Here is a 114,435-nt window from a genome sequence, read left to right on the forward strand (position 1 = left end):
GGGTATGGAGGCGGCAACGACGGAGAATTACGAGGTGCGGCCGAACGACCAGGGCAGGAGCTCGTCGATCCGGGACTGCGGGTGACCGGTTGCGATCGCTTTGAGCGTCGCTTTCATCCAGACGTAGGGCTCCACGCTGTTGATTTTGCAGGTGGCGATGAGCGAAGCTATGCGCGCCCATGAACGACCACCTTCGTCGTGACCAGCAAATAAACTATTTTTACGCGTCAGAGTCAGCGGCCTGATTTGATTTTCGACGGGATTGGTGTCCATCTCAACGCAACCATCGTCGAGAAACAAGGTGAGGCCATCCCAATGGTTCAGGAGATAGGCGATCGCCTTGCCCATCTCGCTGCCCGGCGACAGGCGAGCGGCTTGCTCGCGCAGAAACCTCTCGAGTTCAGCGACGAGCGGCCGTGATCGCTCGTTACGGGTCGTTTGCCGAGCCGGGGCGTCAGCGCCACGGATCTCCTTCTCGATCGCATAGAGTGCGGCGATGCGCCGAGAACGGCTTCGGCGATGGGTGAGCCGGCTTTCGGAGTCGCTGCGATGATCTTGCGCCTTGAGTGGGACCAACATGCGGCCAGCCGCAGCGGCACGCCGCCTTTGCGCTTGGGCCGTGCGAGCCGATGATAGCCCTGGTATCCGTCGACCTGAAGGATGCCGTCGAAGCCCTCGAGGATGCGCTCAGCATGGCCGCCACCGCGTCCTGGCGCGTAGTGGTAGACCACGATTGGTGGATCAGCGCCGCCGTGGCCGCGATCGTCGCGCAGGACAGCCCACAGATAGCCGGTCTTCGTTCGGCCCCGGCCCGGATCGAGCACAGGCGCCCTGGTCTCGTCCATGAACAAGCGGCCCGATTGCTTCATCACGACGCTCATGCGCTCGACCAGTGGCGCGAGGTGGAAGGCGACCGTTCCCATCCAGTCTGCCAGAACGGCGCGATCGATGAAGATGCCATGCCGAGCCAGAACCTGCGACTGACGATAGAGTGGCATGTGCTCGCTGAACTTGGCGACCGCCACCTGCGCCAGCAGCGCCTCGGTGGGGATGCCACCCTCCACGAGATGGGCGGGCGCCGGCGCCTGAGCAACACCGGTGCAGCCCTTTGCGCAGGCGTAGCGCGGTCGCACCGTCTCGATCACACGATACTGGGCGGCCATGACATCGAGACGGCGGGAGCGATCCTCGCCGATCTGGACCATCCGGCCGCAGCCGCAGGGACACTCGAGGTTCTCGGGTTCGATCACCTGCTCGATGCGCGGCAGGTGCGCGGGAAAGGCACGGGCAGCGCGCCTGGTCCGGCGGCTGGACGGCGCCGTGCCGGCGCGGCGCGCACGATCGTCCTGGCGTTCCTGGACTTCGGCGATGGCAATCTCGATGTCCTCGAGAACCAGTTGCATCTGATCGGGATTGAACTTCTCCGAGCGTTTACCGAAACGTGCGCGCTCGTACTCCTTCACGAGCAGTTCGAGGCGTTCGACGCTCTCTTTGGACGCAGCCAGTTCACTCTCGACATGAAGGCGCGCCGAGCATTCATCGTCTGCGCGACGACGCTCGGCTTCAATCATCGCTTCCTGCGCGCGGAAGAGCGCGCGCACATCGGCGGGCAGCGCTGCAAGACGGGCGGGATCAAAGGGGGACGGCGGCACATCCGCAAGCTATCATCCCAAAGCCCCGCGCGAAACAGGTTGTCGGGTCTGAGTCAGTTCGCCGCAGCTGGCGTCGCGACAATCCGTTCGCCCACTCGCTTCCCGCCTTGGCCGCGATGGTCGTTTCGAGTGGCCGCAGATCAGCGACGGCGTCATGCATCTGACGCGCGTGCCACAGCAAGCACAATCCGCAGTCCCTGCGCCGGAATGATCATGCGCCGCGCTCGATCGCAGTCACGATCTCCGCGATCCGCACCGCCGACACGTCCGCATCCAGGCGGACCGAAACCTTGCCAATCGTAATCTCGACGGGCCCCTCGCTCTTGCCTGACGCCGCTGGATCGCTCAGCTCGATCGACACGAAATCCGCCGCGTCGTCCGTGACCAATGCGAGCCGGCCAGCACGCGCCAATCTGCGCCACCTCGTCAACTGCTGGGCCTTCACACCGTAACGCCGTGCGACATCACATACCCGGGCGTCGGGCTTCATGCTCTCGAAAACAGCGCGCCCCTTGATCTCCGCAGACCATAACCGGCCTCCAGAACGCGTCCGGCGCGTAAGCTTCCCTACAAAGCCATCAGCTTCGGCTTCCTCCCCCGATTGTTCCATCGCCTTCAGTCTCCTCTTGGCTCTCTGACCAGCCAAGAATCGCAGAGCGAAAGCCGAAGCGAAACCAATCAATCAAATGGGAGAAAAGCTCCGCTTACCATTTTCCAGAATACGACATGGTCGATGCGCCGGAATACGTGCGCGGTGAAGTCGATGAACTTGTAGAATGCTGCCCATCCCGCCAGTTGACGGTTCAGGCCCGCGATCATGTCGACCGTGCTGACACTATGATTGCCGGAAAGGGTTTCAGTGAGCCTACGAACAAACCCCTTCGCCTTTTCCTTGGGTATCGTTGTGACGACGGACATGCGCCCGTGCGCCCCTCGCTTGCGAATGATCCTGTGCCCCAGAAAGACGAAGCCGTCATTGACGTGGGTGATATGGGTTTTCTCCATATTCAGCATCAATTTCAGCTTGCCTTCCAGAAAGGCGCGGCATTCCTCGCGGATTTCCTCTGCTTGAGCTTTGGTCCCTTTTACGATCATGACAAAGTCGTCAGCGTATCGGCAATAAGCAACCGCCGGCTTCCATTGCCGATTCTCTCGAACCGTAATAGGGCGGCCAAGCTTGATGCCGAAGTTCCATGCCCAGCGGTCCTTGCGGGCCTTGTCGCTCAGGTATTTCGCCTCCAGCCACGCATCGAACTCGTGGAGCATGATGTTGGAACACCCTCGCTGGAGGCTGTAAACAGGTCACGGTCAATGTGACCTGCCTTCAGGAACCGCCAGAGAAGATCAACAAATCGCGCGTCCTGCACTCGTCGCCGCACACATCTGATAAGCAGCCGGTGATGGACCGTGTCGAAAGACTACTCGACAGACTACCCACCACCGCGCTCATCATCTCGACGACTATCCCGATCAGGTAACCATCGTTCGGTCGCGCCATCCTTTTGAGGGATCCGCGCTTAATGTGCTTGGCTGGTGTCATCGACGCGGCGAACTTCATCTGACGCTTGTACTGCCCGATGGTACCCGTGCCCTTGTACCGGCTGCGTGGACAGATCTGCCTATCGCACAACATTTACCGCGTGCAAGCCCGCAATGCGCTCGAGCAGCATTCCTGGCTTCCCACGCCGAGCTGCTGCACGCCCGGACGATCGTCGACGCTTTGCTGCGGCAATTGCATGCCGCGCATACCGTCCTGCCACCGGAATCGGAGGACAGCCATGCAGCAGCTGAGCTTTCTCGACCCACCACCTCAGCGCGGGGCCGTCCTCGTATGGGAGGCCCTCGATAAAGAGCAGCGCGCACGGCATCGTCAACTTAATCGACCGCCGAGCCGAAGGAGGCGATTCTCAGAGGTCGAGAGTCGGCGATAGCGCTTGTCATGGAGATCTCGCGCCAAGTCGCAAAGGCTCGCTCGCGCGAAGCACGACGGAAGTCCGCGGTGGCGGCTCCGGGATAGGGGATGTGGAAAAGGTTCGCGACCTGATCGTGAACTGACAGAAACCGTTGAGCCTGACGGGACGATTTGAAACGCTTCATGATCCGCTCGCGTCGCCGCGTCGGTTGATGAGAATTCTCGGCCCGATTGTTGAGAGCTTGGTGCGGGCGATATTCGACGTGAAAGCCCATCTTCGCCCTCGCAGCGCCGGACGAACGCAGCTTATCCGTGATCATCACGCGCGGCGGCGTGCCGGCGGATTTCAAGAGCTTCTTCATGAGAAGCTGCGCAGCGCGCGAGTCTCTTCGGCGCTGGATCAAGACGTCGAGAACGAAGCCATTCTGGTCGACAGCGCGCCAGAGCCAATGTTGTTCGCCCGCGATCGAGATAACGACCTCGTCCAGATGCCATTTGTCGCGGGCGGGAGCGCGCTGGCGGATCCGATCGGAGAACGGCTTGCCGAATTTCCGTCCCCACTGGCGCACGGTTTCATAGGTCACGCCAATGCCACGCGCCGCCAGCATTTCCTCGACGATCCGCAAGCTTAAGGGAAACCGGAAATACAACCAAACGGCATAGCTGATCACTTCCGGTGGGAAGCGATGGCGGCGATAAAGAGGGTCCCGGGCGGTCGGCATGCCGGTCGTCTACCCCATCGGCCGCCCCTATTCGTTAACTTGACGGTGCCGGGCGGGCAGATAAGGGGCGCATACTCGACGAGCTTTGCGCGGTGACGGGCTGGCATCGCAAGCACGCGGTTCGGGCGCTTGCCAGCCATGTCGCAATCTCGCCGGAGGCCCGGCGGCAGCGAAAGCCGACCTATGGCGGCCCTATCAGGGATGCGCCGGTGGCGCTATGGGAGGCCTCGGATCGGATCTGCGGCAAGCGGCTCAGGGTAATGATTCCGACGTTGCTGCCTTCGCTGGAGCGGCATGGCCGGCTCAAGCTAGTACCCGGAATCAGAGCTGAGTGATACGGCGGCCTTTGAAACGGCGTTGACGGACCTTTTTCTTGGTCCAGACGAAGGGCTCGGCTCTGTCGTTGTATGCGTTGACGTAGGCATCGATGTGTTCCTGAAGCTGCTTGAGGCTCGTGAAGGAGGTGCCGCTGAGCGACTGCCCCTGCAAGATGGAAAACCATACTTCGACCTGATTGAGCCATGACGCACTTGTCGGCGTGAAATGAAATTGCACGTTGGGGTGGGCCTTGAGCCAGTCCTCGTTCTTTTTATGGGTGTTGAGGTTGTCGAGGATGACGTGAAGCTTGCGGTTCGGAAAAGCCGCGGTGACGCTGTTCATGAAATCGAGAAACTCGACGCGGCGCCGGCGTTTTGAATGGGTCGCGATGATCTTTCCGGTGGCGACTTCGAGCGCCGCAAACAATGTTGTGGTGCCATGCCGCTTGTAATCGTGGCTTTGGCCGGTCAAGGCGCGGCCATTGGGCAACTTCAGATAACCCTGCGCTCGCTCCAAAGCCTGGATCGAGGGCTTCTCGTCCACGCACAGCACAATGGCCTTCGCCGGCGGCGCGACATAGAGGCCGACAACATCGGCGGCTTTGGCCGTAAAGTTCGGGTCGTTGCTCTCGCACCAGGACTTGCGAGCCACCAGGTCAATCTTGTGGCTGCGCAGGAACCGCCAGACATATTGGACATCGACATCGCCCAGCGCCTCGGCCAGCAGGGGGCCGGTCCAGCGCGCAAACCCTTGCGGTGGCGGCTTATCCAGCAGCTTCAGAATCCGCTTGTCGGTCGTCTTCGTATAGATCGGCTGCTTGCCAGGCCGCGGCTTGTCTTGCAGCCCTTCAAGGCCATGGTCGGCATAGCGATGCCGCCAAAGGCTGACAGAGCTGGCCCCGGTTGTTTGGACAGCGCCCCGCTGGATTTAAGTGGATTCCTGCCGGGTTATGCTGAACGCGGGGCTTTACGGTTTTGTCGTTGCGTCGGGAGGGCGTAGCCCGACCAGAGCGACGACAAAACCGTCGGCGACGGTCATGCGGCCATCACCATAGCTTGCGTGCCGAAGTAAGCCTCGTCGGGCGTGCGCCCGTCAAGGCTCGAGTGAGGGCGTCCCTGATTGTAGAAGGCCAGATACTTGGCAATTGACGCTCGCGCCTCGGACACGCTGTCGTAGGCGCGGAGATAAACTTCTTCGTATTTGACCGTGCGCCAGAGCCGCTCGACAAACACGTTGTCGCGCCAGGCGCCCTTGCCGTCCATGCTGATGGCGATCTTCGCGTCCAGCAGCACATCGGTGAACTCGAGGCTGGTGAACTGGCTGCCCTGATCCGTGTTGAAAATCTCGGGCCTGCCGTGCTTCGCCAACGCCTCCTGGACCGCTTCGACGCAGAAGGCCGCCTCCATTGTGATCGAGACGCGATGGGCCAGGACCCGTCGGCTGAACACATCGACGACCGCCGCGAGATAGACGAAGCCACGCCGCATCGGAATGTAGGTGATGTCCATTGCCCACGCATGGTCGGGCCGCTCGATCTTCAATCCGCGCAACAGGTACGGGTAGATCTTGTGACCCGGAGCCGGCTTGCTCGTGTTCGGGCGACGATAGACCGCCTCGATCCCCATGCGCTTCATCAGCGTCGCGATGTGGCGGCGACCGGCGTATACGCCCTCCCGCCGCAGCAACGATCGCAGCATACGCGCTCCCGCGAAGGGATAATCGAGATGCAGCTCATCGAGCCGACGCATCAAGGCAAGGTCCTCGGCCGAAACTGGCCGAGGTTCATAGTAGACCGTGCTGCGAGCCAGCTTCAGGACCTTCGCCTGGCGCACGATAGAAAGATCATGATCGCGGTCGATCATCGCTTTGCGCTCAGCAGGCCCGCCTTGGTGAGCGCGCCGGACAAAAAATCGTTTTCCAACGCCAGCTCGCCGATCTTGGCATGTAACGCCTTCAAATCGACCGGCGTCTCGGCCGATGTCTTGTCATGCCCAAACACGCCGGCGGCGCCTTCCAGGAGCTGGTTTTTCCAGATCGTGATCTGGTTCGGATGAACATCAAACAGTTGCGCCAGCTCCGCCAGTGTCTTGTCGCCTTTGACCGCAGCCAAAGCAACCTTCGCCTTGAATGCCGGAGAATGCGTCCGGCGGCTCTTCTTCGTCATCTTCGCTCCTGATTCGCAGCAAGAATCCTCGCCGCTGTCAGGCAGAAAATCCACTCAAGCTACTGTCCGAATTTGCGGGGCCAGCTCTGACTAGAAAAACGCACTCTCACGAATAGGACGGGCTAAAGGGATGAATTGGTATGATCGTTTTTGGCCCAAGCGGTTATCTCCGGTAAGGTCAACGTATATTTTGGTGAGAAGCAGGGTGCTGGATGGTTGAATTCTACCAAGAAACTTTGTCCGCGGGCACTTGGCTTCGATTCGAAGAGGATGGCGGCCCGGTGCTCGGGGCCTACGTCGACTCCCGTCCTGTGATCGGCTCGCCGTTCACGATCGCCTGGCTTGGCGACCCAGCGCCCAGGCAGGTTCTCGATTTCATTCAAGGCATCTACCCGACCCTTGATGTAGGGCAATCGGGTCAGATGGTGCTAAGGGGGCAAGCGTTTGCATCAGGGCAATTGAGCAAGTTCATCGGGCCCGATTGGCTGAAAGCTGCCACGCTCCCAGGGGCAGAGTTTGTCCGCCTTGAATGTCGTGCAGAACGGCGGGTCCCTGGATCATCTCTGATCAGAGAAGAAGTTATCCTGTGGGCGCGCCTCGCCACGAGCAACGACGTCGAGAAGGCGCGCGAGGAAGACGAGAGCGTCGGCGTAAAGCTTCCGCTCACTCACCTCAGTGTACTGGAGGACAGGCTGGCGACGTTCATTGCCTCGTCCCAAGTCACGCGGCCGCAACTTACGACGGTTAGAGAGGCATTGAGGCTGTTGGCGCTACATTTAAGCCCGAGAGCCAGGCCATTGGCGGCGAGTGGGTAAGAGGGGGCACGATGGGGGGAAAGAGTCGTTTCGGCAACTTGGTTGTCGACTCGTTCGTGGCCGACGGGTCGGGTAAAGTTACTTCGCTAGTGCGGAGTGCAATAGATGGCCGACACGAAGTCGAAGTGTGGAACGGGAGCACGATTCCATACGACGTCGATGTCGAGTCCACGTTCCCACAGGGCAACAATCGCCTGTCATTCAACCCGGGCGGCGGTTCGTGGACGGCTTCCATTCTGTCGCTTGGCGACGACGAAACGCAGGACCAGAACTGCGCCCTGACTGTGTCTGACGACGCCGGCCGCGAGCGCATTCACTGCGTAACGGTGAAATGGAAGAAGGCCGGGCGCCATGTCTGGAAGCACGCAAGCTCCAACCTACCGATAACACTGAACGTGCTAATCGTCTAATGCATCGCGCCGTGCAAGCAAGTTTGATCATGTCGGGGCCTCGGGACGTCGTCGCATCGAAAAGAGAGATCACGCTCGGCGGCTGTCAATCAGCATTTGCAGCATTGTTGGAGTTGTGAAGGTTTTCGGATGCGGGCCCAATGACTGGCGGTGCCGAGGGTTGTGAGGGCCGGCGTACCAAAGAATGGGAACGGGTGGATGTGCCGCGTGCGCTATGGCGATTTGAGCGCCGCGGCTGCGGTGGCTGCGAGGTGGCGAGATGGTCCCGCGCGCTGTTCGAGGCCGCGGATGAGCGGCTCGCTGCGGCTAAACCGGACCGGCTTTGAACAGTAAACAATGATCGCGTTGAAGTTTTAGTCGCGTGTCCGAGATAGGCTTTGGTGCTGGCTGCCTCTAGGCAGCCCTGAACGAACATCCCTTTTCGCTTTGTTGCTGCGCGTTTCACCTTTCCTTTGTCGATCGGTATGAGTCTTTCGATCATCCGCGCGACGAGTGTGGCGGGATCGGGCGCTGGGCTCCGCGGAATTCCGCGCAACGGTGCTGGACCGCCTCGCCTCTTGGCGACGCGCGATCAGTTGCGAGAACGAGAAGCACTCTCCATCGGCCAACTGGATCGATTGCTTCGCGCCCAACGCGGCATCTCCCAGAGACTCTATCGTAACCGGACCGAAGCACTTCATCCCCTGTAAGCCCCCGGAAAGACCATGTCCTGGTCGACGAGGACGTTGAACAAATAGCCTGGTCGGATCTCCAGTGTAGGCTGGACGTTCATGTTCTTGCTGATCGTCTGTTCGATGACCCGGCCAAACGTCTCGGCAAAGCTGTTTCGTGCGGAGTCGGATGGTGTCTGTCGATACCCGTATGGCGAACTCGCCGGCATCGACATATCGATGCCGGCGCCGATCGCGGCAATCAGGATCGCGGAGCCGAATACCTGGAAGTAATGGTTGTCGACCTGATCGTTGAAGCCACCATAACCTTCCGGGTCGGTGCCTGCCATGCCACCGATCTGCAACGTCGAGCCGTTCGGGAAGACGATGTCAGTCCAGACCACAAGGACGCGGCTTTGTCCGAATGCAACCTTGGAATCGTACCGCCCCAGGAGTTTGGCGCCCTGCGGGATCAGCAACTGATGGCCGGTGGCGCTGTCGTAGACGTTCTGGCTGACCTGGGCTGTGATGCGACCGGGAAGATCGGAATTGATGCCGGTGATCAGCGTCGCTGGAATGACGGAACCGCGTTTCAGTTCGTAGGCGGATGTCGGGGCGACCACCTTGTTGGGGAGGTAGCCGAGCTTCTTAAGGTCTGCATTGAAGAAATCCTCTTTCGCCATTTGCCCGTTCGGATCGATGTTCTGCATGCCAAAGCCGGCGCGGAGCGCCGTCGCATAAAGGTCGGACGCACCGCGTCCAAGACCGGGTGTCGTCGTCGTCTTCGCTTGCGCCGCATTGCTTACGGATGCGCTCGATGTTTGCAGCTTGCTGAGATTGATGCCGAGCGGTGAATCATAGGCGGCGTCGTTCGCCTGCACGCGGGCCATGCGCTGGCGCTGCTGCTCCCGCAAATATTGTTCATGTGCCTCCCGCTCGAGGCGCGCCCGCCACAGCGCTTCGGATTCGAGTTGCGAGCCGGCCGGCTCCGCCTGCTGTCGGCCGGTGAAGGGATTGCTTGCCGGCTTTGGGGGCTCGGGCTGCGCCGGGGCCGGTTGGAACGTCTGTGCTTCCTGTTGGTCGCCGATGATGCCGTTGGAGACGCCCTTCTTGAGTTGATCGGCGTAGGTCGATGCCGGGTTGGATGAGGCGGTGTCGATGCCGGCGGCGCGACGGAAGCACAGACCGCGCGACGTGAGGCCATAGAAGATGACGGCGAAGAAGACGATCACCAGCACGATGGCGACAATGATCGGCAGCCGGTTGAGGCGACGGATTCCTTTGCCCTCGCCCTCCGGAGCGCCGCCGAGCTTCAGGGATTGCACCATGATCGCCCTCCCTACCCGCGCTGCATGACGGAGAGCGGGCTGGCCGGCGATGCCCCGGAGGCCGTCGCGGCATAGGCGCGGCCGAGCTGAACGCTGCCCGTCGACAAGCGCGCCAGCACCTGGCCATTGTAGGACTCGATCACATAGGCGAGTGGAATGGTCTTCTCGCCGCCGGTCTTCTGATCGGTCGCCACCGCATATCCCCAGCTCTTGAGCGACATCTCCAGCGCCTGGCCGAAGGGCGTGCCGTCGGGCTTCAGGAGGATCGTGCCAGAGCCCGGCCCGACCTGCTCGGCGAGTTTCGTCACCATGTCGCCGGCGATCGCCGAGGCCGCGGGACCAGACAGATCTGAAGGCGCCGAACTCGCGACCAGGGCGCTGCTGCCGAAGGAGGCGCATCCCGCGAGCGACAGGCCGAGCAGGGAGAGAAGGAGGAGCTGACGCATCGAGGAGGCCGCGCGCATGGTCATCCTCCCCTCCGGATCGTCACCTTGTCGTGGTTCCAAAAGCCGACGCCGGAGACCAGAATGGCGGTGTCGATCTGATAATCGACCACCATCATGTCGCCCTTCAGCCGGTAGTTGACGATGCGGTTCTGGCCGCCCGACACCACGAACAGGACCGGTGCATCCTGTCCGGAGAGCGACGACGGAAACTGGATGTAGGTCTTCACGCCATCGCTGTAGACGCGCGTCGGCCGCCAGGAGGCGTTGCCGCTCACGCTGTAGGCGAAGCTCAACTGCTCGGCGGGAACGCCGGCGCCCGGAATCACCTCAGTGCCAAGACGCGCGTTGATGTCGGCGAGCCGGCTGCCGACAGCCTCCGGATATTCGAAGCCGACACGCGCCATGTATTGGGTGGCGTTCGACTTGAGCTGGATATGATAGGTTCGTCGCGAGGTCGTCACCACCATCGAGCTGACAAGCCCTGGCTCCGACGGTTTGACGATCAGGTGGATGGCTTGTCCGCCGACTGCTCCCGACGTTGCCGGTTCGATCTTCCAGCGCACGGTGTCGCCAACCAGGACATCGCGTACGACCTCACCGGCCTCGAGCTCGATATCGCAGACCTCGAGCGGCGAGCAGACGACGGAGGGCTGGACCTCCCCGAACAGGAAGACGACCTTGCCGTCGGCGCCGCGCGTCACCAGGCCGGTCGATCCGCGCCACTGACTCGAGATACTTGTGCCCTTTCGCTCCTTGGCCGTCATCGCCTGCGCGTGCGCGCTGACACCGGCAAGCAGCAAGCCGAAGCCGGATGCCGCGAGAACAATGCATGCATGCGGTCTGATTGTGTTTAGGTGCATCGGCGTCCCCGCCCCTTTCATAGTTGCGCCGTCCAGTCGAAATCACGGAGGTAAAGGCCGATCGGATTGAGCCGGATGGTCTGCTCGTCCTGGGGTGGAGTCAGCGTGACAGTGGCGATGCCGCGAAAGCGGTGTTCGCCGGTTTGCTTTCCCTTCCTGTCGCGCTCGAATTCGGTCCAGTCGATCTGATAGGATTGGTTGGATAGGGCGACGATGTTGTTGACCTCGATGGCGATCGTCGTCGTCTTGGCCCTCTCGAACGGCGAGTTGCTCCGAAACCAGTCATTGATCTTTTGCGTGGCGGGATCGGAGGTCCGCAGCAGCGCATAGGTCCGATCGATATACTGCTTCTGCACGACCGCATCGGGCGTGACCGATCGGAAGTTCGAGATGAAGCTTCCGAGCGTCGCGCGCACGACCCGCGGATCCGCATATTCGATTTGCTGCGGATAGCCAGCGCTCGCGGCGGTGCCGAGCTTATCGACCTCGACGATGTAGGGAACGAGCTTAACCTGCGTGCTCTGGAACAGTGCATAGGCGAAGCCGATCACGGCCATGACCATGGCGACGATGCCGATGGTGCGCCACGCTGCGGCCGCCTTCACATAGGAGCCGTAGCGCTCGTTCCATTCCTGGCGCGCGGCGAGATAGGGATTGTCGGGCGAATTGCGCGCGGGCATTCGAGAAAGGCTTTCCATGTTTCATCTGTCGGGTTGAATCGGCTCAAGTCTTTCCGGTCGATTTCTGCTGGGCGACCCGCTGATCGAGCTTGGCGTTGGCAAGGCCGAGCGTCGACGTGCCGAACGAGCCCGGCGCGCCGATCGCCTGATCGCGCGCGGCGGAGGCGAGCGCGCCGCCCGCCGTGCCGATGCCTTGCGTCATCGCCTTGAGGGCGGCCGCGCCAAACGAGGCGCCGTCAGCACGCGCGGAACTGAAGCCGGCCGCCCCGGCCCGCGCGCCTCCCATGACGAGGGCGGCGCTGCCGGCCGCGAAGCTCGCCGCCTGTCCCCCATGCTTCACCACTTCCATGCCGCTACCGACGGAGACGCCCTGCACGACGCCTTGGACGATGCTCGGCACGTACATCGAGATAATGAAGACGACGACGGAGATGCCTCCGATCGCCAATGTCCCGACGAACGCGTCGTTGCTGGTGCCGGTCTGGTTGGCGAGGTTTAGCAAGGCGTCGGAGCCGATCTTGGCGATCATCACCAGCGCCATGAGCTTCATGCCGACCGAGAAAGCATAGACTAGGTAGCGAATGGCAAAATCCTTGGTGAAGGAGGAGCCGCCGAGGCCGAGCATGATCATGCCGGCGAGCAGGCCAACATACATCTCGACCATGACAGCCACGAAGATCGCCGCGACCAGCGAGAAGGCGATCACCACGATCACCATGGCGAACACCGAGGCGATCGCCAGTGCATTGTCGTGGAATAGGCCGAACTGTGCGTTCTGCGACATCGCGGAGGCGACCTTGAGACCCGCGTTGAACACATCCGCCGGCGAAGCCGAGCCGCCGCCAGCACCGATCTGATAGAGGCTGTCGACGACCGCTTTCGCGAAACTCGGTCCCTGGTCGAGCACGAAGGCGAAGAAGCCGATGAACATGATCCGCCGCACCATCTCGGCGAACCAAGCGTCAAGCGTTGCGGTCTGAATGGCGAGCCAGACCGCGGCAAGCCCGACCTCGATGCCAGCGAGGATCCAAAACAACGACTTGGCCGCCTGCATGACGGTCTGCCAGCCCTTGGCGGCCGTCGTCACCGAATTTTCCAGCGTCGTGAGAACGCTGCCGTCCTGCTGCGCCAAGGCAGGATGCGCAGCAACGACAATGCCGAACACAATGATCAGAACGAGCCCCGGTTTAATCCCACGCACCCCCTGCTCCCTTTCTCTACCAACGCGGTTTCATCTGCTGGCCGCCGGACGTCTTGTAGTCCTGCGGGGGGTTAAAGACGTCACCGGCAGCCGACGCAGTCCCTTGTCCCGGCCTTGGCGTGTGCGGCGCGAGGAACAGCCAAGCTCCTGCAGCGCAGGCGCCAATGGCGATGACGACGATGATGATGGTAGACGGTCTCACCAGCGCGGCTCCATGGTCTGGCCGCCGGAGGTCGCGGGCGAGGTCGCGTTGAAGAACTGCTCCCGGCGCGCCTGCGACAGGTCCTTGCTCGCCTGCGAGGACTGAAACCAGGTCGCCATCATCGTCGTCTGCTGCGCGATCAGACCGCGCAGCTTCTGCATCTGGGCGACTTCCTGCGCGGCGATCTCATGGCCGACCTGCAGAGCTTTCATCTGGCCGTCGGCGCTCTCCGAAGCGGTCTTGAGTTGCGTCATCGTCGAGTTCTCGGTCGCGAACTGCTGCGAGGTGAGACCCGCCGCCTGCAGCGTGCCCGAGATCGTGTCGCGGTTGGTCGCCGACCAGGTCTGATAGGTCGAGGCGAAGCTCGCGGCGTTCGGCAGATTGGTCTTGAACTGCGCGTAGCTCTGGAAGCGCTGCATGAGCACGTCATCGATGTTTCCCATCGAGAACGCCATGCCCTGGCCTTGGTTGACGATGTTCTGCAGCTGCTTGAGGTCGTTCTCGGCCTGCCCCCAGACATGCGAGGGCAACTGCGCGGTGTTCTGCAGCATGTTCTCGTAGATCCTCAGCTGGTTCTGGATCTGCTGGGCGAGCTGGGAGATTTGTTGAATCTGGTTGTTGATCTGCGTCGTCGATTGACCGACGAGGCTGACCAGTTCGCCGTTATTGAGAATTTGCGTGAACTCGGTCGCGCCGCCGGCCGCGGCTCCGGCGAAGGCTGGACCGGCCGCCGGCGATCCGATGATCGTGGCGATGATGAGCGTCCTACAAATCGGCGAGAAGCGTCTCGGCATGGCCGATCCCCCTTTCCTTGAGCCAGTGAACGGGCCAATTGGCCTCGGCCGCCTTCAGCGCCAGGATGCGCTTCAGGTCCTCCTTGCCGGACGCACCGACGAAGGAGAGCGCGACGGGTCCGAGCGCCATGTTGAAGAGACGGCGACCCTCGGGCGAGGCGACGTAGTATTCGCGCTTGGGGCTAGCTGCCGCGACGATCTCGATCTGCCGTTCGTTGAAGCCGATACGCTCGTAGAACTCGCGCGTACCGGGCTCCCGCGCGGCACCATTCGGCAGACAGATCTTGGTCGGGCAGCTCTCTTTCAGCACGTCGATGATGCCGGAGCGCTCAGCATCAGAGATCGACTGCGTGGCGAGCAGCACTGCGCAATTGGCCTTGCGCAGCACCTTCAGCCATTCGCGAATCTTGTCGCGGAAGACGGGATGGCCGAGCATCAGCCAGGCCTCGTCGAGAATGATCAGGCTGGGGCTGCCGGTCAGCCTTTTCTCGATTCGTCGAAACAGATAGGTCAGGACCGGGACAAGGTTGCGCTCGCCCATATTCATCAGCTGCTCGATTTCGAAGGTCTGGAACGACCCGAGTTGCAAGCCGTCCCTCTCGGCATCGAGCAGTTGGCCCATCGGACCGTCGACCGTGTAGTGGTGCAGCGCGTCCTTGATCTCGCGCATCTGCACACCCGACACGAAGTCCGACAGCGATCGTCCGCGGGCCTCGGCCATCAGGCCGATCTGCCGCGAGATGGCGTTGCGATGATCGGGCGTGATCAAGACGCCTTGCACGGCGACGAGCGTCTCCACCCATTCCGCCGCCCAGGCGCGATCGTTGTCCGTCGATAAATCCGATAACGGACAAAACGCGAGCGCTGCCGCACCGTCGGCGTCATCGCCGCCGATCTCGTAATGATCGCCGCCGGCGGCCAGCGTCAGCGGTAGCATCGAGCGGCCCTTGTCGAAGGCGAAGATCTGCGCACCGGCATAACGGCGAAACTGCGCTGCGATCAGCGCGAGCAGCGTCGACTTGCCGGAGCCCGTCGGCCCGAACACCAAGGTATGACCGACGTCGTCGACATGCAGGTTCAGCCGGAAGGGTGTTGAACCGGATGCGACCTGCATCAATGGCGGGGAGCTAGGCGGATAGAACGGGCATGGCGCGGTCGGATTGCCCGACCACACCGAATTGAGCGGGATCAGGTCGGCGAGGTTACGCGTGTTAATGAGCGGCTCGCGGATGTTGGCGTACCAATTGCCCGGCAGACTGCCGAGGAAGGCTTCCGTCGCGTTCAGCGTTTCGATGCGCGCGCCAAAACCCTCGGCCTGGATCAGGCGACGGACCGCCTCGGCCTTCTCCTGCAGGCGCGCGCTGCTCTCGTCGAACAGCACGATGACCGGCGTGTAATAGCCATAGGCGACGAGTTGCGAAGAGGCTTGTGCGATCGCATCCTCGGTCTCGGCCACCATGGCGGCCGCATCCTGATCGATCGAGCGGCTTTGCGTCTGGAAGAGCTGGTCGATGAAGGGGCGGACCTTCTGCTGCCATTTCTTGCGGGTGCGCTCGAGCTTCTGCCGCGCGTCCTGGTCGTCGAGGAACATGAAACGCGAGGACCAGCGATAGGTCAGCGGCATCAGATCGAGGGAGTTGAGGATTCCCGGCCAGCTCTCGGCCGGGAAACCGTCGATCGCCACGACGCCGAGAAAGCGGTTCTCGACCATCGGCGACAGGCCATGCTGGAGCTCGGCCGTCGCCAGCCAGTCGAGATACATCGGGATATCCGGCAAGCGGATCGGATGATTCTCGCCGGTGATGCAGAAGCGGATGAACTGGAACAGTTCATCGTAACGCGCCATGCGCGTGCCGTCGCGCTCCTCAACCTCGCGCGTTTCTATGCGCCGGATGGACAGGACGCTGGCGAGGTACTGCTCGACCTCGCGGACCGAGGTGCGGAAGCTCTCGATCGCCGTGTCGGCATAGGAGGCCGATCGGCTCTCGGCATCGGAATAGATGTAGCGCGCGAGACCCGCGCGCCGCCGCTCGGGCGGCCGCCAGGACAGGATGATCGCGTGGCGGCTCTCGAAGTGTCCCCTCTCCTGCTCGAAGCGGCTGCGACGTTCGTCGTCGATCGCCCGCGTCACCGGATCGGGAAAGTAGCAATCCTGCCGCACCGGATAATCCGTGGTCGGCACCCGCACCGCCTCGACCTGGATCATCCAGCCGGAGCCGAGGCGCGCCAGAATCGTGTTGATCTGGCGCGAGACCCCGTTGCGCTCGGCGTCGGTCGAGCTCTCGGAGTCCGGCCCAGCAAAATACCAGCCCGCCATCAGCGAGCCGTCCTTCAGCAGCACGATTCCGTTCGCAACGAGCCCGGCATAGGGCACGAGATCGGCGAAGGACGGGCCAGAATGACGGAATGTACGCAGCGCGACCATGAGCGGACCTCAGTAACGACGCCAGGGCGTCGAGGTCGCCCGGTAGTGAGGCCGATAGGAGATGTGACGGGCATAGACCCGCCGCATCATCGGGTCGGCCTTCGCCATTATCCGCAGCGCCGCGACGACAACGATCCAGATAGCTGCGCCGAGGATCGCCGCATACCAGGTGAGCACGACGAAGATCAGGATGACGGCGGCAAGGCCTGTCAATAGCACAAGCTCGCGATCGGCGCCGAATAGCAGGTTCGGCCGCGACAGCGCGCGGTGAATGCGATTGCGTCGCAGATTGGCCCCGACCTCAGCCATGACCGGGCTCCCCTGCCCCATCGGCGCTGGCCGCTGCACGCGTGACATCACCGATCGACGCGCCGCTTGCACCGAATAGAGCCACGATCTGTGTGGCGCCGAGCAGAATGCCGGCGACAAGCACGACATACATGAGGCGTCGCGCGAAATCGTTGAGCTCGCCACCGAAGATCAGCATGCCGCCTGCAACGGCCACAGCTGCAAGCGCGATGAAGCCAGCCACCGGACCCGTGATCGATTGCTGGATCTGCTGAAGCGGGCTCTCCCAAGGCAGATTGCCGCCGCCGCTGGTCGACGCAAAGGCGGGGTCGAGTATCAGGAGCGCGAGCAATGCGGCGCTCGTGCCGACAATCATCATGCGGTTATGCGACATGGCGTTCCTCCTTCGGGGCATAGGACTGGGTTCGGTATTGGCCCGCTGAGAAGCTCTCGACATGGAGCACGTCGCGGACCTGGCGGCCGCGATCCGTTCGTTCGTTCGATCGAGACGATCAGATTGACCGCCTCGCCGATGACCTCGCGCATGGGCTGTTGACTGGCTTCGGCTGTGAGCTGCTCGAGACGGCGCAGCGCCGAAACGGCGCTATTGGCGTGGATGGTGGTGATGCCGCCGGGATGGCCGGTATTCCAAGCCTTGAGCAGCGTGAGCGCCGCGCCGTCGCGTACTTCTCCGACGATGATGCGATCGGGCCGTAGCCGCATCGTGCTCTTGAGCAGGCGCGCCATGTCGACCGTGTCGCTGGTGTGAAGCGAGACGGTGTTGTCGGCCGCGCACTGGATCTCGGCCGTATCTTCGAGAATGACCAGGCGGTGTTCAGGCGCGTGCGCCACGATCGCCGCGATCACGGCATTGGCGAGTGTTGTCTTGCCCGAGCCCGTGCCGCCCGACACCACGATGTTCAGGCGCGAAGCGATGGCGTTGCGGATGACCGCAAGATGGTCGGTCGTCATCACGCCCTGCGTCACGTAGTCCTCGAGATTGAAGAGACGCGAAGCCCGCTTTCGGATTGTGAACGCGGGGGCGCCGACGACGGGCGGCAGCAAGCCTTCGAAGCGATGACCGCCGATCGGCAGCTCCCCCGAAATGATCGGACGCTCGTCGTCGGCCTCCGATTGCAGCGCATGGGCGACACTGCCGATAATGATCTCGGCGGTCGCCTCCAGCATGGTCCCGGCAGCGGTCATCCCTTGGCCTAGTCGTTCAATGAACAACCGGCCATCCGGATTGAGCATCACTTCGACGACCGCCGGATCATTGAGCGCGGCGCATATCTGGTCGCCAAGCGCATCCTGGAGTTTGCGGACGAGCCGCGGATGAGAACGAAGTTCGGCCATATCGCTCACGCAGCGACGCGCTGAAGGTGCCGCAGGTCGGACCGATAGCCAGGCGGGCAGACCCGATCGAAGCTTGCCTGGCCGGCCGGTAGGATGCCGGCGACGCTCATGGTCTCGCCGATGAGCTTTACGCCGCCAAAGCGCGTCATGGGCCAGCCCGCCCGTTGGAGGATGCGTTCGAAGCGCACGTCCGTTGCCGTGGCGATCTCGCCGAAGCCATTCGACATCGACCACTCGATGATCCCCGCGAACATTGTCAGCGTGGCCTCGTGCAGGAACCGGCCTCCCCTCCTCCCGACGCGCGTGTCGAGGAGGCAAACGCGCGAGCTCTCGATCCTGGTCGATTTGCTTCGTAACCCGCCGCCCGGGAGCAGTTGCGGGCAGGTCCGCGACAGCATGGTCGGGCCCGTGGTCGGAAGCAGACGGGCACAGCCGGCGACGCCGCCGTGGTTCGTCAGGGCCAGGATGTAGGTCGGGTTGAGCGCGTCGTATTCATCGCGCTCGCGGCCGTACTCGATCCTGACCTGGCAACCGAGCCGGTGGGCGAACATCCGGGCGCGCAACTGATGCATCTCATCGACCAGAGACCCCAATCCGCCGTGTTCGTTGGCATCGATCGCAATTGCCCGCATTCGTCGAATCCTCCGTCGCGTTCGCGTGAACGGAGGCAAGTCAGCACGGCGCGGCGGCTCGTACGCTCTGGTGAATTAACGGGGCCCCGGCGAGCTCCGATTCGCGTGAGCCGCGTCGCAGGCGTCGCGTCTGTGTCTGTCAGTGATCGAAATCCGGCGGCCAAGGGTTGGCTCGGACTGTAAGATTAACGGGGGACGAAGCGTCACCGCGGCGTTTTCGACGCGCAAGATAAGTCTACGATAAGATTGAGCAAATTCCTACGAATCAGCGGCTCGATAAGCACGATGCGAAGGTGCCGTTAAGTATCTGTTAACCAAATAAAGTTTGACCGATCGAAGGAATCGGGCAATCGTCCGCCGACGCTTTTTTAGCGATTATCGGAAAAATTCCGTCGAGAGCCAAATGACCGGAGCAATTGCACTAAGAACCGACAGCGAGGCCTCGATCGCTAAGATCACAAGGCACTCGCATCTCCTCGCGGCGCAACTGCAGGCGCTACGGACGCAATTGTATCCGCCGGAGGCTCAAAAGTCGCTCAAATCGTTCACGTCGCGCGAGGCGGCGGCGATGGTGGGGATCGCGGAATCGACGCTGAGGCAAATGTCGCTAGACGGTGAGAGCGTCGTGCCCGAGCTTCACGGCAAGGACAATCGCCGGCGGGCCTATACGCTCAGGCAAATCAACGAAATTCGCGAGCATCTCGCCGCGAAGCGTCCCAAGGATGCACTGGATTTCCTTCCGCGGCGACGCCCTGGAGAGAAGCTCCAGATCGTCGCGATAGCCAATTTCAAGGGCGGTTCCGCGAAGACCACCACGACGGTCCATCTCGCGCATTTCCTGGCACTTCAGGGTCTACGCGTGCTTGCCATCGATCTCGATCCGCAAGCGTCCCTGTCGACGATGTTCGGTTTTCAGCCTGAGCTTGATGTCGACGAAAACCAAACGGTCTACGGCGCGATCCGGTATGACGAGGACCTCCGCGTTCCGCTTCGGGATGTAATCCGCAAGACCTATTTCGATGGCGTCGATCTCGTTCCGGGCAATCTAGAGCTCATGGAATACGAGCATGAGACGCCGCAGGCGATTGCTCGCGGAGACGGTCGTGGCGAAGCGATGTTCTTCCGTCGGCTGCGGTCCGTCATTGGAAGCGTCGAAGACGATTATGACGTCGTCTTGATCGACGCGCCACCTCAGCTTGGATATCTAACATTAGGCGCGCTCTTTGCAGCGACAGCGCTTCTGGTCACCGTGCATCCGGCAATGCTTGATGTGTCGAGCATGAACCAGTTTCTCAAGATGACCAGCGACATTCTGCAAGTCATCCAGGACAACGGTGGAAAGCTGCAGCACGATTTCATTCGATACATCCTGACACGGCACAATCCCCACGACGTCCCCCAGGTGAATATCGTCGCTCTTCTGCGGTCTCTCTTCGGCACCGATGTGCTTGCACCGGCGGTCGTCGAAACGACGGCGATCGCGAATGCCGGCTTAGAAAAGAAAAGCCTTTACGAAATGGCCAGAGGCGCGGTTGGCCGCGACACCCTCACACGTGCGCTTGAGTCGGTTGACGCCGTCAATCAGGAGATCCTGAACCATCTCAAGCACGTTTGGGGCCGAACATGACGAACGCCAAGGATCGCTCCAACCGCATGAAGAGCTTGTTCGGCAATGTCGACCGCGCGGAGCTGGAAAAACATCTTCCCGCCCCTGCCGGCGACAAGGCGCGCCCGAATCCGTCCGGCATGTCGGGCGCCGTGAAATCGATGCAGCAATCGTTCTCGGCAGTCGAGGCTGAGAACGAGCGGCTACGCGCGCAACTCCAGTCGGCCGAGGCGACTGTGGAGCTCGATCCTACGACGATTGTCCCCTCTTTCGTTCGAGACCGGCTCGACATCGAAGGCAACCCGCAATTCCCGCAGTTTGTAGAAGGCATTCGGAAGGAAGGTCAGAAGCTCCCGATCTTGGTCCGCCCGATAGCGGACCAAGCTGGCACCTATCAGGTCGCGTACGGCCATCGCCGGTTGCGTGCGTGTCAACTCCTCGGCATCCCTGTTCGTGCGATCGTTATGCCGCTCACTGATGAGCAGTTAGTGGTCGCGCAGGGTATAGAGAACACCGAGCGAGAGAACCTGTCGTTCATCGAGCAAGCGCTCTTTGCCGTCGAGTTGAAGAAGCGCGGGTTCACGCGTGAGACGATCGCGAAGGCGTTGGGCCGCGGCGGAGAGAAGGGCCTGCCTTACATCTCGATTCTGACGTCGACCGCCGGCGCGCTTCCCGAGGAACTGATCCGTAAAATCGGACCGGCTCCGTCGGTCGGCCGCCCAAAATGGGAGAAGCTCGGTTCCCTCTACAAGGATCAGAAGCTCTCGGCGGGGTCGGAGTCGGCCCTGAGTGGGCTCGTTGCCTCCGAGGCCTGGCAAGCGCTGAGCTCAGACGAAAGATTTGCCCGCGTGCTTGAGGCTTTAGACCGCCCTACTCCGACGAGCGCATCTAGCGTCGAGCAGGTTGAACTGGGCGAAGGGCTCTCGATCACGGCGAAGCGAACGCCGAAGGCTACGCAGATTTCCATTCCACACGCGGCGGCGCCGGGGCTTTCAGCTTGGCTGATTAATCGGCTGCCCGAACTTGTGGAGGAATTCAAACGCTCAGAACGAGAGGCGAAGCCATGAGATGACACTTCGATAAGGAGAAGGGCTCACCGACGGCAATCGGTAAGCCCTTGTAATCCTGGCCAACAGAACGATGCGGTTCCGTCAGATCAGTAGTGGCAAACTGATTCTATGACGAGGCGCTTGCACAATCAAGCCCTGCTTTCGAGTCGGGGCGTGAGTTTGTGCGCCATTTGCTGGCCTTTCATCCACGCGAACGATGGAGCTGCGGTCCTACAAGCCGCGGAATGGCTGGCTATGGTCCAAGCTACCGAGATTGCATCTTTTCGACGGGTTACACCGGCTATCCTGGCGAGTGCGCGCCTCGCTATGGCAAACGACGTGCCCGAGGTTTCGAAGGCGGAGGTCGCCATTGTCCTCAAAAAGGCCGCCCCGATTTTGGGGATCGATGGGGCGACCTATCACGTCATGGATATCTTGATCGGTCTTTCCCGGTCAGATGACTGGAAAGGCGCGAACCGTCCGATCGTGGCAATCTCCAATGCGAAGCTGGCGGAGTACACAGCGCGTTCGGTCCGACAGGTTTCCCGCTGCATCAAACGTTTGGTGGAGGCGGGTATTGTTGCTTATCGGGATAGCCCGACCGGCCGCCGCTTCGTTTACCGAGACAAGGAAGGCGGCATCGACAAGGGCTATGGCCTGGACTTCACGCCAGCGCGGGTTCGCATCAAGGAGCTGAAGAGCCTCGTTGACGACTTCCAGGCGCGATTGAACAGTGAACAGGAAGCCCGCCGCGCGACGACTCGGCTTTCGCGGGCTATCGTTGACGCTTGCGAGGCATATCCTGAGCGAGCTGACGAATGGACGGCTTTGTTGGATGCGATCCGGGGGCGGAAGCTTTCGGACGTAGACGAAGCAGCGGCTCTCGACGCGCTGCACCAGAAGGTCATCGGCGAAGTCACAGAGGAGTATGTGACGCCTCAAATGTCATGCGAGGGTGACATGGATGTCGCTCCTAATATTAATACAACCTCTCAAAACTCATTTGAAAGTAAGACCAAACAGCCTCGCTCTAACGAGCGAGTAGTTTTTCAAAAAAAGGACGACCGCTCCGCGGTCGCCCCTCCCGCCGAAACAAAGTCTGACGCAGGGGGAATCGGCCGACAACCCCAGTATGGCGCGGTGTTCGGTTCGGATGAAGTTCAGTCGCAAGTTTTGGGCTCCATCTCGGTCAGCTTGATCAGGTCCGCCTGTCCCGAGGCGTCCGAAATCGCCGGAAGACCGTTCAAGAGTTGGCCCGAGCTAACAGCTGCTGCTGACGTCATGCGGGTGATGATCGGGCTTTCGGAGGCAGCCTGGATCGACGGCGCAAGCCGTGTGGGCCGTTACGCTGCGGCGGCGATTCTCGCGACCGTGCTGGAAAAATCGTTGCGAAATCCGGAGCAGATCTCGAGTCCGGGTGGCTACTTCCGCGCAATGGTCGACAGGGGTGTTGAGGGAAGTTTGCGCCTAGAAAAGAGCCTATTTGGCCTCGCGGATGGTGCTCTGAAGCGACCCGTGGGGGCTAAATCGTGACCGGGTTAGGGGGTCACAGCTGTAACTGTTGCAGCGCGGCAGTTTGCGCCAAGGGGTGGAGGCCCCTAAAAGCAATCCGGTTGATTTCAATCGACTGGCTGGCAGGAGTTACAGCTGTAACCCCTGCCCTATTATGGGTTTGCGGAAGCTCGAGGCGATGACTACGGGCGACAAGGACCAACTCAAGGCGAAGGTTTTATGCGCAGCGCTGCTTGATGCGAGCGGCTGGAAAGTCGATCTGCGTGAAAGCACCGTCAAAGCCACGAAATACCGTCGCGGCGATGGCGAGATCATTATTGTCATTCATCAGGGGCGGGGCTGGTTCGATCCGACCTCGGACGCTAAGGGCGACGTGTTTTCTCTTGCCGAGCACCTCGGCGCGCAGGATTTCGGCTCCGCTTTGAAGACGGTGTCCGGCCTCGTTGGTTACCAACCAACTGCGCCGGCCTGGCAGCGGAAGTCGACACGTCGTCCCGCGGCGGGCGTCTCCAGCCGTTGGTCTGGTCGTCCGCGGCCCGCCCCGGGCTCTCCCACATGGACCTATCTGACGAAGGTGCGAGCCGTTCCGGAACCGGTCATAGCGTTTGCGAACGCGGCGGGGAGGCTCCGCGAAGGGCCGAAAGGTTCGGTATGGGCCGCGCATTTCGATTCCTGCGGTCAGGTGGTCGGTTGGGAGGAGCGGGGGCCGAATTGGCGCGGCTTTGCCACAGGCGGCGCTAAAGCACTTTTCCTGCTTGGCGCCGAAACGGCACGCCGCGTCTGCGTCACGGAAGCCGCGATTGACGCGTTGAGCCTTGCTGGCATCGAGGGCTGTCGCTCGGATACCATGTATGCGAGCACCGCCGGAGGATGGGCGCCAGCCACGGAGTGCGCACTCACGGCGCTGGCTTCCCGGCCCGGGACGGAACTTGTTGCCGCTTGCGATGCGAACGATCAGGGCGACGCATACGCAGCCCGACTGCGAGACATCGCCGCAACCGCCGGCGCGAGTTTTATCCGGCTTTGGCCCGACGCCATCGACTGGAATGAGCAGCTCGTCAATTCCGCGGCCACTTCCGACTAACAGCCGTGGATTGATACGGGCGATGCGCCCTCTGGGCGGCGATTCGTTTCCTAGCCCCGAACGACACGGGGTGCGAGTCCGGCCGATGAGCCGGAACGACCCCGGCCTTGAAGCCGCCTCGGATACGCTCGGATGCGACCTGGCTGAAACCGGGACGGCGATTTGACTAACGGGAGACACCAGTTGGCCAGGCAATCGCCTGCGGCCCTCCACCGAGCAGAGGAGGTGTGGCGCCTCAGGGCTCTGGGCTTACCAATCACGCAAGTATGCCTCCCGCATACCCGTCCAACTGCGACGCGCAACAAGGGCTTGGCGACTCGCTCGATTCGATGGGACGAGCTCGATTTCCGCGCCAGCGTGTTGGAGAAACGTAAGCGGAGCTTTTCTCCCATTTGATTGACTGGTTTCGCTTCGGCTTTCGCTCTGCGATCCTTGGCTTGTCAGAGAGCCGAGAGGAGACTGAAGGCGATGGAACAATCGGGGGAGGAAGCCGAAGCTGATGGCTTTGTGGGGAAGCTTACGCGCCGGACGCGTTCTGGAGGCCGGTTATGGTCTGCGGAGATCAAGGGGCGCGCTGTTTTCGAGAGCATGAAGCCCGACGCCCGGGTATGTGATGTCGCACGGCGTTATGGTGTGAAGGCCCAGCAGTTGACGACGTGGCGCAGATTGGCGCGTGCTGGCCGGCTCGCATTGGTCACGGACGACGCGGCGGATTTCGTGTCGATCGAGCTGAGCGATCCAGTGGCGTCAGGCAAGAGCGAGGGGCCCGTCGAGATTACGATTGGCAAGGTTTCGGTCCGCCTGGATGCGGACGTGTCGGCGGTGCGGATCGCGGAGATCGTGACTGCGATCGAGCGCGGCGCATGATCATTCCGGCGCAGGGACTGCGGATTGTGCTTGCTGTGCGTCCTGTTGACTTCCGGTGCGGGCACGACGCGCTGGCCGGTCTTGTGCAAAACACGCTTGGGCTCGATCCGCATTCGGGCCTGATCGTGGTTTTTCGTTCGAAGCGCGCCGACCGGCTGAAGATTTTGCTATGGGACGGCACGGGCCTCGTTTTGGTCTACAAGCGCCTTGGCCGCGATGGTCGTTTCGAGTGGCCGCAGATCAGCGACGGCGTCATGCATCTGACGCGCGAACTGGAAGCGAGTGGGCGAACGGATTGTCGCGACGACGCCAGCTGCGGCGAACTGACTCAGACCCGACAACCTGTTTCGCGCGGGGCTTTGGGATGATAGCTTGCGGATGTGCCGCCGTCCCCCTTTGATCCCGCCCGTCTTGCAGCGCTGCCCGCCGATTTGCGCGCGCTCTTCCGCGCGCAGGAAGCGATGATTGAAGCCGAGCGTCGTCGCGCAGACGATGAATGCTCGGCGCGCCTTCATGTCGAGAGTGAACTGGCTGCGTCCAAAGAGAGCGTCGAACGCCTCGAACTGCTCGTGAAGGAGTACGAGCGCGCACGTTTCGGTAAACGCTCGGAGAAGTTCAATCCCGATCAGATGCAACTGGTTCTCGAGGACATCGAGATTGCCATCGCCGAAGTCCAGGAACGCCAGGACGATCGTGCGCGCCGCGCCGGCACGGCGCCGTCCAGCCGCCGGACCAGGCGCGCTGCCCGTGCCTTTCCCGCGCACCTGCCGCGCATCGAGCAGGTGATCGAACCCGAGAACCTCGAGTGTCCCTGCGGCTGCGGCCGGATGGTCCAGATCGGCGAGGATCGCTCCCGCCGTCTCGATGTCATGGCCGCCCAGTATCGTGTGATCGAGACGGTGCGACCGCGCTACGCCTGCGCAAAGGGCTGCACCGGTGTTGCTCAGGCGCCGGCGCCCGCCCATCTCGTGGAGGGTGGCATCCCCACCGAGGCGCTGCTGGCGCAGGTGGCGGTCGCCAAGTTCAGCGAGCACATGCCACTCTATCGTCAGTCGCAGGTTCTGGCTCGGCATGGCATCTTCATCGATCGCGCCGTTCTGGCAGACTGGATGGGAACGGTCGCCTTCCACCTCGCGCCGCTGGTCGAGCGCATGAGCGTCGTGATGAAGCAATCGGGCCGCTTGTTCATAGACGAGACCAGGGCGCCTGTGCTCGATCCGGGCCGGGGCCGAACGAAGACCGGCTATCTGTGGGCTGTCCTGCGCGACGATCGCGGCCACGGCGGCGCTGATCCACCAATCGTGGTCTACCACTACGCGCCAGGACGCGGTGGTGACCATGCTGAGCGCATCCTCGAGGGCTTCGACGGCATCCTTCAGGTCGACGGATACCAGGGCTATCATCGGCTCGCACGGCCCAAGCGCAAAGGCGGCGTGCCGCTGCGGCTGGCCGCATGTTGGTCCCACTCAAGGCGCAAGATCATCGCAGCGACTCCGAAAGCCGGCTCACCCATCGCCGAAGCCGTTCTCGCGCGCATCGCCGCACTCTATGCGATCGAGAAGGAGATCCGTGGCGCCGACGCCCCGGCTCGGCAAACGACCCGTAACGAGCGATCACGGCCGCTCGTCGCTGAACTCGAGAGGTTTCTGCGCGAGCAAGCCGCTCGCCTGTCGCCGGGCAGCGAGATGGGCAAGGCGATCGCCTATCTCCTGAACCATTGGGATGGCCTCACCTTGTTTCTCGACGATGGTTGCGTTGAGATGGACACCAATCCCGTCGAAAATCAAATCAGGCCGCTGACTCTGACGCGTAAAAATAGTTTATTTGCTGGTCACGACGAAGGTGGTCGTTCATGGGCGCGCATAGCTTCGCTCATCGCCACCTGCAAAATCAACAGCGTGGAGCCCTACGTCTGGATGAAAGCGACGCTCAAAGCGATCGCAACCGGTCACCCGCAGTCCCGGATCGACGAGCTCCTGCCCTGGTCGTTCGGCCGCACCTCGTAATTCTCCGTCGTTGCCGCCTCCATACCCCCCGCCAACGATTTGCAAACACGTTGATCAACAGACTGCAATCCCCACGCCAAACCTTTGCGAATGGGACGCGAACGTCGCTTACGGAGAAACGACCCGGGTCGATGATCCTTTTGCGAGGATTGGGGAGCGAAGCGACCATGCTGGCTGCCCTTAAGCTCACAGCATTATCTGCCTTCAGGGCGAAGGTCGGTCGGCGACGTGATGAGCAAATTGCCAGTTCGTTTGAAAGCGACAACAGGCCGCCCCTGAATTCCCAAGGCGACGGCCGGCGTTACAAACCTACCGCCTTGGTGAGATTGACCCGGAAGCGGTCGCGCCGCCGCTGATAGCGGCGGGTCTGCTCGGCGCTGGCGTGGCCGAGCTGTTTCTGCACGTAGCGCTCGTCGACCTCAGCCGAGGAGGCGAGGCCGGCGCGCAGCGAATGTCCGGCGAATTTCTCGACCCGTTCGCCTTCGGTCAGGTCGGCGCGCACTCCGGCGGCCAGCGCGGCGCGTTTGACCAGCCGGGCGACCTGTTGATCGTTCAGGCGATCCGGTCCGACGTCCTTGCCTTGGCCGGTCACCCGGCGGAAGATCGGTCCATGGCCGATCCGCGCGAGCTTCAGCCAGATCTGCAAGGCAACGAGCGGGCAGGTGGCGTCGGACGAGCCCCGGCCGATCTCGATCTCGCGCCAGCCGGTTTTGCCGCGCAGAGTGACGATCATGCCCTTGTCGAGGATCTCGACCCAGCCTTGGCCGTCCTCGGTGTCGTCGCGATGGACGTCGAGGCCGACGATCTCGGAGCGGCGCAGGCCGCCGGCGAAACCGAGCAGCAGCATGGCCCGGTCGCGCAAGCCGCGCAGGGTGCCGCGGTTAAGCGTCTCGAGCATGGCGATGACATCTTCCGGCAGCACCGCTTCCTTCTGCCGGGGCGGGGCGCCATGGGTGTTGCGGATGCCGGCGAGCACGGTTGCGATATGCCGGTCCGCGCGGTCGAGTGGCGTGCCGCGCTGGGCATAGTTCCAGGTCAGGGCCGAGAGCCGGCGCTCGATCGTGGCGACGGAATTCGCCTGGCGATCGGCCGTCGCGGCGCCCGAGGCGCAGGCGGTGATGTAAAGCCGACCGTCTGCGGGGAGGGCGGAAGCACCTCAAGACCCTGGCGCCGGCACCATCCGGAAAAGTGCTTCCAGTCGGAGGCATAGGCGCGGCGGGTGTTGGCCGAGCTCGCCGCGTCGACATAGTCGCGGGCACGATCGGCGAGCCGTTCCAGGTGAGCGGGCAGGGTAGGGGAGGGGGCTGCGCCCGTCTCTTGCACGGCCTCCGACGTGACGGGAAGGCTTTCGCTGCCAGGAGAGATAAATGTTCATGGTCAGGCCGCCTTGATGTCGGTCTGCGAGAAATCGCTGCCCTTGAACAGCAGAGGTTCTCCGGTGAGGGCGGCGAGAGCGTAAGAAAAGCAATCGCCAAAGTTCAGCTTGGCGGGATGCCGGCCTTTCCCATATCGCCGCCACGCCCGCCGTGCCTGATCCGCATGCCCGGCCGTGACCGGAACAATCTCGACACCAACCTTGTGTAGCCAAAGATCAAGCTCGCCGCCGCCCCCATCGCCCAACCTTGATTCGATCCCTATTCCGGTTTCCAACACCGTCGCCGCCGAAATCAACCGGACAGGATCGGCCGCAATGCGATGCTCGAATTCGCTGGCTTCCGGTTCATTCAAAAAAATCGCCAAAATGGCGGATGAGTCGATCACCATCAGACCGGCAAGCCGTTTTCGTCGTACCCGAGGATGTCATCCATGCTGCGTGGATCGAGGACCGGGAGGGCAGCGAGGCGGCGCCGAATGGCTTCCATATCCTCAATCAGCGCGGCCTTGGTCGCGTCGGCCCCGATCCGTCGCAACCTATCCTCGATCGCCCGTCGGGTCGCGACGGTGATGGTTTCCCCTGTCCGCTCGGCTAGCGTGCGCGCGAGTTTTTCGGTTTCGGGATCCTTGATGCTCAGCGCCATCTTGGCGTTCCTTGGTTCCTATTTGTCAATATTCTACCTATATAGGACGGCGATGCGATTGCCCAGCACCTTTGGACAGGCTTCGCCACATCCGGTTGCTGGACTGCGGCTCATGTCGACGCCTCCCAGGGATTGATCACCGTTGCGCCCGTATCGTCGAAATCCCCCACATTGCGAGTGACGAGGATGAGGTCGTGGACGATCGCGGTTGCGGCGATCAGCCCGTCGATATCGCCACACGGCCGGATCGCGGCGATGCGACCCCACTCGACGGAGATCTGGTCGGTCACCGCCAGGATGCGGTTGGCGTGGTCGTGGCGCAACTTGCGCAACCATTCGGCAAGGTGGCCGGCCACCTTCGGGTCCGACTTCTGCTTCAGCGCGATGCCGCGCATGATCTCGCCGAGGGTGAGGGTGCTCAGGTAGACGCTGGCCGGATCCACCGAGCGCAGCCAGCCGGTTGCCTGCGGAGAGCCGCGCCGAGCCTCGGAAACGACGTTGGTATCAATGAGATACATCAGAAGGCCGCGTCGCGGCTGGGGGTCTTGATGCGCCGCATCGCTTCTTCGGCCAGTTCGTCATCCCAGCTTGGCCCGGCCAGCAAGTCGTCGACCAAGGTCGGCCGCCCGGAGCGCAGCGCATCGTAATCGGCGGCCGACAGCACCACCGCGGCGCGCATCCCGCGCAGGGTGACGACCTGCGGGCCTTCCAGGCGGGCCTTCTGCACCACCTTGGAAAACTGGTTCTTGGCGTCCTGCAGCGGCCATTCCATTTTGTGCGTTCCTAGCTAGACAGGCTAGCTGTGTTCTAAATGGCGTCCTCGTCGCGGTCAAGGTTGGGCCGCCTGGCGGCCTGACGCTTCGACCGCGGAAAGATCGACCCGAGGAGCGGCTCTCAGGCGGCGCGGGGACCCTCCGGAGCATGATTTTCCGGGCTCTGGGCGGTGAAACGAGCATGCTCTCTATAAAGGCAAAAACGACCGATAATGCAACATTATCATTCGTTGTTATCCCCCGACAGGCGCGGCGGTTTGAGCTGATTATCGTGGCATAAAGCGCCGCGCTGGCTTACCCTGTCGTATGCCCGCGCGTTGCCGAATCGTCCCCGAACCTCCGCCGACCTTCGCCCCGGCACCTAGCTGGCTGCGTCGTCGCGCCCCGCCCGACATCGTCACGGAGGCAGTGTTTTATGCCGGCGCGGCGCTCGCAGCGCTGCATCCGATCGCCCGCGACGCGCACCGGCTCGGCCGTCTTTGGCGCCAACGTCTCGCGCTCGCCTGCGCCGCTACGCGCGCGCCAGGGCGGGCGGACGGACGACGAAGCAGCGCTGCGCGACCACTGGTACTTGCGCCGCGAGGCCGATGATCCGGGTCCCAGCGGCCGTATTCTCCGCGCCTGGCGCAAGCTCAGCGAACGGGCCTCCTCCAGCGACGATGGATCTTTGCCCTTGCGACCACGCTCGACCATCCGCTCGGCTCGCTGCCGAGCGAGATCGTCGAACTTGCAAGCCGGCATACGCGGCGCGAGCACGCCATGCCGGTGCTCGCTGCTGCGGAGATCATCGCCGCGAGCAGGCGCCTGCTCCCGAACGAGGAGGCGCTGCCGCTGTGGCTGGCCGATGCGGTCCTCGCCCACCAGCTGCGCTGGCCGGCACCGGTGCCGCTGCTCGCGGCCCATCTGTCGCGCGGTGCGCTGCGCAAAGCGCCGCAGCACCTCGACGGCGAGACCGTCTTCATGAACGCACTCTGTGCGGCCTACACGGCGGCGGCGGTGGCCGCGATCGACCTCTACAGTGATCTTGCACGGCGGGCGACACGCCTGCTGGCGGTGGCGCCGAAGCTGCGTGGCAAGGATGCCGATATCATGGTGGGCATCCTCCTGGTGGAAGACGCCCAGTCCGCCGGCCCCGGCAAGATGGCGAGCGATCGCAGCACACGGCGGCTGTTCGAGCGGCTGGTGTCGCTCGGTGCGGTGCGCGAGCTCACGGGACGGCCGACCTTTCGATTGTACGGGCTCTGAGATGGGACGGCGCGCGCGACCGAAAGAGAGCCTCGACACCGAGCTCACCGACCTGCCGCCGGCGCTGCGCTGGCGCGAATGGATGGGCCGGGTCGAGGCGGTGATCTTCGCCTCGCCCGCGCCGGTGACGCGCGAGGTGTTGGCGCGCGTCGTCGGTCGTGACTGCAGCATCGACCGTCTGATCGACGACATCCGTGACGAGCTGCGCGGCCGGCCCTACGAGCTCGTCGCGGTCGCCGGCGGCTGGCAGCACCGCACCCGAAGAAACTTCGCCGAGGCAATCCGGGCTGCGATCGGCGCCGGCAACGATGGCAAGGCTTTGTCGCAGACCGAAGCGCTGATCCTCGCCTGCATCGCCTATTACCAGCCGATCAATCGCAGCGAATTGTCATCCTTCTTCGGCAAGGAGGTCAGCCGCGATACCATCGCCCGTCTGCGCGCACTCGAGTTCATCGCTGCCGGGCCGCGCAGCCCGCAGCTAGCCCGTCTTATTCGTAAGAGGCGCCCGAGAGGCTGGCGAGCGTGGTGTAAAGCGCTGATACGGCGTAGGATTCGGTTGTGAAGCCAACCCCATCACCTCCAACCGCGAACGCCACGCCCGCCATGACCGACGATACGATTCCGCCCTTCTCGTTTCCAGCCATTCACGCCAAGAAAGTCACAGCTGCCTTCGATGGTGGACGCCTAACCTCGAATGGGGGCGTGATGCTTCTGGCGATGGCCGAGCGGCGTCTCGGTTTGGCCGACAATCTGGCCCGGGTGTTCCCGGATCGGCGCGATCCGACGCGGGTCGTGCACAGCCTGGTCGATATGTTCCGCGCGCGCATGTTCGCGATCTGCTGCGGCTACGAGGACGCCGACGACCTCGATCATCTGCGGTCCGATCCCGCATTCAAGCTGGCCTGCGGTCGCCTACCGGACACGGGCCGGGATTTGTGTTCCCAACCGACGCTGTCACGCCTGGAGAATGCGCCGCGCCTGCGCGACGTGATCCGGCTGACCTACATTTTGGTCGACGCATGGATGGATAGCTACCCGCGCGAGCCGGCATCCGTCACGCTCGACATCGATGATACCTGCGATGTCGTCCACGGCCATCAGCAGCTCTCGCTGTTCAACGCTCATTATGATGAACGCTGCTTTCTGCCGATCCACGTCTACGACACGGAGAAGAGCCGGCCCGTGGCCGTCGTGCTGCGGCCCGGCAAGACGCCGGGCGGCGTCGAGGTGCGTGCCCATCTGCGCCGCCTGGTACGGCATATCCGCACGCGATGGCACAACACGCAAATTACGTTCCGTGGCGACGGGCACTATGCCCGGCCGGAGGCCATGGCGTGGTGCGAGACCAACGGCATCGACTACATCTTCGGTCTGTCCGGCACCAAGCCTCTCGCCAGAAAAGTCGACGAGGTCGCCGACGACATCCGCACCCGACGCGCCATCGAGAACCTGCCGGTTCTGAGTGGCTATACCGAGACCCGCCACAAGGCAAAGTCCTGGGACGCGAACGGCGCACCGTCGCCCGTATTGAGGCGACCATGCTCGGCCTCGACATCCGTTTCGTCGTCACCAGCCTCGATGTCGGCTCGGCCGAGTGGATCTACGACAGCCTGTATTGCGCGCGCGGCCAAGCCGAGAATCTGATCAAGCTGCATAAGACGCAGCTCGCCTCCGATCGCACCAGCTGCCGTTCGGCGCTCGCCAACCAGGTCCGTCTCGTGCTCCATACGGCCGCTTATTGGCTGATGCTGACCGTGCGCGACGCCATTCCCAAAGCCCGGGAATTGGCCGCTGCCGAGTTCGCGACGCTGCGTCTTCGGCTCTTGAAAATCGCCGCCCGTGTCGTCGAGACCACGAGCCGCATTCGCCTTGCGTTTGCCGCGGCATGTCCCGAAGCCGACCTGATCTGCGGCTTGCCCGGCGCGCTGCTGCCGCTCGGTCCTTGACCGGCGGGGCGTCCGCCCCCGTTCGCCCAACCCATCCCTCAAGCGCGTTGCAAAGTACCGGTCGTCAGGCGGCGAAAAGCCGAAGGCAATCCTGTGCGCCTCGTCAGACAAGATGTGCGGCCGCATCAATCGGGCCAAAAAGCCGCACTCTCACGAATAGGACGGGCTAGGGGCCCCCTACACCTACGTGACGACAAAAGCGTTCCTGTCGCACTTCGGCTGCAGACGCTGCGCGATCTTCCGGACATGGAGATGCTCGAGGAGGCCGGCCTGCTCAGCAAGGACAAAATGCTGGCGGGAGAGTTTCCTGTGCTGGCGTCGGACGAGGCCGACCAACTCGAGGCGGACCGACGAAGACAGCGACGTGGCTTGATCGCCCCGAGACGAACTCTTGAACAATTGCAGTGACCGCGTAACGAGCGGTCACCACCGGGCGTGCCGATCTCCGGCAGTTCGCCATGAAGGCGCGTGCGACGGTCCACCTCGCCAGATCTCGGCGAACTTTGCCCAAAGCGGATCATCGGAAAGAAAAGGCGAACTTCAGGACGGCAATATCTTTGGAATGACTGCGTCAATGACGAGCGGAGAATTGTACTCGGCGGAAAACCTTTGGCAGGGACACGCTCAGCAGTAAAAGGGATCAGGATTCCTTGACTTGCGTTGTCAAATATGACAACATTCCCCATATGCCGGAACTGGTACGCACGATCTCGTGGCTAAAAGCCGCGAGGAAAGACTTTGAGGAATTCCCGCGCGAGGTCCAGCTCGACATGCTGACAGCCTTGACGGTTGCTGCGCGTGGCGGAAAGGCCGACATCGCCAAGCCATTCAAGGGCGTGGGCTCGGGCGTGTTCGAGATTGCCTTAAAGCACCGTGGCGACGCTTTCAGGGCGATCTACGCGGTCCAGATCGGCGATGACTTATGGGTGGTAGATGCGTTCCAGAAGAAATCCAAGAGCGGGATCAAGACACCGCAAATGGACGTGGACCGGATCAAGGAACGCATCAAACGACTGAAGGAGGCTTTGCGATGAAAAAGAACGGCGTTGAATTGGTGCGCGGCAGCGGCAATGTCTTCCGTGACTTTGGCTATCCCGACGCGGATATTCATCAAGCCAAGGCCATTCTTGCGGCGAAGATCATTGGCGTCCTGGACAAGCAGGAGATCAGCGTGCGGAAGGCGCATGATCTCACCGGTTTTGCGGCGGCCGATTTCTCGCGTGTACGCAAGGCTAATCTCGATCGCTTCACGCTCGATCGCCTCATCGCCATGCTTGTGAAGCTCAACCGGGATGTCGAAGTCAGGATCGAAGTGAAACCGAGGCGCCAGAGGCTTCTCGTGCCGGCGTGACCTTATGGCTGGCATCGGATGATGAGCCGAACATCTTCTTGTTTAAGCCAGGCGCGTCCTCGACCAAGGAATAATCAGGTCAGCAAGGACAAAGTGCTGGCCCGGGGAGTTTCCGGATCCCTTGCCGGGACATGACGATGACCAGGATAATGACTAAGGAGCTGGGGATCGGACAGCTCACTTCCGAACAGACTGTGACGGGGGAAACCCTCCGCCTTCGGCATCGTCAACTTAATCAACCTCTGAGCCGAAGGGATTCGGCGAAGCGCTTGTCGTGGAGATCTCTCGCCAAGTCGCAAAGGCTCGCTCGCGCGAAGCACGACGGAAAGTCGGCGGTGACGGCTCCGGGATAGGGGATGTGGAAAAGGTTCGCGACCTGATCGTGAACTGACAGAAACCGTTGAGCCTGATGGGACGATTTGAAACGCTTCATGATCCGCTCGCGGCGCCGCGTCGGTTGATGAGAATTCTCGGCCCGATTGTTGAGAGCTTTGTGCTGGCGATGTTCGACGTGAAAGCCCATCGTCGCCCTCGCAGCGCCGTACGAACGGAGCTTATCCGTGATCATCACGCGCGGCGGCGTGCCGGCGGATTTCAAGAGCTTCTTCATGAGCCGCTGCGCAGCGCGCGAGTCTCTTCGGCGCTGGATCAAGACGTCGAGAACTGAGCCATTCTGGTCGACCGCGCGGCAGAGCCAATGTTGTTCGCCCGTGATCGAGATAACGACCTCGCCCAGATGCCATTTGCCACCGCGAGCGGGAGCGCGCTGGCGAATCCGATCGGAGAACGCCTTGCCGAATCTCCGTCCCCACTGGCGCACGGTTTCATAGGTCACGCCAATGCCACGCGCCGCCAGCATTTCCTCGACCATGCGCAAGCTTAAGGGAAACCCGAAATACAACCAAACGGCATAGCTGATCACTTCCGGTGGGAAGCGATGGCGACGATAAAGAGGGTCCCGGGCGGTGGGCATGCCCGTCGTCTACCCCTCGGCCGCTCCAATTCGTTAACTTGACGGTGCCTCTCCGAGCTCTGCCGGCGCGAGGGCATTGCCGCCTCGATGTATTACGGCTGGTCCAAGGAGTTCCTCGAGGCCAGCAAGCGCCTCCTGGCGGGCGATACGGCGCGAGCTGCGACCTCCGGCGAGGTGAAGGATCTCCGCCGGGAGGCCGCCGCCCTGGGCCGTAGCCGATCTGACCCTGGAAAACCGTCTGCTCAAAAAACGTATGGCCCCGCCCCGTCTGCAAGGGGTCTGATTCGGTTAAAGGAGATCGTGGTCGACTGGGCTGCCCTGGTCACCAATATCAAGCCGAAATGCGAACATCCGACTTTTCGCGTGCGCCTGGCGCTCGGCTTTGCCACCTCATTAAGCTGCAATGCGACATCATAATGCATTCACGCATCTGTCACGGACTCGGCTTATGGCTTCGACATCGTCAAATGACCGAGGATTGATCATGAGCCCTTTGTCAGACATGCTGCGAAGCCTGCGGTGGGATGACTACCGTTACTATCACCGGAGCAGAGTTAATCAGACGCTGCATTTGATCAGCGCTTTCATCTTCCTCGGTTGCTATGCGCTCTTGTTCAAGGACCCGGCAATGGCCGGCCTCGTTGGCTGGCTTGCGATGCTGACGCGGCAGACCGGACATTTCTTCTTCGAGCCGAACGGCTACGATAACGTGAACAAAGTCAGCAACGAGTACAAGGAGGCGGTCAAGGTAGGCTACAACCAGACGCGCAAGATTGTGCTCTTGATAATCTGGGGCCTGGCGCCGTTCGCACTCTACGTCTTCCCGGCGTTTGGCATGTTCGATCCGCCTGTCGGGCGGCTTGACTTCATCCGGCAAGTCGGCACGGTATGGCTCGTTATAGGCATTGGCGGCGGCCTCTTTCGGATGATCCAGCTCTTCGTCACCCGTGACGGCCAGACCGGGCTGGTATGGGTCTTCAAAGTCCTGACGGATCCCCTCCACAACGTCGCGCTGTACTACAAATCGCCGCTCGCGCTGTTGCGCGGCGAGCTGATCGACACATCGATCGCGGACGCCGGCTGGGGCGGTGACGAGGCCGAAAAGGCTCCGCATCTCACCTGAGCGACGCACGTTGAGCGTGTGCTCACCAGATGCCCGCTTGACAAGCGTATCCTTCGGCTGGAATGGTCCGCGCCTGATCTTCACTAAGGACCCCAAGGCGGTGAGCTTTGCGTGGTCGCATCCGCAACGATGATGGGCGCCATGTCCGACGCCGCTGAATAATGAATAGCTGGATCAGAAGGTTTTCGAGAAGGCCGCGCCGGCAAAGTGCGGCCTTCTTGCGTTGCTGGCATTTTCTCGCGGAAGCCAACGAGTTGGGGGATGTCCCGCTCGATGTTGAAGCTGGCAGAGCCGGAGTTCCCGATAATACCACGGAGGGCGGTCTCCGTGCGAGCTATAAAGAGAAGCTGATCGACTCCGCTTATCAATTACAGCGTCATGCGGGCGTGGGCCTGATTCGGCATGCAAGAGAACGATCGGGCGAAGGCACGGTCTGCGATAGCGGCAGGCCGACCACGTTTAGCGAACGAACAGGCTGGGCGGTGCGAATGCCGCTCAGCTACGGGACCGCGGCCTCGTCAGCTTCTCGAAAGCAGGTGAGACCCGCAATGGACTGCAGGGCAGGGTAGCGCGTGCACAAGGCCGAAAAGCCTCGAAAAGACCAATGATGTCGATTAGGGTATTTGGTGTGATTGATCGCCACTTTCGGAAAACTCCTTCCGCTCCGCCCAGTATGTTCGCGGTTCGCGATCGGCGAATAACCGGAACCCGACGCCGGCCAAGCGTCAGCCGTTAGATCACGGCGAAGCCCTCGCTACCCACAAACGGAAGGGCCGCAGATTGCTCTGCGGCCCACCGGATCAAAATACGCTTGTCGGTACTGAAATGGGCAGACCGGCTCTGCCCGCCAGCATTAGCACCGAAGAGGCCCTTCTTCTCCCCGGGCGATTACGGATGGTCACGGGAGGCTCCGTGTCCGGAAAGACATTCGCTGGAGAGAAATTCCTTTCCGATGCTAACGGAGCGGCAAACCGCGAGCGGCGGCGGGATAGCTCTTCCGGTAGTGCGAAGCGCTCGCACCCAAGGCGGCCGAAGCACAAGAACCAGCAACCCGAACGGCTGGCGGAGTGAGGAGGTCTGGCTTTTCCGGGGCGAAGGCCTCGCTATCCATGCGGCAGAAAATGCTCTTTTGCGGACCGCGGGGCTCGGCTGAACCTCCGCGAAAGACCTTTGCTATCGCACTCGGGTGCGACCTCCACCACGCCGGTCGATTGGTCTATTCGGACGGCATGGACCTCAGTAACCCCGCGGCGGCGACTCCGATCGGACGCGGCTGCCGGATCTGCGAACGACCTGCCTGCCGCAGCGGGCATTCCCCTCAGCCGGACGTGCCCTGCAAGTCGACGAAAACCGCAGCGCCTTTGCGCCCTACGCTGTGAGTTGACCGCAGCAATGTGCCGCGGAGACTGTGAACGTCTCCGGAAGCCTTTGTTACAATGACGTCGAGCGATTCCAACCCGAAGCCGCTATCTCGCAGTTTTGCATTCTTCAAACGGCGTCTCATTGACGTTCGGGCCCACGGCAGAGCTGACCCTCGGATCGCGGCGAAGAGCGATCGAGGCGCGGCGGCGTGTGGCCGGTTTGCTTCGGCGCCGCCGGTCAAGACGTCGACCCAGGGCGAAGCGATCTGCACACCATCGCGCCGCACGCCATCGACGAGCTTTCCGATCTTCTTGCCGCGGTCGATGCTGCGCTGGATGCCTTTCGACAGGAACGGCTGCATCCGCGTGTCGTTGAAGAAATCCTTGGGGTTACGTCGCACGAGCGCCGCCGCTGGACCAAGGACGGACGCCTTCCTCAATCCGGGTCCGGATCGTTCCGCCGTGGCCGGCAATCGATCCACTTCGCGCTCCATCCGGCCACAAAAATCGCGGCGCTAGTACCCACTTTTCTTAGATCGTGAGTCGTGATTCAAGGTCGGGATGATACCCGAAGCAAGAGAAGTCCACCTTTCGAGGAAAGATCGCAAGGTGCTTGAGGCGTGTTATCGCTCTCCGGTGACGTTGCAGCGCGATTTGAAGCGGGCGCGGATAGTTCTGTTGGCGGCGGATGGGCGCAGTACCCGGTCGATCGCCAAGGAAGTCGGGGTCCAGCCGCGGATTGTCAGCCTTTGGCGGCATCGCTATGCCGACCATGGCCTTGAAGGGCTGCAAGACAAGCCGCGGCCGGGCAAGCAGCCGATCTATACGAAGACGACCGACAAGCGGATTCTGAAGCTGTTGGATAAGCCGCCGCCGCACGGGTTTGCGCGCTGGACCGGTCCTCTGCTGGCCGAGGCGCTGGACGATGTTGACGTCCAATATGTCTGGCGGTTCCTGCGCAGCCACAAGATTGACCTCGCAGCTCGCAAGTCCTGGTGCGAAGGCAACGACCCGAACTTTACGGCCAAAGCCTTTACGGCCAAAGCCGCCGATGTCGTTGGCCTTTACGTCGCCCCGCCGGCGAAGGCTATGTGCTATGCGTGGACGAGAAGCCTTCGATCCAGGCTTTGGAGCGAGCGCAAGGTTATCTGAAGTTGCCCAGTGGCCGCGCCTTGACCGGCCAGAGCCACGATTACAAGCGGCATGGCACCACAACATTGTTTGCGGCGCTCGAAGTCGCCACCGGAAAGATCATCGCAACGCATTCAAAACGCCGTCGCCGCGTCGAGTTTCTCGATTTCATGGACAGCCTCACCGCGGCCTTTCCGAACCGCCAGCTTCACGTCATCCTCGACAACCTCAACACCCACAAGAAGAACGAGGACTGGCTTAAGGCCCACCCCAACGTGCAATTTCATTTCACGCCGACAAGTGCGTCCTGGCTCAATCAGGTCGAGGTATGGTTTTCGATCCTGCAGGGGCAGTCGCTTAGCGGCATCTCCTTTACAGCCTCAAGCAGCTTCAGGAACACATCGACGCCTACGTCAACGCGTACAACGACAAAGCCGAGCCCTTCGTCTGGACCAAGAAAAAGGTCCGTCAACGCCGCTTCAAAGGCCGCCGTATCACTCAGCTCTGATTCCGGGTACTAGCTAGGCAGCCCGAGACAATCGACGCGTGGCGCAACGAAGACGAGAACCGGCATCGTCAACTTAATCGACCGCCGAGCCGAAGGAGGGGATTCTCAGAGGTCGAGAGTCGGCGATAGCGCTTGTCATGGAGATCTGGCGCCAAGTCGCAAAGGCTCGCTCGCGCGAAGCACGACGGAAGTCGGCGGTGACAGCTCCGGGATAGGGGATGTGGAAAAGGTTCGCGACCTGATCGTGAACTGCCAGAAACCGTTGAGCCTGACGGGACGATTTGAAACGCTTCATGATCCGCTCGCGTCGCGGCGTCGGCTGATGAGAATTATCGGCCCGATTGTTGAGAGCTTTGTGCTGGCCATGTTCGACGTGAAAGCCCATCTTCGCCCTTGCAGCGCCGTACGAACGGAGTTTGTCCGTGATCATCACGCGCGGCGGCGTGCCGGCGGATTTCAAGAGCTTCTTCATGAGCCGCTGCGCAGCGCGCGAGTCTCTTCGGCGCTGGATCAAGACGTCGAGAACGAAGCCATTCTGGTCGACAGCGCGCCAGAGCCAATGTTGTTCGCCCGCGATCGAGATAACGACCTCGTCCAGATGCCATTTGTCACCGCGAGCGGGAGCGCGCTGGCGGATCCGATCGGAGAAACGGTTTGCCGAATTTCCGTCCCCACTGGCGCACGGTTTCATAGGTCACGCCAATGCCACGCGCCGCCAGCATTTCCTCGACCATGCGCAAGCTTAAGGGAAACCGGAAATACAACCAAACGGCATAGCTGATCACTTCCGGAGGGAAGCTATGGCGGCGATAAAGAGGGGCCTTGGCAGTCCGCATGCCGCTCGTCTACCCCCTCCGCCGCTCCAATTCGTTAACTTGACGGTACCCTCGTCGATGCGTCCACGAGTGCGGGTGCGTTCGGTGACGGCCTCATCATAGTGCTTCTTGGACCGATCCAGGCTTTCAACGAGCCGGGCGTGATCCGAGGCCAGAGTGTCGAATTTCTCCCGCTCTGCCTTTAACTCCGCAAGCCGCGTCTTGAGATCCACGAGTGCGCCGCTGCGCGCCCGAAATTTGTAGAAGCCATCTGCCTCGGCCTTGAGATCGATGAGCTTTTGGCTGAGATGAGAAAGGCCTGCACTCGCAGAAAACAGCAATTGTCCGATATCGCCCTTACTTGCCAGAATGCTTTCGCCGCCCTTCTCGAGTGTCTCGTCGTCGAGCGAGAACATGGTGCGATAGGCGTCACGCTCGATGCCGCCGAGTTCGCCGCGAATTGCGCTTTCCGGGATAGGGCGATCATCGGCGTCGAGCAGGCTGTTCTGCGGCCGCTTGATGCGCGCGAACTCCCGCTTTTCACCGCCGAACTCCAGCGCTCCGCCAATCCGCATGGTGGAATAGGGGTGGAGGAAATCGAACGGACTCTGCGTCGCGATTCCGAACAACAAGTCGAGAAACGCGGTAAAGGCGGTCGATTTGCCGGCTTCGTTCGGTCCGTAGATGACATGCAGGTCCGGCTGATCGATGGGCCGTTCGCCGAAATCGATGCTGTGGTCGGTGAATTTCCCGTACCGGGTGAGGTCGAGGCGGCGCAGGCGCATGACTCAGCCGCCCTCGCCGGTAGGCTCAAGGCGCGCCATCACGCTTTCCGCTCCGTCACGCACCAGGCGCGTGAGCGCCTCCCTGAACGACGCCTCGTCGGCGCCGAAGGCGTCGCGGCTTTCCGGCGGGAGCTGCGCTCTTATCTCCTGAGCCATGCCGACGAGTTCGTTCTGGAAGGCGTCGGAGGTGAGTATGTCCTCCTCGATCACGCGGCGGAGCTCGAAGAGCGGATCCTCGGATGGCTCCTCCCAACGCTCGGCCGGACGGCAGACGATCTCCAGCTTCTCAACCCAGCAGGTCCCAATGACCGAGGCTCTGTCGTCCGCTTCCGCCTTCAGCAGATCCGTGTCCCGGCGAATCCGCCAAGCCAACGGAGTTACTCCCTCTATCCTAACCCGCGCGACGAGATGATCTGAATTAACCTTGCTGCGCTTCCTTTCCAAGGCACGCGATATGGCAGACACTAGTACCCGGAATCAGAGCTGAGTGATACGGCGGCCTTTGAAACGGCGTTGACGGACCTTTTTCTTGGTCCAGACGAAGGGCTCGGCTCTGTCGTTGTATGCGTTGACGTAGGCATCGATGTGTTCCTGAAGCTGCTTGAGGCTCGTGAAGGAGGTGCCGCTGAGCGACTGCCCCTGCAAGATGGAAAACCATACTTCGACCTGATTGAGCCATGACGCACTTGTCGGCGTGAAATGAAATTGCACGTTGGGGTGGGCCTTGAGCCAGTCCTCGTTCTTTTTATGGGTGTTGAGGTTGTCGAGGATGACGTGAAGCTTGCGGTTCGGAAAAGCCGCGGTGACGCTGTTCATGAAATCGAGAAACTCGACGCGGCGCCGGCGTTTTGAATGGGTCGCGATGATCTTTCCGGTGGCGACTTCGAGCGCCGCAAACAATGTTGTGGTGCCATGCCGCTTGTAATCGTGGCTTTGGCCGGTTAAGGCGCGGCCATTGGGCAACTTCAGATAACCCTGCGCTCGCTCCAAAGCCTGGATCGAGGGCTTCTCGTCCACGCACAGCACAATGGCCTTCGCCGGCGGCGCGACATAGAGGCCGACAACATCGGCGGCTTTGGCCGTAAAGTTCGGGTCGTTGCTCTCGCACCAGGACTTGCGAGCCACCAGGTCAATCTTGTGGCTGCGCAGGAACCGCCAGACATATTGGACATCGACATCGCCCAGCGCCTCGGCCAGCAGGGGGCCGGTCCAGCGCGCAAACCCTTGCGGTGGCGGCTTATCCAGCAGCTTCAGAATCCGCTTGTCGGTCGTCTTCGTATAGATCGGCTGCTTGCCAGGCCGCGGCTTGTCTTGCAGCCCTTCAAGGCCATGGTCGGCATAGCGATGCCGCCAAAGGCTGACAATCCGCGGCTGGACCCCAACTTCCTTGGCGATCGACCGGGTGCTGCGCCCATCCGCCGCCAACAGAACTATCCGCGCCCGCTTCAAATCGCGCTGCAACGTCACCGGTGAGCGACAGCACGCCTCAAGCACCTTGCGATCTTTCCTCGAAAGGTGGACTTCTCTTGCTTCGGGTATCATCCCGACCTTGAATCACGACTCACGTTCCAAGAAAAGTGGGTACTAGATGGCGCCTTTCAAGCGGGCTTGCAGGAGGTCGATCTTCGCCCGTCCATACATCTGGCGTTTTACGAGCTTTAGTTTAGTGATCTGCCCTTCTGTCTGGCCATTGGACCAAGGCTCGGTGATGGCGGCACGGACGGCGGCTTTGTCCTTGATGATGCCACTCGCAAAAGAGGCGATCAGGCTCAAGCTGGCGGTGGCGATCCACGGATCGAGATCAGCGAAGAGCTTCTTGCGTACCATGGCCTGAAAGCTTTCGACGAGCATGCGGGCTTCGACGAGTGTGGGAACGCGCGCCTCGATGGCGGCGATGGTGATCGTATCTGCTTTGCTGAGATTGTCGCGCGCCGTGGTCATCAATCGTGAGATTGTTCTCGCGGATGGAACTTTTTGCAGTTGTTGATTGGTCGCCTTCTCGGCCCGTCGTCGCCGTGTCGTCCACTCACTGACTACACGCAAGGAGCCTCGGAAGCCTTGCCCTTGCAAACGACGCCAGAGCTCTGCGCCGTTACGGCAGCCCTCGCTCCATTGCGCATCCAGAAAGGGCAAGTGGGCATCGAGCGTGCTTTGCCGGGTCCGGAAGACATCTGTACTCTCGCCGCGACTGACTTGGCGAACGAGTTTACGGCTGTGTCCTGTTCGACGGACAATCTCCTTGAGTGGCACAGCGTCTCTGACGAGCTCCATGATGGCGGCATTCGTCTGCTTGCGCCGGAGATATCCTTCATACTGCAGCCTTTCCGCGCAAGTGAGCAGTTTTGGATTGATCGTCGTCGCACCGATTGCGGCGCGGATCACCCGCATGGAACGGCGCACCGCGTTGAGGAAGGCCGCGCTTGCGTTCTCCATCAGGTGCCAACGGTCGGCGACCTGGACGGCGTCGGGCAGCGCCTTTGCCGCGGCCTCACCGTAGCCGCCGCCACGGTCGCGCGATACGACCCTGATCTCCGGATGGTCGGAAAGCCAAGCCCGCACCGTTGCAATCTCGCGATCTGGAAGCAGGGTTACGATCCGCCGCCTCTCCAGATCGCACACGATTGTTCCGTAGCGATGGTTCTTGCGAAAAGCCCAGTCGTCAATGCCGGCGACGATCAGAGGCTCCGTTCGCGGGCGGGTTCGTCGCCTGACAACCCGAAGCAACGTATCGTTGCTGACCGGCAGCATCAGCCGTTTAGCGAAGCTCGCCGCTGGTCTGCCGCCGAGTGCCAGCCCCAGATGGTGGACGATACATTCCAGCCGTGCCGTCCGGCGCGACCGGGTCGGGAGAATATCGTCCCCGAACCGTTCAGCGAAAATCCGTCGCCGACACTGAGGCACCTCGCAAACGAAGCGCCGCGTGATCACGCGGAGCCGTATTTCCTTCCCGGAACACGGCAAATCCGCGACTCGTCTGTCATATCGGCTATGGATTCGGCGCGATCTCGCCCCGCACAGTGGGCACCCGGCTGCATCGCCCTCGGATCGGACGGCTAAAATAATCGAGTCAGATGACTCACTTACGCTCTCGATAACCAACCCACTCGGCACAAGCGACGAGATTCGAATACCGACTCGCATGGCTGATTCCCCCGTTGGAGAACCGCAAACTCGGCAGACAAAATCATCAGATGTGAGTCAGATGGGGTATTCGGCCTGTTGCTGAGCCCCGCGTTAGCAGGGTGCTGCGCTTCAGGTTGATGATAAACGTGGTCTGTTTTCGAACAGCCACAAGCATCAGACGGAGAAGCGCAGCATGAAACATTACGCTGGACTGGACGTGTCGGTCAAAGAGACGTCCCTGTGCATTGTCGACGAAACGGGCCGCATTTGCCGGGAAGCGAAGTTGGTGAGTCACCCGGACGATCTTCTTGCTGCACTCAACGATCCGATTTGGCGGTTTGATCGGATTGGGCTCGAGGCTGGACCGCTGTCGCAATGGCTGTTCAGCGGGCTGGCGGAGGCTGGCCTGCCGGTAATCTGCATCGAGACGCGACATGCCAAGGCGTTCCTCAAGGCGCAGGTGAACAAGAGCGACCGCAATGATGCGCGTGGCATTGCGCAGATGATGCGCGTCGGCTTGTTCCGGCCTGTCCACGTCAAGACCCTGATCAGCCAAAAGCGACGGGTCCTGCTTGCCGGTCGCAAGCTGCTTCAGGAGAAGGCCATTGCCATCGAGAATGACATTCGTGGGCTGTTACGCAACTTCGGCTTGAAGGTCGGAATTGTGGGGGTGATCGGCTTTGAACAACGTATCCACGAACTCGTCGGCGGTCAGCCGGAGCTGGCCGAACTCATGGAACCGCTTCTCGTCGCCCGACGCGTTTTACGCGAACAGTTCACACAACTGCATCGCAAAGTGCTTCTACTTGCCCGGGAAAGCGAGGTCTGTCGTCGGTTGATGACGATCCCTGGTGTCGGCCCCGTCACGTCGCTGGCCTTTATCAGCACGATCGACGTTCCCGCCCGCTTCAAGAGTTCGAAAGCCGTCGGGCCGTCCCTTGGATTGACGCCAGTTCTCAACCAGTCCGGCGAAAGCCACCGCATCGGCCGGATTTCGCTGTGCGGTGATGAAGCCATGCGAGCGCTACTCTATGAGGCCGCACAGGTCATGCTGACGCGGGTGCAGAAATGGTCCTGGCTCAAGGCGTGGGCCATGCAGATCGCCAAACGACGCGGGCAGCAGAAGGCGATCGTCGCTTTGGCGCGGCGGCTCGCCGTCATCATGCACCGCATGTGGAGCGACGGAACGGAATTCCGCTGGACACGGGAGGCCACGCCCGCGGCACAATAGTGCGACGCGCGGTCCACGCACCCGTTGTTTAGCGGGAGGAGGTCCCTCGCGGGACGATGGACGAGATGAGTTCGCTTTGGGCTCTTGTACGGTCGCGTCCTTGCGATCAGCACGCGAGTCAGATTGTTCCGTCTCGTTCTACTGATCCCATGCTGGGAGAGCCATACGGCTGATCCCGAAGAGAAGCACGGCCCCGCGAGCGGTACCGAACCCAAGGAGGCACCCAATCAAGCCCTTGACTAAATCCGGCCGAATAGAGAAGACCCCAAAGGGGACCCCTTTGATCGGCGCGTCTTGATGGTAGCGCTCGCGGCGTCGGAGCTGGCCGGGGTTGCGGAGACGGCGCGAGCGCGGGTTGTTTGATCGTCGTCGCGGCCGGAACCAAACGGCGCGACCGAACGCGAAGCGTAAAACTGCGCCTGCTCGATATCTCGCGAACCGCGCGTGCCAAAGGACCGCTCAATCACGAGAGGCTCAAGCAAAGCTACCGCGGCTGTTGAACTCGACGAGCCGTGTGGTGGGCCAAGCCGAGCGCTTCTCCCATGAGATATCCACCGGCGTGAAGCGGGCCAGCGGCATCTTGAAACGGTGGCTACGATGAACCAGAAATCCTCCCCGTCTCACAGGTCCTGACGGCGGACAGCACAGGCTATTACGTGGCCAATGTCGGCCTACGCGATCACCACAAGCCGATTGATATCATCTTTTCGGCGCTGGTGTTTGGCATTTGCCGCGTTTGCCTACAACATCGGGCGGATCACGTTCGCTCTGGACATTCCCTGGGCCTCTACAGCGGTTTTTCTATGTGCAGTTCTGCTGGGCGGCCTATGGAGCCTAATCGGCCGTCCCTGAGCTTCTGTTGCGGCATTCACGGATCGGGGTGCGAGATCCGGACACAGCACGAGCTTGCCCTCGAGACCCCCCGCCTCGAGGCGGCGGTGAGCCTCGGTGACCTCGTTGAAGGAGATCCGCTCGGCGACGCGCGGCCGGATGGCGCGAGTTGCCAAAAGCCCGAACAGCCGCTCCAAGTCATCCTTGAACCAGGTCGGATGTCGCGCCCGCATCGCATTGACCGAGTAAAAGCGAGCGCGCTTGCCGCTGGGCAACAGCCTCCACAGGTACAGGCGCGCAATCTCCATCAGGATGGGGAACATGCCGCGCTGTGCCTGCACACTCGCAGAGAAGCCGATGGCGCAGAGCAGGCCGCCTGGCTTGAGCGCTCCGTATGAGCGGCGATAGCCGTCTTCGCCAATTCCATCGACGACGACGTCGAATCCGCCCGACACGACGCGCGTGAAGTCCTCATGTTCGCAGTCGATCGGCGTTGCCCCCAGCTCTCGGACGAGCACCATGTGCTCGCCGCGCACGGTACCCCACAGCTCGAGACCGGCCAGCCTTCCAAGGATGAGCAGCGCCTGGCCGACAGCGCCAGCGGCGCCGTGCACCAGCACGCGCTGACCTGGCTGCACCCGGGCCGCGCGGTGCAGAAGCTGGTACGCGGTCGTCCAGCTCAAGATCAGGGTGGCCGCCTCCGCTGCGTCTACGTCTATCGGCACGCGGGCCACGTCGTTCGCCCGAAGCGTACGATAATCGGCGTTTGACCCGACCACAGTCATGTCGGCCACGCGGTCGCCAATCTGAAAATCGTGCACGTCCTCACCGAGCTGATCGATTATCCCGACGACGTCGTAACCCATTACGAACGGCGGGCGGAGGCGCATCGTTTGCGGGTATAGGTGGCGCCTGATCAACACCTCGGTGTAATTGAGGCTTGACGCGATTACACGGACCCGCACTTCTCTCCGACCAGCTGTCGGCAGGGGAGCGTCGATCACCTCCAGCCTCTCCGGATCACCGAAGCTGCTGACTTGAACAACTCGATTGCGCAGCTCTATCATGAGTGATCTCCCTGCAATCTCGTAATTCTGCGCAAGGACGGCACCAGTCCGCAGCTATCTTGCGGTCGCATCGCTACGTGATAGAGAATATTGCTGGCCTGAGGTTCTGCCTTGATCTGGCTCAAATCAGCCGACCCGACGTTGTCGGACCAGGTGGACGTTCGCGAACAGGCATCGTCAACTTAATCGACCGCCGAGCCGCAGGCGCTTGTCGTGGAGATCTCGCGCCAAGTCGCAAAGGCTCGCGCGCGGAGCACGACGGAAGTCGGCAGCGACGGCTCCGGGATAGGGGATGTGGAAAAGGTTCGCGACCTTATCGTGAACTGACAGAAACCGTTGAGCCTGACGGGACGATTTGAAACGCTTTATGATCCGCTCGCGTCGCCGCGTCGGCTGATGAGAATTCTCGGCCCGATTGTTGAGAGCTTTGTGCTGGCGATGTTCGACGTGAAAGTCCATCTTCGCCCTCGCAACGCCGTACGAACGCAGCTTATCCGTGATCATCACGCGCGGCGGCGTGCCGGCGGATTTCAACAGCTTCTTCATGAGCCGCACAAGCTCAGATGAGCCAGAGCAAGGAACGGAAACTCCTCTATCTGGCCTCGCGCGGCGTTGCCCGCTTGAATTTCGAGCAAGGTGGTCAAATCGCGGGGCATCTCACCATCAGCGCCGTCGCAACATGCCCGTTACTGCAGCGAGCTTAAGGCCGAACAAATACATTGCCGCTCTCGGGACTATATCGCTGATGACGTGATCAGCGGAATGTATCTGTCGATCGACAAGCGACGGAAGAGCCGTTTCCCGTTCACGGATCAACAGCTTCAGACAGTCTTCAATTCCCTCTGTTTGGCACTTGCCTGGGCGATGATGCCTAGGGCAAGCCGGGGAACAGAGCTGGCCCCGCAAATTCGGACAGTAGCTTGAGTGGATTTTCTGCCTGACAGCGGCGAGGATTCTTGCTGCGAATCAGGAGCGAAGATGACGAAGAAGAGCCGCCGGACGCATTCTCCGGCATTCAAGGCGAAGGTTGCTTTGGCTGCGGTCAAAGGCGACAAGACACTGGCGGAGCTGGCGCAACTGTTTGATGTTCATCCGAACCAGATCACGATCTGGAAAAACCAGCTCCTGGAAGGCGCCGCCGGCGTGTTTGGGCATGACAAGACATCGGCCGAGACGCCGGTCGATTTGAAGGCGTTACATGCCAAGATCGGCGAGCTGGCGTTGGAAAACGATTTTTTGTCCGGCGCGCTCACCAAGGCGGGCCTGCTGAGCGCAAAGCGATGATCGACCGCGATCATGATCTTTCTATCGTGCGCCAGGCGAAGGTCCTGAAGCTGGCTCGCAGCACGGTCTACTATGAACCTCGGCCAGTTTCGGCCGAGGACCTTGCCTTGATGCGTCGGCTCGATGAGCTGCATCTCGATTATCCCTTCGCGGGAGCGCGTATGCTGCGATCGTTGCTGCGGCGGGAGGGCGTATACGCCGGTCGCCGCCACATCGCGACGCTGATGAAGCGCATGCGGATCGAGGCGGTCTATCGTCGCCCGAACACGAGCAAGCCGGCTCCGGGTCACAAGATCTACCCGTACCTGTTGCGCGGATTGAAGATCGAGCGGCCCGACCATGCGTGGGCAATGGACATCACCTACATTCCGATGCGGCGTGGCTTCGTCTATCTCGCGGCGGTCGTCGATGTGTTCAGCCGACGGGTCCTGGCCCATCGCGTCTCGATCACAATGGAGGCGGCCTTCTGCGTCGAAGCGGTCCAGGAGGCGTTGGCGAAGCACGGCAGGCCCGAGATTTTCAACACGGATCAGGGCAGCCAGTTCACCAGCCTCGAGTTCACCGATGTGCTGCTGGACGCGAAGATCGCCATCAGCATGGACGGCAAGGGCGCCTGGCGCGACAACGTGTTTGTCGAGCGGCTCTGGCGCACGGTCAAATACGAAGAAGTATATCTCCGCGCCTACGACAGCGTGTCCGAGGCGCGAGCGTCAATTGCCAAGTATCTGGCCTTCTACAATCAGGGACGCCCTCACTCGAGCCTTGACGGGCGCACGCCCGACGAGGCTTACTTCGGCACGCAAGCTATGGTGATGGCCGCATGACCGTCGCCGACGGTTTTGTCGTCGCTCTGGTCGGGCTACGCCCTCCCGACGCAACGACAAAACCGTAAAGCCCCGCGTTCAGCATAACCCGGCAGGAATCCACTTAAATCCAGCGGGGCGCTGTCCAAACAACCGGGGCCAGCTCTCTCGGCACCGTGCCGCGCCACTCTCTAGTGGCTTCTACTGAAGCCTAGGCTTGAGACGACGAGAAGCCGATAACCCGGAGATTGACATGAAGAGCGCAACTGCAGACACTCCTAAGGAGCCATCGCGGCCAGATACAACGGACGACCTGCCCTTACCGGTGCTGCCACCTCCCACTATTCAGGGAGAGAAGGCCCCCTTCCCTAACGACAGCGGTAACTACGGCTACCTTTAAGATCATTCTTAACTCCGTTATCGCCTCTCCCGCGAGAGGTGCCCAGTGCACGTTCGTATGGTGTGGCAGGCGGATGATAGCGTTTGATGATCTTGGCACCCTCGCGGCGCTTCTCTTTGAGCTTGAATGACGGCTGGAAGAAGTTCACCAGCAGGCGCGCCGCGGCGTAGAGACGCGCCATCACGCGGGCCGTCTCGACCCCGTCGAAGCGCCCGTATCCGACGAGCCGCCGGACCACCGCGCCGTTCTTCTGCTCCACGAACGCCTGATCGTTCGTTTTGTAGGCACGTGACCGCGTTACCTCGATCTTCTGTGCTCGACACCATGGAACGACGTCGTCGTTCATGAACGCGCTGTCGTTATCGAAGTCGGCGCCACAGATCACCCACGGGAACAGGCCCTGTGTTCGCGTCATCGCTTCCACGACGAGGCTGCCATCGCGTGTCACCAGTGTTCGCCGTCAGCGCCTGTGAGACAAACAGGGGGATTTTGCGGAGGGAGGAGTTCTGGTTCATCGGAGCCATCAGGAGCGAAGATGAACCAGAAATCCAGACCGGGCAAAGCGCCGGCAGACCAAGTGCTAAAGGACATTCGGCGCCAGACCCGCCGGCAGTATTCCGCGGAAGAGAAGATCCGCATAGTGCTGGAGGGATTGCGCGGCGAGGAGAACATCTCCGAGCTTTGCCGCCGAGAAGGCATTGCCGCCTCGATGTATTACGGCTGGTCCAAGGAGTTTCTCGAGGCCGGCAAGCGCCGCCTGGCCGCGACACGGCGCGAGCTGCGACCTCCGGCGAGGTGAAGGACCCCCGCCGGGAGGCCGCCGCCTTGAAGGAGGCCGTCGCCGATCTGACCCTGGAGAACCGTCTGCTCAAAAAAAGTATGAACGGAGATGGGGAGGACGAGGCATGAGGTATCCCGCCTCCGAGAAGGCCGAGATCATCCATTTGGTCGAGCAATCGCACCTTCCGGCCAAGCGCACACTGGACAAGCTCGGGATCCCGCGCGCCACATTCTATCGCTGGTATGATCGCTACCGCGCGGGCGGCGTTGAGGCGCTGGCCGATCATCGGTCTCGACCAGACCGGGTCTGGAACCGCATCCCGGACGATGTGCGGGGCCAGATCATCGACCTGGCGCTGGAGTTACCTGAGCTGTCGCCACGCGAGCTGGCCGTGCGGTTCACCGACGAACGAAAGTACTTTGTATCCGAGGCGTCGGTCTATCGGCTGCTGAAGGCGCATGACCTCATCACCAGCCCGGCCTATGTGGTGATCAAGGCCGCGAACGAGTTCAAGGACAAGACGACGGCCGTCAACCAGCTCTGGCAGACCGACTTCACCTACCTCAAGATCACCGGATGGGGGTGGTACTATCTCTCGACCGTGCTTGACGACTTCTCACGCTACATCGTGGCCTGGAGGCTTGGTCCCACCATGTGCGCTTCCGATGTCACAGCCACCCTCGACCAGGCACTCGCCGCCTCCGGCCTTGACCACATCGCCGTCGCGCACCGGCCAAAGCTTCTCAGCGACAACGGTTCGAGTTACGTCGCGGACGATCTGGCCAAGTGGCTCGACCAGAAGGGCATGCAGCATGTGCGCGGCGCTCCGTACCATCCCCAGACTCAGGGAAAGATCGAGCGCTGGCATCAGACGCTGAAGAACCGCATTCTGCTCGACAACTACTACCTGCCCGGTGATCTCGAACGTCAGGTACGGGCCTTCGTCGAACACTACAATCACGTCCGTTATCATGAGAGCATCGACAACCTCACACCAGCCGATGTCTACTTCGGCAGGGCCGAGGCGATCCTCGCAGAACGAAACCGCATCAAGCGCGACACCATCGCAAACCGCCGCTTGCAGCATCAACTGCAGGTCGCTTAAACTCTAACCCTGATGAGCCAGATGGGGTATTCGGCCTGTTGCTGAGCCCCGCGTTAGCAGGGTGCTGCGCTTCAGGTTGATGATAAACGTGGTCTGTTTTCGAACAGCCACAAGCATCAGACGGAGAAGCGCAGCATGAAACATTACGCTGGACTGGACGTGTCGGTCAAAGAGACGTCCCTGTGCATTGTCGACGAAACGGGCCGCATTTGCCGGGAAGCGAAGTTGGTGAGTCACCCGGACGATCTTCTTGCTGCACTCAACGATCCGATTTGGCGGTTTGATCGGATTGGGCTCGAGGCTGGACCGCTGTCGCAATGGCTGTTCAGCGGGCTGGCGGAGGCTGGCCTGCCGGTAATCTGCATCGAGACGCGACATGCCAAGGCGTTCCTCAAGGCGCAGGTGAACAAGAGCGACCGCAATGATGCGCGTGGCATTGCGCAGATGATGCGCGTCGGCTTGTTCCGGCCTGTCCACGTCAAGACCCTGATCAGCCAAAAGCGACGGGTCCTGCTTGCCGGTCGCAAGCTGCTTCAGGAGAAGGCCATTGCCATCGAGAATGACATTCGTGGGCTGTTACGCAACTTCGGCTTGAAGGTCGGAATTGTGGGGGTGATCGGCTTTGAACAACGTATCCACGAACTCGTCGGCGGTCAGCCGGAGCTGGCCGAACTCATGGAACCGCTTCTCGTCGCCCGACGCGTTTTACGCGAACAGTTCACACAACTGCATCGCAAAGTGCTTCTACTTGCCCGGGAAAGCGAGGTCTGTCGTCGGTTGATGACGATCCCTGGTGTCGGCCCCGTCACGTCGCTGGCCTTTATCAGCACGATCGACGTTCCCGCCCGCTTCAAGAGTTCGAAAGCCGTCGGGCCGTCCCTTGGATTGACGCCAGTTCTCAACCAGTCCGGCGAAAGCCACCGCATCGGCCGGATTTCGCTGTGCGGTGATGAAGCCATGCGAGCGCTACTCTATGAGGCCGCACAGGTCATGCTGACGCGGGTGCAGAAATGGTCCTGGCTCAAGGCGTGGGCCATGCAGATCGCCAAACGACGCGGGCAGCAGAAGGCGATCGTCGCTTTGGCGCGGCGGCTCGCCGTCATCATGCACCGCATGTGGAGCGACGGAACGGAATTCCGCTGGACACGGGAGGCCACGCCCGCGGCACAATAGTGCGACGCGCGGTCCACGCACCCGTTGTTTAGCGGGAGGAGGTCCCTCGCGGGACGATGGACGAGATGAGTTCGCTTTGGGCTCTTGTACGGTCGCGTCCTTGCGATCAGCACGCGAGTCAGATTGTTCCGTCTCGTTCTACTGATCCCATGCTGGGAGAGCCATACGGCTGATCCCGAAGAGAAGCACGGCCCCGCGAGCGGTACCGAACCCAAGGAGGCACCCAATCAAGCCCTTGACTAAATCCGGCCGAATAGAGAAGAGCCTCCCTTCTCAAAAAGCCTGACCAGTCTCAAATTATCTGACGACGGACAGGGCGAGCCACTGTGAACCGGCGCAGGATTCCATGCCAACTATGCTTGGTTGTGCGCGAGCAAAGAACTGAAGAAGGGTGTCCCGTCGAAAGCGAACTTTCTGAACAGGTGTGCCGTCGCAGCTCAGGCCAACGACGTGGAACAGGTTCTTGCCAATGTCGATTCCATAGACAGCCGCAGGTCGCGGCAAATTGCGATGGGCCATGATACTCTCCTCTTTTGATCTGACCTTCCTATGATGATGAAGGAGGAGCACGGGGCGGACCATCCCATTCTGATGTCCCCAGTCAAGCACACAGCGCACGGTTTCCCATCTCCACGAGGACTCATCGTGAAGTTCTTGCGCCGGTGGATCGTGCATAGGAGAAGGCGGGACCCAAAGACGTCGGTGAACAGGCTCTGATGCGCGGGTTGGATACCGCATTTCCGTTTTTTCGTCTGGGGCTGTCCCTGGTCTAGCGTCAGGCGTCGATCAGATGATCGGCCACATAATGGGTTTCAGGATTTCCCCTGCCGTGGTCCCGCCTTCACCTCTGCGCGATTGATGTCCGCAGCTACCCTCCTGATTGTGATTGCAACGATGGGGCTGTGGGCCGGTCGAGCGCACCTCACGACTCGAGCGGTCCACAGCCCAACGACTTTACGCCTGTCGAAGTGGCACGAGCTCGCGATTGATCGCCCAAATGAAGGCGGATAGCTCTCGGGCAATCGCCGTGACAATTACAGTTCGCCGCTTGCCCTTCCGCTCGAGTGAGCGGAAGCGCCCGCATAGTCTGGTTTGCGCTTTCCACGCAATCTCGCGCGCGCGTCTCGGTGCGGCCTCCACCTTTGGCTGCTTGTCTCGGCTCACGCGCGGCGGATTTCGATAACTCGAGGCCGCCTCCACAAGAATACGTCGCGCCCGCCCATTACCGGCTTTGGTGATGCTGCCTCGTTTGCCCCTGTCACCAGTCGAGTTTTCTGTGGACACCAGACCCAGATAGCCCATCAGCTCGCGCGGATTTTGAAGCGGGAGAGATCACCAATCTCGGCCAGCCCCCCCACAGCCGCAATAAGATCAATCCCCCGCGTCGCCTGCAGAACCGCGACAACCTCGGCGAGCGACCGCTCGGGTACTACCATCGCGGATGGCATCTTCCAAACGCTCCATTCGTTCACTTTCCTGGCGTATCCCCTCCAGTAACTCTTCGAATGCGATGCGCTGCTCGCGATGCTCGGGTTTCTGCGATGTCAGCCATCTCATATGGGCTGGTCCCCACGTCGTCTTGCCCGGATAGATGCGTCCCAGCCGCAGCAGCCTCGCTCGGCGTTCTGGTCTCGAACCTCAAAACGGTCTGGGCTGCGCCGACGACGGATGCTCGCCTCAAGAAGCGGATTGTGCGCACCCTCATCCATGAGGTCGTGGCCGATATAGACAACGCGGCCTCGGAGATCTGCCGCTACTGAGAGGCCGGTTCAATAGAATTACCTATAACCGCCGCCTCCGCGTCAGATGGCGGCTGTTCGCTTAAACCATTTCCTTGGTAGGCCAATGCAGTAGCCGCGGCTACGAAGCTCTGGCTCGGACCTGTTAAGCGTTTCGCAAATGGATTTCACGGGTGAGCCTGCATCAACAAGCTCGCGCAGCAATTCGTCTTCTCGTTTGGTCCAGGGAGGAGAACGGAGAGTCAACTTCAATCCAATTTCTTAGCGTCGGTTTCATGCGTGGAGGAGAGTTGGCGCCCAGACTTGTGCCTGCCTTTCCGTGCTGAGCATCTTGCCAAGCGTTGTCTGCAATCTCGGCGTTCTGGAATGGCGTACAGTCCCAATCAGAGTGGCGCAATCGTTTGGACAACTTCGAGGACGTCTCATAGCGACGACCTCGCCTGTCCTCAGCTATGCATCGCACTCAAAAAGAGTGACAGGGGAACCGCTCCTTCGAAAGCTATACGTTGGCATAGTTGAAGCTAATGCCAGTTGGACCAATCGGACTCACCCAGGCGCTGGCGGACGATCTGTGAGATCGCTGTGCTGCCCTGGAGTTAAGCTAAAGCAATGCGGACGCTTTGTAAGCTGACCCAGTGATATTGGTGCAAGCAGCCGTTGAAGCTAGCAACAGAGCAATTGCGGACGAACAGGAAATCGAAGTTCGGACATGGGTGATCTTATGGAATGACACCCCGGCACTTGTTTGCCAGTGCTGCTGCATCTGAAAATCAAGCGCGCGATGTTGTCAGAGATCGCCTACCTGTGTCTGGCAGGCCGAACCGACCTTATGGGGTGCTGAAAAAGCGCGCGGCCTCTTAAAGGCCGCATTCCGTGTGGTAGGCCAGTACTTGAAAGTGCGAGCATTTCGCCGCGCTACTTGAGACGAGAGGAGGATTTCGATGTTCGAGGCTAAAGACTACCGCGTGTGTTGCCACGACTTCGTCACCCCGACCAACCGCATCATCTACCCGGCGCAGGAGCCCTTACTAACCTACTCTGAGGCCGTCCGGCACGTGCAGGCCGAGCAGGCCAAGGGCTACGTGGTGGCCTGGGTCATCGATCGCACCGGAGCAGGCGCCACCAAATGAGATGGGTGGTTCGAACGCATCGGTTCGACGTTGATCGTAAGCATTGGGGTCGAACCATTTGGCCCCAAAGGAGAGTATTTTCGTGTTCTGGATGGATGAGGTCGCCGATTGCCTCGAGAAGGTCGGCATAGCTGGGCCCCCGACCTCTTTCGGGGGGCTGCGGCATCGAGCAAGAGGAGAAGACCGTCCTCGGCGTGTCGTCTAACTATTTTTTTGAGCTTGATCACATGATCCCAGCCGCGCCAAAAATGCTGCAAGCCGTTTCCACGCCGAATCACAAGCAGAAGAAAACTCAACCAGGACTCGCGCTGGTCAGCGTCATCAGAAGCTGTGCGCGCTCGACAGGACGATCGAGCCAGTGCGTCGAGGTCTATCCCTGCATAGGTGGACGCGACGAGGCGACGGGAAAGCGCTTGCACGGTGCATTGGAAGGCTTGGGATCCGGCAAGGTTCCGATTCGCGCACTGTACCTCGGCGGTCCCAAACACGAGGGCGCAGAGAGGTCTGTTTCGGGCGCGGGATTTTGGCTGGGACACGAGCCCGTCAGAGCGTTGCCGCCGCCGCTCTGAAATGGTCGGGAAACCTTCTGATAATTATTACTAACCTAACATGTGATCCGCTCCCCTCGGCACTTTTGGAAGATACCCCAACTGCTGTTGCAGGGCAGGCAAAGTTAGACGGGCGGAATCCAATCGCGCAGTCGCCTCCACTAGAGCGTCCCGCGTTTTGTCCGACCGCGCAACCGCTGCGGAGCCAATCTCAAATAGGCTGTTGTTGAGATGCGGTGCCACTTCGCCTCGCAAAGCACGCTTTAAATCGAGTAGGATGCTCGACAGCGCTCGTTGTGCGCACGCGTCCTCTCGTTCCAGGTTTTCCGCCAAGTCGAGCGCCGCGCGATAGTGTCGTATCGCTGCAGCGACTCTGCTTTCGAGATCGGTGTTATCGCCCATCTGCTTTTCTTCCTCGCAAATCGCTGAGCATTTTGTTGCGGCCTGAACGGGCAAAAATTAGGCGGCTTACGGGTGAGGCGGGCGAGGTGATGCGCTGGCTCATACGTCGAGCCGAGCATCGAGCCCGGTATGCCGTCGTTGCTGATGCGTTCCGTCTCGACTTTTTCATCTCCGACAATATTGCCGTTCCCCGCACGCCCGTTCTTTCTTTAGTTGGGAGCCAGCCGGTCTGTTGTATGCTGGCCGAGTCTTTCCCTGATCGCCGCTTTCGCGATAATCAGCTACGCCCGCCAGCTTCTCCCCGGTAGAACCTGTTCTCGCCGACGCACGCCCGCATGTCGGTGCGCCGGAACCAGATGGCGCGTCCGCACCGCAGCGGCGGGTTCCCGGCGGTGAAGATGATCTGTTCATCGGTCCGCATCCGCAGCACCTCATGCGGCAGCATGAGCGGCCGGCGGGCGAGCTGCTTGGACCGGGTCCGGGACGAACCCGACATTTGCGAGGACCGGCTCAGCTGATCAACCTCGACCGTCGTGTCGCCGCATCGCTTCGAGATGTAGTCCGCCGTCTCGGGATCGTTGATCGCCGAAAAGGAGATCCAGGACGCGCTCTCGAACCACTTGCTGGTCGCGTCGCGTCCGCCATAGGCCTCGCGCATCTGGCCGATCGATTGGTAGAGCATCAGCAGTGTGATGCCATACTTGCGTCCCGCATCGCGCGCAGTTTCGAGAATGCGCAAGTATCCGAGCCGAGCGACCTCATCGAGCAGGAACAAGGTGCGGCCGGTCACTTCGCCATTGCGATTGTAGATGGCGTTGAGCAGCGAGCCGATGACGACACGGGCGAGGCCGGCATGATTCTCCAGCGTCTTCAGGTCGAGATTGATGAAGACGTCGGTCCGGCCCTCCGCGAGCTCGGCCGTCGTGAAGCTCGAGCCGGACACCAGCGCAGCATAGTTGGCATAGGAGAGCCAGTGGGTTTCCTTCACGGCGTTGGCGTAGACGCCGCTAAAAGTCTCCGGCGTCATGGCGATGAAGGGCGCGACATTCTCTTTCACGAAGCCGGACTCCGAATTGTCGTAAATCGTCTGAAGCCGCTGGCGCAGCTTCGGCTCCGGCTCGGACAGGTTGGCGCGGACTTGGCGGAGGTGCTGATCCTTCTTTTCCGTATGACCGGACAGGCAGACATCGCCGATCAGGGCCGTCAGCAGTTGCAGCGCCGAGGCGCGAAAGAAGTCATCCCGCGCCGAGCCCTGGCGCGGATTATCGGTCATGATCCAGGACGCGACGGCGGCAATATCCTCCTCCTTGGTCGCGCCGTGCTGGCCGATCCAGTCGAGCACGTTGAAGCCGACGCCTGAGGAGCGCGGGTCGAGTACGAAGACCTGGCGACCCGCCCCGTGCCGGTGTCCGGTCACCATGGGCGCGACCTCGTAGGAGGGGTCGAGAACGACCAACCCGCCGCCCCATTTGAGCGCCGTCGGCACCGTGACAGAGGTCGTCTTGAAGCCGCCGGAACCGGCGAACACGATGCCGTGCGACGAGCCGAAGGACGCATCGAAACAGAGCAAAGGAGACTTGCCCGGCGCCCCATGTCTCGGCGTCATCGGCGCGGAAGGAGCGATCCGTAACCGCATCCCGATCGACGCGATAGCGCTCCCCGACCACGATGCCGCCTGTCTCCGGGAACAGCCGCGCAGCCTCGGTCATCACCATCCAGTCGGACTCGCCATGGATGGCTCGCCGGCCGCGGATGCGACGCGGGGCAGCGGCCGCGAAGGCGGCGTTGCCTTTTATAGCCACACGCAACCCGAACACGGCCACGAGCGCAGCGATTGTCGCCCCGATGATGGTCGAGGGATCGGCATAGGCGAGAAGGCGGTCTCCAGCGAGCAGGGCATTGGCGAAGGAATGGGGGCGCGCGATCTCGCGCGAGACGGCGATCGCGACCACCAGCAGGCCGCCGAACACGACGCTCCAGCCGGCCGAGCGGATCGCCGTCGCACCGGCCGCCGCGAGCAGGAAGACCACGCCGATCGCCGCGGCGACCACGTAGGGCAGGGCGATGCCGACCCGGCCGAGCACCAGGCGCGCGTTCGGGGTTGTCCCGAACTTCGAAAGCCAGGCTTCGATGCCGGTGAGGACAAGGCATAAGCTCGCCATCAGCACGGCCGGCACGATCGCCAGGGCGATCTTATTTGCTCTCATGACCGAACGCCTTCGCGCCGATCGCCATGAGGCGCTCGCGTTCCACCTCGCTGCCGCGGAGACGGTCGGCGGCGTCGATCAGCAGACCCAGCAGCAACGCACGCTTCTCGTAGCGCAGCCCGGCCTTGGCGATGAGGCCGCCCAGCTCGATCTTCTCCCGCGTGTCCTTCTTGCGGGCGTGAGTTGAATCGGAGCGGCGCATGCGTTCAGCCCTGTTCAGCCACGCCCGAAGACGCGCCAGACGCGACGGCCGCGGCCGCCTTCGCTGTTGGGCTTCCGCCCTTGCGAAACCGGCCGGCGATCTCCTCGAACGCCGACAGCAGCGCGCCTTCGTCGATCTCGATCTCGCCCATCCCGGCTCTCAGCGCGATGCGGCCCATGCGCTCGGCTTCCCGCGTTTCAGCCTGCTTCAGCTGCTCCTGGAGCCTGGCGATTTCGTCCCTGATCTGCCGCGAGGGCTTTTTCATTCCGGAAGACCTTTCTTGTTAATTTGCGCGAAGCGCCAAATAGGAAAGCCGGGGTGAGCGCGAAGCGCGACCCGGGTAATTAACGGGGTCGGCGGAGCCGACGCTTTCGAAGATCATCCCGCCGTTCCGAAGGAGCGGCTTCCAAGGGCGCAGTAATACGTCGCTGACGCGACGTCCTGCTTCCCGCCCACGAATGGGCCGGCCGATTCCGACGAACAGCATGTTCGTTCGTCTTAAGGATCGCTTCCAGCCGTGGCCATCACCCATTTCACACCCCAGCTCATCGGACGCGGCGATGGCCGCAGCGCCGTGCTGGCCGCCGCCTACCGGCATTGCGCGAAGATGGAGTTCGAGGCCGAGGGCCGCACCGTCGACTATTCCAACAAGCGCGGGATGATCCACGAGGAATTCCTGGTCCCGGCCGACGCCCCCGCCTGGCTTCGGACGATGATCGCCGATCGCTCCGTTGCGGGCGCGTCGGAGGCCTTCTGGAACAAGGTCGAAGCCTTCGAGAAGCGAGCGGATGCGCAGTTCGCCAAGGAGTTTATCATCGCGCTGCCCGTCGAGCTGACGAGCGAGCAGAACATCGCGCTGATGCGCCAGTTCGTGGTCGAGCAGGTACTATCCCGAGGGCAGGTTGCGGACTGGGTCAATCACGACGAGCCAGGCAATCCGCATGTCCACATGATGACGACGCTGCGGCCTCTCACCGAGGACGGATTCGGGCCGAAGCGGGTCGCCGTCATCGGAGAAGACGGGCAGCCGCTGCGCATGAAATCCGGCAAGATCGCCTATCGGCTTTGGGCCGGCGACAAGCAGGAATTCCTGGAGCAGCGCAACGGCTGGCTCGACCTGCAGAACCAGCACCTCGCCCTGAACGGCCACGAGATTCGGGTCGATGGGCGCTCCTACGCTGAGCGCGGGATCGACGTCGTGCCGACCACCCATATCGGCGTCGCGGCCAAGGCCATCCAGCGCCGGGCGGAGCGCGAGGGGCGCGATCCGAACCTCGAACGGCTGCGCGTCTTCAACGAGAACCGGGCCGAGACGTTGCGGCGGATCCAGCGCCGTCCGGAGATCGTGCTCGACATGATCTCGCGGGAGAAGAGCGTCTTTGACGAACGAGATGTCGGCAAGCTCCTGCATCGCTATGTCGACGATGCCGCAACCTTCCAGCACTTGATGGCGCGGGTGCTGCAAAGCCCCGATGTGCTCCAACTGGAAGGGGAACAGGTCGACTTCGCGACGGGCGCGCGGGCGCCGGCAAAATACACGACGCGCGAGCTGATCCGGCTCGAAGCCGAGATGGTGCGGCGCGCGGTCCACCTCTCCGGCAGTGGGGCTTTCCCGGTCAAGCCGTCGGTCCTCGCAGCCATGTCCGCGCGTCACGCCAACCTCTCGGCCGAGCAGCGCGCCGCCATCGCGCATCTGGCGTCCGGGATCCGGATCGCGGCGGTTGTCGGCCGTGCCGGCGCCGGCAAGACCACGATGATGCGGGCCGCGCGCGAGGTGTGGGAGGCCGCAGGCTACCGCGTCGTCGGCGGCGCCTTGGCGGGCAAGGCGGCCGAGGGATTGGAGAAGGAGGCGGGCATCCAATCCCGCACGCTCGCCTCCTGGGAATTGCGCTGGAAAAGCGGTCGCGACGGCCTCGACGACAGAACGGTTTTTGTCCTGGACGAAGCCGGCATGGTCGCCTCGCGGCAGATGGCGCTGTTCGTCGAAACAGCATCAAAGGCGGGAGCCAAGCTCGTCCTGGTCGGCGATCCGGAACAGCTGCAGCCGATCGAAGCCGGCGCGGCGTTTCGCGCGATCGTCGAACGCATCGGCTACGCCGAACTCGAGACGATCTATCGCCAGCGCCAGCAATGGATGCGCGACGCCTCGCTCGATCTTGCCCGTGGCCGGACGGCGCAGGCTCTGTCTGCCTATCGCCAGCAGGGACGTGTGTTTGGCTCGGAGCTGAAGGCGCAGGCGATTGACAATCTCATCGCCGATTGGAACCGGGACTACGATCCATCCAAGTCGACCTTGATCCTCGGGCATCTGCGCCGCGACATCCGCGCGCTGAACGAGATGGCGCGGGCCAAGCTCGTCGAGCGCGGTCTCCTCGAACAGGGACATGCCTTCCGGACCGAGGACGGCGAGCGCCGATTTGCGCCCGGCGACCAGATCGTCTTCCTGAAGAACGAGGGCTCGCTCGGGGTCAAGAACGGCATGATCGGCAAAGTTGTGGAAGCCGGGACTGCGCGCCTGGTCGCCGAGATCGGGGAGGGCGAGTGCCGCTGCCGCGTCGAGGTCGATCAGCGCTTCTATCGCAACATCGACCACGGCTATGCGACGACGGTGCACAAGGCGCAAGGAGCCACCGTCGACCGGGTCAAGGTGCTGGCAACGCTGTCCCTGGACAAACACCTCGCCTATGTCGCGCTGACCCGCCATCGCGAGGATGTCGCGCTCTATTACGGCCGGCGTTCGTTCCAGAAAGCTGGCGGCCTGATCCCGATCCTGTCGCAGCGCCGGGCCAAGGAGACCACGCTCGATTACGAACGCGGCGCCCTCTATCGCGCTGCGCTGCGCTTTGCCGCAAACCGTGGACTGCACGTCGTTCGGGTGGCGCGCACGCTCGTGAACGATCGCCTGCGCTGGACGGTTCGCCAGAAGCAGCGCCTCGCCGAGGTCGCGCGCCGGCTGCGTGCGCTCGCCGAAAAACTCGGCCTCGTCGATGGCCGTAAACCCATCATCAGCACCGCACACAAGGAGGCGAAGCCCATGGTCGCAGGCGTAACGACATTCCCCAAATCCCTGATCGACACGGTCGAGGACAGGATCCTTGCCGACCCCGCCATCAAGAAGCAGTGGGAGGATGTGTCCATCCGATTCCGCCTCGTCTTTGCCGATCCCGAGCGGGCGTTCAGGGCGACGAATTTTGACGCCATGCTGAAGGACCCCGCGGCCGCGAGCTCGACGATCGCCCGTCTTGCCTCGAGCCCAGAATCCTTCGGGGCTCTGCGCGGCAAGGTCGGCATGCTGGCGGGTAAGTCCGATAAGCAGGTGCGCCAGCGCGCGGAGGCCAATGCGCCGGCGCTCAAGCGCGACATCGAGCGCTACTTACGTCTGCGCGCCGAGGCCGAGCACAAGCATGAGGCCGAAGAACGTGCGATCCGGCATCGTGTCGCAATCGACATCCCCGCTTTGTCGCGCGAGGCACGTCGCGTGCTCGAGCGGGTACGCGATGCCATTGACCGCAACGACCTGCCGAGCGCGCTCGAATTCGCGCTTGCGGACAGGATGGTGAAGGCGGAGATCGACGGTTTCAACAAGGCCGTCGCTGAGCGCTTTGGCGATCGGACATTCCTGTCGAATGCCGCCAGGGAACCCAACGGGCAGCCTTTCGAGAAGGCGGCCGCCGGCATGGATCCGGCGCGGCGCGAGCAGCTGAAAGAAGCCTGGCCAGCCATGCGTGCGGCACAGCAGCTCGCAGCAGGGGAGCGCACCGCGCAGGCCCTCAAACAGGCCGAGGGGCAGCGCCTGACCCAGAGCCAGGGACAGACCCTGAAATGAGCATACGGCGTTTCCCTCTCGTGATCCTGATGGCTGGTGCCGGCCTCATCGCCGCCATGGCGGGCGCCGGCTGGGGCGCCGGACTGCGCATCAACATGACGGCGAGTTACCCGCGTGGGCTCTGGCGGATCGAGACGCTGGATCGAGCCGCCGCCACCGGCGATCTCGTCTTCATCTGTCCGCCCGACACGGCCGAGTTCGAACGCGCCTTCGCGCGCGGCTACATCCGGCGCGGACTTTGCGCCGGGGGCATAAGCCCGCTCATCAAGACCGTCGTCGCCGTCAGTGGCCAAAAGGTCGATGTCGCCGAACAGGTCTCGATCGACGGCTATCCGCTGCCCGATTCCGATGTCCGGCAGACCGATGCCGCCGGCCGTCCTCTCTTAGCCTTTGCCGGCGGCGTCATTCCCGACGGCGAGCTCTATCTCCACTCCGATTTCGCAGGTTCCTATGATTCCCGCTACTTCGGCCCGATCCCGTCATCGGGTGTTCTCGGCCTCGCCCGGCCCGTCTTCACCTTCGGTCCCTAGCGCTTGGCATGGCGTGGCGATGATCGTCGCCGCGGCTGCGGTCGGGGCTGCTGCCTGGTGCGGTCACGCGCTCGCCCTGCCGCTCGCCTGCGCCTTCCCGACGCTGTGGGCGTTCGCGCCGTCGAGGATGACCTCAGCGGCAGTCAGCGCGGCGTATTTCCTTGCGGCATCGCACGGGCTGCCGCAGGGCGTCGTCAATTTCTACAGCACGGATCTCGGCGTCGGCATCGCCTTGTGGATCGGCGCGGCGGCCGTCTTCGTCCTTGTCCATGCCGTGCTGTGGCAAAGCCGGCCGGGATGGGAGAGGCCGCTTTGGTTCGGGCTCGCGGCGATCCTGATGAGCGTGCCTCCCTTTGGGATCGTCGGATGGGCACAGCCGATCACCGCGGCCGGCATTTTGTTTCCCGGATGGGGATGGTGGGGACTGGGCGCGACCGCGGCCATCCTGCTCACCATGACGACCGGCAAGTGGCCCGTCGCGGCAATCGTCGCGGCTAGCTTCTGGGCCTGGTCGGCCGCGCACTGGATCGCGCCGTCGCAACCAGACGGATGGGTTGGTCTCGATACCAAGCTTGGGAGTTTGCTCGGCCGGGCTCCGGACCTCGATCAATCCCAGACGCTTCTCCAGTGCGTGCGCGAAGCGGGCGGGGCCGGAGCGCGCGTTGTCGTGCTTCCCGAGAGTGCGGCCGGGCTCTGGACACCGACCACGAGCGGCGTCTGGATGGATGGCCTTCGCGGCACCGACATCACGGTGATCGCTGGTGCGGCGATCGTCGACCGTGAAGGCTATGACAACGCCATGATGGAGGTCAGCGCCGATCGCACGCGCCGGCTCTAGGCGAACGCATGCCGGTCCCGGTCTCGATGTGGCAACCCTGGCTCGCATGGACGGGGCAAGGCGGAGGCGCCAGGGGACCCTCTTTGCCAATCCCGTCGTCGAGTCCGCCGGCCACCGCGTGGCGCCCTTGATCTGTTACGAGCAACTGCTCGTCTGGCCCGTCCTGCAGTCGATGCTCCATTCGCCCGACGTACTTGTCGCGATCGGCAACGATTGGTGGACCGCCGGCACCAACATGCTGGCGATTCAAAGAGCCAGTACCGAAGCCTGGGCGCGCCTGTTCGGACTGCCGCTCGTGCTCTCGTTCAACACCTGAAGGGGATCATCATGATCGATGCCGCCACCATTCATCAATGTGCCGATCCGGGCCTGAAGCCCGCGATCGTCGAGAAATTCATCCGTGCGGTCGGGGCACCCGATCCGCTCGCCGTCACGGTCCGGACCGGAAACCGCGTCATCCTCATGACGCCGCCCAAGACGCCGGATGATGCCATGGAGCTCGTCCGCCGTTACGTCGGCCACGCCATGGTCCGCGTTGGGGTGACCCAATATCCGGCTGGGCTCGGCGTCACCGACGTCGCCGAGCTCAAGCCCGATCTCGTCGACGCCTGCGCCAATATCAGGATGGGTACGGCGCTGTTCGGCAAGGTCTATCGCATCGTCATCAAATGGTATGGCACCGACGTCGACGAGGCGTTCGGCGATGCGATCGACGCCTGGGAGAGCGGGTATTTCGACGGGAAATATGTATTCGACGAGCCCGATCCCGGCAGCCTGCCGGCCCGCAAGGGGGCATCGGACGCTGGCGACAAGCCCGTGGACGGGAATGACGCGGCGAGACCTGCGAGCCGTCCGGACGAAGGGACCCAGCAGGACAAGGAGCCGGATAATCCCAATAAGGCGGGCATCAGGATCGATCTGACCGGAATTGGCGTCAGCAGGCCGAAATAGCCCTTTGTGGATTGCAACGGCCCCAGCTGGAGAGCCAGGGTCTATTGATAGGCCGCAGCGCTACGCTGTCGGCCGTAAGCTCCTTGATGTTGATGTGCAAGGGCCCGCGATCCGGCTGATTCCGCGGAGCGTGAGGTCGCCGCTTTGATGGGCTATCGGCATATTCGGTCATGCGCGGGGAGGTTCGGCAACGCACGGTCGCCTCCAGGCGGTCATTCTCGTTCCTCGAGCAGCAGGTGTCGGACGTCACCAATCATCGGCGCATCCTTCATGTCGCAGGCTCTTGGCCGCTCAGACCCTACCAACTTGGTTGAAGTTGCCGCATTCTCCACGGCTGGCGTCGAATCCCTCTTCAATCTATAGCGAACCACAGGGCAGTACGCGCTGCCTCGGGGCTTTAGAAACCCCTCGATTAGCGGTTGGTGCCGGCCGTGACGGCACCGGGATCCTCTGACCTAACGGCCGGGGGCCTGCGACGTATGTCCAGGCGCCTCGGTGCTAAAGGTCACAGGGACCGTCTAATCGCGGTTTTCTAACCCCCGGCTTGGGATCAAGGGGATTATCGTCGGCGGGGGCGCACCGCGGACCTAGTACCCGGAATCAGAGCTGAGTGATACGGCGGCCTTTGAAACGGCGTTGACGGACCTTTTTCTTGGTCCAGACGAAGGGCTCGGCTCTGTCGTTGTATGCGTTGACGTAGGCATCGATGTGTTCCTGAAGCTGCTTGAGGCTCGTGAAGGAGGTGCCGCTGAGCGACTGCCCCTGCAAGATGGAAAACCATACTTCGACCTGATTGAGCCATGACGCACTTGTCGGCGTGAAATGAAATTGCACGTTGGGGTGGGCCTTGAGCCAGTCCTCGTTCTTTTTATGGGTGTTGAGGTTGTCGAGGATGACGTGAAGCTTGCGGTTCGGAAAAGCCGCGGTGACGCTGTTCATGAAATCGAGAAACTCGACGCGGCGCCGGCGTTTTGAATGGGGCGCGATGATCTTTCCGGTGGCGACTTCGAGCGCCGCAAACAATGTTGTGGTGCCATGCCGCTTGTAATCGTGGCTTTGGCCGGTCAAGGCGCGGCCATTGGGCAACTTCAGATAACCCTGCGCTCGCTCCAAAGCCTGGATCGAGGGCTTCTCGTCCACGCACAGCACAATGGCCTTCGCCGGCGGCGCGACATAGAGGCCGACAACATCGGCGGCTTTGGCCGTAAAGTTCGGGTCGTTGCTCTCGCACCAGGACTTGCGAGCCACCAGGTCAATCTTGTGGCTGCGCAGGAACCGCCAGACATATTGGACATCGACATCGCCCAGCGCCTCGGCCAGCAGGGGGCCGGTCCAGCGCGCAAACCCTTGCGGTGGCGGCTTATCCAGCAGCTTCAGAATCCGCTTGTCGGTCGTCTTCGTATAGATCGGCTGCTTGCCAGGCCGCGGCTTGTCTTGCAGCCCTTCAAGGCCATGGTCGGCATAGCGATGCCGCCAAAGGCTGACAATCCGCGGCTGGACCCCAACTTCCTTGGCGATCGACCGGGTGCTGCGCCCATCCGCCGCCAACAGAACTATCCGCGCCCGCTTCAAATCGCGCTGCAACGTCACCGGTGAGCGACAGCACGCCTCAAGCACCTTGCGATCTTTCCTCGAAAGGTGGACTTCTCTTGCTTCGGGTATCATCCCGACCTTGAATCACGACTCACGTTCCAAGAAAAGTGGGTACTAGACACGTCAACGAAGTGCGTAGTTATTCAAACACAACACAGGTACGCGGAGTTGGGTCACCCCTCGAGAGGTTTCAAGCTATCCGTTCTGCGGGAATTAGGAAGATCACAGCGCCCTACCATGTCGGCTAGCGCCAGGAAAAAAACCGTTTGAAAAACCGTTTTAGTTTCGTCTTCTCAAACGGTGATTTGCGGTAAGCGTTTGATTTGAATGGCGCCCCCGAAGGGATTCGAACTCCTGCGCCATAATCGGCTGCCCGCTCTTCTAGGCTGACCGCGTGTGCGAGTCGCTTTTCTGTCGTGACGAGCAGACCTCTGCGGTTCACCATGGGTTAATCGAGTAACGTTGCGTGCGACTGGACCAGCTCCGTTATCCGTCTCATCCGTCCCGGCGGTTAGACCGGGACGGTGAGTGAGTTATGCCAGAAGTGGTTGCGGGGATAGGATTTGAACCTATGACCTTCAGGTTATGAGCCTGACGAGACGGCATCTGACGGGATGCTGCCGCCCGGGCCTCGTGCAAAAGAGCTTGATAATTGATTGACCACGGTCGCCGACGTTATCGAGGAGACATCCCTCTCGTCGAACTTTGATCGGCCAGTTGTGGAAACCAAGGGGTTACGCTGGATCTGGTAGCGGAGGAGGGATTCGAACCCGCTCGACCGCTCCCTGGAGATAAAAACTGCTTTGACCATCTCCTGATGTGCGGGATCATCGAACCGGTATTCCTGAAGTCAGCGCAGATGGCGCATCGTCCAGCTCCTTCTTGCGGGGCTTAGATGCGTCCACGCTGGAGCATGAAGGCGCTCCCCTGTTGGCGGTGGAACCGCAGCGTCTCAATCGCCGCCACTCGCGCGGACGAGTTCTCGCATCGTGGCTTTCATTGGGAACCCGCGGCTGATTCAGGACAAAATCGGATGAAGACCAGCAGGGTAAGCTAGGAAGAGGTTGAATTCCGTCGAGTTGCTCCGAAAAGCTGATCAAATCAAAATAATGACAGAATCGCGATGCTCCTCCGACGAGCAAGGCTCCATCGCTTTGCTTGGAAGTTGAAGAGGAGGAACTCAGTTTGGATGGGCAGTTACAGGGGTTGATCGACGCGGTCGATCTGGCACGCGACGAGCGCTCCATTCGCAACGCGATCAAGAAGTTTGCTGTCTCATCCGCCTTCGATCGTTATGCCTACATCCATGTTCACGGCGACGATGCGGTTGTTTTCAGCGATTATCCTGCGGAGTGGTTGAGCCTTTATTTTGCAAAGCATTACACAACCATCGACCCCGTCGTGACGACCGCCAAGCGCACCATGCGGATGTTCGCCTGGTCAGCGGAGGAGCGCGAGCTGCGCAGGAGTTCGCGTGACATCAAGCAATTCTATTCGGAGGCAATTGACTTCGGCATCCGCTCCGGCGTTTCCGTTCCGATCAGGACAAGTTATGGCCGAACCGCGATGATCACACTCGCATCTGATCGGCAGCGGGTCGAGGTCCCGCCATGGGATCCGATGCAGGCGGCGCTGGCGCTCGCCTATATTCACGTTCGCCTCAGCCTGGCGTCTGGGTCGTCCTTCAAGACAGGGAACGTGACGCTGTCGACGCAGGAGGCGACCTCGCTCAGTTGGTCGTCACACGGCAAGTCAATGAATGTGATCGCGGACTTGCTTGGGATCAGGCCACGAACGGTCCAATTCTATCTGGACAATGCGCGCGACAAACTCGGCGCCAGCAATCTCCAGCAAGCCGTCCGTATCGCCATGGAGAAAAAGTTGATCTAGTCCACTGTGATACGTTACCGGACGACCCTGCTCTTCGATCAACGGCGACGCCCGGCCCAGAGTCGTTGCCATGACGATTATCCGGCGGGAATTTTGGGAACGTAACCGAGGCGATCGATCAGGCTGTTGAGGACAAGCTGACGCGCCCGATGCTCAGTCTCCGCATGTTCATGGGTTCGTTGGAGCTCTGCCCGACGGTCGGGACAAGAGGCCATGCCAGCCTCTGCGGCTAGCCGCTGCAATCGGGCCGTCTCGGCGAGCGCGACGCTCGCACGGTATTCGCGAATGGCGTCGATGGTTAGGCGCTCAAGCTCAGGTTGTCGCATTCCCCCGAAGATGTGCTCAAGCTCGCAGTTGAGCCCGGCGTCGGGTGATTCATCATGATTGTTCGATGCCACAATTCTCACGCAGACTAGTACCCACTTTTCTTGGAACGTGAGTCGTGATTCAAGGTCGGGATGATACCCGAAGCAAGAGAAGTCCACCTTTCGAGGAAAGATCGCAAGGTGCTTGAGGCGTGCTGTCGCTCACCGGTGACGTTGCAGCGCGATTTGAAGCGGGCGCGGATAGTTCTGTTGGCGGCGGATGGGCGCAGCACCCGGTCGATCGCCAAGGAAGTTGGGGTCCAGCCGCGGATTGTCAGCCTTTGGCGGCATCGCTATGCCGACCATGGCCTTGAAGGGCTGCAAGACAAGCCGCGGCCTGGCAAGCAGCCGATCTATACGAAGACGACCGACAAGCGGATTCTGAAGCTGCTGGATAAGCCGCCACCGCAAGGGTTTGCGCGCTGGACCGGCCCCCTGCTGGCCGAGGCGCTGGGCGATGTCGATGTCCAATATGTCTGGCGGTTCCTGCGCAGCCACAAGATTGACCTGGTGGCTCGCAAGTCCTGGTGCGAGAGCAACGACCCGAACTTTACGGCCAAAGCCGCCGATGTTGTCGGCCTCTATGTCGCGCCGCCGGCGAAGGCCATTGTGCTGTGCGTGGACGAGAAGCCCTCGATCCAGGCTTTGGAGCGAGCGCAGGGTTATCTGAAGTTGCCCAATGGCCGCGCCTTGACCGGCCAAAGCCACGATTACAAGCGGCATGGCACCACAACATTGTTTGCGGCGCTCGAAGTCGCCACCGGAAAGATCATCGCGCCCCATTCAAAACGCCGGCGCCGCGTCGAGTTTCTCGATTTCATGAACAGCGTCACCGCGGCTTTTCCGAACCGCAAGCTTCACGTCATCCTCGACAACCTCAACACCCATAAAAAGAACGAGGACTGGCTCAAGGCCCACCCCAACGTGCAATTTCATTTCACGCCGACAAGTGCGTCATGGCTCAATCAGGTCGAAGTATGGTTTTCCATCTTGCAGGGGCAGTCGCTCAGCGGCACCTCCTTCACGAGCCTCAAGCAGCTTCAGGAACACATCGATGCCTACGTCAACGCATACAACGACAGAGCCGAGCCCTTCGTCTGGACCAAGAAAAAGGTCCGTCAACGCCGTTTCAAAGGCCGCCGTATCACTCAGCTCTGATTCCGGGTACTAGGCTTCGTAACTGCGAGCGCAGGCATTTGGCAGCGGATTTTGATTCCACTCGGGATGTCCGCTTTTGCGCCCTTTCGCTCTACCAATTTCTACGAAACCTCAACAAAAACAGGCAAAATCTGCGACTCCTTGCTGCAAATTCCGACGCCGAGCGGTTCGCAAAAATTCCCGTTTAATTTCAAGGACTACCAAGCACTCGCGGCGGCTCCACGCAGCATGGACGCAGCATGGAGGTAGTCTTGATGCTGGCAGAAAGCGGCGCGAAACTCGTGACGAAAATGAGCTTCGTTCACGGATAAGGTTTGCTTATGCGGGTATCGTTCGACAGCAACGCTTGGGAAAAAATCTTCGATCCAGCGGACCGCGATTGGACCACTATTCGCGCCGCGCGCGCCACAAACCAGATCGCGGGATTCATAAGTGAAGCGGGCTTTCGGATCGAAGCAATCCGTAAGAGCGAGCGTACATCCTATTTTTCCGAGCCAACAATGCAGGTGCAGGTTTCCGTAGTTGAGAGGGACGGCAAGCCCCATATCCAGATGACGATGGGCCCCGATGACGCCCGACATCCTGGCCTGCCTGAGATGCAATCCGCGAAGCTAAAAAGTGCGTTCGACGCAGGTATCAGGCTTATGCGCACGGCGTCATGGCTCGGATTACCTAGCCCTACGGAGATCGGCGACCCGGCGCTTTTTGCGCAGGGGGCGCGCGGCGCCGGCGAGCGCGAGCAACGCCAAATCGATGCCTTGGCCCGAATTGAAGCTCGGGGCGTAGGTAGGGCTGCGTTTGAAGCCGCTGGCGGGTGGCAGGGTGCCGGCGGAGTACTCCAGGACGAGAAGAGGTTTCGCAAGGCTTGTGCGGAATGGGCGGACGGGGAGCTCGTCGCTGCCCACATAGGCTATCGAAACGATATTCTGTGCACCAATGATCAAGCCCACGCCGCGGGCCGATCCATTCTTGATCCTACAAACCGAGCCTGGCTCACGGCGGAGTTTGGGGTTCAATTTGCAACACTGGATGAGCTTCTCGGCCAGATCAGCGCGACGTGAACGGTTTGGCCGCGACGGTTTCCAATTATCAGGTCTTCGCTTCGGGTGGCCATGGACGCTCGGACATGACATCTGGGTGCCGACCGTCGTCGGCCGCAATGCCGTGTTCGTCCCGAAGCTCATCGATCTCTTCTAGGCATCTTCTCGCTATGGCGGCCTCAGTAGGCGAGCCATACAGCATGCCAAAAAGCGCCTTACGCAATTCGCCTACCGGAGCGGGGTAGACATTATAGGCGTTGGAGTCTTCTCCAATGGGCACTTTTTCCGTCGCTCCGGCTTCCAGGGCTCGGTGCATCTGACCGTCGTAAGGCTGTTTGGTCGCAGCATACTTCTTCACCATGGCAATGATGTCGTTCTCTCCTGCCGCTTCGCCGAAAAATTGTTCGAGCACTTTACGGCCCGGGCCATCGCCAATGCTTTCGTATCGCGTCTGCAACTCGGAGTTCAGTTCTGGGGATCTCTGAGCATAGGCCGCGAGCTGGCGTCCGATATGCCACGCGTCGACACCGTTGGGGCCGCGACCGAATACGCCCTCATTATAGAGATCCAGATAGAGCAGCACGGACGCAACAGCGCCCCGTTCCAAGAAGGCCTGCATCCATGTGTAATCATCTGCGATGTCTCTGTGTTCCCGGGCGAGACGCAACAGTAAGAGCTGGCCCCGCAAATTCGGACAGTAGCTTGAGTGGATTTTCTGCCTGACAGCGGCGAGGATTCTTGCTGCGAATCAGGAGCGAAGATGACGAAGAAGAGCCGCCGGACGCATTCTCCGGCATTCAGGGCGAAGGTTGCTTTGGCTGCGGTCAAAGGCGACAAGACACTGGCGGAGCTGGCGCAGCTGTTTGATGTTCATCCGAACCAGATCACGATCTGGAAAAACCAGCTCCTGGAAGGCGCCGCCGGCGTGTTTGGGCATGACAAGACATCGGCCGAGACGCCGGTCGATTTGAAGGCGTTACATGCCAAGATCGGCGAGCTGGCGTTCGAAAGCGATTTTTTGTCCGGCGCGCTCACCAAGGCGGGCCTGCTGAGCGCAAAGCGATGATCGACCGCGATCATGATCTTTCTATCGTGCGCCAGGCGAAGGTCCTGAAGCTGGCTCGCAGCACGGTCTACTATGAACCTCGGCCAGTTTCGGCCGAGGACCTTGCCTTGATGCGTCGGCTCGATGAGCTGCATCTCGATTATCCCTTCGCGGGAGCGCGTATGCTGCGATCGTTGCTGCGGCGGGAGGGCGTATACGCCGGTCGCCGCCACATCGCGACGCTGATGAAGCGCATGCGGATCGAGGCGGTCTATCGTCGCCCGAACACGAGCAAGCCGGCTCCGGGTCACAAGATCTACCCGTACCTGTTGCGCGGATTGAAGATCGAGCGGCCCGACCATGCGTGGGCAATGGACATCACCTACATTCCGATGCGGCGTGGCTTCGTCTATCTCGCGGCGGTCGTCGATGTGTTCAGCCGACGGGTCCTGGCCCATCGCGTCTCGATCACAATGGAGGCGGCCTTCTGCGTCGAAGCGGTCCAGGAGGCGTTGGCGAAGCACGGCAGGCCCGAGATTTTCAACACGGATCAGGGCAGCCAGTTCACCAGCCTCGAGTTCACCGATGTGCTGCTGGACGCGAAGATCGCCATCAGCATGGACGGCAAGGGCGCCTGGCGCGACAACGTGTTTGTCGAGCGGCTCTGGCGCACGGTCAAATACGAAGAAGTATATCTCCGCGCCTACGACAGCGTGTCCGAGGCGCGAGCGTCAATTGCCAAGTATCTGGCCTTCTACAATCAGGGACGCCCTCACTCGAGCCTTGACGGGCGCACGCCCGACGAGGCTTACTTCGGCACGCAAGCTATGGTGATGGCCGCATGACCGTCGCCGACGGTTTTGTCGTCGCTCTGGTCGGGCTACGCCCTCCCGACGCAACGACAAAACCGTAAAGCCCCGCGTTCAGCATAACCCGGCAGGAATCCACTTAAATCCAGCGGGGCGCTGTCCAAACAACCGGGGCCAGCTCTCTGCTTGACGCGAGGGGCCAAACCTGCGCGGCAAATTCAGGTCGGCCTGTCATGATCATAAAGCGAACGGCACGATCTGCTTTGCCCGGCTGGTGCCAACGCGTGGCGAACGTGATGATATCGTCTCGTACGAGATCCCAAAAATGCGGGTGCAGCGCGGAAGATCATCTCAGCCGCTAGCATCGGATCGATAGGCAAGGCGAGACGCACGGCGTGAGCGACGACTTCCGCGCCGTTACTCTCTCGCGATAGCCGTTCGGCGGCGAACAAGACTGACTCTTCCCACGAGGGGCGGTCCAAGACGGATGCGCGCAATTCTACGCGGGCACCGGCATCACCGTTTGCCGCCGCCTTCATCAATTCGGCAACGCGGCGGCTCGCATACCATTCCTGAAATTGCTGATGTTGGAACGCAACGCCGTCTCCAGAGCGCATCAATAGGTGGTGGCTCGTCAAGGCTTCTAGGACTGTAAGCGGCTCAAATGGAGCCGCAATTTGGCTGCTCTCTCGCAGTCTTGCAGTTGTATCTGCCACGAAACGGCGCGCGTCGGCCTCAGGTAGCCGAACGACTCCACGCTGTCATCCGTCAGCTTCGGGAGAGGCGGGAGGAGCGCCCCACGCTCGAAGTCGAAGACGAGTACGACGTTCAGGATCTGTTTCACGCGCTGCTGATCATTTATTTCGACGACATTCGAAAAGAGGAGTGGTCTCCGAGTTATGCCGGAGGTGCTTCACGCATGGACTTCTTGCTGCCGGAAGTCGAGTCGGTGGTTGAGATCAAGATGACACGGCCCTCTCTGACTACGAAGCAGCTCGGCGAACAACTGACCGTCGATGTCGCGAAGTACAAGCAGCATCCGATGTGCCGCAGCCTCTACTGTGTCGTGTACGACCCGGCAGGACGTACTTCAAATCCCCGCAGTGTTGAGAACGACTTAAGCGGCGACAACGAGAAAATGACTGTTCGCGTGATGATCGTGCCGAGATAAGTCTTGAAGGCTTGTTGGAAGCAGGGCGATTAGGCTGCTGTGACCGGCGGGCCGGGCGGCATCTTTCGCTTGTAAGCCCCGCAGTGCTCGACGATCGGACAGGTCGGGTTTTCGGGCTTCTCGAACCATTGATAAGCGAAGCATCGTCCGCTATTGAAGTCGAGGGGTTCCGTTGGATCGAGGTATCTGATCAGAATGCGCCCCTCGACGAAGCCGCAAACCTGCTGCACGAGGGCGGATTTCAAAGTCGAATTGAGCAAGTGAAAGATGACGCCGGTAAAGGCGTTGATCTTCTCGATCGCGTCATCGATCCAGGCAAAGACATCATTGATGATATATGCGTTTCCGTGCTGTCGCATGCCTGTATGCATGTAGCTGACAGAGCCCGTATTATGATCCAGCGAACATCCGCCGGTGGCGAGGTGGGTCAGCTCATCGCGCCAATAGAGGAGACCATTGTACCAGTGAGCGGAACGGATCGCGTCCTTTAGCTCTTCAGGAAAACCGCCGGTCACCTTATCTATGTTCTGAAACAGCTTTCTTGTGGAGCCCGGAAATGACCGTGAGCCCTTGCTGTAAATGGCATGCAGGACCTTCACGGTGCAGTCGACCGAGGAGTAGAGCTCAAGGACAGCCGCTTCGATAACGGTTGACAGTTCGCGAGAGTTTACGGCTGGCGTAAACCCGTTCTTGTTGAGTTGATCTCGGTCGATATCGAGGCCAGGTCTCAATTTGACGGCTAAGGCTCGGAGTGTGATCGCCTTTTCGAGATGCGTAGCGACGCCGCTCACGGCACGTCGGTCACGGTCGGAAAACTTGTAGGTCTCTCCGTAAAAATTGGCAAAGCGGTCGACCTCGCCCCAGAGTTCAGGCGCAAAAACGCGGACGGTCGGTAGCGTTTGCGGTGCCATGCTCGACAAAGGCTTACCACAAAAGGAATGGCTTGTGCCGGGCTGGCTGCGGGCGTTTCGGAGGGTGATTATCCAACGGCGCTGCGCTCTGAAGGCTATAACTTGTCAGCCCACTTGCCGATCTCGGCAAGTATCTGCTCGAACGTCGGCTTGCCCGCATAGTAGAGCGCGCTGCTGCGCTCATAGGCGTCCGCGTACTGTGCGCGCGTCTTGGGATAGCTCAGAAGGATGGCCTCGTTCTCAGCGATGTTCTGATTGTCGCCTTGGCGAAAACGTGCCTGTTTGTGAGCCGTGTAGGCTCCCGTGCCAATGAATTTCTGAACGTCGGGCTGCTTGAGCAGCTCATGGATATCGTAGTAGTGACGCATGAACCCGACCGGATCGCTGCCATCCGCCTGCTGCTTGCGGAATTTCGTCGAGACGGTCTGAAGCTTTTCAACGAAAGTATAGCCGGCGTCATAGCAAGGCACCTCCGTGGCGCGGTTGTCGATGACGTCCACGTTGCTTGCAGCAGCCCGGTCGTAGAGCCATGAACTGATGTCTTTTGGCGCGTTCGGAGCCACGGTGTCGAAACCGACCTCCAGCAGAACGCCCTCCCGGAGTCCTTCCATGGCCTCCACGACCGTCGTGTAATTCAGCTTGATGCCGGCGCTGCGATAGTTCGGCAGATCGTCGAACTCAGTGTCGCGCTCGACATTCGAGATGCCGTCAATCCTGATCTCGCCAGCCAGCCAATCGTAGAAGTCCTTGCGTGACTGGATATGGGCCGGCTTGTTCTGGTTCTTGCCGGTCTTTACATCCTGGCCGGGGAACGGTTCGATCAGGATGTCGATGTCCTCCGAAAACCGGCTGATGATCTTGTGGCCCTTGGAAAGCGACGTGCCGCCTTTGAGCTGGAAAATGAAGCCCAGCTCATCAAGTCCGTAAAGGCAGTGCATGATCCAGTAGTCCTTTTCGACCAAGGCCGGATCAATGCCCTTCTCGTCCGCCACAATGCGGATGAGATCCGCAAATTGCGGGTGATTGTGGAGGAAATCACGCGGCATGCAATTCGTCCGCTCTCAGCGCGCGCTCAAAGAACTTCTTGGCGCGCTCGCTTCCATATTCGCGCACCGCACGACGCAAGCGCCTCTGATCGGATGCCGCGGCGCGCTCCGCCACGCGCTTGAGAACTTCGTCCTTGGCCTCGGCAAGCTGATCGACGTTGTTAACGAGATCGACCAGCAAGAATTCCTTTGTCAGTGATTTTGGAAAGCGTGGCTTCACCCGAAAGGCGAACGTGCGATTGCCGAGCTGAAACTCGCCATGACGCTTGTGATTGTAGACCACGGTCTTGTCATAGAGCTGCGTCGTGCCCACGCCCAGACTGTTGTAGGCATTCGGCGACGCCAGGAGAAACGTGTCGTCCTTCAGGAAAGCGCTCACGACATCCTTGTCAGCTGCCGGCGCCAGACCGAAAGCCGTTTCCTTCGGATACACGTACAGGCCGCCCGAGAGCTTCTTGAGGGTGCCGCTTTCAACAAGCTCCTTGAGATGCCGATCGACAGACGTCGACCAGCGGGCCAGATCGGCCCGCCGATAGGCCTGTCCCGGCTTCAGATGCCGCTTGAGTTCATCGAGCTTGGTCATGCCTGGCAATATAGACCAAAAAGGGCCGATTTGCAAGTTTTTTCATTGAAAAATCATGCAAGTAGGATCCTATCTATTTGTTTATATGGTATAATCACCGTTGTTGCGATGTGCTGTATCCCTGATTCTTACCGTTTGAGCAACGAGATGCCACAATGAAGTTCGATTCGCTCCTGGACCAATTAAGCGCGCCGCCATGGCCATATTCACCCGCCGCCGCATTCAGGCAATGTTGAACGATCTGCGGCCCCTGCTCGACGGCAACAAGCGAGCCGATCTGGTCGCGCGATTAAACAATAAGCGCGTCGAGCAGGCCTTGCCGGCGGAGATGGAATTGGCGCTGGTTTGGGCGATGAGGGATTTCGACTGCTTGGAGGTCGAACCGGCGTGGTGGGTGAATGGAAAAAAGCCGGATGCCTATGTCGAGGGCCTGCTGCCGGATAGGCCCGCGGTCGTTGAGATAGCGTCCACCAACGACAACTCCATCTCCGGCCAACAACTCATGGATCGATGTTCGCAGACCATCGTTGCCCACGCCAATACGATCAAAAAGGGATTTGGCGACTATCTGTACTTCCGATTTGCCGAGACGACCGAGATTGAGCGCGGAATCAGAATGCGCGGGATCGCCGCGCCGAAGCGTTACATGTTATCTGACGCAGCGAAGGCGCTTATCAAGGAATGGGTACTGTCGAACAATGAGCCGGTTCAACATCTGAGAGTTGAGGAGAGCGGCTTATGTGTCGAGATCGAGAAGAAAAATTACAAGCAGATACGGTATCACAACTTCTGGACCTCGCGACCGCCGCGCGTCTATTCCGAGACGGACAATCCGATCTACAATGTCCTTAGCCAAAAGCTGTCACAAATCGAAGGGGCGCCCGAAGGGACATATCGGATCATCTTTCTTTCAGAGATCGGATCGAGGACCCTGGACGAATTGGGCGCGCCATTCCCGAACGTTAACGAGCGGAATGCCACCGCGGAAAAGATCATCCGCCGGTTTCTCTCCGACAAGAAAGGGCGCGTCGATGCTGTCGTGGTCTTCGTGCCCAAAAAGGATTATCGACTATTTTCTCAGGAGCCAAAGCGAAGCTGGAAGGCCGTCGTCTTTTGGGATGTTGAAACCCCTGGCCTCCTGGACAGCCTGCGCAAGATCGAAGCAACCCTGCCACTTCCGCGGTTCAACTGGCTCTCAGGCGCGGTCCCTCTTCAGGCAGGGCGCCTTCGCTCCGGAGCAGCGCGGATGGTATGAAGGTGTAAGCATGACGTCGACCGGTAACGACATCACGTATCGTATGTCCAGTCGCGCCTTCCAGGATTTTCTGGCAGGTCGCATCACCGAGGAGCAGTTTCGCCATTTTCTTGGCGATGCAGAAGGCGGCTCGACCGTAGGCAGATTTCTGGATCAAGGCTTTATGATTAGCGAGATAACTTTCGAGAAGGGCAGCGTTGACGAAGACGATGACACGCTGGTTCTTCGCTTCTCAAAGGACCCGGCCGCGCAATCCTTCGAGTAGAACTAAGACCTGCCTGTACTTAGCGAAAGATCGGCGTGAATGAGCCGGCGGAGGCTGCGGATTGAAATCTAGTACCCGGAATCAGAGCTGAGTGATACGGCGGCCTTTGAAACGGCGTTGACGGACCTTTTTCTTGGTCCAGACGAAGGGCTCGGCTCTGTCGTTGTATGCGTTGACGTAGGCATCGATGTGTTCCTGAAGCTGCTTGAGGCTCGTGAAGGAGGTGCCGCTGAGCGACTGCCCCTGCAAGATGGAAAACCATACTTCGACCTGATTGAGCCATGACGCACTTGTCGGCGTGAAATGAAATTGCACGTTGGGGTGGGCCTTGAGCCAGTCCTCGTTCTTTTTATGGGTGTTGAGGTTGTCGAGGATGACGTGAAGCTTGCGGTTCGGAAAAGCCGCGGTGACGCTGTTCATGAAATCGAGAAACTCGACGCGGCGCCGGCGTTTTGAATGGGTCGCGATGATCTTTCCGGTGGCGACTTCGAGCGCCGCAAACAATGTTGTGGTGCCATGCCGCTTGTAATCGTGGCTTTGGCCGGTCAAGGCGCGGCCATTGGGCAACTTCAGATAACCCTGCGCTCGCTCCAAAGCCTGGATCGAGGGCTTCTCGTCCACGCACAGCACAATGGCCTTCGCCGGCGGCGCGACATAGAGGCCGACAACATCGGCGGCTTTGGCCGTAAAGTTCGGGTCGTTGCTCTCGCACCAGGACTTGCGAGCCACCAGGTCAATCTTGTGGCTGCGCAGGAACCGCCAGACATATTGGACATCGACATCGCCCAGCGCCTCGGCCAGCAGGGTGTGTTTCGGCATGGAATAAGGACCCCGTATTCGGGGTAATCGGCATCCAATCGGGACCCCGGGACAAGGGTCCACAGTGGCTTCCATCAAGTCATGGAAGCCGAGGTTGGGATGCTGGTGGTGGAGACGATTGCGAAGATCCGTCGCGCTTATTTTGTTCATGGTCAGCCGATCAAGGCGATCTGCCGGGAGCTTGGCGTATCGCGCAAGGTGGTCCGCAAGGTCATCCGCTCGGAGGCGACGGAGTTCCGGTACGAGCGAGAGACGCAGCCGCTTCCGAAGATGGGCCCGTGGAGTGCCGAGCTTGACCGGTTGCTGGCGGCGAACGAGAGCAAGACGACGCGCGAACGGCTGACGCTGATTCGCTTGTTCGAAGAGCTTCGCGGCCTCGGATATGCCGGCGGCTACGACGCGGTTCGTCGCTATGCGCGGCGGTGGAGCCGAGAGCGTGGCGCCTCGACGACCTCAGCTTATGTGCCGTTGAGCTTTGCGCCCGGCGAAGCCTACCAGTTTGATTGGAGCCACGAAGTCGTCCTGTTGAGCGGAACCACGGTGGTCGTGAAGGCGGCGCATGTCCGGCTTTGCCACAGTCGGATGCTGTTTGTTCGGGCCTATCCGCGCGAGACGCAGGAGATGGTGTTTGACGCCCACGACCGGGCGTTCGCACTGTTCAAGGGGACTTGCCGGCGCGGCATCTACGACAACATGAAGACGGCGGTGGAGACGATCTTTGTCGGCAAAGGCCGCCTCTACAATCAGCGCTTCCTGCAGATGTGTAGCCATTATCTGGTCGATCCGGTTGCCTGCACGCCAGCGTCGGGCTGGGAGAAGGGACAGGTCGAGAACCAGGTCGGGTTGGTCCGCGAACGCTTTTTCACCCCGCGACTGCGCTTCAAGACATTGGACGAGCTGAACGCCTGGTTGCTCGATAAATGTATCGCCTACGCCAAGGCGCATCGGCATCCAGAGTTCGCCGACCGGACTGTCTGGGAGATCTTCGAGGCCGAGCGACCCAATCTCGTGCCTTATGCAGGTCGGTTCGATGGCTTCCATGCCGTCCCGGCCTCGGTCTCCAAGACCTGCCTGGTGCGCTTCGACAACAACAAGTACTCGGTTGCGGCAAGCGCGGTCGGGCGGCCCATTGAGGTCCAGGCTTATGCGGACCGCATCGTGATCCGCCAGGACGGCCGGGTCGTTGCCGAACATCCGCGATCATTCGGTCGCGGCGAGACGGTCTACGACCCTTGGCACTATGTGCCCGTGCTTGTGCGCAAGCCCGGTGCCTTGCGTAATGGCGCTCCCTTCAAGGACTGGGTGCTGCCCGCAGCGATTGAGCGTGTACGGCGCAAACTCGCCGGTGCCGACGATGGCAATCGACAGATGGTCGATATCCTCAATGCGGTGCTGACAGACGGATTGCCCGCGGTGGAAGCCGCCTGCGCCGAGGCGGTCGCTCATGGCGTTCATTCCGCCGATGTCGTGCTCAACATCCTGGCTCGTCAACGTGAACCTGCCCCACCGGCCAACATCATGACGCCGGCCGCCTTGACGCTTCGCCATGCGCCGATCGCCGATTGTGCCCGCTACGACAACCTCCGGAGGACAAACTGATGGAACGAACCCAAATCTTCGATCTCATGGGCGAGCTTAAGCTCTACGGCATGAAGGCCGCCTTCGACGAGATCATGGCGACCGCCGTCAAACGCCAGCACGAACCCCAGCGCATCGTCGGCGATCTGCTCTCCGCCGAGATCAACGAGAAGCAGGCCCGCTCGATCAAATACCAGCTCACCATCGCCAAGTTGCCGCTTGCAAAGGACATCGCAGACTTCCAGTTCGACGCCACGCCGATCAACCAGACGCTTGTCAATGATCTCGCCGGCGGCGGCTTCATCGCCCAGCAACGCAACGTCGTCCTGGTCGGTGGAACGGGCACCGGCAAGACCCATCTGGCCATCGCTATCGCGCGAAGCTGCATCCGATCCGGCGCCCGTGGCCGCTTCTATAACGTGGTCGACCTCGTCAACCGCCTCGAGACCGAGACCCGCAACGGGCGACAGGGCCGGCTTGCCGAGCACCTAACCCGCATGGACTTCATTGTCCTGGACGAGCTCGGATATTTGCCCTTTGCCCAGTCCGGCGGTCAGCTTCTCTTCCACCTCGTCAGCCGGCTTTATGAGCGCGCCTCCGTCCTCGTCACCACCAATCTGGCATTCGGCGAGTGGCCGAGCGTGTTCGGCGATGCCAAGATGACGACCGCGCTGCTCGACCGGCTGACTCATCACTGCGACATCGTCGAGACCGGTAACGACAGCTGGCGCTTTAAAAGCCGCGACGACGATCAAACAACCCGCGCTCGCGCCGTCTCCGCAACCCCGGCCAGCTCCGACGCCGCGAGCGCTACCATCAAGACTCGCCGATCAAAGGGGTCCCCTTTGGACGCCGATCGGGGGTCCCAGTCCAACGCCGATTGACAGAAGAAGACCAGATCGCTGAGCGAGCGATACTCCTCTTCCTCGATGCGCGGCAAGTGCAAGGACGAGGGTGCGACCGCGAGCCGCTTGCCGTCGCGCTCGATCACAACGCGGAAGGAAGCAGCGGAAGGCGCTCCACGGCTTGGGTTGACTTGATGGGCAGTTGTGAGCGGCAAAATCCCAGCCGCGGTACCTTGCCATGAGTGCCGTACCAAAGACCTGAAGCTCGAAGACCGCATCTCCCGTGGAGAACAGGGCGGGTCGAACGAAACGTTGCATCACGTCCGGCGCCTTCCTGAACGGAACATACGCCCCATTGACGCCAACACTCATTTGGTCTGTGCGGTGGTCCAGGATGGAGTCTTCATGCTCGTTTATGCTGCCTTGTCTTCCTTTTCGGCGCCGCACATGACGATCAGGACCGCGTCATCCGGCAAGGATCGCTGGTAATGAAAACCGCAAGTTCTTGGCGAGGGCCGAGCTGGAAAGCCGAGGCCCAAGGCTCACACGGAAGCAGGGACTTGTATCACCAATATCAATATGGCAAGGCGCCGATTGTCCGAACTGCGTTATCGTAGCCAGACGAATCAGATCGAATTTCAGGACAGCATGGATAAAGGACCACGGATAGGCGACGCTGTTTTGGGCGGGCGTTATTCGTTGCTCGCTCAGGTAAAGGCGTCGATCGGTGGCGGCACTGTGTTCCTTGGAGCAGCAGGGCGATGCCGCTATTGCGGCGAAACAGATCCCGCCCGTTTCCGAATGGTGGCCCACACCTTCCCCGAAGCTCTCGGCAACAAGTGGGTTATCTCTCGGGATGAATGCGATGGCTGCAATAAGATATTCTCGAAGTATGACGACGCTATCGCGAAAGCTGACAGCCCATGCCTGACGCTGGGTGGCGTGAAAGGAAAGTCCAACAAGGTCCGGCAAACAGGACGCTCGGGAGGCGATTCCGTGATATCGCGACGCGGCGGAGCCGATGGACAGGGAACAAATGTATTCTCCAACAATGCGGATCCTGCTCAGCACGTTTCCGTAACTGCAGAAGGCGTGTTCCGCATGACCGTGCCGGTCGCGGGGGTGCCCTTTCGACCACGTCAGGCTTACAAGGCCCTCGCAAAGATGGGTCTCGCGCTGCTGCCCGACGATGAGCTAAATCACTACGCCAAGCTTCGTGCCTGGCTCCTCGATGCGGACGACAATGTCGATTTTCCCAATCTTGGCGTCGGCCTGTCATTCGCTTCCGTCGGCAACGCACCGCCGCTTGTCGTCGGAGCGCTGCTCCGTCGGACAAATCCGACCGACGTCGTTCCGCACATACTTTTCATTTTCAGCGCTGGCTCTATCTGTCTGCAAATAGACCTCATGTCCGACCATCTGGAGGACCACCTGCCGCCCGTTCCCGTCGGCTCGATCAGCGTGGAATGGTCTAACGTCATATATGATCCGGACGGACCGGCGACGATTGCGTTCCGCTATGGAAAGCCGGTTCATCTGAATTGGTCTTCGGTCGAAAACGAGCCGCAGCCGATCAAGGCCGTGGCTCTAGTACCCACTTTTCTTGGAACGTGAGTCGTGATTCAAGGTCGGGATGATACCCGAAGCAAGAGAAGTCCACCTTTCGAGGAAAGATCGCAAGGTGCTTGAGGCGTGCTGTCGCTCACCGGTGACGTTGCAGCGCGATTTGAAGCGGGCGCGGATAGTTCTGTTGGCGGCGGATGGGCGCAGCACCCGGTCGATCGCCAAGGAAGTTGGGGTCCAGCCGCGGATTGTCAGCCTTTGGCGGCATCGCTATGCCGACCATGGCCTTGAAGGGCTGCAAGATAAGCCGCGGCCTGGCAAGCAGCCGATCTATACGAAGACGACCGACAAGCGGATTCTGAAGCTGCTGGATAAGCCGCCACCGCAAGGGTTTGCGCGCTGGACCGGCCCCCTGCTGGCCGAGGCGCTGGGCGATGTCGATGTCCAATATGTCTGGCGGTTCCTGCGCAGCCACAAGATTGACCTGGTGGCTCGCAAGTCCTGGTGCGAGAGCAACGACCCGAACTTTACGGCCAAAGCCGCCGATGTTGTCGGCCTCTATGTCGCGCCGCCGGCGAAGGCCATTGTGCTGTGCGTGGACGAGAAGCCCTCGATCCAGGCTTTGGAGCGAGCGCAGGGTTATCTGAAGTTGCCCAATGGCCGCGCCTTAACCGGCCAAAGCCACGATTACAAGCGGCATGGCACCACAACATTGTTTGCGGCGCTCGAAGTCGCCACCGGAAAGATCATCGCGACCCATTCAAAACGCCGGCGCCGCGTCGAGTTTCTCGATTTCATGAACAGCGTCACCGCGGCTTTTCCGAACCGCAAGCTTCACGTCATCCTCGACAACCTCAACACCCATAAAAAGAACGAGGACTGGCTCAAGGCCCACCCCAACGTGCAATTTCATTTCACGCCGACAAGTGCGTCATGGCTCAATCAGGTCGAAGTATGGTTTTCCATCTTGCAGGGGCAGTCGCTCAGCGGCACCTCCTTCACGAGCCTCAAGCAGCTTCAGGAACACATCGATGCCTACGTCAACGCATACAACGACAGAGCCGAGCCCTTCGTCTGGACCAAGAAAAAGGTCCGTCAACGCCGTTTCAAAGGCCGCCGTATCACTCAGCTCTGATTCCGGGTACTAGTCTGCCGATCGTCGAAAGAAGCAGTGTTCGAACCCCTGCCGCGGCAAACCCCGGTAGGGGTTTTTCTCATTAGCAACGGCAAGGGATTAATAGGCGCATTGATCGCATCGAACGCATTTCAGGACGCCTTGTTCTTCCGCGCCGCGCTGCTGGCTTGATCGCTTGTATTCTTCACGATCTCTTCGAGCGACTGGACCAGCTTGGCCATGTTGTCTTTCCCGAGATGAACCACCACGATTTTGGGCCTCAGGATCTGCCATGGCTTTCGTTCTGGCTTGTCCGGATCCTTGAACCGCTTATAGGCCTCATGGGCAAGGATATCCGCTGACTGCAACGGCATCTGCTCACGCTTGCCGCCGAAGAGCAATCTCATCGGCACCTTGTTCGGATTTGCGTCCTTGGCGATAAATTCGAACGAGGCTTTGGCTTCTTTCTCGTCGTTATTGTTTTCGTGCACGAATTTGAGAGTTTCCTTCTTGTTGGGCTTCATCAATTCAAGCACGGACTGCACCAGCCAGTGAAAGCAGGTCGTATACGGATTGCCGAGTGCTTTCAGCAATTCTTCCTTGCCTTCCGTAGCCATGCGAAACTCGGTCTTGTTGAGGGCAATGACCACGCCAGCGATACGGTGTCCCATTATGACCGGCAGCACCCTATTTACGACCTCGTCGCGCTTCTCGCGGGTCCACCCCTTGAATTCCCCCTCGCGATTGTCCGCGTCGACAGCGTGGAAAACCTTGATCGGCTTCTTGGCCTTCCTCCATTCGGAGGACCATTCGCGCCAGGCCTTCGGGCGGCCGGCATAAGCGGCGACCGTAACGACATCGGCATCGTCGTGGGTACGCTCCTCGTTGGACCCGTTTGTGCAGATCGGCGAGCCGGGGCTCGAGATCTTCCTCGTAGTCCTCCCACGTCATGCCATCCACTCCGGGAGCAGCCTTACGCCTGAGCGCAAAGAACGCCGCCCGCAGTGTATCGACATTGATGTGGTGAAAGAGCGCGGTGAACCGGTCCTTCTTCCTCAGCCTTGCGGCTGTCCGTACGCGGTCCAGCGACTGGGTCATGCGAGCCCGGCCCTGTGTCCGGTGCATGCGCTGCTGTTCCGCGTTTCCCTTGGTCCCCGGCCTTGGCTCCGCCCACTCCGCCGCCAGTAATCCGGCTTTGTTCGTTGGCTTCTCAGCTACTATGCCAGAGTCAGACTTCTCCGTGTCGTGCATCAGCGGCTACAGCTCCTTGCCTTCCCGCTGCGGACCATCTCCTCCGAGAAGGAAGATGGCCGACCCGGAGATATCCCGGTTCCCGTACAAGGAGCTTCCATACATGCCAGGGTCTACGACCACGCCGGGTTGGACGGGTGCTCGCGTTTGCGCACTCGCCCATATTGCCTTCCGCTCTTTGGACAGCGTCGGCTCCCGAGATAACACTGTTTCGCGGCTCAATGGCTGGCCTGCATGCTCCCCTACCGACGCTTCGCCGACACCCTCGCGGACGCCTGCGCACGGCTCGGGGCCGATGTGGTTCGCTACACCTTCATCGCAATGGACTTCCACCATCTATTCCTTGCCGGTCTCCCGGCGCACCCAAAGTAGTGCTAACGCTACTTTGGCAGATTTATTCACGCCGTTGCTTTGCGCCGATTTGTCTTCTGCAGTGGGGACATTGCTGAGGTCGTGGTCGAGCGATGAGTTCGACGATGGCGTGGCGCACGGCCGGGAGGCTCGGTTGAGGCGGCGGGCCGTTGATTCTATTTTTCCGGCCCGCTTGTGCGAGACGTGGGTGTTGGAGGAATGCGTAAGTGATTATGGTCATGAGGGCGAGATGGAGCCCTTGCCAGAATCGCCCCTCGAAGTGATCGAGCCCGAGCACCTCCTTCCGCTGCTGGTGGGCCTGCTCGCAAATCCATCGCGCTTTGATCGTGGCAGCTAGTGTAAGCAGATCTGTCTTGGCCGGCAGATTGGCGAGATAGTATTTCTTCTCTCCCGACATTCTGTGTTCACCAATAAGCCGCGCTTCGTCTCCTGGAAGGTGCTGCTGGCCTTTGTCCTTGATGCGCTGCGGAGGTCCATCGGCAGTCCGCACACGAACAGCAGCGAAGCGAGCTCGCAGCTTTCCCTTGGTCCCGTTTCGGCAACTTACGTATTGCCACTTGGCATCAGCCAGCATGTTTTCATGCCGGCATCGACAAGATATCCGGAATGTACCGTTTGCGGGGACGGCCTCGATTTGCAACCGGCTAGATCAGCTTGACGGCGACCGGGTACACCTTGAGATGACGAGGGATCCCAACGGCCCAGGCAACGCCACGTGTCGAGAGCCCTTGACGGAACGGCGCGCTGAGGCCGTAACCGGCATCCGCCAGTAGCCGAAGCGAACGCCGACCGCGATCACGCGATCGATCTCGGCCAGTGCAATCTCTGGCCTGGTCCGCGCTACGCGATACTCGACCGGAACGCCGGTACGCTTCAAACGCGCCGCATCGCTCGTCCAGTTTGTGAGTTGGCGCGGGGGCCCGGCACCGATCGGCACGCTAAGCCGTTGACATCATTAATCTGGGCAGAGTCATTCCATTGCGCCGATTCACACAAAGCGCCTGATCGCGCGCAGCGAAGCGCTGCGCACGATCGATGGCGACACTCGCGCCTGCCTAGCCGCCGTGCCTCAGGACGATCGGCTCTTTCTCCGAGAAGTGCAAGCGTGAGCGCGCGAACTTCTTGACGCCCATTGGCTTGCCGAACAAGTAACCCTGGACCTGATCGAAATCCATCTCATGTGCGGCGAGGAAATCCGCGCGCGTCTCGACGCCTTGGGCTACGACCTGCGCGCCGCTGTCGTGAGCGAGCTCAATGACCCGCCGGCACACCGTCTGCTTCAGGCGTTGGTCCGCGCAGCCGGTGACGAATTGATGGTCGACCTTGAGCTGAACGAACGGGAAGTTCGGCAGTCCGAGCAAGGACGGCCAGTTGGCGCCGACATTGTCGATCGAGATGCCGATATTGTGCAGCCGCACGCGCCTCGCGACATCGATCGCCAGGTCGAGATTATCGACCATTTCGGTGCTGTCGATCTCGATCAGCAGGCCGGCGAACGCCGCATGATCCGGCATCCGGTAGCAGAGCTCGCGCACCGCGTCGTCATCGGCAAGAAACGACATCGGCAGGTTGATCGAGAGATCGACCGGTCCGATCTGCTGACGCGGAACGGCCCGATCTTCTGGTGCTCAGCGTGTCCGTTGACAGCATCGAAGTCAGTAAAATTCCCGAGACTTTGGTGAGAAAGGACTACGGCGGCAAGGTCCTCGTCATCGGCCAACCAGACTCGATCCTGACTCGTACATCCAAGAGCGGCGGCAATCATGGAAATTTCTGGCTCATACACTGATTGCGCCGCTAACCTTAAAGGATTCAATTCGAATCAAATGACGCAAGTATCGGTGCGTCGCACCGCCGTCACGTGCGCAACAAATGCGTCATCTGGCGTTCATGAGAAGCAATCGTGCCTGACTTTGCGTCTCGCCGGAAACGTTGCGTTCGTGTGTCATCGCGAGACGACGTTCATGACTATGGTGTCGGGTCGATGCAGACGCCGAATTGTGAATCGACGCCGAACATTGACCCTGCTGAGCACATCGCGCGGCAGAACCGTCATGCCGTGAACCTCAAGCGCGCGCATACGGTTTTACTAGTCGTTCATCCCGACAATACGGATGACTTATGGGTTGATACCGAGCCCAGTGATGGGCGCTGGCGCAGGCTTCCATCGCGACCAGGCACGCAGGCTGCTGGGCAAAGAAAGCCAGCACTTTGTCACGACGCTGTTTGCGGAAAACAACATCGCCGTCTGCGTCTGCGCCATGCGCCTGAAAAACATGTTTCGCGAAGTCTAGTCCAATCGTGCTAACTTCGTTCACGGTGCTTCCTCTTTGTGACGGTTCAACACCCTTCACTTTCGCAAATCGATGCCGTCGAGGGGCGTCCATCACAGCAGCAGACACAGCAACAGCAGCAGACAGAATCTCTGGCTGCGTGTAGAACGGGATCAGGAGCGATCGGTTTCCAACTAACAAGCCGGTTCAACCTGTCTCGCTCCGCGGGTCCATTTCACTTTGCTTACCACCCTGCTGGACAGCTCCGCGTTCTGCCGTCAGCCGATCCTAGACCGCGCCGCACTGTCTCCACTACTCCTTGGTGGTATCCGGAGTCATACGGATAGCGAAGACGTAAGCTTTCCTCCATACTTATCCAGGTCAGGATTTTGTCATCCCTCCTGGAGCTAAAACCAACGTAGCCCCCATGCAATTCAAGCGGGCGGCGTTGGGCTGTTTTGTACTTACTCGCATACGCGGGCGGACATCATTTTGCTGCGCGGCGCGACTAGAAGTCTTGCGCCTTCTCCATTTCCAATAAGCACACGTGGAGAGTGATCGGTCTCATGTTGCCGTCCAAGAGGACGCGCACCCTTTTGTCCTGGTCACACCAAGAGCGACCATGAGGCCGCTCCGCCCTTTCAGCTTTGGACCAGCCGAGTACGCTACTATTACGCGAGACCCAACGGTCATCGCATCATTGGCACGCGAAAACTGGATCGGTTCAACAGGGCGGTCGGCCCTTGGAAATCTCTCCGCTAGACAGCGTCGCCTCCCCTTCCAGCCTCCAGCACCGGCTGATCGGTCGCTCTCTTTGCGGATTTGAACCATTTCGCGGGCAAACCCAGCACATAGCCGCGCCGTCTGAGATCCTGACAAGTCTTGCTCCGCGCCGCCGCGATGATCTCCTCTGACGTTCGATTCCCTAACAAATGCCAGAAGATCTCGTCCTGCTCGCGTGTCCAGCCTCATCGCCATGAAGGCGCTCGGCCGGCGCGAGCGCCCTATTAGATGCGGTAGGTGATTAGCCTCCGTAACGAGACTATCAAATTGGCTGCGACTTCAGGGTCAAGGGGAGCGTTCCTCCTAAAACTACGACATGCCATGGCACCATTTGTCTGGGCCACCAGGAGGAATTTCGCGATGAACTGCAACAAGAAAATGTGTGTCGCGGGTATCGCTGCGTTCGGGACGCACGCTGGCTCAACGCAGCGTCGCGAACTCGGCAGTGGCCAATTCCCGGGCTTTGGGAATGGCGTCGCGCACGGTCAGCATCGGCCAATAAGCGGGCGTATGGAGCACGAGACGGACCTGGTTGGCGAGCGCCGAACGACAGCTGGTGCGGTCGGAGGCGAGCTGCGTCTTATGCAGCTTGATCAGATTCTCGGCTTGGCCGCGGGGGCTGAGGCAGATCAACGAGGGCGAGCGTCATCTCGAGAGTTACGTGAGCGAAGCGCGGTTGGTCGTTCGGGAGAGTTGGGGAGCGGAATTCAAACGGAGATAGCATCTTGAGTGGCCTGCGTTGGGGATTGATCGGTGCAAGTACAATCGCGCGCGAGTGGATGATCGAGGCCATCCGCGGAGCGGCTGGCGAGGTCGGGGCTGTGATGAGCAGCGATCCGGAGCGGGCGCAGCGATTTGCCAGCGAGAACGGGATCGCGATAGCAACAACCAGCCTCGACGCGTTGCTCGGAAGCGGTATCGATGCGGTCTACATCTCGACAACAAATGAGCATCATTGTTCGCAAACGCTGGCCGCGGCCGCGGCCGGCAAGCATGTGCTGTGCGAAAAGCCGCTCGCGCTGAACTTGCCGGACGCGAGGCGAATGGTCGCGGCCTGCAAGGCGGCAGGAGTGCAGATGGGGACAAACCATCATTTGCGCAACGCGGCCACCCATCGCGCAATTCATGCCGCGATCAAGGCGGGCCACATCGGCAAGCCTCTATTCGCCCGCGTTTTTCATGCGGTCTATCTTCCGCCGCACCTGCAGGGCTGGCGGATTGAGAGGCCGGAAGCGGGCGGCGGCGTCGTGCTCGATATCACCGTTCATGATGTCGACACCTTGCGTTTCGCGCTCGACGAAAATCCTGTCGCCGTGACCGCGATGACGTCGCGGGGTGGTATGGGCCAGGCAGGCCTCGAAGACGGCGTCATGGGAGTGGTCCGCTTCGAAAACGGGCTGATTGCCCAGTTCCACGATGCCTTCACGACAAGATACGCGGTGACCGGCTTCGAGGTGCATGGCGAAGAGGGATCGCTGATCGGGACCGACTGCATGACCCAGGTGCCCAAGGGCGAGGTCTTGCTGCGGACCAGGGACGACGAAAGGCAGCTCTCGACCGCGCACGAGAATCTCTATCTACGGGCGGTGCGCCTGTTCGGCGACGCGGTTGCCGCCCGTGGCGCGCCGTCGGCTACGGGCGAAGACGGGATCAAGTCGCTGAGCGCCGCCCTGTCGACGCGCGAGGCTGCCCGAACGGGGCGCGAGGCTCCCATCGATCTGACGACCCGAGGCGCATATGGCACGAACGAAGATCTTGCGCATGCGCGCTGATGCTGACGTCCGGCTCGGACAACCGCACACTCTTGCGTTCAACCTCGACAAGGCGGTGCTGTTCGACCCAACGACCACGCGCCGTATCTGATCGAGTGGTGCGAGGCCTGCATGAAGATCACGGAGACAACCGATGTCCTCGTCATCGGGTCTGGAATGGGCGGTGCGAACTTTGCCGCGGGTCTGGCGCCTACGGGCGCAAAGATCGTGATCCTCGAGCGCGGCCAGCGTCTGCGCGATAGCGAGGCTGCGCGGGACGCAAGGGCGATCTTTCAGCGCGGGGTGTTCCGGCCGCAGGAGTCCTGGGTCGATGGGGCGGGGAAGGCCTTCAATCCCGGCAACTACTACTGCGTCGGCGGCAATACCAAGCTCTACGGGGCGGTCCTGATCCGCTACCGCGCTCAAGACTTCGCGCCCATCGCGCACCGCGATGGAACGACGCCGGGCTGGCCGTTCAGCTATGGCGAACTGGAGCCATGGTATACCCGGGCGGAACAGCTCTACAACGTGCGCGGCGCGCTCGGAGACGATTCCTCGGAGCCTTTTCACTCCGCGCCCTATCCGTTCGGCCCCGTGCCGGATGAGCCGGCGATTGCGGCGGTACGGCAGCGGCTCAAGAAGATCGGGCTCAAGCCGTTTACACTGCCGCTTGGCATCGACATCGAGACATGGCTCAAACGTGCCAAGACTCCGTGGGATGCATTCCCCGACGCCGGGCACGGCAAGATGGATGCCGAATCCTGCGGGCTTGCCTGTGCTCTCGCCCATGACAATGTCGCGCTGCGCGAAGGTGCGCAGGTCAAGCGGCTGGTCGTCGAGCCGGACGGCAAACGCATTGCCGGCGTTGAGGTCATTCAGGCCGGTGAGCGGACCATGATCGGCGCCGGCATCGTGGTGCTCGCGGCGGGCGCCGTCAATTCGGCCGCACTGCTTCTGCGCTCGTCACAGGCCGGCATCGCGAACCGCGCCGATGCAGTCGGCCGTTATTTCATGAACCACAATTCCTCGGCTGTGCTGGCGATCGATCCGCGCGTCGTCAACAATTCGATCTACCAGAAGACGATCGGCACCAACAATTTCTATCTCGATGATGGGCACGGCGGACCGCCGCTGGGCAACATCCAGTTGCTAGGACGTGTCACCGCGCCGATTTTGAAGGCCAACATGCCGCTCGCGCCGGAATTGGCGCTTGGGCTGATGAGCCGGCATGCGGTCGACTGGTACGTGATGAGCGAGGATCTGCCGGGCGCCGAGAGCCGTGTGACGGTCGATGGTGCGAATATCCGGCTCGACTGGCAGCGCTCGAACTGGACGACCCATTTGGCGCTGGTGGCGACGTTGAAGGAACGGCTGCGGGCCGCAGGTTATCCGATCGTACTGTCAAAGGCGTTCGACCGGCGCACGCCCTCGCATCAGTGCGGGACAGTACGCATCGGCCTCGATCCCGCGACATCACCGCTCGATCCGTTCTGCCGCTCCTTTGATCACCCCAATCTGTTCGTTGTCGATGCGTCGTTCCTGCCGACTTCGGCGGCGGTGAACCCGTCGCTGACGATCGCCGCCCAGGCGTTGCGCGTCGCGGATCATGTCGCGAGGACCGATCTTCGAACTCATGGGGTCATGAGATGACGGTTTACGACTACATCGTTGTCGGCGCCGGCTCGGCCGGCTGCGTGCTCGCCAACCGTCTCAGCGCGATGCGTCGACCAGATGCTGCTGCTCGAGCGCCTTGGCATGCGCGATAGTGCTGAGGTCCACCACGACGGCCCCGTCAGCCAGCGTCGCCGCAACGTTATTCGCTCCAAACAAGGCGTTCTCGACCACATCTCCGTCCGGCAGGCAGAGGAACAACACCTCGGCACCCGCCATCTTCTTGGGATCCGTGGTGGCGACGAGCCCCGGCGCCACAAGCCCTTTGACGCGCTCAGGATCAATATCGAATGCCACTATGTTTTCGGCGTCGGACGCACGCTTGTTCGCAAGGTGGAGCGCCATCCAGTGGCCCATATCTCCGAGTCCGATGAACGCAATGTGTCGTATCGTCATGTGATCTTCTCCACCAGAATGAGATGTCGGACAGGGAATACCTGCACGACGCTTGTTTTGGCCGTGATAGATTTCAACGTAGGTGTGCTATGCGCCCCGAATGCCTGCGGGACTTGCTCCCGGCGCGGTTCTGCGCGCTTGCGTGAAGCGTGCATTGACGACGAGCAGCGTCAACGCGGCCGCGATGAGCGCAAGAAGGCCGAGGAAATAGAGACCGGATTGGTAGCTGTGCGTGGTTTCCCGAATCCAACCGACCATGTAAGGGCCTACAAACCCGCCGAGGTTTCCGATCGAGTTGATCAGCGCGATGCCGCCCGCTGCGGCGCTGCCGGTGAGGAACATGGAAGGCAGCGGCCAGAACGGCGCCTTCGTCCCGTAGATGCCGATTGCAGCCAGAGCCATGACAGCGACGGCGAGGAACGAACCGGTCAAGAGCCCGGAGCCGACCAGGCCGAAGCCGGTGAGAGCGAGCGCCGCGAACAGCGTGTACCGGCGCTCTTTATACTTATCCGACACGTACCCAAATATGATGATGCCCACGGTCCCAAAAATATAGGGAATGGCCGTCAACAAGCCGGTTTGCATGTCTGAAAGGCCGAGTTTCTTGAGAATCTGCGGAAGGAAGAACGCGAGACCGAGATTCGCGGTGGTATTCGCAAAATAGATGAATGCCAACGCGAGCAAACGGGGATCTGCGAAAGCCTGGAGAGCCTTTGTCCCGTGGACCGCGGCTACGGCTTTATGTTCGCGTTCAATGGTCTCCTGCAGCCAAGCACGCTCCTCAGTGCCCAGCCATTTGGCATCACGCGGCCGGTCGGGCATGACAGCCAGGAACACGAGGCCGAACAGGATCGCCGGCACTCCCTCAATGATGAAAAGCCATTGCCACCCCTTCAGCCCTGCAATGCCGTCCATTTGGAGGACAGCCGTCGAGAGCGGCGCGCCGAGTGCAAGCGAGACGGGGATCGCGACCATCAAGGCCGCGATGATCCGGGCCCTATATTGCTGAGGAAACCAATACGTCAGGTAGAGGATCACGCCCGGGAAGAACCCAGCCTCAGCGACGCCCAAGAAGAACCGGGCCACAATAAAGCTCGTGGGGTCTTGCACGAAAGCCATACCGGCCGACAGCACGCCCCATGAAATCATGATGCGTGCAATCCACCTGCGAGCCCCGACTTTCTCCAGCATGAGGTTGCTAGGAATCTCGAAAATGAAATAGCCGAAGAAGAACACGTCCGCGCCAAAGCCATAAATGTAGGACGAAATCCCGAGGTCGGGATTCATCTTGAGCGCGGCAAAGCCGATGTTGATGCGGTCGATGTAAGCCAGGATGTACGAGATGAAGAGAACCGGCATAAGCCGGATGAAGACATTTTTGATCGTTGCACCCTGATTGATCTCTGTCATTTCCATCCCCAACTCGTTTGTTTCTTGTGAGAGCGTCAAAATGGGTATGCTGTCCCCTCTTCGGAGAGCGGATACCAACAGGCCATCTGTCTCATCACCCCGAACTATGCTCGCCAGGGTCGACAGGAGAGTGGTCGGCCGTCAGGAAGTCGAAGTCGCAGCCTTCGGGTGCTTGCGTGACAGTTCGGCGATAGAGCGCCTTGTAGCCCCGGCGTGGAGCCGGCGGTGGGGTGAACCCTGCCAGGCGTTGTGCAATCTCGTCCGGCTCGACTAGAAGGTCGATCCGCTTGTTCTCGATGGAGAGGCGGATGCGGTCTCCGTTGCGCACCGCGGCGAGCGGGCCGCCGACCGCAGCCTCCGGCGCAACATGCAGTGAGCTATGGCGGAATCTGGGTGATGACGGTGTGAGGAAGGCGGCGTATCGAGGCGGGTGACGAGCCTGCCAGAACCTCTCGAGGAGAGCGATACGCCATGACCGAGACTACCAATGTTCTTGCTTTCCGTCAGCCGTCCGCGGTTGATGATCCACTGACCGATATCGTTCGTGCCGGCGCGCGGGACCTGCTTGCCAGGGCGATCGAGATCGAGGTTGGCGCGTTTCTGGCCAGCACGGCCAATCTGACGCTGCCCGACGGTCGAGCGCGCCTGGTCCGACATGGGCACGGTCCGGTGCGCGAGATTGCGACCGGCATCGGTCCGGTGGAGGTCGCTCGTCCCAAGGTCCGCGACCGCGGAGCGAGCGGGCCAGGCGACCGCCTCCGCTTCAGTTCGGCAATCCTGCCGCTATGGGCGCGGCGGACGAAGAGCCTGGATGCCTTGATCCCGGTCCTCTATTTGCGCGGCATCTCGACCGGCGACTTCCAGGAGGCGCTCTCGGCGCTGCTCGGCAAGGATGCGCCGAACCTGTCGCCTTCGGTGATCGCCGGCCTGAAGGCCGATTGGCAGGTCGAGTACGAACGCTGGCAGAGACGCGATCTGTCGGCGCGTCGCTATGTCTACATCTGGGCCGATGGCGTGTACCTGCAGGCCCGCATGGAAGATCACAGCGAATGCATGCTGGTGCTGATTGGCACCACGCCGGAAGGCAAGAAGGAGCTGATCGGCTTCCAGGTCGGCGTGCGCGAGAGCGCGCAGAGCTGGCGCGAACTCCTGATCGACCTGCGGCAACGCGGGTTACGGATTGCCCCGCAACTCGCCATCGGCGACGGCGCCCTCGGCTTCTGGAAGGCACTGGACGAGGCCTTTCCCGGCACGCGGCACCAACGATGCTGGTGCCATAAAGTGAGCAACGTACTCGACAAGGTCGCCAAATCCGTGCAGGGCCCCATGAAGAACGACCTGCGGAACATCTATCTGGCCCCACACCGGGCCGAAGCTGAAACCGCGATCGACGTCTTCGTCGAGAAATACCACGTCAAATACGGACGTGCGGTGGAGTGCCTGATCAAGGATCGCCATGCGCTGCTCGCCTTCTTCGACTTCCCTGCTGAGCACTGGATCCACCTACGCAGCTCGAACCCGATCGAGAGCGTCTTCGCCACGGTGCGCCACCGAACGGTGCGGACCAAGGGATCGCTGTCGCAACAAACTGCGAAGCTGATGGTGTTCAAGCTCATCGACGCCGCATCGAAGACCTGGCGGCGATTGAAGAGCACGAACCAGTTGCCGAAAGTCATCGCCGGTGTAAAGTTCATCGACGGAATCGAAGTCATTCCGAACACTGAAAGCCACGCCGCCTGATCAGGCCGCGTCACCCAAAATCAGCCATAGCTCACATGCAGTACGATGGACCCGAAGGCGGTGCCTGACATGCGCGCATCGGAGATGCGCACCATATCCTTGACACCGGCCTGGGCGAGCTTCTTCGGAATGGGAAGGTAGCCAGCTTCCGGCATGCCCGCCGCGTGCGGGCCTGCGTTCTGCAGGACGAGGATGTCGTCGGGCTTAACGTCGAGGTCCGTAAGCGGAGCTTTTCTCCCATTTGATTGGTTTCGCTTCGGCTTTCGCTCTGCGATCCTTGGCTTGTCAGAGAGCCGAGAGGAGACTGAAGGCGATGGAACAATCGGGGGAGGAAGCCGAAGCTGATGGCTTTGTGGGGAAGCTTACGCGCCGGACGCGTTCTGGAGGCCGGTTATGGTCTGCGGAGATCAAGGGGCGCGCTGTTTTCGAGAGCATGAAGCCCGACGCCCGGGTATGTGATGTCACACGGCGTTATGGTGTGAAGGCCCAGCAGTTGACGACGTGGCGCAGATTGGCGCGTGCTGGCCGGCTCGCATTGGTCACGGACGACGCGGCGGATTTCGTGTCGATCGAGCTGAGCGATCCAGTGGCGTCAGGCAAGAGCGAGGGGCCCGTCGAGATTACGATTGGCAAGGTTTCGGTCCGCCTGGATGCGGACGTGTCGGCGGTGCGGATCGCGGAGATCGTGACTGCGATCGAGCGCGGCGCATGATCATTCCGGCGCAGGGACTGCGGATTGTGCTTGCTGTGCGTCCTGTTGACTTCCGGTGCGGGCACGACGCGCTGGCCGGTCTTGTGCAAAACACGCTTGGGCTCGATCCGCATTCGGGCCTGATCGTGGTTTTTCGTTCGAAGCGCGCCGACCGCTGAAGATTTTGCTATGGGACGGCACGGGCCTCGTTTTGGTCTACAAGCGCCTTGGCCGCGATGGTCGTTTCGAGTGGCCGCAGATCAGCGACGGCGTCATGCATCTGACGCGCGTGCAGTTCGAAGCGCTGTTCGATCACCCATGTTGATGCCCCTCCTTGTTAGGCTGACAGATTCTTAGATCAAGTTGCGCGATGACGTGGTTTCGAAGGTCTCCGATGGCGTGAAGAACGGATGGTGTATTCGGGAAGAGATAGGCGCCGCTGGGCTGGCGATCAATTAGCAAACGCTTGGTTCGGATCTGAACATAGAGCCAGTTTACTGGAATCTCGAGCCTTCGGGCCAGTTCGGGCGGGCTGAGGTATGAGTCGTCATGCTCCCATCGGCTGCGCTGGGCAGTTACCTTGATGGCGGCGGCACGACGGAGCCGCCCAACGGTGATAGGCAGCACCTTATCGGCGCAACGGGGAGAGCGGTGACCTTCCCGAGTAAGGATTGTGGCGATCTTGTCGTCTGGGACGCCGTCGCGAGCGAGCGTCAGAAGGCGTTCCCGCATCTCTGTGCCTCGCGTCAATCTGGTGACGGAGTTGACGCTCATCTTCACTTCGAGCTCCGTCACGGCGCCTCCCCGCCAGACGATCCTAGCCAGGGCCAAGTCGCGCTCACCGCGGTCGAGAACGACCTTTTCGATGAGACATCGCAACAACGCCTTGCGATGCGCATCCGAGATAGTCTCGTCACCCCATATCTGCGGGAGGCGGCCGGTGAGGCTGATGACCTTGTCGTTGAGCTCCTTGCTTATGGCCACTTGTGTGATGGCTTTGGGCGGCGTCTGTCGGGCAAGCGCCTCTTCGGCGGCGCGCACGTCGTTTAGCGCCGCTTCCCATCGACGCTCGAGTTCCGAGGCGACCAACCGATTATCTGGATCAGCTCGGTTGAACTGCCGTTCGGCGAGCGCCGCCGTGTATCGCTTGCGCTCGAGCTCTCGTTCTGCACTGGAGCGTAGCGCATTGTTCGTCTGCTGCTGCACCCGGCGGGAGCGCGACAAGGCATCGAGTTCGGCCGGCGCTAGTGCGGTTAGGAATGCGTCGCCAACGGCTGCATCGATATGGGCGGCGCGGATGTGTTGGCAGGTTGGCTGACCTTCCTGGGTACGCAGGTGATTGCATACATATTCGCCGCCGCCCTTGTAGCGGACGTACATCTTATGGCCACATCGTGCGCACCAGGCAATGCCGTGGAGCAGGAGCTCGCCATTGCGAGGCGCGCCGCGGGTTTTGATGCGCATGTATTCGGCTCGGTTATCTCTGATGACGGATCGGATTTTTTCATAAATTGGCCAGTCGATATAGGCTGGATATCGATCTTTAACGACGATCCGCCACTCCTCCATCGGCCGCGGAGCCTTTTGTGGCAGGGCCCCCTCCCGCTTCGGCGGCCGGAAGCGGGTTCGTCCATAGACAAAGGCGCCCGCGTATGCGGGGTTCTTCAAGATCGCCGCGACGGCAGCCAGCGTCGCGCGCGTCCAGCACAAATCGCCATATCGATCACGACGCGGCAGTTCCAGGTCACGCTCGTTCAACGCTCGCATGACCTTGGCAACGCTGCGCAGCTGCAGGAATAACTGGAAGACGAGACCGAGCCGCCCTTGCACGGCCATGTCGGGATCCTTAACGACCACACCGCTCGGGTCCCGCATCAGCCCGATTGGCAGCATAACCGCAAGTTCGCCGCGTTCGGCTTTGGCCAGCAGGCCGGCGGTCAGCCGGCTGCGGATCGTATGTAGCTCAAGCTCGGAGATCGAACCCTTCAGCCCGAGAAGCAACCGTCCGTTGGGAGTGCCCGGATCATAGACACCATCGCGGTCGGCGATCAGGCAGCCACGTAGACCACAGATATCCAGGAGCGGATACCAGTCGGTACAATTACGCGCCAAGCGGGTCACGTCGATCGACAGGATGAGTCCCACTTCACTCAGGCCAACACGGCCAACGAGTTCCTTGAAGCCGTTACGCTGTGCTATAGACGCGCCGCTCAACCCGAGATCGGCATCAATCACGTCGATGGCCGCCTCACGCCATCCGAGTTCGCGGGCGCGCTGGCGAAGCGCGTATTGAAGGCGCAGGCTCTCCTGATTGCTTACGACCTGATGGGGCGTCGACTGCCGGATGTAGACTACGGCTTTGCGCGCCAAGTGGCTTGGTGTGACCAGCTCGGACTTCATGAGGGATCTCCGCCAAAATTGCGGCGACGTCTTCGACGATCTGGCGTCGGAGCGCGGGCGTCAGCGTCGACCAAAGATCGGCTGGATCCATGCTCATGTGCGTCGGGACAATCCGCTGTCGATAAAAGCTCGAGTAGAGCCTCCATACTCAGCTTAATCTGATTTGCCTCTTGCTCATAATATTCGATTGCGGTTGCTTGAATCAGAAGACTGCTTCCTGCGCGATACTCAACTTCATACGAAGCGGGAATGCCTCGGCCTCGCTGACCGATCTTCCTAATCACTCGATATGAGCGCCCCCACAAAGGATGGTGGGGGTCCCCAACCTCGACCACCTCCGGAAATGATTCGTCAGACTCACTATCAGGGACATTCCTCAATCCCCTCGTTTGAAGGGCTGAACTGGAAGCGAGTGGGCGAACGGATTGTCGCGACGCCAGCTGCGGCGAACTGACTCAGATGGGGTATTCGGCCTGTTGCTGAGCCCCGCGTTAGCAGGGTGCTGCGCTTCAGGTTGATGATAAACGTGGTCTGTTTTCGAACAGCCACAAGCATCAGACGGAGAAGCGCAGCATGAAACATTACGCTGGACTGGACGTGTCGGTCAAAGAGACGTCCCTGTGCATTGTCGACGAAACGGGCCGCATTTGCCGGGAAGCGAAGTTGGTGAGTCACCCGGACGATCTTCTTGCTGCACTCAACGATCCGATTTGGCGGTTTGATCGGATTGGGCTCGAGGCTGGACCGCTGTCGCAATGGCTGTTCAGCGGGCTGGCGGAGGCTGGCCTGCCGGTAATCTGCATCGAGACGCGACATGCCAAGGCGTTCCTCAAGGCGCAGGTGAACAAGAGCGACCGCAATGATGCGCGTGGCATTGCGCAGATGATGCGCGTCGGCTTGTTCCGGCCTGTCCACGTCAAGACCCTGATCAGCCAAAAGCGACGGGTCCTGCTTGCCGGTCGCAAGCTGCTTCAGGAGAAGGCCATTGCCATCGAGAATGACATTCGTGGGCTGTTACGCAACTTCGGCTTGAAGGTCGGAATTGTGGGGGTGATCGGCTTTGAACAACGTATCCACGAACTCGTCGGCGGTCAGCCGGAGCTGGCCGAACTCATGGAACCGCTTCTCGTCGCCCGACGCGTTTTACGCGAACAGTTCACACAACTGCATCGCAAAGTGCTTCTACTTGCCCGGGAAAGCGAGGTCTGTCGTCGGTTGATGACGATCCCTGGTGTCGGCCCCGTCACGTCGCTGGCCTTTATCAGCACGATCGACGTTCCCGCCCGCTTCAAGAGTTCGAAAGCCGTCGGGCCGTCCCTTGGATTGACGCCAGTTCTCAACCAGTCCGGCGAAAGCCACCGCATCGGCCGGATTTCGCTGTGCGGTGATGAAGCCATGCGAGCGCTACTCTATGAGGCCGCACAGGTCATGCTGACGCGGGTGCAGAAATGGTCCTGGCTCAAGGCGTGGGCCATGCAGATCGCCAAACGACGCGGGCAGCAGAAGGCGATCGTCGCTTTGGCGCGGCGGCTCGCCGTCATCATGCACCGCATGTGGAGCGACGGAACGGAATTCCGCTGGACACGGGAGGCCACGCCCGCGGCACAATAGTGCGACGCGCGGTCCACGCACCCGTTGTTTAGCGGGAGGAGGTCCCTCGCGGGACGATGGACGAGATGAGTTCGCTTTGGGCTCTTGTACGGTCGCGTCCTTGCGATCAGCACGCGAGTCAGATTGTTCCGTCTCGTTCTACTGATCCCATGCTGGGAGAGCCATACGGCTGATCCCGAAGAGAAGCACGGCCCCGCGAGCGGTACCGAACCCAAGGAGGCACCCAATCAAGCCCTTGACTAAATCCGGCCGAATAGAGAAGACCCGACAACCTGTTTCGCGCGGGGCTTTGGGATGATAGCTTGCGGATGTGCCGCCGTCCCCCTTTGATCCCGCCCGTCTTGCAGCGCTGCCCGCCGATTTGCGCGCGCTCTTCCGCGCGCAGGAAGCGATGATTGAAGCCGAGCGTCGTCGCGCAGACGATGAATGCTCGGCGCGCCTTCATGTCGAGAGTGAACTGGCTGCGTCCAAAGAGAGCGTCGAACGCCTCGAACTGCTCGTGAAGGAGTACGAGCGCGCACGTTTCGGTAAACGCTCGGAGAAGTTCAATCCCGATCAGATGCAACTGGTTCTCGAGGACATCGAGATTGCCATCGCCGAAGTCCAGGAACGCCAGGACGATCGTGCGCGCCGCGCCGGCACGGCGCCGTCCAGCCGCCGGACCAGGCGCGCTGCCCGTGCCTTTCCCGCGCACCTGCCGCGCATCGAGCAGGTGATCGAACCCGAGAACCTCGAGTGTCCCTGCGGCTGCGGCCGGATGGTCCAGATCGGCGAGGATCGCTCCCGCCGTCTCGATGTCATGGCCGCCCAGTATCGTGTGATCGAGACGGTGCGACCGCGCTACGCCTGCGCAAAGGGCTGCACCGGTGTTGCTCAGGCGCCGGCGCCCGCCCATCTCGTGGAGGGTGGCATCCCCACCGAGGCGCTGCTGGCGCAGGTGGCGGTCGCCAAGTTCAGCGAGCACATGCCACTCTATCGTCAGTCGCAGGTTCTGGCTCGGCATGGCATCTTCATCGATCGCGCCGTTCTGGCAGACTGGATGGGAACGGTCGCCTTCCACCTCGCGCCGCTGGTCGAGCGCATGAGCGTCGTGATGAAGCAATCGGGCCGCTTGTTCATAGACGAGACCAGGGCGCCTGTGCTCGATCCGGGCCGGGGCCGAACGAAGACCGGCTATCTGTGGGCTGTCCTGCGCGACGATCGCGGCCACGGCGGCGCTGATCCACCAATCGTGGTCTACCACTACGCGCCAGGACGCGGTGGTGACCATGCTGAGCGCATCCTCGAGGGCTTCGACGGCATCCTTCAGGTCGACGGATACCAGGGCTATCATCGGCTCGCACGGCCCAAGCGCAAAGGCGGCGTGCCGCTGCGGCTGGCCGCATGTTGGTCCCACTCAAGGCGCAAGATCATCGCAGCGACTCCGAAAGCCGGCTCACCCATCGCCGAAGCCGTTCTCGCGCGCATCGCCGCACTCTATGCGATCGAGAAGGAGATCCGTGGCGCCGACGCCCCGGCTCGGCAAACGACCCGTAACGAGCGATCACGGCCGCTCGTCGCTGAACTCGAGAGGTTTCTGCGCGAGCAAGCCGCTCGCCTGTCGCCGGGCAGCGAGATGGGCAAGGCGATCGCCTATCTCCTGAACCATTGGGATGGCTTCACCTTGTTTCTCGACGATGGTTGCGTTGAGATGGACACCAATCCCGTCGAAAATCGTCGTGACCAGCAAATAAACTATTTTTACGCGTCAGAGTCAGCGGCCTGATTTGAAGGTGGTCGTTCATGGGCGCGCATAGCTTCGCTCATCGCCACCTGCAAAATCAACAGCGTGGAGCCCTACGTCTGGATGAAAGCGACGCTCAAAGCGATCGCAACCGGTCACCCGCAGTCCCGGATCGACGAGCTCCTGCCCTGGTCGTTCGGCCGCACCTCGTAATTCTCCGTCGTTGCCGCCTCCATACCCCCCGCCAACGATTTGCAAACACGTTGATCAACAGACTGCAATCCCCACGCCAAACCTTTGCGAATGGGACGCGAACGTCGCTTACCGAGGTCCGGATCGTCGATGCGACGCGACAGATCCTCCAGACCCGTAAAGACAACCGCGCGCCCTTCGGATTCGAAAAGAGAGGGGGTGGCGGCCGCGCGTTTGAAGATTGCACCGTCCGGCGCCAGGCTGCCTGTCAGCGTGACCAGGCCGCCGAGCGGGGAAACGGGATCGTCGAATGCCCGGATCACCTTGCGGTCGATCCAGCCGACCGGCTCGTCGAGGCGCTCGGCCAGAGTGCGCCTTCGATATCGATGGTGTCGAGATGGAGCAGCGGCCGCAGTTCGCGCAGCAGCGCGCCCATGCCTCCGGCGGCATGGAAGTCTTCCATATAGCCCTCGCCCACAGGCTTGAGGTCGACGAGCACCGGTGTCTCGTCCGAAATTTGGTTGAAGCGCTCGTAGGGAATGCGGATGCCGAGCCGGCCGGCGATGGCGGTGAGATGCACGATGGCGTTGGTGGACCCGCTGATCGCCATCAGAACCCGGACCGCGTTCTCAACCGATTTCTGCGTGATCACATCGCGGGGCGTGATCTTGGTCTCGATCAGGCGCACGGCAGCCTTGCCGGTCTCCTCAGCCGCCACGAGGCGGTCGGAATGGACGGCTGGGATCGCGGCGGTGCCCGGCAGAGACATGCCAAGCGCCTCGGCGATGCAGGCCATGGTCGAGGCCGTCCCCATCACCGCGCAGGTGCCGGCCGTCACCGAAAGCCGTCCCTCCACTGTATTGATCTCCTCAGAATCGACCGAGCCGGCTCGGTACTTCGCCCGAAAGCCGCGGCAATCCGTGCAGGCGCCAAGCCGCTGCCCCTTGTGGCGGCCGGTGGACATCGGACCGGTCACAACTTGGATGGCCGGCAGCCCCGCCGAGGCTGCACCCATCAGTTGCGCTGGCACCGTCTTATCGCAGCCGCCGGTCAGCACAACTGCGTCCATCGGCTGGGCACCGATCATCTCCTCGGTGTCCATGGCCATCAGGTTCCGGTACATCATCGAGGTCGGGTTGAGGAACACTTCCCCGAGCGATACCGTCGGGAAAGGCCGCGGCAGCGCGCCCGCCGCGAGCACGCCGCGAGACACCGCCTCCACCAGGTCAGGCATGTAGCGGTGACAATTGTTGAAGCCCGATGGCGTCATGGCGATGCCGACGATCGGCTTGTTGAGCAGATCGCGCGAGATGCCCATCGAGCGCGCGAAGGAGCGGCGCAGGAAACCTGCGAAATCCTTATCGCCGTAATTCGTGAGACCGCGGTTGAGTCCATGTGGCTCGCTCGTCATTCAATACTCCGAGGTTTTCAAGTAGACTTGGCCAAACATGATTGAACGCGAGGCCGGCCAAACGCTTTCGCGCCGACCCAATCGAATGTCGGCGACGAAATCGATTAGTGCGCTGTCAGTTTAGCTGGATGCTGCTCTTCTTGTGCACCCAGCGTTCGACCTGCCGAAGACCTGTGTATGGCAGTTGCTGCGCCAAGAACCACTGATACTCCTTGCTCCGAGTAGTCTGGCCGTGAAAGCCCCTCTTGTGACCGCGCTCGCACGAGCCCTTCATCCGCTATGACCGCAATGTGGTCGCAGGAAAGATGGCAGATGAATATCTGCGTCTACACGGGGTGCGTCCGAAAGTACATTTCGAGTTGGATGGTATCGAACAGATCGCGAAACTGGTGGCGGAAGGATTAGGCGTTTCCGTGCTTCCGGACTGGCCCGTCATCGGATCGCCGGATCCAAAGCTCAGACGTTGGCGGCTCCCATCGCCGTGCCCAGCGCGACGCGTCGGAATGACGTGGCTGCGCGCCTCGGTTCGCTCTCAATTGGCCGAGGAATTTGCAAAGGTCGCCTCTAGCGAGCGGTCGAACGACCGGAAAAAGAACGAAAATAGATCGCGAACACGATGAGGCGCGAGCCTCGAATCCCACCAGGCTTGACGGCAGCTTGTGGAAAAAAGCAACGGCCCGCTGGCGCGTTAACTGACGGCGGATGACTAGCCGGCTGCATCAACGCCATGCACTTGAAAGGCCCACTTCGCGATATCCAGACGAATTGTCGAAATTGACTGAGTTGGCTACCCCTCCGGATTGTGGGAGCCTCAAGCGGCGCCATGGCGTCCTCGCGCCAGCGCAGGAGCCGTCCACAGCCTCAACAGCCGATGGTCTGAGCACGCCGCGAAACTTCGCTTGGCAACAAATCCCCCCTGCGCGGCAGATCCGTGCGCCGTAACGCGAGATGCCACGCGGTCGGTCGCCCGCCTCCGTCGACGAGTTCGCGATATTCTACGGCAGGATAGATCATGCCGGTACGCCCGCGTGAAGGAGAGCGATCTGCGGCGACGACGACCACCGCGAATATATGAGCGGCAACGTCTGCCGCGGCGCGCCGCCTACGCGAGCGAACGCTCGCTGGCGAACTATCTGGCTGCTTGCAGATCGGCACGGCGAAGGATCTCGAGACTGCAAAGGCTGAATGCAAAACGGCCTTACAAGGCGATGAACCTGCGCGAGGACAACGATTGATGACGCCGGTCTACTACTGCCGCTTTGACGAATTTGAAGATGCCGTCGTTTCAATCGAGCTGGCCGCCGAGAAACTAGAGACGGTACAGGCGACACCAACATCGACGGCATGTAAGTGGGTGATCCTCGCGCTGAAGAACGCGGTCCAGGCAGCCATGGTGCTCGCTCTCTCCGGAACCGACGGCTGCGGCGCGCTTTATCCGGAATCGCAAAAGCAAAACCGGGCCTGGCTGGCAAATCCGACGCCAGAGCGCCGCCGGCAAAGAATGGCCGATTTCAACAATTTGCTGCAGCGGATCCAGCGTGCAGAACTGCTCGATGCCCCGGTTCCAAAATTTGTTGGATAGGATCTCCGCAATCTTGAAAGACTGAATGAGCTTCGACGCCAGTTTGCCCATTACCCCCTATGCTGGTAGCTCAAGTTGCAGTACATGCAGGATATCGTTCCTGCTTCGATAAACCTGTTCGAGCATTTGGCGTCGACGCAGAAGGCACCGAGAATCCACTTTTCCGACTGCAACGGCAGCGAGAGACGACAGCGCTCGCGGCGATGCGCGTGAGGACCGGAACAACCCCGAAAGGTCCCCCGATCAATGACGCGCAAACGACCTGATCGCGAGCTCGAGGCTATCGCAGCCGACCTCGCCGAGGCATGCAAAGGCCTCTGTCCGCTCGAGAGCGCACTGTTGATCGCCCAAGGGATGCGCGAGGTTTACGGCGGCGAGTGGGCAATCGAGGCGCACAGCGACGGCACCTTTTTGATACTGCGGAAAACCTGAAAGGATCCCGCCATGAGCGTTTGGGGGCTTTGCCTTGCGATCGAATGTCGCTGCGTCGGCCGACCGCCCTGCTGCTGCGGCTGATGACCGCCGCCTCCGAACACGCGACCGCATGAAGAACAGCACGACGGCGTTCGCAAGGCTGGGCTTTTGGGATTCGCAGATAACCGGTCATCTATTTGGGCGCCATCGGCGACTCTCGAGGTGACCGAGGCGCGCGCGATCGCATGGCAGATGTTCCGAGCGGAAGAGAAATTGCCCTCCGGAAGGGGGCCAATAGGACGTCTAAGATATGTTGCACTCTACGGCTTGAAGAAATGAGCAATAATGACCTTCCCGGCCTTACGCCGGCTTGGCTAATATCGCTTGGCCTCGCTTTGGGCTGCACAATCGTTGTGATGATCCCCGCGTCTATCGCAACCGGTGACCAAATAAAATCCTCCGATTGGATAGGATTTTCGGGAAACGTTGTCGCGGGAGCAATGACCCTAATTGCGGCCATCCTCGCATGGTTCGCTGTTAAGAGACAAATTGATGCCCAAGACCAAGCGCAGAGGGCTGCCCGACAACAACAGACGACCGATCTCGCGCGCATTCTGTACGCGGAATTAGCTCACCTCGTAGCGAGATGCTGTTTCGATTTTGAGGCCCCTTGGCGGGAATATTGGCAAGGGCCGAGCCTCGACAAAATGCAGACGGTGAAATTGCGCAAGTGTGTTCCCGTCGATCCGGTGATTTATCGTGCGGTCGCTGGACAGCTCGCTTTACTGGGACCTGCTGCCCAGCATTTAATGGAGTTTCACTATCGCCTGTCGGCCTTACGGCGCGAGATAGATAACCTTACTAGCAACGCGGATTTAAATAATGAGCAGATAGAAAACGAAAATCTGCAACTCGTCGCCCGACGTTTCCGCGAAACTCTCCGACCCGGCTCAAAGGCTCTCGAAGCGCTCGCAGAGCTCGTGAAAGACACGGGTGAAATTGAGGCGCTTGCGAGGGAGCTATATTACGAATCACGACCGCATGAGGATATCGGCAAGACACTCAAGGCGCGCGTCGAAGCAATTTTGCGTACAACCTGATTTGGTTCCGGTGCGCTTGTTTGCAGCTAAGAGCCCTCAGCCTGCCTTTAGGAGCCCGCCCATGCGTTCCAAGACCCCAACCTCTTCCACGGACACATCCGGGACCCAAAGAACGCACCGTAGCCCGCCTGTGCCCGATTTGAGCAAGGGCCTGGAGGGCACCTTGGCCGACCTTCGCCTTATTGCGATGCGCTGCCGGCTGGGCGCAGGCCTCGGCTCAGACGTGAGCTTCGCGTCAGACGACGCCCGCAAGCTGGCGTCGCATCTCGAGACACTTGCCGACATTTACGAAGCCAGCAAAACCCCGGAGCCCCCCCCCGTAGCGCGGCGGCGGCGGCTAAGTCTTTGCGTCGTCGCGGATAATCGATCCGCGAGCGGAATGTTTCTACTCCGCGGGTCGTGCGATCGCGGCACCGGAGCTCTCTGGGAGGTCGAGCGCAGCAAACGCCTTCGGTTTGCGCAAGCGGACGTAAACCTGCGCCGCCAGAAGCACCACGCACAGGAGTAAAAAGAACGCGCTGATCGGCCGCTCGACGAAGATCATGGCGTCGCCCCGCGAGACCAGCAGCGAACGGCGGAAGTTCTCTTCCAGGCGTGGCCCCAGGACGAAGCCGAGCAGGATCGAGGCCGGGTGGAAATCGAGCAGCAGCAGCAGATAGCCGACCAACCCGACCACGACGGTCTCGCCGACCTGGAACATATCGTTGTTGGTCGAGTAGACGCCGATCGCAACGAAGAACAGCGCACTCGGATACAGGTACTTGTAGGGAATCATCAGGAGCTTCACCCACACCCCGATTGGCGGGACGTTGAGCAGCACCAGCATGACGTTGCCGATCCAGAAGCTCGCGATTAGACCCAGAAGATGTCCGGATGCTCCTTGATCAACTGGGGGCCGGGTACGATGCCTTGGATCATCAGCGCGCCAAGGATCAGGGCCATGACAGCGTCGCCGGGAATGCCGAGGCTCATGGTCGGGATGAAGTCGCCCTGTACCGACGAGTGCGTGGACGCCTCTGGACAGGCGACGCCTTCGATCATCCCCGTACCGAACTTCTCTGGCGTCATCGAGACCTTCTTCTCGGCCGCGTAGGAGATGAAGGAGGCGATCGTCGGTCCCGTTCCTGGAATGAGCGAGCAGAGGCTTCCGATGATGGTTCCACGCAACATCGCGGGGATCGAGCGGCGGAGTTCGTCACGCGATGGACGCAGATCGCGTAGTCCGACGTTCGAATAGCGTGTGTTCACCTCTGAATATTGGTTCACGCTCTTCATGAACTCGGCGATGCCAAATAGACCAAGTGCGAGTCCGACGAGTTCGATGTCGTCGAGGAGATTCGGGATGCCGAGCGTGAACCGTTCCGTGCCGGTCTCGACATCCGTTCCCACGTTCCCAGGAAAAGGCCGAGCAATGTCATCGCGATGCCCTTGAGCGGTGAGCCTTTCGCCAGTGTCGAGCCGGCGAGAAGACCAAGAAGCATCAGCGAACAGATTTCGGTTGGACCGAACTCAAGCGCGACCTTCACAAGCAACGGTGCCAGAGAGATCATCTCCATGATGCCCCAAGAGGCGCCGACGAACGACGACAGTACCGTGATGCCGAGTGCCGCGCCGCCTCGACCCTGCTTCGTCAGCGGAAATCCGTCGAGGCACGTCACCGCGTGCGGTGGATGGCACGGTAGGTTGAGCAGGATGGAACAAATCGCGCCGCCGTATTGCGCTCCATAGAAGACGCCTGACAGCATCAAGATCGCGCCGACCGGGGGAATGCCGAACGTTAGCGGGAGCAGCACGGATATCGTGGCGAGAGGTCCCATTCCCCGCAGGACCCCAACCATGTTGCCGACCAGAACGCCGACGAAGTCGTTCTTGCCGAGGATGTCGCGCTCGATCCTCACTTCAACATCAGCTCCCGACTCACGCTCCCCTCTGACCGTCGGTTGGCGGATATTCCGGAGGCGAGAACGCAGGGTTACCAGCTTACGGTCGCGCACGTCACGGAAACTTATTCCCGAATTGAGGAATGACCACGCATAAGACAGGCCAATTTGCATCGGCACCCGCGTCAAAGGATAGCGGTACGACGACCCCACCTCGTTTAGGTGGACGGGATGAGCGAGACTCGCGCGTGGATTTGACAACGCGAGGGACGCTCGTTCCATGCATCAAGACAGACATCAAGACGGGCATGATGCCGCCTCCTATCAGCGGATCGAGGTGATCACAGGGGAGAGGCGACGGCGCAGTTGGAGCGATGCGGAGAAGGCGCGGATCGTGGCCGAGAGTGCCGATCCGGAGACGAGCATTTCCGAGGTGGCTCGACGCAACGGGGTGAACCGGGGACTGCTCAGTGTGTGGCGGCGCCAGGCGCGGCTCGCGTCGAGCGAAGCGCCGCAGTTCGTGCAAGTCAGGCTCGAGGCCGCCGTCGAGGCGCAGCCGAACGCGATCGATAAGGCGCATGTTCTGACGGATCCGGCCGAGCGGATCGAGGTGATGATCGCGGGCGCGACGGTGCGCGTGCCCGTCGGCGTCGACGCCGCGACGCTGGAGCGCGTGCTGGCGGCGGTGAGATCGACGCGATGATCTCTTTCGGTCCAATGGTCCGTGTGTTCGTCGCGACGCAGCCGATTGACTTTCGTAAAGGCGTTCATGGCCTTGTCGCGCTGGTAGCGGAGGGATTAGGCGGCAAGCCCTACAGCGGTGACGTTTATGTCTTCCGATCGAAGCGATCGGATCGTTTGAAGCTACTGGTTTTTGACGGCTCGGGAATGGTTCTAGCGACGAAGTGGCTGGAGAATGGGGGCTTTGCCTGGCCACCTGTTCGCGAGGGTACGATGCCGGTGACGGGGGCGCAACTGGCGATGCTGATTGAAGGTCTTGCGGAGTGGTCGCGTGTGGTCCCGAAGGTGACGAAGCGGCCGACGAAGGTTGCCTGAAGCGTCTTGTTTTGCTGGCGATTGCGAGTGCGTTCGTGTAGCTCTGCGATATGGCGCTTCGCCCCGAAGATCTCCCCTCTGACCCTGCGGCTCTTGCCGAGATGGTGCTGGCTTTCGAAGGCGAGAACGATGATCTGCGCGCAGAGATCGCCACGTTGAAGAGCCTGATCTTCGGCGCACGATCGGAGCGCGCGGCGATCGTCTGCGCCGAACAGATCGCGTTTGATCTGGAACGGACCGCCGGCTCACAGCTCCCGGCCAATGACGACAAACCGGACGCGCCGCGGCCGGAGCGGCGCAAAGCGAAGCGCAACATCGGCGCGCTGCCGGCGCATCTGCCTCGGGTCGAGCGGGTGATCGAGCCGGCGTCCACGCTGTGCCCGTGCTGCACGGGTCAGATGCATCGGATCGGCGAGGAGAGCAGCGAAGCGCTCGATCGGGTTCCCGCGTGGCTGCGTGTGCTCCGCACGATCCGTCCAAAATACGCCTGCCGCTCCTGTGAGGGCCCGATTGTCCAGGCCCCGGCACCGGCGCGGCTCGTCGAGGGCGGCATGGCAACGACGGCGCTGATCGCGCATATCGCCGCGGCCAAATATGCCTGGCAATCGACGCTCTATCGCCAGACGCAGATCCTGGCGGGTCAGGGTGTCGTCGTCGACCGTCAGACGCTGGCGCGCTGGATGGGGAGCGCGGCGTGGCTGGTCAGGGGCCTCTACGATCTGCAACTGAAGACTATGCACGGCTTCGAGCGGCTGTTCTGCGACGAGACGCCGATGCCAGTGCTCGATCCGGGACGCGGCCGCACGAGGATCTGCCAGTTCTGGGCGCACGCGACGGACGATCGGGCGTGGAAGGGGCCGGCGCCGCCGGCGGTCGCCTACGTGTTCGCAGGTGGTCGCGGCAAAAAGGAGATCGTGGCGCAGTTAGCCGGCTTCGAAGGCGTGCTGCAAGTCGACGGCTATGCCGCCTACGCCTCGCTGGCGGGCGATGCGATGATGTCGGGCCAGATCCAGCTGGCGTATTGTCTCGTTCACGCGCGCCGCAACTTCGTGAGGGTGCACAAGACGACGAACTCACCCTTCGCCGCGGAGGTCATCGAGCGCATTGCGGCCGTCTACGCGATCGAGGAGAGGATCCGCGGTCTCGATGCTGGGGAACGCCGCGCGACGCGACAGGCCGAGACGAAGCCGCTGATGGAGGCGTTGAGGGCCCGTCTGATCGCGGTGAAGGACGGGATCTCCCGCCGCTCGACGCTCATCAAGGCGATCGACTACATGCTCGAACGCTGGCAGGGCCTGACGACGTTCCTGGATGACGGGCGGCTCGAGCCGGACACCAACACGGTCGAACGATCGATCAGGCCAATTGCGATCGGAAAAAAGAACTCGTTGTTCAGTGGTGACGAAGGCGGGGGCGAGACCTGGGCGATACTCGCTTCGCTTCTTAACACAGCGAAATTGAATGGCCTCGACCCCGAGGCGTATCTCGTCGACGTTCTCGATCGCATGGTGAGCGGCGCCACGAAGACCAACCAGCTTCACGAACTTCTGGCCTGGAACTGGAAGGCCGCACGCGAAGCCGAAAAGCGGGCCGTGGCATGACGAAGCCGAAGCAAGGGCGGGGAACGCGAAAAGCACGCAAGACGACGATGGCGGACTATGCCATGTCGTTCGAACGGCTCGGGCAATGGATCAGCAAGCGCGCCAGGTCGCCGACGCTTCGGCATCCGCGGGCGACGTCGCTCTCCATGCTCGATGGCGCGGTGGCCGCGGTCGTCGCCGGGCCGGTCTCGATGGCGTCCGAGGAATGGGTGTGCCCGCTCCTCGGCGTAGATCCCGACGCCTTCAATCACGACACCGAGGAGTTCTCGGCAATCGCCGCCACGCTGATGCGCCACAACGCTATCAGCGAGACGCTGTCGACGAGACCGGAGAGCTTCGAGCCGCTGTTCGTGCGATCACCGGACGGCGAAGTCGACCCGCAGCCCTGGTGCATGGGCTTCTACGCCGTCATGAAGCTTCGGCTTCTCGTCTGGTCGCGGCTTCTCCCCCCGAATGGAACCGAACACCTTATGCTGCGGCCGATCTTGGTCCATTGCATCGACGACGCCGGTCGACCCTTGCTACCCCCGGCCCGGCGCACGCTGGGAACGCAGCCCATCATCCAAAACGCCTGGCGCAACATTCCAGCAACCGTCGAGGCCCTCCGGCAGTTCTGGATGCCTATACGCTTCAAGCGCGGTGCGTAGGCCGTCCGCACCAAGTCCGTGGCTCCGTGGGCCTCTCGTACCGTTTACCGTCAAAGCGGCCGAAAGGAAAAAGCGCTAGGCTGCGGAGGGCACGGTCTTAGCTGCGGATGCCTTCGCTACAGGGAGAATACGGGCGGGCACTCAGCGAGTGAAAGAAGGCTGTCTGGCTGAATGCCGTCTGCCGTCGTCTTGATGTACTTGTGCCCTTCGTGTTTGGCCACGATCAAACCAGCAGTGAGCCCGTCTTCCTGAACATAGAATTCCCACGCGCCGCTTTCGATGTCTCTGATCGTCTGAACGACAGATTGCTTCCAGTGACTTCCGTTCGAATATACCCCGCCGATGCTGCTAATTCTCTCGTGGGGCTTCGTCCTGTCGGTCTTATCGATGCAACGAACGCGAGCGAGTCTAGCCACGTGGCTCTCTCCTTCCGCATGCAAAGTAGCAACCAGCTTAGCGTTCAGTGGCGGACCATGCCGCCGCCAATTCAGGTAGGTGCCCCGGATACTTGTCTGCGCTATAATCTGGTGGCGCTTTCGAGAAGTGGCGCTTTCGAGAAGTGGCGCTTTCGAGAAGTGGCGCTTTCGAGAAGTGGCGCTTTCGAGAAGTGGCGCTTTCGAGAAGTGGCGCTTTCGAGAAGTGGCGCTTTCGAGAAGTGGCGCTTTCGAGAAGTGGCGCTTTCGAGAAGTGGCGCTTTCGAGAAGTGGCGCTTTCGAGAAGTGGCGCTTTCGAGAAGTGGCGCTTTCGAGAAGTGGCGCTTTCGAGAAGTGGCGCTTTCGAGAAGTGGCGCTTTCGAGAAGTGGCGCTTTCGAGAAGTGGCGCTTTCGAGAAGTGGCGCTTTCGAGAAGTGGCGCTTTCGAGAAGTGGCGCTTTCGAGAAGTGGCGCTTTCGAGAAGTGGCGCTTTCGAGAAGTGGCGCTTTCGAGAAGTGGCGCTTTCGAGAAGTGGCGCTTTCGAGAAGTGGCGCTTTCGAGAAGTGGCGCTTTCGAGAAGTGGCGCTTTCGAGAAGTGGCGCTTTCGAGAAGTGGCGCTTTCGAGAAGTGGCGCTTTCGAGAAGTGGCGCTTTCGAGAAGTGGCGCTTTCGAGAAGTGGCGCTTTCGAGAAGTGGCGCTTTCGAGAAGTGGCGCTTTCGAGAAGTGGCGCTTTCGAGAAGTGGCGCTTTCGAGAAGTGGCGCTTTCGAGAAGTGGCGCTTTCGAGAAGTGGCGCTTTCGAGAAGTGGCGCTTTCGAGAAGTGGCGCTTTCGAGAAGTGGCGCTTTCGAGAAGTGGCGCTTTCGAGAAGTGGCGCTTTCGAGAAGTGGCGCTTTCGAGAAGTGGCGCTTTCGAGAAGTGGCGCTTTCGAGAAGTGGCGCTTTCGAGAAGTGGCGCTTTCGAGAATATGTCTCACGAGAATATGTCTCAGGAGCAAAGGTGGACAGTCTTGCCAATCCAAGGGGGAAGGCTGGCCACCTAAGTTAGCGGTGCGTTGCAGGGACAGCGCTTCGTTGTCCGTCACGAATCGCCGAGTCACGTGCCGCTAACTTCACCGGCAGCGCGGGTGTGGCAGGGACAGCGTCGCTCGCATTTCCGGCGCCGAGTCGCGCCTGCGCTGCTTACGGTCACTGAGACGAGATCATCACGCGGATGGCGTGATGCAGCGCGTCGTGCGCGTATGGCCGGAAGATCAACCTGGAAAGAAGATTGAGCCGGCATCGATGATTGGTCAGCATGGCGGGCGGAGCGCGCCCGGCGTCAACGTTGCCCCCCGCAAATCGGTAGGCTGCGTGGAGCAGTGGGGCGAGGAGGGCGGCGGAGCACCAAAGCATCGACTATTCGGCGGGAACTATGGTATGGGGGTGCAGTGTGGTTTGAAGGTAAGCCATGGATGCACTTCTCGCAGAGACCGACAAGCAAGAAGCGTACTCACTCGCGTACGTTTGTGCGGTAGCGGCTAGCGCCGGTTATGTCGTAGCCACCCGTCATTTTGATCGTGATAGTATCGACCTCACGATTGAGGCCGGCGAATCGATGCGCCCCAAGATTGATATCCAAGTAAAGGCGACCATCAACTTGGACGGGGACGGAAGTGTTTTCAGGTATAAGCTAAAACAGAAGAACTATGACGACCTCCGGATTGAAAGGTACTGTCCAGAATCTTTCGCACTTTTGATCAGGCGACGGCTCCGGTTTCAGAGAGTTGTGGCTGATAGAGCGGTCGCATGTTCATGTAGCATTTGGTCGACCACGCCGTTCCGGCAATGTGCCGCAGCCGGG

At 61.1% G+C, this 114,435-nt stretch carries 89 protein-coding genes and 35 pseudogenes (2 of these 124 running past the window's edge); 63 read left to right on the forward strand and 61 right to left on the reverse strand.

The window, feature by feature from the left end; genetic code table 11:
* Positions 1-27: 27 nt before the first annotated feature.
* The 5 genes and pseudogenes from tnpC (J4G43_RS53510) to J4G43_RS53530 form a co-directional block, all read right to left on the reverse strand.
* Positions 28-1,571 (reverse strand): annotated as a pseudogene (gene tnpC, locus J4G43_RS53510) (IS66 family transposase).
* Positions 1,572-1,863: 292 nt separating this feature from the next.
* Positions 1,864-2,262: a transposase gene (locus tag J4G43_RS53515; protein ID WP_082757285.1), complete on the reverse strand. Its 399-nt coding sequence runs from the start codon at positions 2,260-2,262 to the stop codon at positions 1,864-1,866.
* Positions 2,263-2,360: 98 nt separating this feature from the next.
* Positions 2,361-3,067: pseudogene (locus J4G43_RS53520) on the reverse strand (reverse transcriptase domain-containing protein); the annotation flags it as partial.
* A complete protein-coding gene (locus tag J4G43_RS53525) occupies positions 2,977-3,210 on the reverse strand; it encodes a hypothetical protein (protein ID WP_157783864.1) in 234 nt (77 codons plus the stop codon). The gene J4G43_RS53525 and the pseudogene J4G43_RS53520, both read right to left, overlap by 91 nt.
* Positions 3,211-3,527: 317 nt before the next feature.
* Entirely contained in the window at positions 3,528-4,286 is a 759-nt protein-coding gene (locus J4G43_RS53530) for an IS6 family transposase (RefSeq protein ID WP_208089663.1), read from the reverse strand.
* Positions 4,287-4,378: 92 nt separating this feature from the next.
* On the opposite strand from J4G43_RS53530, the gene J4G43_RS53535 reads away from it, so the two are divergent.
* Positions 4,379-4,621 carry a hypothetical protein gene (locus J4G43_RS53535; protein WP_166354357.1) on the forward strand — a complete coding sequence of 81 codons (243 nt, stop codon included), beginning with the start codon at positions 4,379-4,381 and terminating at the stop codon, positions 4,619-4,621.
* Here the strand turns inward: J4G43_RS53535 and J4G43_RS53540 are convergent.
* Both J4G43_RS53540 and J4G43_RS53545 read right to left on the reverse strand, forming a co-directional pair.
* Positions 4,608-5,492, reverse strand: a pseudogene (locus J4G43_RS53540) (IS630-like element ISRj1 family transposase); the annotation flags it as partial. The gene J4G43_RS53535 and the pseudogene J4G43_RS53540 overlap by 14 nt on opposite strands.
* A 146-nt stretch (positions 5,493-5,638) precedes the next feature.
* Positions 5,639-6,768 (reverse strand): IS3-like element ISRj2 family transposase gene (locus J4G43_RS53545; protein WP_129557670.1). Its coding sequence is split into 2 segments (ribosomal slippage): positions 5,639-6,516 and positions 6,516-6,768, totalling 1,131 coding nucleotides; the frame shifts between segments, so codons are not numbered across the junction.
* A 212-nt stretch (positions 6,769-6,980) separates the two neighbouring features.
* Here J4G43_RS53545 and J4G43_RS53550 point away from each other — a divergent pair.
* Complete coding sequence (locus J4G43_RS53550) at positions 6,981-7,583, forward strand: hypothetical protein (protein ID WP_028152988.1); 603 nt, start codon at positions 6,981-6,983, stop codon at positions 7,581-7,583.
* Positions 7,584-7,708: 125 nt separating this feature from the next.
* The gene (locus tag J4G43_RS53555) at positions 7,709-7,993 is read left to right on the forward strand and encodes a hypothetical protein (RefSeq protein WP_155258061.1); all 285 of its coding nucleotides are present in this window, start codon (positions 7,709-7,711) and stop codon (positions 7,991-7,993) included.
* 676 nt (positions 7,994-8,669) lie between these two features.
* Here J4G43_RS53555 and trbI read toward each other — a convergent pair.
* From trbI to traI, 12 genes and pseudogenes are all read right to left on the reverse strand, one after another.
* Positions 8,670-9,971: an IncP-type conjugal transfer protein TrbI gene (trbI, locus tag J4G43_RS53560; protein ID WP_208089664.1), complete on the reverse strand. Its 1,302-nt coding sequence runs from the start codon at positions 9,969-9,971 to the stop codon at positions 8,670-8,672.
* A gap of 11 nt (positions 9,972-9,982) precedes the next feature.
* Positions 9,983-10,435, reverse strand: coding sequence for a conjugal transfer protein TrbH (trbH, locus tag J4G43_RS53565; protein ID WP_028152991.1), 453 nt, complete (start codon positions 10,433-10,435; stop codon positions 9,983-9,985).
* 2 nt (positions 10,436-10,437) lie between these two features.
* Positions 10,438-11,277 (reverse strand): P-type conjugative transfer protein TrbG, encoded by an 840-nt coding sequence (gene trbG / locus J4G43_RS53570; protein ID WP_208089665.1) that lies wholly within the window; start codon positions 11,275-11,277, stop codon positions 10,438-10,440.
* A gap of 17 nt (positions 11,278-11,294) precedes the next feature.
* Entirely contained in the window at positions 11,295-11,957 is a 663-nt protein-coding gene (locus J4G43_RS53575; RefSeq protein ID WP_028152993.1) for a conjugal transfer protein TrbF, read from the reverse strand.
* Positions 11,958-12,000: 43 nt separating this feature from the next.
* A complete protein-coding gene (gene trbL, locus J4G43_RS53580) occupies positions 12,001-13,158 on the reverse strand; it encodes a P-type conjugative transfer protein TrbL (RefSeq protein WP_208089666.1) in 1,158 nt (385 codons plus the stop codon).
* 16 nt (positions 13,159-13,174) lie between these two features.
* On the reverse strand, positions 13,175-13,360 hold the full coding sequence (locus J4G43_RS53585) for a DUF2749 domain-containing protein (RefSeq protein ID WP_208089667.1): 186 nt from the start codon (positions 13,358-13,360) through the stop codon (positions 13,175-13,177).
* Positions 13,357-14,154, reverse strand: coding sequence for a P-type conjugative transfer protein TrbJ (gene trbJ, locus J4G43_RS53590; RefSeq protein WP_028152995.1), 798 nt, complete (start codon positions 14,152-14,154; stop codon positions 13,357-13,359). Before trbJ ends, J4G43_RS53585 begins: the two co-directional genes overlap by 4 nt.
* Positions 14,126-16,579, reverse strand: coding sequence for a conjugal transfer protein TrbE (locus J4G43_RS53595; protein ID WP_208089668.1), 2,454 nt, complete (start codon positions 16,577-16,579; stop codon positions 14,126-14,128). Before J4G43_RS53595 ends, trbJ begins: the two co-directional genes overlap by 29 nt.
* 9 nt (positions 16,580-16,588) lie before the next feature.
* On the reverse strand, positions 16,589-16,888 hold the full coding sequence (locus tag J4G43_RS53600) for a conjugal transfer protein TrbD (RefSeq protein WP_028152997.1): 300 nt from the start codon (positions 16,886-16,888) through the stop codon (positions 16,589-16,591).
* Positions 16,881-17,261 carry a TrbC/VirB2 family protein gene (locus tag J4G43_RS53605; protein WP_028152998.1) on the reverse strand — a complete coding sequence of 127 codons (381 nt, stop codon included), beginning with the start codon at positions 17,259-17,261 and terminating at the stop codon, positions 16,881-16,883. The genes J4G43_RS53600 and J4G43_RS53605 overlap by 8 nt, the downstream gene beginning before the upstream one ends.
* A pseudogene (trbB, locus tag J4G43_RS53610) lies at positions 17,251-18,223 on the reverse strand (P-type conjugative transfer ATPase TrbB). Before trbB ends, J4G43_RS53605 begins: the two are co-directional and overlap by 11 nt.
* A 5-nt stretch (positions 18,224-18,228) precedes the next feature.
* Positions 18,229-18,855: an acyl-homoserine-lactone synthase gene (traI, locus tag J4G43_RS53615; protein WP_208089669.1), complete on the reverse strand. Its 627-nt coding sequence runs from the start codon at positions 18,853-18,855 to the stop codon at positions 18,229-18,231.
* 403 nt (positions 18,856-19,258) lie between these two features.
* Here traI and repA point away from each other — a divergent pair, with 403 nt between their 5' ends.
* The 7 genes from repA to tnpC (J4G43_RS53650) all read left to right on the forward strand — a co-directional run bounded on the left by repA (position 19,259) and on the right by tnpC (J4G43_RS53650) (position 26,979).
* Positions 19,259-20,482, forward strand: a complete 1,224-nt coding sequence (gene repA, locus J4G43_RS53620; RefSeq protein ID WP_028180949.1) for a plasmid partitioning protein RepA — start codon at positions 19,259-19,261, stop codon at positions 20,480-20,482.
* Positions 20,467-21,528, forward strand: coding sequence for a plasmid partitioning protein RepB (repB, locus tag J4G43_RS53625; RefSeq protein WP_208089670.1), 1,062 nt, complete (start codon positions 20,467-20,469; stop codon positions 21,526-21,528). Before repA ends, repB begins: the two co-directional genes overlap by 16 nt.
* A 237-nt stretch (positions 21,529-21,765) precedes the next feature.
* Entirely contained in the window at positions 21,766-23,043 is a 1,278-nt protein-coding gene (repC, locus tag J4G43_RS53630) for a plasmid replication protein RepC (RefSeq protein ID WP_208089671.1), read from the forward strand.
* A gap of 157 nt (positions 23,044-23,200) precedes the next feature.
* A complete protein-coding gene (locus J4G43_RS53635) occupies positions 23,201-24,106 on the forward strand; it encodes a DUF3991 and toprim domain-containing protein (RefSeq protein WP_208089672.1) in 906 nt (301 codons plus the stop codon).
* A 468-nt stretch (positions 24,107-24,574) separates the two neighbouring features.
* The gene (locus J4G43_RS53640) at positions 24,575-24,973 is read left to right on the forward strand and encodes a transposase (protein WP_026192391.1); all 399 of its coding nucleotides are present in this window, start codon (positions 24,575-24,577) and stop codon (positions 24,971-24,973) included.
* The gene (tnpB, locus tag J4G43_RS53645) at positions 24,970-25,341 is read left to right on the forward strand and encodes an IS66 family insertion sequence element accessory protein TnpB (RefSeq protein WP_208086045.1); all 372 of its coding nucleotides are present in this window, start codon (positions 24,970-24,972) and stop codon (positions 25,339-25,341) included. The genes J4G43_RS53640 and tnpB (J4G43_RS53645) overlap by 4 nt, the downstream gene beginning before the upstream one ends.
* A gap of 93 nt (positions 25,342-25,434) precedes the next feature.
* Positions 25,435-26,979, forward strand: a complete 1,545-nt coding sequence (tnpC, locus tag J4G43_RS53650; protein ID WP_224517700.1) for an IS66 family transposase — start codon at positions 25,435-25,437, stop codon at positions 26,977-26,979.
* Positions 26,980-27,280: 301 nt separating this feature from the next.
* Here the strand turns inward: tnpC (J4G43_RS53650) and J4G43_RS53655 are convergent.
* From J4G43_RS53655 to J4G43_RS53675, 5 genes and pseudogenes are all read right to left on the reverse strand, one after another.
* A pseudogene (locus tag J4G43_RS53655) lies at positions 27,281-28,302 on the reverse strand (tyrosine-type recombinase/integrase).
* A gap of 54 nt (positions 28,303-28,356) precedes the next feature.
* Positions 28,357-28,743, reverse strand: a complete 387-nt coding sequence (locus tag J4G43_RS53660; RefSeq protein WP_028153008.1) for a type II toxin-antitoxin system VapC family toxin — start codon at positions 28,741-28,743, stop codon at positions 28,357-28,359.
* Positions 28,743-28,997 (reverse strand): type II toxin-antitoxin system VapB family antitoxin, encoded by a 255-nt coding sequence (locus J4G43_RS53665; protein WP_028153009.1) that lies wholly within the window; start codon positions 28,995-28,997, stop codon positions 28,743-28,745. The genes J4G43_RS53660 and J4G43_RS53665 overlap by 1 nt, the downstream gene beginning before the upstream one ends.
* A 110-nt stretch (positions 28,998-29,107) precedes the next feature.
* Positions 29,108-29,515, reverse strand: a complete 408-nt coding sequence (locus J4G43_RS53670) for a type II toxin-antitoxin system VapC family toxin (RefSeq protein ID WP_028153010.1) — start codon at positions 29,513-29,515, stop codon at positions 29,108-29,110.
* Positions 29,515-29,769, reverse strand: coding sequence for a type II toxin-antitoxin system Phd/YefM family antitoxin (locus J4G43_RS53675; RefSeq protein WP_028153011.1), 255 nt, complete (start codon positions 29,767-29,769; stop codon positions 29,515-29,517). The genes J4G43_RS53670 and J4G43_RS53675 overlap by 1 nt, the downstream gene beginning before the upstream one ends.
* A gap of 307 nt (positions 29,770-30,076) precedes the next feature.
* On the opposite strand from J4G43_RS53675, the pseudogene J4G43_RS56415 reads away from it, so the two are divergent.
* From J4G43_RS56415 to J4G43_RS53705, 7 genes and pseudogenes are all read left to right on the forward strand, one after another.
* Positions 30,077-30,362, forward strand: a pseudogene (locus J4G43_RS56415) (DUF1403 family protein); the annotation flags it as partial.
* A 125-nt stretch (positions 30,363-30,487) separates the two neighbouring features.
* The gene (locus J4G43_RS56420) at positions 30,488-31,015 is read left to right on the forward strand and encodes a DUF1403 family protein (protein WP_408581465.1); all 528 of its coding nucleotides are present in this window, start codon (positions 30,488-30,490) and stop codon (positions 31,013-31,015) included.
* Between the two features lies 1 nt (position 31,016).
* Positions 31,017-31,493: pseudogene (gene scpB / locus J4G43_RS53685) on the forward strand (SMC-Scp complex subunit ScpB); the annotation flags it as partial.
* 125 nt (positions 31,494-31,618) lie between these two features.
* Positions 31,619-32,961: pseudogene (locus J4G43_RS53690) on the forward strand (IS1380-like element ISBdi2 family transposase).
* Between the two features lie 169 nt (positions 32,962-33,130).
* Positions 33,131-33,369: pseudogene (locus tag J4G43_RS53695) on the forward strand (hypothetical protein); the annotation flags it as partial.
* A 278-nt stretch (positions 33,370-33,647) separates the two neighbouring features.
* On the forward strand, positions 33,648-33,995 hold the full coding sequence (locus J4G43_RS53700; RefSeq protein WP_028181697.1) for a type II toxin-antitoxin system RelE/ParE family toxin: 348 nt from the start codon (positions 33,648-33,650) through the stop codon (positions 33,993-33,995).
* Complete coding sequence (locus J4G43_RS53705; protein WP_028181696.1) at positions 33,992-34,312, forward strand: helix-turn-helix domain-containing protein; 321 nt, start codon at positions 33,992-33,994, stop codon at positions 34,310-34,312. The genes J4G43_RS53700 and J4G43_RS53705 overlap by 4 nt, the downstream gene beginning before the upstream one ends.
* A gap of 231 nt (positions 34,313-34,543) precedes the next feature.
* Here the strand turns inward: J4G43_RS53705 and J4G43_RS53710 are convergent.
* Positions 34,544-35,285: pseudogene (locus J4G43_RS53710) on the reverse strand (IS6 family transposase).
* Between the two features lie 48 nt (positions 35,286-35,333).
* Between J4G43_RS53710 and J4G43_RS53715 the strand changes: the two are divergent.
* The 3 genes and pseudogenes from J4G43_RS53715 to J4G43_RS53725 form a co-directional block, all read left to right on the forward strand.
* Positions 35,334-35,538, forward strand: a pseudogene (locus tag J4G43_RS53715) (IS3 family transposase); the annotation flags it as partial.
* A gap of 231 nt (positions 35,539-35,769) precedes the next feature.
* The gene (locus J4G43_RS53720) at positions 35,770-36,408 is read left to right on the forward strand and encodes a hypothetical protein (protein WP_035680285.1); all 639 of its coding nucleotides are present in this window, start codon (positions 35,770-35,772) and stop codon (positions 36,406-36,408) included.
* 1,157 nt (positions 36,409-37,565) lie between these two features.
* A pseudogene (locus tag J4G43_RS53725) lies at positions 37,566-37,792 on the forward strand (short-chain fatty acyl-CoA regulator family protein); the annotation flags it as partial.
* Here the strand turns inward: J4G43_RS53725 and J4G43_RS53730 are convergent.
* Positions 37,727-38,131: a hypothetical protein gene (locus J4G43_RS53730; RefSeq protein WP_208089680.1), complete on the reverse strand. Its 405-nt coding sequence runs from the start codon at positions 38,129-38,131 to the stop codon at positions 37,727-37,729. The pseudogene J4G43_RS53725 and the gene J4G43_RS53730 sit on opposite strands and share 66 nt — an antisense overlap.
* 199 nt (positions 38,132-38,330) lie before the next feature.
* Here J4G43_RS53730 and J4G43_RS53735 point away from each other — a divergent pair.
* Positions 38,331-39,421: pseudogene (locus J4G43_RS53735) on the forward strand (IS630 family transposase).
* Between the two features lie 60 nt (positions 39,422-39,481).
* Here the strand turns inward: J4G43_RS53735 and J4G43_RS53740 are convergent.
* The 5 genes and pseudogenes from J4G43_RS53740 to J4G43_RS53760 all read right to left on the reverse strand — a co-directional run bounded on the left by J4G43_RS53740 (position 39,482) and on the right by J4G43_RS53760 (position 44,149).
* Positions 39,482-40,244 (reverse strand): annotated as a pseudogene (locus J4G43_RS53740) (IS6 family transposase).
* A 50-nt stretch (positions 40,245-40,294) separates the two neighbouring features.
* Positions 40,295-41,008: pseudogene (locus tag J4G43_RS53745) on the reverse strand (ATP-binding protein); the annotation flags it as partial.
* A 3-nt stretch (positions 41,009-41,011) separates the two neighbouring features.
* Positions 41,012-41,380, reverse strand: a complete 369-nt coding sequence (locus J4G43_RS53750; RefSeq protein ID WP_028181692.1) for a hypothetical protein — start codon at positions 41,378-41,380, stop codon at positions 41,012-41,014.
* A gap of 105 nt (positions 41,381-41,485) precedes the next feature.
* Positions 41,486-42,550, reverse strand: a complete 1,065-nt coding sequence (locus J4G43_RS53755) for an IS630-like element ISRj1 family transposase (protein ID WP_026192128.1) — start codon at positions 42,548-42,550, stop codon at positions 41,486-41,488.
* 42 nt (positions 42,551-42,592) lie between these two features.
* Complete coding sequence (locus J4G43_RS53760; protein WP_208089784.1) at positions 42,593-44,149, reverse strand: ISL3 family transposase; 1,557 nt, start codon at positions 44,147-44,149, stop codon at positions 42,593-42,595.
* A gap of 175 nt (positions 44,150-44,324) precedes the next feature.
* Between J4G43_RS53760 and J4G43_RS53765 the strand changes: the two genes are divergently transcribed.
* Together J4G43_RS53765 and J4G43_RS53770 are read left to right on the forward strand one after the other, a co-directional pair.
* Positions 44,325-45,362: an IS110 family RNA-guided transposase gene (locus tag J4G43_RS53765; RefSeq protein ID WP_038381005.1), complete on the forward strand. Its 1,038-nt coding sequence runs from the start codon at positions 44,325-44,327 to the stop codon at positions 45,360-45,362.
* 362 nt (positions 45,363-45,724) lie between these two features.
* Positions 45,725-45,951: pseudogene (locus J4G43_RS53770) on the forward strand (ISNCY-like element ISBva1 family transposase); the annotation flags it as partial.
* A 151-nt stretch (positions 45,952-46,102) separates the two neighbouring features.
* Here the strand turns inward: J4G43_RS53770 and J4G43_RS53775 are convergent.
* Together J4G43_RS53775 and J4G43_RS53780 are read right to left on the reverse strand one after the other, a co-directional pair.
* On the reverse strand, positions 46,103-47,260 hold the full coding sequence (locus J4G43_RS53775) for a medium chain dehydrogenase/reductase family protein (RefSeq protein ID WP_166354309.1): 1,158 nt from the start codon (positions 47,258-47,260) through the stop codon (positions 46,103-46,105).
* Between the two features lie 182 nt (positions 47,261-47,442).
* Positions 47,443-47,812: pseudogene (locus J4G43_RS53780) on the reverse strand (DDE-type integrase/transposase/recombinase); the annotation flags it as partial.
* 426 nt (positions 47,813-48,238) lie between these two features.
* On the opposite strand from J4G43_RS53780, the gene J4G43_RS53785 reads away from it, so the two are divergent.
* Positions 48,239-49,368, forward strand: a protein-coding gene (locus tag J4G43_RS53785) for an IS3-like element ISRj2 family transposase (RefSeq protein WP_085967151.1) whose coding sequence is annotated in 2 segments (ribosomal slippage) — positions 48,239-48,491 and positions 48,491-49,368 — 1,131 coding nt in all. Because the reading frame shifts where the segments join, the coding sequence is not laid out codon by codon here.
* Positions 49,369-49,715: 347 nt separating this feature from the next.
* On the opposite strand, the gene J4G43_RS53790 is transcribed toward J4G43_RS53785, so the two are convergent.
* The gene (locus J4G43_RS53790; RefSeq protein WP_166354451.1) at positions 49,716-50,195 is read right to left on the reverse strand and encodes a transposase family protein; all 480 of its coding nucleotides are present in this window, start codon (positions 50,193-50,195) and stop codon (positions 49,716-49,718) included.
* Between the two features lie 87 nt (positions 50,196-50,282).
* Here J4G43_RS53790 and J4G43_RS53795 point away from each other — a divergent pair.
* A pseudogene (locus J4G43_RS53795) lies at positions 50,283-51,633 on the forward strand (IS3 family transposase).
* 135 nt (positions 51,634-51,768) lie between these two features.
* On the forward strand, positions 51,769-52,806 hold the full coding sequence (locus tag J4G43_RS53800) for an IS110 family RNA-guided transposase (RefSeq protein ID WP_038381005.1): 1,038 nt from the start codon (positions 51,769-51,771) through the stop codon (positions 52,804-52,806).
* Between the two features lie 315 nt (positions 52,807-53,121).
* On the opposite strand, the pseudogene J4G43_RS53805 reads toward J4G43_RS53800, so the two are convergent.
* The 3 genes and pseudogenes from J4G43_RS53805 to J4G43_RS53810 all read right to left on the reverse strand — a co-directional run.
* Positions 53,122-53,325 (reverse strand): annotated as a pseudogene (locus J4G43_RS53805) (IS110 family transposase); the annotation flags it as partial.
* 435 nt (positions 53,326-53,760) lie between these two features.
* Positions 53,761-54,108, reverse strand: a complete 348-nt coding sequence (locus tag J4G43_RS56425) for a transposase (protein WP_208089637.1) — start codon at positions 54,106-54,108, stop codon at positions 53,761-53,763.
* On the reverse strand, positions 54,108-54,278 hold the full coding sequence (locus tag J4G43_RS53810; RefSeq protein WP_166354445.1) for a hypothetical protein: 171 nt from the start codon (positions 54,276-54,278) through the stop codon (positions 54,108-54,110). Before J4G43_RS53810 ends, J4G43_RS56425 begins: the two co-directional genes overlap by 1 nt.
* Positions 54,279-54,431: 153 nt before the next feature.
* On the opposite strand from J4G43_RS53810, the pseudogene J4G43_RS53815 reads away from it, so the two are divergent.
* The 3 genes and pseudogenes from J4G43_RS53815 to J4G43_RS53825 all read left to right on the forward strand — a co-directional run.
* Positions 54,432-54,554, forward strand: a pseudogene (locus J4G43_RS53815) (recombinase); the annotation flags it as partial.
* A gap of 932 nt (positions 54,555-55,486) precedes the next feature.
* Positions 55,487-55,675: a hypothetical protein gene (locus tag J4G43_RS53820; RefSeq protein WP_224518069.1), complete on the forward strand. Its 189-nt coding sequence runs from the start codon at positions 55,487-55,489 to the stop codon at positions 55,673-55,675.
* Between the two features lie 194 nt (positions 55,676-55,869).
* Complete coding sequence (locus J4G43_RS53825) at positions 55,870-56,244, forward strand: hypothetical protein (protein ID WP_208089638.1); 375 nt, start codon at positions 55,870-55,872, stop codon at positions 56,242-56,244.
* Positions 56,245-56,902: 658 nt separating this feature from the next.
* On the opposite strand, the pseudogene traG reads toward J4G43_RS53825, so the two are convergent.
* From traG to traC, 3 genes and pseudogenes are all read right to left on the reverse strand, one after another.
* Positions 56,903-58,832 (reverse strand): annotated as a pseudogene (gene traG, locus J4G43_RS53830) (Ti-type conjugative transfer system protein TraG).
* On the reverse strand, positions 58,819-59,034 hold the full coding sequence (gene traD, locus J4G43_RS53835) for a type IV conjugative transfer system coupling protein TraD (RefSeq protein WP_038380958.1): 216 nt from the start codon (positions 59,032-59,034) through the stop codon (positions 58,819-58,821). The pseudogene traG and the gene traD overlap by 14 nt, the downstream one beginning before the upstream one ends.
* Before the next feature lie 4 nt (positions 59,035-59,038).
* Positions 59,039-59,299, reverse strand: a complete 261-nt coding sequence (gene traC, locus J4G43_RS53840) for a conjugal transfer protein TraC (RefSeq protein WP_208089639.1) — start codon at positions 59,297-59,299, stop codon at positions 59,039-59,041.
* Positions 59,300-59,551: 252 nt separating this feature from the next.
* Between traC and traA the strand changes: the two genes are divergently transcribed.
* The 4 genes and pseudogenes from traA to J4G43_RS53860 all read left to right on the forward strand — a co-directional run bounded on the left by traA (position 59,552) and on the right by J4G43_RS53860 (position 65,179).
* Positions 59,552-62,860 (forward strand): Ti-type conjugative transfer relaxase TraA, encoded by a 3,309-nt coding sequence (gene traA / locus J4G43_RS53845; protein WP_208089640.1) that lies wholly within the window; start codon positions 59,552-59,554, stop codon positions 62,858-62,860.
* Positions 62,857-63,390, forward strand: a complete 534-nt coding sequence (gene traF, locus J4G43_RS53850; RefSeq protein WP_038945275.1) for a conjugative transfer signal peptidase TraF — start codon at positions 62,857-62,859, stop codon at positions 63,388-63,390. Before traA ends, traF begins: the two co-directional genes overlap by 4 nt.
* Positions 63,391-63,409: 19 nt before the next feature.
* Positions 63,410-64,544, forward strand: a pseudogene (locus J4G43_RS53855) (conjugal transfer protein TraB).
* An 11-nt stretch (positions 64,545-64,555) separates the two neighbouring features.
* Positions 64,556-65,179, forward strand: a complete 624-nt coding sequence (locus J4G43_RS53860) for a TraH family protein (protein WP_208089641.1) — start codon at positions 64,556-64,558, stop codon at positions 65,177-65,179.
* 600 nt (positions 65,180-65,779) lie between these two features.
* Here the strand turns inward: J4G43_RS53860 and J4G43_RS53865 are convergent.
* Complete coding sequence (locus J4G43_RS53865) at positions 65,780-66,844, reverse strand: IS630-like element ISRj1 family transposase (protein ID WP_208089642.1); 1,065 nt, start codon at positions 66,842-66,844, stop codon at positions 65,780-65,782.
* A gap of 1,113 nt (positions 66,845-67,957) precedes the next feature.
* Here J4G43_RS53865 and J4G43_RS53870 point away from each other — a divergent pair.
* Positions 67,958-68,662, forward strand: coding sequence for an autoinducer binding domain-containing protein (locus tag J4G43_RS53870; protein ID WP_038953819.1), 705 nt, complete (start codon positions 67,958-67,960; stop codon positions 68,660-68,662).
* A 77-nt stretch (positions 68,663-68,739) separates the two neighbouring features.
* Here the strand turns inward: J4G43_RS53870 and J4G43_RS53875 are convergent, their stop codons facing one another.
* Positions 68,740-69,060, reverse strand: coding sequence for a transcriptional repressor TraM (locus J4G43_RS53875; RefSeq protein WP_225005980.1), 321 nt, complete (start codon positions 69,058-69,060; stop codon positions 68,740-68,742).
* Between the two features lie 60 nt (positions 69,061-69,120).
* Between J4G43_RS53875 and J4G43_RS53880 the strand changes: the two genes are divergently transcribed.
* Complete coding sequence (locus J4G43_RS53880) at positions 69,121-70,185, forward strand: IS630-like element ISRj1 family transposase (protein WP_208089642.1); 1,065 nt, start codon at positions 69,121-69,123, stop codon at positions 70,183-70,185.
* A gap of 320 nt (positions 70,186-70,505) precedes the next feature.
* Positions 70,506-71,246: a hypothetical protein gene (locus tag J4G43_RS53885; RefSeq protein WP_208089643.1), complete on the forward strand. Its 741-nt coding sequence runs from the start codon at positions 70,506-70,508 to the stop codon at positions 71,244-71,246.
* Positions 71,247-71,274: 28 nt separating this feature from the next.
* Here the strand turns inward: J4G43_RS53885 and J4G43_RS53890 are convergent, their stop codons facing one another.
* Positions 71,275-71,844, reverse strand: a complete 570-nt coding sequence (locus tag J4G43_RS53890) for a hypothetical protein (protein ID WP_157790344.1) — start codon at positions 71,842-71,844, stop codon at positions 71,275-71,277.
* 141 nt (positions 71,845-71,985) lie between these two features.
* Here J4G43_RS53890 and J4G43_RS53895 point away from each other — a divergent pair.
* Positions 71,986-73,115 (forward strand): IS3-like element ISRj2 family transposase gene (locus tag J4G43_RS53895; protein WP_208089675.1). Its coding sequence is split into 2 segments (ribosomal slippage): positions 71,986-72,238 and positions 72,238-73,115, totalling 1,131 coding nucleotides; the frame shifts between segments, so codons are not numbered across the junction.
* 628 nt (positions 73,116-73,743) lie between these two features.
* Positions 73,744-74,250 carry a PD-(D/E)XK nuclease domain-containing protein gene (locus J4G43_RS53900; protein WP_049808080.1) on the forward strand — a complete coding sequence of 169 codons (507 nt, stop codon included), beginning with the start codon at positions 73,744-73,746 and terminating at the stop codon, positions 74,248-74,250.
* 29 nt (positions 74,251-74,279) lie between these two features.
* On the opposite strand, the gene J4G43_RS53905 is transcribed toward J4G43_RS53900, so the two are convergent.
* The 3 genes from J4G43_RS53905 to J4G43_RS53915 all read right to left on the reverse strand — a co-directional run bounded on the left by J4G43_RS53905 (position 74,280) and on the right by J4G43_RS53915 (position 76,790).
* Complete coding sequence (locus J4G43_RS53905) at positions 74,280-75,161, reverse strand: hypothetical protein (RefSeq protein ID WP_049808081.1); 882 nt, start codon at positions 75,159-75,161, stop codon at positions 74,280-74,282.
* Positions 75,162-75,256: 95 nt separating this feature from the next.
* A complete protein-coding gene (locus tag J4G43_RS53910; RefSeq protein WP_038945625.1) occupies positions 75,257-76,207 on the reverse strand; it encodes a nucleotidyl transferase AbiEii/AbiGii toxin family protein in 951 nt (316 codons plus the stop codon).
* A complete protein-coding gene (locus J4G43_RS53915) occupies positions 76,197-76,790 on the reverse strand; it encodes a hypothetical protein (protein ID WP_166354491.1) in 594 nt (197 codons plus the stop codon). Before J4G43_RS53915 ends, J4G43_RS53910 begins: the two co-directional genes overlap by 11 nt.
* Before the next feature lie 196 nt (positions 76,791-76,986).
* Here J4G43_RS53915 and J4G43_RS53920 point away from each other — a divergent pair, with 196 nt between their 5' ends.
* Together J4G43_RS53920 and J4G43_RS53925 are read left to right on the forward strand one after the other, a co-directional pair.
* Positions 76,987-78,045, forward strand: a complete 1,059-nt coding sequence (locus tag J4G43_RS53920; protein WP_208089644.1) for a hypothetical protein — start codon at positions 76,987-76,989, stop codon at positions 78,043-78,045.
* 10 nt (positions 78,046-78,055) lie between these two features.
* On the forward strand, positions 78,056-78,310 hold the full coding sequence (locus tag J4G43_RS53925) for a hypothetical protein (protein ID WP_028154617.1): 255 nt from the start codon (positions 78,056-78,058) through the stop codon (positions 78,308-78,310).
* Positions 78,311-78,391: 81 nt separating this feature from the next.
* On the opposite strand, the pseudogene J4G43_RS53930 reads toward J4G43_RS53925, so the two are convergent.
* Positions 78,392-79,114 (reverse strand): annotated as a pseudogene (locus J4G43_RS53930) (IS630-like element ISRj1 family transposase); the annotation flags it as partial.
* Positions 79,115-79,228: 114 nt separating this feature from the next.
* On the opposite strand from J4G43_RS53930, the pseudogene istA reads away from it, so the two are divergent.
* The 4 genes and pseudogenes from istA to J4G43_RS53950 all read left to right on the forward strand — a co-directional run bounded on the left by istA (position 79,229) and on the right by J4G43_RS53950 (position 84,250).
* A pseudogene (istA, locus tag J4G43_RS53935) lies at positions 79,229-80,768 on the forward strand (IS21 family transposase).
* On the forward strand, positions 80,728-81,591 hold the full coding sequence (gene istB / locus J4G43_RS53940; protein WP_208083951.1) for an IS21-like element helper ATPase IstB: 864 nt from the start codon (positions 80,728-80,730) through the stop codon (positions 81,589-81,591). The pseudogene istA and the gene istB overlap by 41 nt, the downstream one beginning before the upstream one ends.
* A gap of 555 nt (positions 81,592-82,146) precedes the next feature.
* The gene (locus J4G43_RS53945) at positions 82,147-83,166 is read left to right on the forward strand and encodes an HNH endonuclease (RefSeq protein ID WP_157790571.1); all 1,020 of its coding nucleotides are present in this window, start codon (positions 82,147-82,149) and stop codon (positions 83,164-83,166) included.
* Positions 83,167-83,185: 19 nt separating this feature from the next.
* Complete coding sequence (locus J4G43_RS53950) at positions 83,186-84,250, forward strand: IS630-like element ISRj1 family transposase (RefSeq protein WP_026192128.1); 1,065 nt, start codon at positions 83,186-83,188, stop codon at positions 84,248-84,250.
* A gap of 131 nt (positions 84,251-84,381) precedes the next feature.
* Here J4G43_RS53950 and J4G43_RS53955 read toward each other — a convergent pair whose 3' ends face one another.
* Positions 84,382-84,915, reverse strand: a complete 534-nt coding sequence (locus J4G43_RS53955) for a hypothetical protein (RefSeq protein WP_208089645.1) — start codon at positions 84,913-84,915, stop codon at positions 84,382-84,384.
* Between the two features lie 799 nt (positions 84,916-85,714).
* Here J4G43_RS53955 and J4G43_RS53960 point away from each other — a divergent pair.
* Positions 85,715-85,852: a hypothetical protein gene (locus J4G43_RS53960; RefSeq protein ID WP_171901125.1), complete on the forward strand. Its 138-nt coding sequence runs from the start codon at positions 85,715-85,717 to the stop codon at positions 85,850-85,852.
* A gap of 26 nt (positions 85,853-85,878) precedes the next feature.
* Here the strand turns inward: J4G43_RS53960 and J4G43_RS53965 are convergent.
* The 4 pseudogenes from J4G43_RS53965 to J4G43_RS53980 all read right to left on the reverse strand — a co-directional run.
* Positions 85,879-86,753, reverse strand: a pseudogene (locus tag J4G43_RS53965) (IS701 family transposase); the annotation flags it as partial.
* 154 nt (positions 86,754-86,907) lie between these two features.
* A pseudogene (locus tag J4G43_RS53970) lies at positions 86,908-87,453 on the reverse strand (EAL domain-containing protein); the annotation flags it as partial.
* A gap of 531 nt (positions 87,454-87,984) precedes the next feature.
* Positions 87,985-88,170, reverse strand: a pseudogene (locus tag J4G43_RS56540) (IS110 family transposase); the annotation flags it as partial.
* Positions 88,171-89,331: 1,161 nt separating this feature from the next.
* Positions 89,332-89,523, reverse strand: a pseudogene (locus J4G43_RS53980) (transposase); the annotation flags it as partial.
* A 164-nt stretch (positions 89,524-89,687) separates the two neighbouring features.
* Between J4G43_RS53980 and J4G43_RS53985 the strand changes: the two are divergent.
* Complete coding sequence (locus J4G43_RS53985; protein WP_049808016.1) at positions 89,688-90,680, forward strand: Gfo/Idh/MocA family protein; 993 nt, start codon at positions 89,688-89,690, stop codon at positions 90,678-90,680.
* A gap of 111 nt (positions 90,681-90,791) precedes the next feature.
* Positions 90,792-92,309, forward strand: a complete 1,518-nt coding sequence (locus tag J4G43_RS53990) for a GMC oxidoreductase (RefSeq protein ID WP_028154243.1) — start codon at positions 90,792-90,794, stop codon at positions 92,307-92,309.
* Between the two features lie 60 nt (positions 92,310-92,369).
* On the opposite strand, the gene J4G43_RS53995 is transcribed toward J4G43_RS53990, so the two are convergent.
* From J4G43_RS53995 to J4G43_RS54005, 3 genes and pseudogenes are all read right to left on the reverse strand, one after another.
* Entirely contained in the window at positions 92,370-92,726 is a 357-nt protein-coding gene (locus tag J4G43_RS53995; RefSeq protein WP_080586830.1) for an NAD(P)-binding domain-containing protein, read from the reverse strand.
* Between the two features lie 87 nt (positions 92,727-92,813).
* A complete protein-coding gene (locus J4G43_RS54000; protein ID WP_225005985.1) occupies positions 92,814-94,136 on the reverse strand; it encodes an MFS transporter in 1,323 nt (440 codons plus the stop codon).
* A gap of 94 nt (positions 94,137-94,230) precedes the next feature.
* A pseudogene (locus J4G43_RS54005) lies at positions 94,231-94,515 on the reverse strand (dihydroxy-acid dehydratase); the annotation flags it as partial.
* Between the two features lie 92 nt (positions 94,516-94,607).
* Here J4G43_RS54005 and J4G43_RS54010 point away from each other — a divergent pair.
* Entirely contained in the window at positions 94,608-95,876 is a 1,269-nt protein-coding gene (locus J4G43_RS54010) for an IS256 family transposase (protein WP_038952271.1), read from the forward strand.
* A 29-nt stretch (positions 95,877-95,905) separates the two neighbouring features.
* On the opposite strand, the pseudogene J4G43_RS54015 reads toward J4G43_RS54010, so the two are convergent.
* Positions 95,906-96,094 (reverse strand): annotated as a pseudogene (locus tag J4G43_RS54015) (dihydroxy-acid dehydratase); the annotation flags it as partial.
* Positions 96,095-96,189: 95 nt separating this feature from the next.
* Between J4G43_RS54015 and J4G43_RS54020 the strand changes: the two are divergent.
* From J4G43_RS54020 to J4G43_RS56435, 3 genes are read left to right on the forward strand one after another with little or no spacing between them, the layout of a single operon-like run.
* Positions 96,190-96,588 (forward strand): transposase, encoded by a 399-nt coding sequence (locus tag J4G43_RS54020; RefSeq protein ID WP_225005987.1) that lies wholly within the window; start codon positions 96,190-96,192, stop codon positions 96,586-96,588.
* Complete coding sequence (tnpB, locus tag J4G43_RS55230) at positions 96,585-96,746, forward strand: IS66 family insertion sequence element accessory protein TnpB (protein WP_208089647.1); 162 nt, start codon at positions 96,585-96,587, stop codon at positions 96,744-96,746. Before J4G43_RS54020 ends, tnpB (J4G43_RS55230) begins: the two co-directional genes overlap by 4 nt.
* Positions 96,747-96,778: 32 nt before the next feature.
* Entirely contained in the window at positions 96,779-96,892 is a 114-nt protein-coding gene (locus J4G43_RS56435) for a hypothetical protein (RefSeq protein ID WP_408581463.1), read from the forward strand.
* On the opposite strand, the gene J4G43_RS54030 is transcribed toward J4G43_RS56435, so the two are convergent.
* A complete protein-coding gene (locus J4G43_RS54030; protein ID WP_049810452.1) occupies positions 96,880-98,967 on the reverse strand; it encodes a recombinase family protein in 2,088 nt (695 codons plus the stop codon). The two genes, J4G43_RS56435 and J4G43_RS54030, sit on opposite strands and share 13 nt — an antisense overlap.
* 573 nt (positions 98,968-99,540) lie before the next feature.
* On the opposite strand from J4G43_RS54030, the gene J4G43_RS54035 reads away from it, so the two are divergent.
* Both J4G43_RS54035 and tnpC (J4G43_RS54040) read left to right on the forward strand, forming a co-directional pair.
* Complete coding sequence (locus J4G43_RS54035; RefSeq protein WP_038381005.1) at positions 99,541-100,578, forward strand: IS110 family RNA-guided transposase; 1,038 nt, start codon at positions 99,541-99,543, stop codon at positions 100,576-100,578.
* A 391-nt stretch (positions 100,579-100,969) separates the two neighbouring features.
* Positions 100,970-102,514, forward strand: a pseudogene (gene tnpC / locus J4G43_RS54040) (IS66 family transposase).
* 113 nt (positions 102,515-102,627) lie between these two features.
* Here tnpC (J4G43_RS54040) and J4G43_RS54045 read toward each other — a convergent pair.
* Positions 102,628-103,904, reverse strand: a pseudogene (locus tag J4G43_RS54045) (dihydroxy-acid dehydratase); the annotation flags it as partial.
* 124 nt (positions 103,905-104,028) lie between these two features.
* Here J4G43_RS54045 and J4G43_RS54050 point away from each other — a divergent pair.
* The 4 genes and pseudogenes from J4G43_RS54050 to J4G43_RS54065 form a co-directional block, all read left to right on the forward strand.
* Positions 104,029-104,524: pseudogene (locus J4G43_RS54050) on the forward strand (LysR substrate-binding domain-containing protein); the annotation flags it as partial.
* A gap of 614 nt (positions 104,525-105,138) precedes the next feature.
* A complete protein-coding gene (locus J4G43_RS54055; protein ID WP_038380949.1) occupies positions 105,139-105,486 on the forward strand; it encodes a hypothetical protein in 348 nt (115 codons plus the stop codon).
* A 246-nt stretch (positions 105,487-105,732) separates the two neighbouring features.
* Complete coding sequence (locus J4G43_RS54060) at positions 105,733-105,918, forward strand: hypothetical protein (protein ID WP_028154395.1); 186 nt, start codon at positions 105,733-105,735, stop codon at positions 105,916-105,918.
* A 317-nt stretch (positions 105,919-106,235) separates the two neighbouring features.
* Positions 106,236-107,000, forward strand: coding sequence for a hypothetical protein (locus tag J4G43_RS54065; RefSeq protein ID WP_208089649.1), 765 nt, complete (start codon positions 106,236-106,238; stop codon positions 106,998-107,000).
* A gap of 385 nt (positions 107,001-107,385) precedes the next feature.
* Here the strand turns inward: J4G43_RS54065 and J4G43_RS54070 are convergent.
* A pseudogene (locus J4G43_RS54070) lies at positions 107,386-108,898 on the reverse strand (tripartite tricarboxylate transporter permease).
* Between the two features lie 262 nt (positions 108,899-109,160).
* Between J4G43_RS54070 and tnpA the strand changes: the two are divergent.
* The 4 genes from tnpA to J4G43_RS54090 are packed head-to-tail and all read left to right on the forward strand — an operon-like array spanning position 109,161 to position 112,184.
* Entirely contained in the window at positions 109,161-109,583 is a 423-nt protein-coding gene (gene tnpA, locus J4G43_RS56440) for an IS66-like element accessory protein TnpA (RefSeq protein WP_018273743.1), read from the forward strand.
* Positions 109,580-109,936, forward strand: a complete 357-nt coding sequence (gene tnpB, locus J4G43_RS54080; RefSeq protein WP_018273742.1) for an IS66 family insertion sequence element accessory protein TnpB — start codon at positions 109,580-109,582, stop codon at positions 109,934-109,936. The genes tnpA and tnpB (J4G43_RS54080) overlap by 4 nt, the downstream gene beginning before the upstream one ends.
* A gap of 50 nt (positions 109,937-109,986) precedes the next feature.
* Positions 109,987-111,537: an IS66 family transposase gene (gene tnpC / locus J4G43_RS54085; protein ID WP_035681142.1), complete on the forward strand. Its 1,551-nt coding sequence runs from the start codon at positions 109,987-109,989 to the stop codon at positions 111,535-111,537.
* Positions 111,534-112,184 carry a UPF0149 family protein gene (locus J4G43_RS54090; RefSeq protein ID WP_063712394.1) on the forward strand — a complete coding sequence of 217 codons (651 nt, stop codon included), beginning with the start codon at positions 111,534-111,536 and terminating at the stop codon, positions 112,182-112,184. The genes tnpC (J4G43_RS54085) and J4G43_RS54090 overlap by 4 nt, the downstream gene beginning before the upstream one ends.
* A gap of 116 nt (positions 112,185-112,300) precedes the next feature.
* On the opposite strand, the gene J4G43_RS54095 is transcribed toward J4G43_RS54090, so the two are convergent.
* Entirely contained in the window at positions 112,301-112,600 is a 300-nt protein-coding gene (locus J4G43_RS54095; RefSeq protein WP_028154453.1) for a DUF3892 domain-containing protein, read from the reverse strand.
* On the opposite strand from J4G43_RS54095, the gene J4G43_RS54100 reads away from it, so the two are divergent.
* Positions 112,601-113,635, forward strand: a complete 1,035-nt coding sequence (locus tag J4G43_RS54100) for a hypothetical protein (RefSeq protein ID WP_225005990.1) — start codon at positions 112,601-112,603, stop codon at positions 113,633-113,635.
* A gap of 407 nt (positions 113,636-114,042) precedes the next feature.
* Positions 114,043-114,435 carry the 5' portion of a DUF4365 domain-containing protein gene (locus J4G43_RS54105; RefSeq protein ID WP_129557665.1) on the forward strand. Its footprint extends 15 nt past the window's final position, so 393 of the gene's 408 nt are visible here — the first part of the coding sequence; the start codon lies at positions 114,043-114,045; the stop codon falls past the right edge of the window.
* Positions 114,332-114,435: pseudogene (locus J4G43_RS54110) on the reverse strand (IS256 family transposase); its annotated part runs 574 nt beyond the window's last position; the annotation flags it as partial. The gene J4G43_RS54105 and the pseudogene J4G43_RS54110 sit on opposite strands and share 119 nt — an antisense overlap.

Origin of the sequence: Bradyrhizobium barranii subsp. barranii (assembly GCF_017565645.3) — a bacterium.
GTDB classification, from domain to species: domain Bacteria; phylum Pseudomonadota; class Alphaproteobacteria; order Rhizobiales; family Xanthobacteraceae; genus Bradyrhizobium; species Bradyrhizobium barranii.

Excerpts from the sequence above, each read along its gene's own strand:
- J4G43_RS53515 (WP_082757285.1), bottom strand. The coding sequence starts at position 2,262 with ATGGAACAATCGGGGGAGGAAGCCGAAGCTGATGGCTTTGTAGGGAAG.
- J4G43_RS53525 (WP_157783864.1), bottom strand. The coding sequence starts at position 3,210 with ATGAAGTTCGCCGCGTCGATGACACCAGCCAAGCACATTAAGCGCGGA.
- J4G43_RS53530 (WP_208089663.1), bottom strand. The coding sequence starts at position 4,286 with ATGCCGACCGCCCGGGACCCTCTTTATCGCCGCCATCGCTTCCCACCG.
- J4G43_RS53550 (WP_028152988.1), top strand. The coding sequence starts at position 6,981 with ATGGTTGAATTCTACCAAGAAACTTTGTCCGCGGGCACTTGGCTTCGA.
- trbI (WP_208089664.1), bottom strand. The coding sequence starts at position 9,971 with ATGGTGCAATCCCTGAAGCTCGGCGGCGCTCCGGAGGGCGAGGGCAAA.
- trbH (WP_028152991.1), bottom strand. The coding sequence starts at position 10,435 with ATGCGCGCGGCCTCCTCGATGCGTCAGCTCCTCCTTCTCTCCCTGCTC.
- trbG (WP_208089665.1), bottom strand. The coding sequence starts at position 11,277 with ATGCACCTAAACACAATCAGACCGCATGCATGCATTGTTCTCGCGGCA.
- J4G43_RS53575 (WP_028152993.1), bottom strand. The coding sequence starts at position 11,957 with ATGCCCGCGCGCAATTCGCCCGACAATCCCTATCTCGCCGCGCGCCAG.
- trbJ (WP_028152995.1), bottom strand. The coding sequence starts at position 14,154 with ATGCCGAGACGCTTCTCGCCGATTTGTAGGACGCTCATCATCGCCACG.
- J4G43_RS53595 (WP_208089668.1), bottom strand. The coding sequence starts at position 16,579 with ATGGTCGCGCTGCGTACATTCCGTCATTCTGGCCCGTCCTTCGCCGAT.
- J4G43_RS53600 (WP_028152997.1), bottom strand. The coding sequence starts at position 16,888 with ATGGCTGAGGTCGGGGCCAATCTGCGACGCAATCGCATTCACCGCGCG.
- J4G43_RS53605 (WP_028152998.1), bottom strand. The coding sequence starts at position 17,261 with ATGTCGCATAACCGCATGATGATTGTCGGCACGAGCGCCGCATTGCTC.
- traI (WP_208089669.1), bottom strand. The coding sequence starts at position 18,855 with ATGCGGGCAATTGCGATCGATGCCAACGAACACGGCGGATTGGGGTCT.
- repA (WP_028180949.1), top strand. The coding sequence starts at position 19,259 with ATGACCGGAGCAATTGCACTAAGAACCGACAGCGAGGCCTCGATCGCT.
- repC (WP_208089671.1), top strand. The coding sequence starts at position 21,766 with ATGGTCCAAGCTACCGAGATTGCATCTTTTCGACGGGTTACACCGGCT.
- J4G43_RS53635 (WP_208089672.1), top strand. The coding sequence starts at position 23,201 with ATGACTACGGGCGACAAGGACCAACTCAAGGCGAAGGTTTTATGCGCA.
- J4G43_RS53640 (WP_026192391.1), top strand. The coding sequence starts at position 24,575 with ATGGAACAATCGGGGGAGGAAGCCGAAGCTGATGGCTTTGTGGGGAAG.
- tnpB (WP_208086045.1), top strand. The coding sequence starts at position 24,970 with ATGATCATTCCGGCGCAGGGACTGCGGATTGTGCTTGCTGTGCGTCCT.
- tnpC (WP_224517700.1), top strand. The coding sequence starts at position 25,435 with ATGATTGAAGCCGAGCGTCGTCGCGCAGACGATGAATGCTCGGCGCGC.
- J4G43_RS53660 (WP_028153008.1), bottom strand. The coding sequence starts at position 28,743 with ATGGTGATCGACTCATCCGCCATTTTGGCGATTTTTTTGAATGAACCG.
- J4G43_RS53665 (WP_028153009.1), bottom strand. The coding sequence starts at position 28,997 with ATGGCGCTGAGCATCAAGGATCCCGAAACCGAAAAACTCGCGCGCACG.
- J4G43_RS53670 (WP_028153010.1), bottom strand. The coding sequence starts at position 29,515 with ATGTATCTCATTGATACCAACGTCGTTTCCGAGGCTCGGCGCGGCTCT.
- J4G43_RS53675 (WP_028153011.1), bottom strand. The coding sequence starts at position 29,769 with ATGGAATGGCCGCTGCAGGACGCCAAGAACCAGTTTTCCAAGGTGGTG.
- J4G43_RS53700 (WP_028181697.1), top strand. The coding sequence starts at position 33,648 with ATGCCGGAACTGGTACGCACGATCTCGTGGCTAAAAGCCGCGAGGAAA.
- J4G43_RS53705 (WP_028181696.1), top strand. The coding sequence starts at position 33,992 with ATGAAAAAGAACGGCGTTGAATTGGTGCGCGGCAGCGGCAATGTCTTC.
- J4G43_RS53720 (WP_035680285.1), top strand. The coding sequence starts at position 35,770 with ATGAGCCCTTTGTCAGACATGCTGCGAAGCCTGCGGTGGGATGACTAC.
- J4G43_RS53730 (WP_208089680.1), bottom strand. The coding sequence starts at position 38,131 with ATGCAGCCGTTCCTGTCGAAAGGCATCCAGCGCAGCATCGACCGCGGC.
- J4G43_RS53755 (WP_026192128.1), bottom strand. The coding sequence starts at position 42,550 with ATGATACCCGAAGCAAGAGAAGTCCACCTTTCGAGGAAAGATCGCAAG.
- J4G43_RS53760 (WP_208089784.1), bottom strand. The coding sequence starts at position 44,149 with ATGCGAGTCGGTATTCGAATCTCGTCGCTTGTGCCGAGTGGGTTGGTT.
- J4G43_RS53765 (WP_038381005.1), top strand. The coding sequence starts at position 44,325 with ATGAAACATTACGCTGGACTGGACGTGTCGGTCAAAGAGACGTCCCTG.
- J4G43_RS53775 (WP_166354309.1), bottom strand. The coding sequence starts at position 47,260 with ATGATAGAGCTGCGCAATCGAGTTGTTCAAGTCAGCAGCTTCGGTGAT.
- J4G43_RS53800 (WP_038381005.1), top strand. The coding sequence starts at position 51,769 with ATGAAACATTACGCTGGACTGGACGTGTCGGTCAAAGAGACGTCCCTG.
- J4G43_RS56425 (WP_208089637.1), bottom strand. The coding sequence starts at position 54,108 with ATGGGCTATCTGGGTCTGGTGTCCACAGAAAACTCGACTGGTGACAGG.
- J4G43_RS53820 (WP_224518069.1), top strand. The coding sequence starts at position 55,487 with ATGTTCGAGGCTAAAGACTACCGCGTGTGTTGCCACGACTTCGTCACC.
- traD (WP_038380958.1), bottom strand. The coding sequence starts at position 59,034 with ATGCGCCGCTCCGATTCAACTCACGCCCGCAAGAAGGACACGCGGGAG.
- traC (WP_208089639.1), bottom strand. The coding sequence starts at position 59,299 with ATGAAAAAGCCCTCGCGGCAGATCAGGGACGAAATCGCCAGGCTCCAG.
- traF (WP_038945275.1), top strand. The coding sequence starts at position 62,857 with ATGAGCATACGGCGTTTCCCTCTCGTGATCCTGATGGCTGGTGCCGGC.
- J4G43_RS53860 (WP_208089641.1), top strand. The coding sequence starts at position 64,556 with ATGATCGATGCCGCCACCATTCATCAATGTGCCGATCCGGGCCTGAAG.
- J4G43_RS53865 (WP_208089642.1), bottom strand. The coding sequence starts at position 66,844 with ATGATACCCGAAGCAAGAGAAGTCCACCTTTCGAGGAAAGATCGCAAG.
- J4G43_RS53880 (WP_208089642.1), top strand. The coding sequence starts at position 69,121 with ATGATACCCGAAGCAAGAGAAGTCCACCTTTCGAGGAAAGATCGCAAG.
- J4G43_RS53885 (WP_208089643.1), top strand. The coding sequence starts at position 70,506 with ATGCGGGTATCGTTCGACAGCAACGCTTGGGAAAAAATCTTCGATCCA.
- J4G43_RS53890 (WP_157790344.1), bottom strand. The coding sequence starts at position 71,844 with ATGCAGGCCTTCTTGGAACGGGGCGCTGTTGCGTCCGTGCTGCTCTAT.
- J4G43_RS53900 (WP_049808080.1), top strand. The coding sequence starts at position 73,744 with ATGGAGCCGCAATTTGGCTGCTCTCTCGCAGTCTTGCAGTTGTATCTG.
- J4G43_RS53905 (WP_049808081.1), bottom strand. The coding sequence starts at position 75,161 with ATGGCACCGCAAACGCTACCGACCGTCCGCGTTTTTGCGCCTGAACTC.
- J4G43_RS53910 (WP_038945625.1), bottom strand. The coding sequence starts at position 76,207 with ATGCCGCGTGATTTCCTCCACAATCACCCGCAATTTGCGGATCTCATC.
- J4G43_RS53915 (WP_166354491.1), bottom strand. The coding sequence starts at position 76,790 with ATGACCAAGCTCGATGAACTCAAGCGGCATCTGAAGCCGGGACAGGCC.
- J4G43_RS53920 (WP_208089644.1), top strand. The coding sequence starts at position 76,987 with ATGGCCATATTCACCCGCCGCCGCATTCAGGCAATGTTGAACGATCTG.
- J4G43_RS53925 (WP_028154617.1), top strand. The coding sequence starts at position 78,056 with ATGACGTCGACCGGTAACGACATCACGTATCGTATGTCCAGTCGCGCC.
- istB (WP_208083951.1), top strand. The coding sequence starts at position 80,728 with ATGGAACGAACCCAAATCTTCGATCTCATGGGCGAGCTTAAGCTCTAC.
- J4G43_RS53950 (WP_026192128.1), top strand. The coding sequence starts at position 83,186 with ATGATACCCGAAGCAAGAGAAGTCCACCTTTCGAGGAAAGATCGCAAG.
- J4G43_RS53960 (WP_171901125.1), top strand. The coding sequence starts at position 85,715 with ATGCTCCCCTACCGACGCTTCGCCGACACCCTCGCGGACGCCTGCGCA.
- J4G43_RS53985 (WP_049808016.1), top strand. The coding sequence starts at position 89,688 with ATGATCGAGGCCATCCGCGGAGCGGCTGGCGAGGTCGGGGCTGTGATG.
- J4G43_RS53990 (WP_028154243.1), top strand. The coding sequence starts at position 90,792 with ATGAAGATCACGGAGACAACCGATGTCCTCGTCATCGGGTCTGGAATG.
- J4G43_RS53995 (WP_080586830.1), bottom strand. The coding sequence starts at position 92,726 with ATGACGATACGACACATTGCGTTCATCGGACTCGGAGATATGGGCCAC.
- J4G43_RS54000 (WP_225005985.1), bottom strand. The coding sequence starts at position 94,136 with ATGACAGAGATCAATCAGGGTGCAACGATCAAAAATGTCTTCATCCGG.
- J4G43_RS54010 (WP_038952271.1), top strand. The coding sequence starts at position 94,608 with ATGACCGAGACTACCAATGTTCTTGCTTTCCGTCAGCCGTCCGCGGTT.
- J4G43_RS54020 (WP_225005987.1), top strand. The coding sequence starts at position 96,190 with ATGGAACAATCGGGGGAGGAAGCCGAAGCTGATGGCTTTGTGGGGAAG.
- tnpB (WP_208089647.1), top strand. The coding sequence starts at position 96,585 with ATGATCATTCCGGCGCAGGGACTGCGGATTGTGCTTGCTGTGCGTCCT.
- J4G43_RS54030 (WP_049810452.1), bottom strand. The coding sequence starts at position 98,967 with ATGAAGTCCGAGCTGGTCACACCAAGCCACTTGGCGCGCAAAGCCGTA.
- J4G43_RS54035 (WP_038381005.1), top strand. The coding sequence starts at position 99,541 with ATGAAACATTACGCTGGACTGGACGTGTCGGTCAAAGAGACGTCCCTG.
- J4G43_RS54055 (WP_038380949.1), top strand. The coding sequence starts at position 105,139 with ATGACGCCGGTCTACTACTGCCGCTTTGACGAATTTGAAGATGCCGTC.
- J4G43_RS54060 (WP_028154395.1), top strand. The coding sequence starts at position 105,733 with ATGACGCGCAAACGACCTGATCGCGAGCTCGAGGCTATCGCAGCCGAC.
- J4G43_RS54065 (WP_208089649.1), top strand. The coding sequence starts at position 106,236 with ATGAGCAATAATGACCTTCCCGGCCTTACGCCGGCTTGGCTAATATCG.
- tnpA (WP_018273743.1), top strand. The coding sequence starts at position 109,161 with ATGCATCAAGACAGACATCAAGACGGGCATGATGCCGCCTCCTATCAG.
- tnpB (WP_018273742.1), top strand. The coding sequence starts at position 109,580 with ATGATCTCTTTCGGTCCAATGGTCCGTGTGTTCGTCGCGACGCAGCCG.
- tnpC (WP_035681142.1), top strand. The coding sequence starts at position 109,987 with ATGGCGCTTCGCCCCGAAGATCTCCCCTCTGACCCTGCGGCTCTTGCC.
- J4G43_RS54090 (WP_063712394.1), top strand. The coding sequence starts at position 111,534 with ATGACGAAGCCGAAGCAAGGGCGGGGAACGCGAAAAGCACGCAAGACG.